Annotated in this window: 103 protein-coding genes, 4 tRNA genes and 1 riboswitch (2 of these 108 running past the window's edge); of the genes, 44 read left to right on the top strand and 63 right to left on the bottom strand. The window is 30.0% G+C overall.

The window, feature by feature from the left end:
• From H6553_13495 to rsmA, 8 genes are all read right to left on the bottom strand, one after another.
• Positions 1 to 381, bottom strand: the beginning of a protein-coding gene (locus tag H6553_13495) for an XrtN system VIT domain-containing protein (GenBank protein MCB9034847.1). 2,133 nt of this gene lie to the left of the window's left edge; only the first 381 of its 2,514 coding nucleotides appear in the window; the start codon lies at positions 379 to 381; its stop codon lies beyond the left edge, outside the window.
• Positions 382 to 433: 52 nt separating this feature from the next.
• The gene (locus tag H6553_13490) at positions 434 to 733 is read right to left on the bottom strand and encodes a transcriptional regulator (protein ID MCB9034846.1); all 300 of its coding nucleotides are present in this window, start codon (positions 731 to 733) and stop codon (positions 434 to 436) included.
• A gap of 7 nt (positions 734 to 740) precedes the next feature.
• Positions 741 to 1,379 carry a hypothetical protein gene (locus H6553_13485; protein ID MCB9034845.1) on the bottom strand — a complete coding sequence of 213 codons (639 nt, stop codon included), beginning with the start codon at positions 1,377 to 1,379 and terminating at the stop codon, positions 741 to 743.
• A gap of 80 nt (positions 1,380 to 1,459) precedes the next feature.
• Entirely contained in the window at positions 1,460 to 2,044 is a 585-nt protein-coding gene (locus tag H6553_13480) for a DUF3267 domain-containing protein (protein MCB9034844.1), read from the bottom strand.
• 85 nt (positions 2,045 to 2,129) lie between these two features.
• Entirely contained in the window at positions 2,130 to 2,351 is a 222-nt protein-coding gene (locus tag H6553_13475; protein MCB9034843.1) for a DUF2795 domain-containing protein, read from the bottom strand.
• A 129-nt stretch (positions 2,352 to 2,480) separates the two neighbouring features.
• The gene (locus tag H6553_13470; GenBank protein MCB9034842.1) at positions 2,481 to 3,026 is read right to left on the bottom strand and encodes a cob(I)yrinic acid a,c-diamide adenosyltransferase; all 546 of its coding nucleotides are present in this window, start codon (positions 3,024 to 3,026) and stop codon (positions 2,481 to 2,483) included.
• 11 nt (positions 3,027 to 3,037) lie between these two features.
• A complete protein-coding gene (locus tag H6553_13465; GenBank protein ID MCB9034841.1) occupies positions 3,038 to 3,973 on the bottom strand; it encodes a hydroxyacid dehydrogenase in 936 nt (311 codons plus the stop codon).
• Positions 3,966 to 4,730 (bottom strand): ribosomal RNA small subunit methyltransferase A, encoded by a 765-nt coding sequence (gene rsmA, locus H6553_13460; protein ID MCB9034840.1) that lies wholly within the window; start codon positions 4,728 to 4,730, stop codon positions 3,966 to 3,968. Before rsmA ends, H6553_13465 begins: the two co-directional genes overlap by 8 nt.
• A 223-nt stretch (positions 4,731 to 4,953) precedes the next feature.
• Here rsmA and H6553_13455 point away from each other — a divergent pair, with 223 nt between their 5' ends.
• Genes H6553_13455 through pdxH form a run of 3 tightly spaced genes read left to right on the top strand, consistent with a single transcriptional unit; the run spans position 4,954 to position 7,932 of the window.
• Entirely contained in the window at positions 4,954 to 6,270 is a 1,317-nt protein-coding gene (locus tag H6553_13455; protein MCB9034839.1) for a leucyl aminopeptidase, read from the top strand.
• Entirely contained in the window at positions 6,218 to 7,288 is a 1,071-nt protein-coding gene (gene pdxA / locus H6553_13450) for a 4-hydroxythreonine-4-phosphate dehydrogenase PdxA (GenBank protein ID MCB9034838.1), read from the top strand. Before H6553_13455 ends, pdxA begins: the two co-directional genes overlap by 53 nt.
• On the top strand, positions 7,288 to 7,932 hold the full coding sequence (pdxH, locus tag H6553_13445) for a pyridoxamine 5'-phosphate oxidase (GenBank protein ID MCB9034837.1): 645 nt from the start codon (positions 7,288 to 7,290) through the stop codon (positions 7,930 to 7,932). The genes pdxA and pdxH overlap by 1 nt, the downstream gene beginning before the upstream one ends.
• Positions 7,933 to 8,560: 628 nt before the next feature.
• On the opposite strand, the gene msrA is transcribed toward pdxH, so the two are convergent.
• The 4 genes from msrA to uvrA all read right to left on the bottom strand — a co-directional run bounded on the left by msrA (position 8,561) and on the right by uvrA (position 14,675).
• A complete protein-coding gene (gene msrA, locus H6553_13440; protein ID MCB9034836.1) occupies positions 8,561 to 9,196 on the bottom strand; it encodes a peptide-methionine (S)-S-oxide reductase MsrA in 636 nt (211 codons plus the stop codon).
• 112 nt (positions 9,197 to 9,308) lie between these two features.
• The gene (gene feoB / locus H6553_13435; GenBank protein MCB9034835.1) at positions 9,309 to 11,414 is read right to left on the bottom strand and encodes a ferrous iron transport protein B; all 2,106 of its coding nucleotides are present in this window, start codon (positions 11,412 to 11,414) and stop codon (positions 9,309 to 9,311) included.
• Positions 11,415 to 11,630: a ferrous iron transport protein A gene (locus tag H6553_13430; protein MCB9034834.1), complete on the bottom strand. Its 216-nt coding sequence runs from the start codon at positions 11,628 to 11,630 to the stop codon at positions 11,415 to 11,417.
• A 279-nt stretch (positions 11,631 to 11,909) separates the two neighbouring features.
• On the bottom strand, positions 11,910 to 14,675 hold the full coding sequence (gene uvrA / locus H6553_13425; protein MCB9034833.1) for an excinuclease ABC subunit UvrA: 2,766 nt from the start codon (positions 14,673 to 14,675) through the stop codon (positions 11,910 to 11,912).
• Between the two features lie 169 nt (positions 14,676 to 14,844).
• Between uvrA and H6553_13420 the strand changes: the two genes are divergently transcribed.
• The 7 genes from H6553_13420 (at position 14,845) to H6553_13390 (ending at position 20,702) form a co-directional block, all read left to right on the top strand.
• Positions 14,845 to 15,426 (top strand): sigma-70 family RNA polymerase sigma factor, encoded by a 582-nt coding sequence (locus tag H6553_13420; protein MCB9034832.1) that lies wholly within the window; start codon positions 14,845 to 14,847, stop codon positions 15,424 to 15,426.
• A gap of 252 nt (positions 15,427 to 15,678) precedes the next feature.
• On the top strand, positions 15,679 to 16,593 hold the full coding sequence (locus tag H6553_13415; protein ID MCB9034831.1) for a hypothetical protein: 915 nt from the start codon (positions 15,679 to 15,681) through the stop codon (positions 16,591 to 16,593).
• A 21-nt stretch (positions 16,594 to 16,614) separates the two neighbouring features.
• Positions 16,615 to 16,980, top strand: a complete 366-nt coding sequence (locus H6553_13410) for a hypothetical protein (GenBank protein MCB9034830.1) — start codon at positions 16,615 to 16,617, stop codon at positions 16,978 to 16,980.
• Positions 16,981 to 17,003: 23 nt separating this feature from the next.
• Positions 17,004 to 17,103: riboswitch (TPP riboswitch) on the top strand.
• Complete coding sequence (gene thiS, locus H6553_13405) at positions 17,086 to 17,340, top strand: sulfur carrier protein ThiS (GenBank protein MCB9034829.1); 255 nt, start codon at positions 17,086 to 17,088, stop codon at positions 17,338 to 17,340. (Overlaps the previous riboswitch by 18 nt.)
• Positions 17,341 to 17,476: 136 nt before the next feature.
• Entirely contained in the window at positions 17,477 to 19,402 is a 1,926-nt protein-coding gene (gene thiC / locus H6553_13400) for a phosphomethylpyrimidine synthase ThiC (GenBank protein ID MCB9034828.1), read from the top strand.
• Positions 19,403 to 19,532: 130 nt separating this feature from the next.
• Positions 19,533 to 19,757 carry a hypothetical protein gene (locus tag H6553_13395; GenBank protein MCB9034827.1) on the top strand — a complete coding sequence of 75 codons (225 nt, stop codon included), beginning with the start codon at positions 19,533 to 19,535 and terminating at the stop codon, positions 19,755 to 19,757.
• Positions 19,758 to 19,967: 210 nt separating this feature from the next.
• Positions 19,968 to 20,702, top strand: coding sequence for a PorT family protein (locus H6553_13390; protein ID MCB9034826.1), 735 nt, complete (start codon positions 19,968 to 19,970; stop codon positions 20,700 to 20,702).
• Between the two features lie 69 nt (positions 20,703 to 20,771).
• Here H6553_13390 and hemB read toward each other — a convergent pair whose 3' ends face one another.
• From hemB to recJ, 11 genes are all read right to left on the bottom strand, one after another.
• Complete coding sequence (gene hemB, locus H6553_13385; GenBank protein MCB9034825.1) at positions 20,772 to 21,740, bottom strand: porphobilinogen synthase; 969 nt, start codon at positions 21,738 to 21,740, stop codon at positions 20,772 to 20,774.
• Positions 21,737 to 22,681 carry a phosphoribosylaminoimidazolesuccinocarboxamide synthase gene (locus H6553_13380; GenBank protein MCB9034824.1) on the bottom strand — a complete coding sequence of 315 codons (945 nt, stop codon included), beginning with the start codon at positions 22,679 to 22,681 and terminating at the stop codon, positions 21,737 to 21,739. The genes hemB and H6553_13380 overlap by 4 nt, the downstream gene beginning before the upstream one ends.
• A 338-nt stretch (positions 22,682 to 23,019) precedes the next feature.
• The gene (locus H6553_13375) at positions 23,020 to 23,901 is read right to left on the bottom strand and encodes a retropepsin-like domain-containing protein (GenBank protein ID MCB9034823.1); all 882 of its coding nucleotides are present in this window, start codon (positions 23,899 to 23,901) and stop codon (positions 23,020 to 23,022) included.
• A 78-nt stretch (positions 23,902 to 23,979) separates the two neighbouring features.
• The gene (gene rpmA, locus H6553_13370) at positions 23,980 to 24,231 is read right to left on the bottom strand and encodes a 50S ribosomal protein L27 (GenBank protein MCB9034822.1); all 252 of its coding nucleotides are present in this window, start codon (positions 24,229 to 24,231) and stop codon (positions 23,980 to 23,982) included.
• Between the two features lie 34 nt (positions 24,232 to 24,265).
• A complete protein-coding gene (gene rplU / locus H6553_13365; protein ID MCB9034821.1) occupies positions 24,266 to 24,955 on the bottom strand; it encodes a 50S ribosomal protein L21 in 690 nt (229 codons plus the stop codon).
• 120 nt (positions 24,956 to 25,075) lie between these two features.
• A tRNA-Arg gene (locus tag H6553_13360) sits at positions 25,076 to 25,149 on the bottom strand.
• Positions 25,150 to 25,684: 535 nt separating this feature from the next.
• Positions 25,685 to 26,860: a glucose-1-phosphate thymidylyltransferase gene (locus H6553_13355; protein ID MCB9034820.1), complete on the bottom strand. Its 1,176-nt coding sequence runs from the start codon at positions 26,858 to 26,860 to the stop codon at positions 25,685 to 25,687.
• A 59-nt stretch (positions 26,861 to 26,919) separates the two neighbouring features.
• A complete protein-coding gene (locus tag H6553_13350) occupies positions 26,920 to 27,171 on the bottom strand; it encodes a type B 50S ribosomal protein L31 (GenBank protein MCB9034819.1) in 252 nt (83 codons plus the stop codon).
• A gap of 79 nt (positions 27,172 to 27,250) precedes the next feature.
• Positions 27,251 to 28,186, bottom strand: a complete 936-nt coding sequence (locus tag H6553_13345) for a hypothetical protein (protein MCB9034818.1) — start codon at positions 28,184 to 28,186, stop codon at positions 27,251 to 27,253.
• 184 nt (positions 28,187 to 28,370) lie between these two features.
• On the bottom strand, positions 28,371 to 29,120 hold the full coding sequence (gene lptB / locus H6553_13340) for an LPS export ABC transporter ATP-binding protein (protein ID MCB9034817.1): 750 nt from the start codon (positions 29,118 to 29,120) through the stop codon (positions 28,371 to 28,373).
• Positions 29,120 to 30,820: a single-stranded-DNA-specific exonuclease RecJ gene (recJ, locus tag H6553_13335; GenBank protein MCB9034816.1), complete on the bottom strand. Its 1,701-nt coding sequence runs from the start codon at positions 30,818 to 30,820 to the stop codon at positions 29,120 to 29,122. Before recJ ends, lptB begins: the two co-directional genes overlap by 1 nt.
• Positions 30,821 to 30,916: 96 nt before the next feature.
• Between recJ and H6553_13330 the strand changes: the two genes are divergently transcribed.
• Together H6553_13330 and icd are read left to right on the top strand one after the other, a co-directional pair.
• Positions 30,917 to 31,219, top strand: coding sequence for a hypothetical protein (locus H6553_13330; protein ID MCB9034815.1), 303 nt, complete (start codon positions 30,917 to 30,919; stop codon positions 31,217 to 31,219).
• 107 nt (positions 31,220 to 31,326) lie between these two features.
• Complete coding sequence (gene icd, locus H6553_13325) at positions 31,327 to 32,595, top strand: NADP-dependent isocitrate dehydrogenase (GenBank protein MCB9034814.1); 1,269 nt, start codon at positions 31,327 to 31,329, stop codon at positions 32,593 to 32,595.
• Between the two features lie 176 nt (positions 32,596 to 32,771).
• Here the strand turns inward: icd and H6553_13320 are convergent, their stop codons facing one another.
• From H6553_13320 to H6553_13285, 8 genes are all read right to left on the bottom strand, one after another.
• A complete protein-coding gene (locus tag H6553_13320) occupies positions 32,772 to 33,737 on the bottom strand; it encodes a potassium transporter (GenBank protein MCB9034813.1) in 966 nt (321 codons plus the stop codon).
• A 312-nt stretch (positions 33,738 to 34,049) separates the two neighbouring features.
• Positions 34,050 to 35,339 (bottom strand): anthranilate synthase component I family protein, encoded by a 1,290-nt coding sequence (locus H6553_13315; protein MCB9034812.1) that lies wholly within the window; start codon positions 35,337 to 35,339, stop codon positions 34,050 to 34,052.
• A 161-nt stretch (positions 35,340 to 35,500) separates the two neighbouring features.
• On the bottom strand, positions 35,501 to 35,803 hold the full coding sequence (locus H6553_13310) for a helix-turn-helix transcriptional regulator (protein MCB9034811.1): 303 nt from the start codon (positions 35,801 to 35,803) through the stop codon (positions 35,501 to 35,503).
• Positions 35,787 to 36,149 (bottom strand): type II toxin-antitoxin system RelE/ParE family toxin, encoded by a 363-nt coding sequence (locus H6553_13305; protein MCB9034810.1) that lies wholly within the window; start codon positions 36,147 to 36,149, stop codon positions 35,787 to 35,789. Before H6553_13305 ends, H6553_13310 begins: the two co-directional genes overlap by 17 nt.
• A gap of 222 nt (positions 36,150 to 36,371) precedes the next feature.
• Positions 36,372 to 37,952 (bottom strand): isocitrate lyase, encoded by a 1,581-nt coding sequence (locus H6553_13300; protein MCB9034809.1) that lies wholly within the window; start codon positions 37,950 to 37,952, stop codon positions 36,372 to 36,374.
• 57 nt (positions 37,953 to 38,009) lie between these two features.
• Positions 38,010 to 39,605, bottom strand: a complete 1,596-nt coding sequence (gene aceB / locus H6553_13295; GenBank protein ID MCB9034808.1) for a malate synthase A — start codon at positions 39,603 to 39,605, stop codon at positions 38,010 to 38,012.
• A 119-nt stretch (positions 39,606 to 39,724) separates the two neighbouring features.
• Positions 39,725 to 40,378, bottom strand: coding sequence for a leucyl/phenylalanyl-tRNA--protein transferase (locus H6553_13290; protein MCB9034807.1), 654 nt, complete (start codon positions 40,376 to 40,378; stop codon positions 39,725 to 39,727).
• Position 40,379: 1 nt separating this feature from the next.
• Positions 40,380 to 40,694 (bottom strand): ATP-dependent Clp protease adaptor ClpS, encoded by a 315-nt coding sequence (locus H6553_13285; protein MCB9034806.1) that lies wholly within the window; start codon positions 40,692 to 40,694, stop codon positions 40,380 to 40,382.
• Between the two features lie 82 nt (positions 40,695 to 40,776).
• On the opposite strand from H6553_13285, the gene H6553_13280 reads away from it, so the two are divergent.
• Positions 40,777 to 40,850, top strand: a tRNA-Met gene (locus H6553_13280).
• 33 nt (positions 40,851 to 40,883) lie between these two features.
• Here the strand turns inward: H6553_13280 and H6553_13275 are convergent.
• Positions 40,884 to 41,819, bottom strand: coding sequence for a serine hydrolase (locus H6553_13275; GenBank protein MCB9034805.1), 936 nt, complete (start codon positions 41,817 to 41,819; stop codon positions 40,884 to 40,886).
• Between the two features lie 166 nt (positions 41,820 to 41,985).
• Here H6553_13275 and nspC point away from each other — a divergent pair, with 166 nt between their 5' ends.
• Positions 41,986 to 43,110 (top strand): carboxynorspermidine decarboxylase, encoded by a 1,125-nt coding sequence (gene nspC / locus H6553_13270; protein ID MCB9034804.1) that lies wholly within the window; start codon positions 41,986 to 41,988, stop codon positions 43,108 to 43,110.
• Between the two features lie 11 nt (positions 43,111 to 43,121).
• Complete coding sequence (locus H6553_13265; GenBank protein MCB9034803.1) at positions 43,122 to 43,523, top strand: DUF1232 domain-containing protein; 402 nt, start codon at positions 43,122 to 43,124, stop codon at positions 43,521 to 43,523.
• Between the two features lie 186 nt (positions 43,524 to 43,709).
• On the opposite strand, the gene H6553_13260 is transcribed toward H6553_13265, so the two are convergent.
• The 4 genes from H6553_13260 to H6553_13245 all read right to left on the bottom strand — a co-directional run bounded on the left by H6553_13260 (position 43,710) and on the right by H6553_13245 (position 46,656).
• On the bottom strand, positions 43,710 to 44,951 hold the full coding sequence (locus tag H6553_13260; protein MCB9034802.1) for a transglutaminase domain-containing protein: 1,242 nt from the start codon (positions 44,949 to 44,951) through the stop codon (positions 43,710 to 43,712).
• Between the two features lie 67 nt (positions 44,952 to 45,018).
• Positions 45,019 to 46,017 (bottom strand): glutamate formimidoyltransferase, encoded by a 999-nt coding sequence (gene ftcD, locus H6553_13255; GenBank protein ID MCB9034801.1) that lies wholly within the window; start codon positions 46,015 to 46,017, stop codon positions 45,019 to 45,021.
• Positions 46,018 to 46,022: 5 nt separating this feature from the next.
• Positions 46,023 to 46,448, bottom strand: a complete 426-nt coding sequence (locus H6553_13250; GenBank protein MCB9034800.1) for a putative toxin-antitoxin system toxin component, PIN family — start codon at positions 46,446 to 46,448, stop codon at positions 46,023 to 46,025.
• On the bottom strand, positions 46,429 to 46,656 hold the full coding sequence (locus tag H6553_13245; GenBank protein ID MCB9034799.1) for a hypothetical protein: 228 nt from the start codon (positions 46,654 to 46,656) through the stop codon (positions 46,429 to 46,431). Before H6553_13245 ends, H6553_13250 begins: the two co-directional genes overlap by 20 nt.
• Before the next feature lie 184 nt (positions 46,657 to 46,840).
• On the opposite strand from H6553_13245, the gene H6553_13240 reads away from it, so the two are divergent.
• Positions 46,841 to 47,419 carry a Crp/Fnr family transcriptional regulator gene (locus H6553_13240; GenBank protein ID MCB9034798.1) on the top strand — a complete coding sequence of 193 codons (579 nt, stop codon included), beginning with the start codon at positions 46,841 to 46,843 and terminating at the stop codon, positions 47,417 to 47,419.
• Here the strand turns inward: H6553_13240 and H6553_13235 are convergent.
• The gene (locus H6553_13235; GenBank protein ID MCB9034797.1) at positions 47,403 to 48,029 is read right to left on the bottom strand and encodes a LysE family transporter; all 627 of its coding nucleotides are present in this window, start codon (positions 48,027 to 48,029) and stop codon (positions 47,403 to 47,405) included. The genes H6553_13240 and H6553_13235 overlap by 17 nt on opposite strands.
• Before the next feature lie 98 nt (positions 48,030 to 48,127).
• Between H6553_13235 and H6553_13230 the strand changes: the two genes are divergently transcribed.
• Entirely contained in the window at positions 48,128 to 50,221 is a 2,094-nt protein-coding gene (locus H6553_13230) for a ComEC family competence protein (protein MCB9034796.1), read from the top strand.
• 1 nt (position 50,222) lies between these two features.
• Here H6553_13230 and aroQ read toward each other — a convergent pair whose 3' ends face one another.
• Together aroQ and serS are read right to left on the bottom strand one after the other, a co-directional pair.
• Positions 50,223 to 50,639 (bottom strand): type II 3-dehydroquinate dehydratase, encoded by a 417-nt coding sequence (aroQ, locus tag H6553_13225; protein MCB9034795.1) that lies wholly within the window; start codon positions 50,637 to 50,639, stop codon positions 50,223 to 50,225.
• Positions 50,640 to 50,717: 78 nt separating this feature from the next.
• Positions 50,718 to 51,989, bottom strand: a complete 1,272-nt coding sequence (gene serS / locus H6553_13220) for a serine--tRNA ligase (protein MCB9034794.1) — start codon at positions 51,987 to 51,989, stop codon at positions 50,718 to 50,720.
• A 226-nt stretch (positions 51,990 to 52,215) separates the two neighbouring features.
• Here serS and rho point away from each other — a divergent pair, with 226 nt between their 5' ends.
• The 4 genes from rho to H6553_13200 all read left to right on the top strand — a co-directional run bounded on the left by rho (position 52,216) and on the right by H6553_13200 (position 55,328).
• Positions 52,216 to 53,826 carry a transcription termination factor Rho gene (rho, locus tag H6553_13215; GenBank protein ID MCB9034793.1) on the top strand — a complete coding sequence of 537 codons (1,611 nt, stop codon included), beginning with the start codon at positions 52,216 to 52,218 and terminating at the stop codon, positions 53,824 to 53,826.
• A gap of 88 nt (positions 53,827 to 53,914) precedes the next feature.
• Positions 53,915 to 54,070, top strand: coding sequence for a 50S ribosomal protein L34 (rpmH, locus tag H6553_13210; GenBank protein MCB9034792.1), 156 nt, complete (start codon positions 53,915 to 53,917; stop codon positions 54,068 to 54,070).
• Positions 54,071 to 54,076: 6 nt separating this feature from the next.
• Positions 54,077 to 54,451 (top strand): ribonuclease P protein component, encoded by a 375-nt coding sequence (gene rnpA / locus H6553_13205; protein ID MCB9034791.1) that lies wholly within the window; start codon positions 54,077 to 54,079, stop codon positions 54,449 to 54,451.
• A gap of 394 nt (positions 54,452 to 54,845) precedes the next feature.
• Positions 54,846 to 55,328: a hypothetical protein gene (locus H6553_13200; GenBank protein MCB9034790.1), complete on the top strand. Its 483-nt coding sequence runs from the start codon at positions 54,846 to 54,848 to the stop codon at positions 55,326 to 55,328.
• Positions 55,329 to 55,530: 202 nt separating this feature from the next.
• Here H6553_13200 and H6553_13195 read toward each other — a convergent pair whose 3' ends face one another.
• The 3 genes from H6553_13195 to H6553_13185 form a co-directional block, all read right to left on the bottom strand.
• The gene (locus H6553_13195) at positions 55,531 to 55,959 is read right to left on the bottom strand and encodes a hypothetical protein (GenBank protein ID MCB9034789.1); all 429 of its coding nucleotides are present in this window, start codon (positions 55,957 to 55,959) and stop codon (positions 55,531 to 55,533) included.
• Between the two features lie 6 nt (positions 55,960 to 55,965).
• Positions 55,966 to 61,863: a gliding motility-associated C-terminal domain-containing protein gene (locus H6553_13190; GenBank protein MCB9034788.1), complete on the bottom strand. Its 5,898-nt coding sequence runs from the start codon at positions 61,861 to 61,863 to the stop codon at positions 55,966 to 55,968.
• 85 nt (positions 61,864 to 61,948) lie between these two features.
• The gene (locus tag H6553_13185) at positions 61,949 to 65,266 is read right to left on the bottom strand and encodes a gliding motility-associated C-terminal domain-containing protein (GenBank protein MCB9034787.1); all 3,318 of its coding nucleotides are present in this window, start codon (positions 65,264 to 65,266) and stop codon (positions 61,949 to 61,951) included.
• Positions 65,267 to 65,423: 157 nt separating this feature from the next.
• Between H6553_13185 and H6553_13180 the strand changes: the two genes are divergently transcribed.
• The 7 genes from H6553_13180 to H6553_13150 all read left to right on the top strand — a co-directional run bounded on the left by H6553_13180 (position 65,424) and on the right by H6553_13150 (position 71,195).
• A complete protein-coding gene (locus H6553_13180; protein MCB9034786.1) occupies positions 65,424 to 65,816 on the top strand; it encodes an RNA-binding S4 domain-containing protein in 393 nt (130 codons plus the stop codon).
• Between the two features lie 71 nt (positions 65,817 to 65,887).
• Positions 65,888 to 66,112 (top strand): twin-arginine translocase TatA/TatE family subunit, encoded by a 225-nt coding sequence (locus tag H6553_13175; protein MCB9034785.1) that lies wholly within the window; start codon positions 65,888 to 65,890, stop codon positions 66,110 to 66,112.
• A gap of 24 nt (positions 66,113 to 66,136) precedes the next feature.
• Complete coding sequence (gene gatA, locus H6553_13170) at positions 66,137 to 67,555, top strand: Asp-tRNA(Asn)/Glu-tRNA(Gln) amidotransferase subunit GatA (protein MCB9034784.1); 1,419 nt, start codon at positions 66,137 to 66,139, stop codon at positions 67,553 to 67,555.
• Positions 67,556 to 67,729: 174 nt separating this feature from the next.
• Positions 67,730 to 68,617: a pyridoxal-phosphate dependent enzyme gene (locus H6553_13165; GenBank protein ID MCB9034783.1), complete on the top strand. Its 888-nt coding sequence runs from the start codon at positions 67,730 to 67,732 to the stop codon at positions 68,615 to 68,617.
• Positions 68,618 to 68,677: 60 nt separating this feature from the next.
• Positions 68,678 to 69,196 carry a ferritin gene (locus H6553_13160; protein ID MCB9034782.1) on the top strand — a complete coding sequence of 173 codons (519 nt, stop codon included), beginning with the start codon at positions 68,678 to 68,680 and terminating at the stop codon, positions 69,194 to 69,196.
• Between the two features lie 314 nt (positions 69,197 to 69,510).
• Positions 69,511 to 70,710 carry a saccharopine dehydrogenase family protein gene (locus H6553_13155; protein MCB9034781.1) on the top strand — a complete coding sequence of 400 codons (1,200 nt, stop codon included), beginning with the start codon at positions 69,511 to 69,513 and terminating at the stop codon, positions 70,708 to 70,710.
• Positions 70,711 to 71,048: 338 nt separating this feature from the next.
• Positions 71,049 to 71,195 carry a hypothetical protein gene (locus tag H6553_13150; GenBank protein MCB9034780.1) on the top strand — a complete coding sequence of 49 codons (147 nt, stop codon included), beginning with the start codon at positions 71,049 to 71,051 and terminating at the stop codon, positions 71,193 to 71,195.
• Positions 71,196 to 71,207: 12 nt separating this feature from the next.
• Here H6553_13150 and H6553_13145 read toward each other — a convergent pair whose 3' ends face one another.
• The 4 genes from H6553_13145 to H6553_13130 all read right to left on the bottom strand — a co-directional run bounded on the left by H6553_13145 (position 71,208) and on the right by H6553_13130 (position 76,781).
• Positions 71,208 to 72,032, bottom strand: coding sequence for a tetratricopeptide repeat protein (locus tag H6553_13145; GenBank protein MCB9034779.1), 825 nt, complete (start codon positions 72,030 to 72,032; stop codon positions 71,208 to 71,210).
• Positions 72,033 to 72,212: 180 nt separating this feature from the next.
• Complete coding sequence (locus tag H6553_13140; GenBank protein ID MCB9034778.1) at positions 72,213 to 74,117, bottom strand: hypothetical protein; 1,905 nt, start codon at positions 74,115 to 74,117, stop codon at positions 72,213 to 72,215.
• A 334-nt stretch (positions 74,118 to 74,451) separates the two neighbouring features.
• Positions 74,452 to 75,495 carry an MCE family protein gene (locus H6553_13135; GenBank protein MCB9034777.1) on the bottom strand — a complete coding sequence of 348 codons (1,044 nt, stop codon included), beginning with the start codon at positions 75,493 to 75,495 and terminating at the stop codon, positions 74,452 to 74,454.
• Positions 75,496 to 75,536: 41 nt separating this feature from the next.
• Positions 75,537 to 76,781, bottom strand: coding sequence for an N-acetylmuramoyl-L-alanine amidase (locus H6553_13130; GenBank protein ID MCB9034776.1), 1,245 nt, complete (start codon positions 76,779 to 76,781; stop codon positions 75,537 to 75,539).
• A 121-nt stretch (positions 76,782 to 76,902) separates the two neighbouring features.
• On the opposite strand from H6553_13130, the gene H6553_13125 reads away from it, so the two are divergent.
• A complete protein-coding gene (locus tag H6553_13125) occupies positions 76,903 to 79,599 on the top strand; it encodes an LPS-assembly protein LptD (protein ID MCB9034775.1) in 2,697 nt (898 codons plus the stop codon).
• Between the two features lie 12 nt (positions 79,600 to 79,611).
• Here the strand turns inward: H6553_13125 and mqnB are convergent, their stop codons facing one another.
• Positions 79,612 to 80,283, bottom strand: coding sequence for a futalosine hydrolase (gene mqnB, locus H6553_13120; protein ID MCB9034774.1), 672 nt, complete (start codon positions 80,281 to 80,283; stop codon positions 79,612 to 79,614).
• Between the two features lie 57 nt (positions 80,284 to 80,340).
• Here mqnB and H6553_13115 point away from each other — a divergent pair, with 57 nt between their 5' ends.
• Together H6553_13115 and H6553_13110 are read left to right on the top strand one after the other, a co-directional pair.
• Entirely contained in the window at positions 80,341 to 80,751 is a 411-nt protein-coding gene (locus tag H6553_13115) for a 6-carboxytetrahydropterin synthase (protein MCB9034773.1), read from the top strand.
• The gene (locus tag H6553_13110) at positions 80,729 to 81,199 is read left to right on the top strand and encodes a GNAT family N-acetyltransferase (protein ID MCB9034772.1); all 471 of its coding nucleotides are present in this window, start codon (positions 80,729 to 80,731) and stop codon (positions 81,197 to 81,199) included. The genes H6553_13115 and H6553_13110 overlap by 23 nt, the downstream gene beginning before the upstream one ends.
• A gap of 50 nt (positions 81,200 to 81,249) precedes the next feature.
• Here H6553_13110 and H6553_13105 read toward each other — a convergent pair whose 3' ends face one another.
• On the bottom strand, positions 81,250 to 81,708 hold the full coding sequence (locus H6553_13105; GenBank protein ID MCB9034771.1) for an SRPBCC domain-containing protein: 459 nt from the start codon (positions 81,706 to 81,708) through the stop codon (positions 81,250 to 81,252).
• A 182-nt stretch (positions 81,709 to 81,890) separates the two neighbouring features.
• Here H6553_13105 and H6553_13100 point away from each other — a divergent pair, with 182 nt between their 5' ends.
• The 4 genes from H6553_13100 to H6553_13085 all read left to right on the top strand — a co-directional run bounded on the left by H6553_13100 (position 81,891) and on the right by H6553_13085 (position 92,276).
• On the top strand, positions 81,891 to 83,729 hold the full coding sequence (locus H6553_13100; protein ID MCB9034770.1) for a transglycosylase SLT domain-containing protein: 1,839 nt from the start codon (positions 81,891 to 81,893) through the stop codon (positions 83,727 to 83,729).
• Positions 83,730 to 83,736: 7 nt separating this feature from the next.
• Positions 83,737 to 84,327, top strand: a complete 591-nt coding sequence (gene ruvA, locus H6553_13095) for a Holliday junction branch migration protein RuvA (GenBank protein MCB9034769.1) — start codon at positions 83,737 to 83,739, stop codon at positions 84,325 to 84,327.
• Positions 84,328 to 84,401: 74 nt separating this feature from the next.
• On the top strand, positions 84,402 to 91,724 hold the full coding sequence (sprA, locus tag H6553_13090; protein MCB9034768.1) for a cell surface protein SprA: 7,323 nt from the start codon (positions 84,402 to 84,404) through the stop codon (positions 91,722 to 91,724).
• Between the two features lie 15 nt (positions 91,725 to 91,739).
• On the top strand, positions 91,740 to 92,276 hold the full coding sequence (locus H6553_13085; protein ID MCB9034767.1) for a hypothetical protein: 537 nt from the start codon (positions 91,740 to 91,742) through the stop codon (positions 92,274 to 92,276).
• 124 nt (positions 92,277 to 92,400) lie between these two features.
• On the opposite strand, the gene H6553_13080 is transcribed toward H6553_13085, so the two are convergent.
• Together H6553_13080 and H6553_13075 are read right to left on the bottom strand one after the other, a co-directional pair.
• A complete protein-coding gene (locus tag H6553_13080) occupies positions 92,401 to 92,997 on the bottom strand; it encodes a hypothetical protein (protein ID MCB9034766.1) in 597 nt (198 codons plus the stop codon).
• Between the two features lie 24 nt (positions 92,998 to 93,021).
• Positions 93,022 to 93,909: a cation transporter gene (locus tag H6553_13075; GenBank protein ID MCB9034765.1), complete on the bottom strand. Its 888-nt coding sequence runs from the start codon at positions 93,907 to 93,909 to the stop codon at positions 93,022 to 93,024.
• A gap of 83 nt (positions 93,910 to 93,992) precedes the next feature.
• On the opposite strand from H6553_13075, the gene H6553_13070 reads away from it, so the two are divergent.
• A tRNA-His gene (locus H6553_13070) sits at positions 93,993 to 94,066 on the top strand.
• 174 nt (positions 94,067 to 94,240) lie between these two features.
• Here H6553_13070 and H6553_13065 read toward each other — a convergent pair.
• Positions 94,241 to 94,951, bottom strand: coding sequence for a methyltransferase (locus H6553_13065; protein MCB9034764.1), 711 nt, complete (start codon positions 94,949 to 94,951; stop codon positions 94,241 to 94,243).
• A gap of 231 nt (positions 94,952 to 95,182) precedes the next feature.
• Positions 95,183 to 96,613: a redoxin domain-containing protein gene (locus H6553_13060; protein MCB9034763.1), complete on the bottom strand. Its 1,431-nt coding sequence runs from the start codon at positions 96,611 to 96,613 to the stop codon at positions 95,183 to 95,185.
• A 107-nt stretch (positions 96,614 to 96,720) separates the two neighbouring features.
• Between H6553_13060 and crcB the strand changes: the two genes are divergently transcribed.
• Entirely contained in the window at positions 96,721 to 97,107 is a 387-nt protein-coding gene (gene crcB, locus H6553_13055) for a fluoride efflux transporter CrcB (GenBank protein ID MCB9034762.1), read from the top strand.
• Here the strand turns inward: crcB and H6553_13050 are convergent.
• From H6553_13050 to H6553_13040, 3 genes are all read right to left on the bottom strand, one after another.
• Positions 97,090 to 97,920: a hypothetical protein gene (locus tag H6553_13050; protein MCB9034761.1), complete on the bottom strand. Its 831-nt coding sequence runs from the start codon at positions 97,918 to 97,920 to the stop codon at positions 97,090 to 97,092. The two genes, crcB and H6553_13050, sit on opposite strands and share 18 nt — an antisense overlap.
• Before the next feature lie 148 nt (positions 97,921 to 98,068).
• Positions 98,069 to 99,574 (bottom strand): acyl-CoA dehydrogenase family protein, encoded by a 1,506-nt coding sequence (locus H6553_13045; protein MCB9034760.1) that lies wholly within the window; start codon positions 99,572 to 99,574, stop codon positions 98,069 to 98,071.
• A gap of 362 nt (positions 99,575 to 99,936) precedes the next feature.
• Entirely contained in the window at positions 99,937 to 100,653 is a 717-nt protein-coding gene (locus tag H6553_13040) for a hypothetical protein (protein MCB9034759.1), read from the bottom strand.
• 339 nt (positions 100,654 to 100,992) lie between these two features.
• Here H6553_13040 and H6553_13035 point away from each other — a divergent pair, with 339 nt between their 5' ends.
• The 3 genes from H6553_13035 (at position 100,993) to H6553_13025 (ending at position 104,603) form a co-directional block, all read left to right on the top strand.
• On the top strand, positions 100,993 to 102,495 hold the full coding sequence (locus H6553_13035; protein ID MCB9034758.1) for a hypothetical protein: 1,503 nt from the start codon (positions 100,993 to 100,995) through the stop codon (positions 102,493 to 102,495).
• A 145-nt stretch (positions 102,496 to 102,640) separates the two neighbouring features.
• Complete coding sequence (mltG, locus tag H6553_13030) at positions 102,641 to 103,663, top strand: endolytic transglycosylase MltG (GenBank protein ID MCB9034757.1); 1,023 nt, start codon at positions 102,641 to 102,643, stop codon at positions 103,661 to 103,663.
• Position 103,664: 1 nt separating this feature from the next.
• On the top strand, positions 103,665 to 104,603 hold the full coding sequence (locus H6553_13025; protein MCB9034756.1) for a YihY/virulence factor BrkB family protein: 939 nt from the start codon (positions 103,665 to 103,667) through the stop codon (positions 104,601 to 104,603).
• On the opposite strand, the gene H6553_13020 is transcribed toward H6553_13025, so the two are convergent.
• From H6553_13020 to H6553_13005, 4 genes are all read right to left on the bottom strand, one after another.
• Positions 104,600 to 105,136 carry a hypothetical protein gene (locus H6553_13020; GenBank protein MCB9034755.1) on the bottom strand — a complete coding sequence of 179 codons (537 nt, stop codon included), beginning with the start codon at positions 105,134 to 105,136 and terminating at the stop codon, positions 104,600 to 104,602. The genes H6553_13025 and H6553_13020 overlap by 4 nt on opposite strands.
• An 84-nt stretch (positions 105,137 to 105,220) precedes the next feature.
• A complete protein-coding gene (locus H6553_13015) occupies positions 105,221 to 105,787 on the bottom strand; it encodes a hypothetical protein (GenBank protein ID MCB9034754.1) in 567 nt (188 codons plus the stop codon).
• Positions 105,788 to 105,827: 40 nt separating this feature from the next.
• Entirely contained in the window at positions 105,828 to 106,982 is a 1,155-nt protein-coding gene (locus tag H6553_13010; protein ID MCB9034753.1) for a hypothetical protein, read from the bottom strand.
• 202 nt (positions 106,983 to 107,184) lie between these two features.
• The gene (locus tag H6553_13005) at positions 107,185 to 108,303 is read right to left on the bottom strand and encodes a hypothetical protein (protein ID MCB9034752.1); all 1,119 of its coding nucleotides are present in this window, start codon (positions 108,301 to 108,303) and stop codon (positions 107,185 to 107,187) included.
• A gap of 194 nt (positions 108,304 to 108,497) precedes the next feature.
• Here H6553_13005 and H6553_13000 point away from each other — a divergent pair, with 194 nt between their 5' ends.
• Positions 108,498 to 108,908, top strand: coding sequence for a 6-carboxytetrahydropterin synthase (locus H6553_13000; GenBank protein MCB9034751.1), 411 nt, complete (start codon positions 108,498 to 108,500; stop codon positions 108,906 to 108,908).
• 178 nt (positions 108,909 to 109,086) lie between these two features.
• Here H6553_13000 and H6553_12995 read toward each other — a convergent pair whose 3' ends face one another.
• Positions 109,087 to 110,298 (bottom strand): phosphoglycerate kinase, encoded by a 1,212-nt coding sequence (locus H6553_12995; GenBank protein ID MCB9034750.1) that lies wholly within the window; start codon positions 110,296 to 110,298, stop codon positions 109,087 to 109,089.
• Between the two features lie 70 nt (positions 110,299 to 110,368).
• Here H6553_12995 and H6553_12990 point away from each other — a divergent pair, with 70 nt between their 5' ends.
• Positions 110,369 to 111,127 carry a DUF1295 domain-containing protein gene (locus H6553_12990; GenBank protein ID MCB9034749.1) on the top strand — a complete coding sequence of 253 codons (759 nt, stop codon included), beginning with the start codon at positions 110,369 to 110,371 and terminating at the stop codon, positions 111,125 to 111,127.
• A gap of 49 nt (positions 111,128 to 111,176) precedes the next feature.
• On the opposite strand, the gene gap is transcribed toward H6553_12990, so the two are convergent.
• The gene (gene gap / locus H6553_12985) at positions 111,177 to 112,172 is read right to left on the bottom strand and encodes a type I glyceraldehyde-3-phosphate dehydrogenase (protein MCB9034748.1); all 996 of its coding nucleotides are present in this window, start codon (positions 112,170 to 112,172) and stop codon (positions 111,177 to 111,179) included.
• 123 nt (positions 112,173 to 112,295) lie between these two features.
• Here gap and H6553_12980 point away from each other — a divergent pair.
• Positions 112,296 to 112,367, top strand: a tRNA-Glu gene (locus tag H6553_12980).
• Positions 112,368 to 112,731: 364 nt separating this feature from the next.
• Here the strand turns inward: H6553_12980 and H6553_12975 are convergent.
• Both H6553_12975 and H6553_12970 read right to left on the bottom strand, forming a co-directional pair.
• Positions 112,732 to 113,184: a hypothetical protein gene (locus tag H6553_12975; protein MCB9034747.1), complete on the bottom strand. Its 453-nt coding sequence runs from the start codon at positions 113,182 to 113,184 to the stop codon at positions 112,732 to 112,734.
• 65 nt (positions 113,185 to 113,249) lie between these two features.
• A complete protein-coding gene (locus tag H6553_12970) occupies positions 113,250 to 113,855 on the bottom strand; it encodes an RNA methyltransferase (GenBank protein ID MCB9034746.1) in 606 nt (201 codons plus the stop codon).
• Positions 113,856 to 113,951: 96 nt separating this feature from the next.
• Between H6553_12970 and H6553_12965 the strand changes: the two genes are divergently transcribed.
• Positions 113,952 to 115,343, top strand: partial view of a BamA/TamA family outer membrane protein gene (locus tag H6553_12965; GenBank protein MCB9034745.1) — the 5' portion only. 1,173 nt of this gene lie beyond the right edge of the window; the window shows 1,392 of its 2,565 coding nt (coding positions 1–1,392); the start codon lies at positions 113,952 to 113,954; its stop codon lies beyond the right edge, outside the window.

Here is a 115,343-nt window from a genome sequence, read left to right as displayed (position 1 = left end):
AAATGTTCCACCAAATTCGAGCAATGGTTTAAAGAGTAGTATTGCCATGTTGACTACAATAAAAACCGACCACCAAGTTGTAGAAATATAAAACAGTTGCATTTCTCTGTTGAGTGCAAAGCAACTAATAATACCACTTACAATAATTGGATAAGTTGCTAAAGAACTTGTCCATGTTTTTATTCTAAATATTTTAATAAAAGAATTACTAAATACTAAAAAAAGAAAGATACCGAAATGAATGAAAATCATTACTTCGTTGTTTGGTTGCGGCTTGTTTTGCCATAGTGCAAAAATAAATGCAGAGATGACTGTGAGTACAACACCAATTGTGTACATTTTCCAGTCTTTGCTAATGTTTTGTTGATTGTTTGATTCCATAATGTTTAATTTAAAAAGTACTTTGAAATACAAAGTATAAGTGCAAAAAATTTTATTTTAGTTGTTTAATCATTAATTCTAATGCTTTGATATGCTCTTGAAAAGCTTTTCTTCCTTCGGTAGAAACGGCATAAGTAGTAAGTGGTTTGTTTTTTACAAATCGTTTTTTAGTTTTGATATAATTGCTTTCGTCTAATTTTTTTAAGTGTGTCGCTAAGTTTCCGTCAGACACATCGAGTTGTTCTTTGAGTTCTACAAAACTCAATTCGTCGTTCACCATTAAAAAAGACATAATGCCTAATCTAATTTGATTATCGAAAATTTTATTGAGTTGTGCAATTGGGTTTTTCATTGCTATTTTATTTTCTATCGTATTTTAAGTACATGGCAATTCCATACACAATGTGCAAGATACCAAATCCAATGAACCAAAATAGTATGCCGTGATAAATATAATAGGCATTAAATAAACCTAAAACCATCATACATATAGATAATGTTTTAATATCTCTTACAGTATATCTCGAAACGGTAAACAAACCAATTCCGTAAAAAATTAAACAAGTTGGTGCAAATAGAAATGCCACTCCATTTTTAATTTGTAACAAACAAAAAATACCACCTACTATTCCAATGAGTAATAAATCGAGCAACATTTTTTTGCTAGTATTATTCCATATTTTTTGGTGATGTTTTTTTGCTTTTCTATAGGTGAAATAAAATCCGCCAGCCAATGCTACCAGAAAAATTAAAAATCCTAAACCAATTAAAGTAAGTGCTAGTTTTGAAATTAGAGTTCTTCCGTTTTCAAACTGCTCCCAACTTCTAATCAACATAATATTGTCTTGAAGAATTTTTGCGGCTACTAATGCTCCGATGATTGCAGTGCTACCAGCCCAAACTCCAGCTAAACCACTTAAGCTTAAGAATTTGGTGTTGTTGTCCATCATGTTTTTGATGTCGTTGATTTGTTGAAGGTATTTTGCTTTTTCTTCCATAAAAAGTACTTTGAAATACAAAGTTAAATTAAAAATTCAATTTACCAAATTTATTTTTGATTTTTTTAGTGAATAAGTATTTAATGAGCTTTCCTATAAATATAACAACCTGCTTCACTTGGATGATCTTGTACATAGTCATCAACATTTTCTTTACGAATTAAATTGATAATCATAAAATCACCAACAGCTACCATGGTAAAAAACATTCCAAATAATAGTAAAGGAAAGTTACCTGTTATAATAGCTATAATGTATGGAATAAATCCTAATATAATTGCTGGCATTATTGCACCTAAAATATAGTGTTTTACTTTTAAAGGTTCTGTACAATGACAATATGGCGTTAGCATTTTCCAGAGTATACCAAATTTAATAGACTTAAAACCTTTGCTTGCAAAAAACGACCAAGTAATTCCATGTATTAATTCATGTAGTATAATACCAATTACTATTGATAGTACTATCAATAACATTCTTAAAATTGGATTTAGTGTATCTAAATAACTTTTTATACCATCAGTTGATATATTGTTTTTCCACAGTAGATAAAATGGTAATCCAAAGACTAAAACTATTGGTATTATTAAAACGATAGCATAAACATTTGCCTTTGCTAAATCTATTGTTAATTGTTCTTTTTTATAACCTGAAAAGTCTTGCATTGTTTAATTTCTGTTATTTGCGTAAAAATGTTTAGTTCGTTACAATAATCATAAAAAAAGCTACTCAAAGGAGTAGCTACATGTTTTAATATTCGTCTTCGTTAAAAAGAAAATCTTCTTTCGTTGGATAGTCTGGCCAAATATCTTCGATATTCTCATAAATGTCCTCATCGTCTTCCAACTCTTGTAAGTTTTCTACTACTTCTAAAGGAGCTCCAATACGCATAGCATAGTCTATCAACTCGTCTTTAGTAGCTGGCCATGGTGCTTCTTCTAAGTAAGATGCTAATTCTAATGTCCAATACATAATTTATAATTTAATACTTTAATTAATTATCTGTGATTTTAGCAAAGCTAATTTCGTTCAGACTGCAAATATATCCTAAAAAACGAAATTTCAAAATAAAAATATTGTTAGATATCGTTCATTCTCAATTTAATGTGCTTTCCAAATGTTTTCTTTTATACCTTGTTGCCAGTTCAAAAATCTTGCCAAAACAAACAGGTAATCTGATAAACGATTTAAATAACGAATTAGTATTTCGTTTACTTTTTCTGTTTCGTTTAATCTAACTACCATGCGTTCAGCTCTACGGCAAATGGTTCGTGCTATATGTGCTTGTACAGCAGCTTTACAACCACTTGGAAGTATAAAGTGTTTTAATTCTGGTAATTGTTCATTCCACTCATCTATTTGTTGTTCTAGTACTTCGATGTGTTGTTCGTTAATTTCTGGTAAAATTAAATTGGGTTTTCCTGCAACTGCTGCTAAATGTGTACCTACATCAAATAACCTAGACTGTATTTGTTGTAGTTGTTCTAATATATCAGTAGTATCAATTTCTACCATAATACTACCAATAAAGCTATTGAGTTCATCTACAGTACCATAACTTTCTATTTTAATGTGCGATTTTAGCAACCGTTCGCCACCATATAGCATCGTCGTTCCGTCATCGCCAGTTTTAGTGTATATTTTCATGAATTTGTATTTTATAAATGATTCTTCATTTTTTCCCAAAGTACTTTTACCAATTTGTAGTAAGAAGCGGTTGTCCAACCTGCAATGTGCGAAGTAGCTACAACATTAGGAAATGCTAATAAAGTTTGATAAGTTTCAAATGTATGTATCTTGTTTGCAGTAATTGGTTCGTCTTCAAAAACATCAACACCAAAACCACGAATTAAGTTTTTATTTAAAGCATCAATTACAGTTAAAGTATCTGCAATTTTTCCTCTTGCTGTATTAATAATTATTGGTTGTTGCTTACACTTTGCTATAAATGATTGACTAATATAATGATGTGTCGTGGAATTATATGGTACATGAAAACTAATAACATTGCAGTTTGCTTGTATAAAACCTAAGTCAACTTTTTTATAGTTATAATTTTCTGTAATACTATTATCAATATCATAAAAATAAATATTTGTATCAAACACTTGAAGCAACTTAGCAAAAGCTTGTCCTGTGTTGCCAAATCCAATGATGCCAATTTTCTGCTCACTCAATTCAAAACCTCTGTTGGCTTCACGCAAAAAAATACCATTTTTTAATTCATTATTAGATTTGCTTACATTATTATTCAAATTGAGTAATAGAGCTAAACTATGTTCTGCTACTGCTTGTGCATTTCCTTCTGGCGAGTTAACCACTACTATATTTTTTTCTTTACAAACAACAACATCAACATTTTCTAAACCACTACCAACTCTTGCTATGATTTCTAAATTAGTCGCTGCATCTAATATTGTTTTATCAACGGTTAAATAAGTAGTTATTACTAGTACTTTGTATTGATGAATAATTTCTGCTAATTCTGTTTGACTAATGTCAAAAACTTCATCTACTTCATAACCAGACAATAAAAATTGTTCTTTTAAATAAGGATGAATCTGTGCTGTAATTAATACTTTTGGATTAGACATAATCTACTGCTTTATTGGCAAGTGCTACAAAGTCTTCAACACTTAGCTGCTCTGCTCTTTGATTGAAAAATACATCTTCTAAAAATGATTTAGGTAAAATAGCTTTTAGACTGCTGCGTAACATTTTTCGCCTTTGGTTAAATCCAAATTTAACAATATTAGTAAATAACTTTTCATCTTTTAATGGAAGTAAATTTTCCTTTCTTTTCAATAATAAAATACTACTCATTACTTTTGGTGGTGGTGCAAAGTTTTTAGGTTCAATATCAAAAAGTAATGTAGCATCGTAATAGTATTGTGTTAAGACTGAAATAATACCATAAGTTTTTGAACCATGTTTAGCCGCAACTCTATCTGCCATTTCTTTCTGAAACATACCAACTACAACTGGAACTTGTATTCTGTTTTCAATAGCTTTAAATATTATTTGTGATGAAATATTATACGGAAAATTGCCAACTATTGCTTGCTCTCCAGAAAATGTCGTAGCAAAATCAAGTTTTAAGAAATCAGCTTCAATTAAATTGATTTTATTAAATTGATTATAACTTTTCAAGTAATCAATGCATCTACTATCAAGCTCTACACAAGTAATTTGTTGTGGTAATTTTATAAGATATTTGGTTAAAGCACCCATTCCTGGCCCAATTTCTACTATTGGCAGTGTAGCAATATTATCTTGTATAGCTAAAAATATTTTTTGTATAACTTGTTCATTTACAAGGAAATGTTGTCCAAGTTGCTTTTTTGCTGAAATGTTTTTTTTCACTTTTTTATAATATAATTCAAAAATAAATTAATTTTACCATCCATAAAACTATCATTAAGATATGCTTATAACAGATAATAAAAAAGAAACAGAAGCTCAAGTTATACTATTTAATAGTAAAGAAAAAAATTTACTGAATTTTCTTGACGAAGAAGAACAAGAAATTGTACTCAAAAATTTAAAGCTCAATTTACCATTCATTACACTTAAAATGCATCAACAAACTATTATTGCTGTTGATGTAAGTAGCAATAAACAAGGTAATGATTTAAAAGAAGCACTTAGAATTAAAGGATATCAAGTCTATCAGTTTTTAAAAGACCATAAAATTAATACTGTCCGATTAATCAGTCAAACGCCATTAGAAAAGAAACTAAGCAAGGCATTTGTAGAAGGTTGTTTATTGTCAAATTATTCGTTTGATAAATATATAAAAGAAAAAAATAAATATTTATTAACTATATATGCTAGTGGAAGTATCTTAAACAATAAAGACAAACAAGAGCTCAATACCATTTGCGAAGCAGTTAGGATAACGAAAGACTTAGTCAACGAACCATATAGTTATTTAAATGCTGTTCAGTTATCTAACGATATTAAACAATACACGAAGTCGCTGCCAATAAAAGTTACAGTATGGAATGAAGCTAAAATTAAGAGCGAAAAAATGGGAGGCATTTTAGCAGTTAACAAAGGATCATCATTGCCACCAACTTTTAATATTTTAACTTACCAACCACAAAATGCAATTAACAAACAGCCATTAGTTTTAGTAGGCAAAGGTGTAGTGTTTGATACTGGTGGTTTGTCTTTAAAGCCAACTACCAATAGTATGGATATGATGAAATGCGATATGGCTGGTGCTGCAACTGTAGTAGGAAGTCTATTTGCTATTGCTAAATTAAATCTTCCTTACTATGTTGTAGGACTAATTCCTGCGGTAGAAAATCGTCCTGGTTATGAAGCAGTTTGTCCTGGAGATATTATTACTATGTACGATAAAACTACGGTTGAAGTTTTAAATACAGATGCAGAAGGTCGTTTAATCTTGGCAGATGCATTACATTATGCCAAACGCTTAAAACCAAATTTAGTAATAGATTTTGCTACGCTAACTGGTGCTGCCGTTCGTGCTGTAGGTAAAGAAGCTGCTGTTATTATGAGTACTGCACCTAAAGAGATAGTAAAGAAAGTAAAAAATGCAGGCAATAAAACGGCAGAACGAACTGTAGAATTTCCACTTTGGGACGAATATGCACAGTATATGAAGTCTGATATTGCTGATTTAAAGAATGTTTCTTCAGAAGCAGGTGCTATTACAGCAGGAAAATTTTTACAACATTTTACAAATTATCCTTGGATTCACTTTGATATTGCTCCAGCTTTTGTAAATTCACCTTATAATTACAGAGGAAAGTATGCAACTGCGTATGGTGTAAGATTAATGTGTAAATTTGTAAAAAACCTTACTAAAGATGTCCAACAAAATAAAAAAAGAAAAAATACAAATAGGAATAAGTCTCGGTGATGTAGCAGGAATAGGGCCTGAAATCATTATGAAAACTTTTTCAGATGAAAGGATTTATAAAATGGCAACACCAGTTGTCTTTGCCAATCCAAGAGTATTTTCTTATTATAAGAAAGCTTTAAAACTAGATAGGTTTCAGTACACTACTATTAAAAATTTTGAAACTACTTCACATAACTCACTAAATATTTTTCCTGCGTGGGAAGAAGAGTTTGATATTAATATTGGTAAACCAACAAAAGAAACTGGTGCTTTTGCATTAAAATCACTAGCAATAGCTTGTAAAGCATTACAAGACAATCAAATTGATGCTTTGGTTACAGCTCCAATTAACAAGCACATGGTGCAACAAAATGAAAAAGATTTTAGTGGACAAACTGAATTTTTACAACAGTACTTTAAGTCTGAAAACAATTTAATGTTTATGACTTCTGATTTATTGAAAGTAGGTTTGGTTACCAATCATAAATCAATAAAAGATGTTGCTGCGTCTATTACAGAAGATTTAATTCTTAAAAAAATTAAATTAATGCATCAGTCATTAATGTATGATTTTGGAATCAGTAAACCTAAAATTGCAGTGTTGGCTTTAAATCCACATGCAGGAGATAAAGGCACTATTGGTAGTGAAGAAATTGATATTATTTATCCAGCAGTTTTACAAGCAAGAGCTGAAAATATGTTAGTTTTTGGACCTTATGCCGCAGATGGATTTTTTGGTTCTGGCAATTACGCTGGTTTTGATGGAATTTTAGCGATGTATCATGATCAAGGTTTAATTCCATTTAAACTAATGGCACAAGAAAATGGTATTAATTTTACAGCAGGAATGGACATTATAAGAACATCGCCAGATCATGGAACTGCAGAAGATATTGCAGGAAAAGGTGTAGCAGATGAAACTTCTTTTAGAAATGCCATTTATGCTGCAATAGATATTTATAACAATAGAGCAGAATACGAACAGAACCATAGTAATCCATTAACAGAGTTTACAGAACATCAAGAAGATAGATAATGCCAAACAGAGATTTACAAGATTTTAGACAAGATTACAGTATTGCTTCCTTAGAAATAGAACAATGTGCTGATAGTCCGTTTGAACAATTTGCCACTTGGTTAAATAATGCAATTAAAGCCAATGTTATAGAACCAAATGCTATGAGTTTAGCAACTGTTGATGAAAACTTACAACCAAAAGTAAGAACCGTTTTATTAAAAGAATTTACTATAGAAGGTTTTGTGTTTTATACCAACTATGAGAGTGATAAAGCAAAAGAAATGACATTTTCAAATAAAGTGTCGCTATTATTTTGGTGGATAAATACACAACAACAAATAAGAATAGAAGGTACTGTAAAGAAAATAAGCGAAACTCAATCTAAAGCATATTTTTATAGCCGACCAAAAGGCAGTCAAGTTGGAGCTACAGTATCTCCACAAAGCAAAATAATTGTAGACCGAAGAATATTAGACGATTTATTCGACCAAAAAATGCAACAATATCAAGACAGTGAAGTTCCATTTCCAAATAATTGGGGTGGTTATATTGTTGAACCAACTTATTTTGAATTCTGGCAAGGCAGAAGCAGTCGACTACACGATAGAGTTGCTTACCAACTAGAAAACAATTCGTGGAAAAAAGTTAGACTAGCACCGTAGTAACCTGAGTTCGGTTTTTAAATACTAAAAAATATTATAAATATTATATTTATAATATTATTAATTTAATATTTTAGTAACTTAATAATTGCGTAGCACTTCGACTTTATTAGCACTAGCTTTTAATACCATTACTTGTTAAAAAATAGTCCAATATAAAACAAAAACTGCGTAGCAGTTTAACCTCATTAGAAAAAAGTAAAGCAATATAAAAATGCCGCGTAGCGGCATAACCTTTTATAGATAGTTTTTGGACTAAGTTGTATTAGCTAATGGTATAAGTAGTAATGCGTGGCGTAGCCACGCCACCTTACCTTTATACTAGAGTATTTTAATTAGTCGTTTCGTGCGGACACGAACCAAGGCGTAGCTATTTATTGTCGGAAGGAAACTTCCGACAGCACAAGAAAAACTTCAGTAATTTTATCTCTCATTATGGTGGACCCTTTATTGATTAAGTAATTGGTTGTCAATAATTACAATATCAATAATTGTTCAATTTTATATATTTTATAAATTAAATTACTGTTATCTCTTAAACCGAACTCAGGTTATTAAGTAAAATAATACAATAGAATAAAGCATTTTTGAATGCTGTTTAGTATAAATAAATAATAAATTACTTATATTACTCTTTTATATACTCCTTAAATATTTTTTCGAATTTTTCTACTTTGGGTTGGATGACTAATTTGCAGTAGCTTTGCTCAGGGTTCAAATTGTAGTAGTCTTGATGATAATCTTCTGCTTTGTAGAATTTTTCAAACGGACTAACTGCTGTTACAATTGGATTTTGATATACCTTTGCTTCATTAAGTTGATTAATAATTTGCTCGGTCAATGATTTCTGTGTCTCGTTATGGTAAAAAACTACCGAACGATATTGGGTTCCTATGTCATTGCCTTGTCTGTTGGGAGTTGTTGGATCATGTACTGTAAAAAAAACTTTCAACAGCTGAGCAAAGCTAATGCTATTTTCATCATAATATATTTGAACTACTTCAGCATGTCCTGTTGTACCAGTACACACTTCTTTGTAAGTAGGATTTTCCTTATGTCCACCACTATAACCACTTTCAACACGAGTAACACCTTTTAGTTGCTGAAATATAGTTTCAATACACCAAAAACAACCACCACCAAATGTAGCAATTTGTAAATTTTCTGTTTGCATAAGTTTCTTCTCGCTTTTAGTAGTTTTAGTTTGATTGGTACAGCTAATAACTAGAAATAATAGTATGCTAACTGCCGCCACAAATCTCATATAAAGATAAACAATAATGTTTAAAAAAAGTTTTTAATTTTTTCTTTTTTTGATTATCGTCAAACATAATAATAATTTTAACAAATGTCTGATTGACATCAACCGATAAAAACTATTTAAATACTTGATAAGCTAAAAATGCTGCTCCATATGCTAGTACTGTCATGTAAGTAAATTGTATAATTGGCCATTTCCAAGATTGCGTTTCTTTTCTAACAATAGCAAGTGTACTCATACATTGCATCGCAAACAAATAAAACAATAATAACGACAATGCACTGGCAACTGTAAATACTGGTTGTTGTGTATCTTGATGTTTAGCTTTAGATAGTTTTTCTCTAATCGTAGCATCGCTTGCATCTTGTTCTATACTATATAGTGTTGCTATAGAGCCAACAAAAACTTCTCTAGCGGCAAACGATGTAATGAGTGCTATACCAATTTTCCAATCGTAGCCCAATGGTTTGATAACTGGTTCTATGGCTTTGCCAATTTTTCCTGCAAAAGAAACTTCTAATTGCTTAGCACTTATCATTAAGTCTTTTTCTTTTTTAGATTTTGTTTGGTTTTGCATTACTTGTTCGCTATAAGTTGCTAGTGTTGCATTGCCTTTTTTTGTACTAAAGCTTGCTAAAAACCATAAAATAATAGATACTAAAAAGATAATTTTTCCTGCACCAAATACAAAACTGCTTAGTTTTTGTAGCAATACTTGAATTACATTTTTCCAGTAAGGTACTTTGTAACTTGGCAATTCCATCATTAAATAAGATGTTTGTGATGACTTTAAAATTTTGCTAAATACAAATGCTGCAATTAGTGCTGATAAAATTCCTAGTACATACAACAACATAAAAAACAGTGCTTGTGTATTAAAACCCAACCAACTTCCTTTTGGTATTACAAAAGCAATTAATATAGCAAAAACAGGAATTCTAGCAGAGCAACTAATTAAAGGTGTTACCATAATAGTAATTAGTCGTTCTTTCCAGTTGTTAATTGTTCTAGTGCTCATAATTGCAGGAATGGCACAAGCACCACCAGAAATAAGTGCTACAATACTTCTTCCGTTTAAGCCAAATCGTTGCATTAGTCTATCGAACAAGAAAACAGCTCTTGCCATGTAACCTACTTCTTCTAAAATAGTTATTAATAAAAATAAAATAAATATTTGAGGAACGAATATAATTACACCTGTTATTCCTGGAATAACTCCATCGCTGAGTAATTGACTCAATAAATTATTTGGTAAATGCGTTTTTATATAGTTAGATAGTTGTAGCATTTTTTCGTCTATAAAATCCATTGGATACGCCGACCAACTAAATATTGCTTGAAAAGTAAACAACATCAACAAGAAAAATAATATAGGACCAATTATAGGATGTGTTAGTATGCTATCTATTTTATAAGTAAGCTTGTTTGATTTTGGTAAACTAATATCTATACTTTGTTGTGCTATTGGTGTAAGTTGATTGTATCTGCTTAAAATTTCTTCTAATTGTATATCCAAGCTATCAAAACTATTATTAGATAAATGTTGTTCTATTCTATTTTTAATATTTGCATCTAAAAATTTTATTTTTTTATAGTGATGTAATAGCATTAATTTATAATATGAGTTATCATCATCTATGGCTAATGTTGATGCAATTTGTTCTTCTTGAGTTGATAATTGATAAATGCTTTTGGCTTTACTTTCGGTAGACAAAGTTGCTACTAGTGTATCTTTTAGTAGATTAATTCCAACTGCATTTCTAGCATTAATGGCAATAAATGGTACATTAAATATAGTGCTCAGTTTTTCAATATTTACATTAATTCCTTTTTTAAGTGCTAAATCAGTCATATTAACAGCAACAACAATAGGAATTTGTAAATCAATTAACTGCGAGAGCAATAACAAATGTCTTTCTAAGTTAGTAGCATCTACAATATAAATTATAGTTTCTGGATGATTGATGTGTGCTTTGTTTAACAAAACATCAATCACTACTTGTTCATCTAAAGCACTTGGATACATGCTATAAGTTCCAGGCAAATCGGTAATTTCAAAATCTATGTTTTGATAAGCAAAATAACCTGTTTTTTTATCTACTGTTACGCCAGGGAAATTGCCAATTCTTTGATTTAAGCCAGTTAGTTGATTAAATAAAGAAGATTTTCCAGAATTAGGATTTCCAATTAAAGCGACTTTATGTACAGATGTTTTTTTCAATTAGTTGATAGATATAGCTTGTGCCTCATTGGCTCTTATAGCAATAAATTGTTGATTGTATTCTATATAGAAAGTACTACCTAAAACTGATTTTCTAAGTACTTTTACAATAGTTCCTGGTAAAATTCCCATAGACATTAGTTTACAAGCAATAAAACAGTCTTGAAACTCTGTTACTTGATAATTGACACCTATTTTAGCTTTATTTAATCGCATTGCTTATTAAGACTTTGTCTAAATAACAAAATTAATAGCTTTTAAGTTGCTAAAGTTTTAAATTTTGAATTTTCTGTGAATTAATTTCCTTTTTACTAAAGATTAGGTATGCTTATTGGTAGTAGCAACTCATATAATATTGTTAGAAACAAAATAAAGCAAAATTGTCTTTCTTAACTTACTTACATTTTTTTACAATAGAGTCTTAATCTGCCTGTGGTAGTTAGGTAAACTTCTTTGTTATACTACGAAACTTTCTAGAATGAGAATCAAATATAATCACTTAAACTTACTTTTTAAGTATTGTGCTGTTATAGATGTTTTACTTGCTATGCTATCTTCTGGTTTACCTTGATAACACAAGTTGCCACCTTCGTCACCACCTTTTGGTCCTAAGTCTATCATCCAGTCGGCACATTTTATGACTTCTAAATTGTGTTCTACGACTACAATTGTATGTCCGTTTTGAATTAAAGCATAAAAAGCATCTAACAATTTATTGATGTCGTGAAAATGCAAACCAGTAGTAGGTTCATCAAAAATGAATAATATTTTTTCTTTGGTATTGGCTTTAGTTAAAAATGAAGCGAGTTTAACGCGTTGTGCTTCACCACCACTAATCGTGCTACTGCTTTGTCCGAGTTTAATATAACCTAATCCAACATCTTGCAAAGGTTGCAACTTTTTTTGGATATCATTTTTTTCTTGAAAAAATAGAATAGCTTCATCTACAGTTAGTGCTAAAACATCTGCAATGTTTTTGTCTTTGTATTTTACTTCTAAAATTTCTTCTTTAAATCTTTTGCCTTTACATACTTCGCACTCTAAATGCACATCTGCTAGAAACTGCATTTCTACAATCTGTTCGCCTTCACCTTTACAAGCATCGCATCGTCCACCATCAACATTAAAAGAAAAATGTTTGGATTGATATGCTCTTATTTTAGACAATGCTTGTTTGCTATACAAATCTCTAATAGCATCGTAAGCTTTGATATAGGTAACTGGATTTGACCTTGAGCTTCTTCCAATTGGATTTTGGTCTATAAATTCTATTTTTTGAATGTGATTTTTAAATCCACTGATAGATTTGAACTGTCCGTTTAATGTTGTTTTTTCTTCTAATTCACTTTTTATCGCAGGATATAAAATCTGTTTCACTAAAGTTGTTTTTCCACTTCCAGAAACACCACTAATAACTGTAAGTGCTTGTAGCGGAATTTTTACATTGATGCTTTTTAAATTGTGTAGATAAGCATCTTCTATAGTAATAAAATTGCTTGGCTTAGCTTTTATTGTTGGAATAGGAATTTGTAGCTGTTCTGTAATATATTTTGTAGTAAGTGTATCTGCTTGTTTAATTTTTTTTGCATCGCCAGCATAGACAATTTCGCCACCTAAATAACCAGCAAAAGGACCAACATCAATTAAATAATCTGCTTGCAATATCACTTCTTCTTCGTGCTCTACTACAATTACCGTATTACCTAAATCTCTTAAATATTGTAATACTTTAATAAGTCTTGTAGTATCTTGTGGATGTAAGCCAACGCTTGGTTCATCTAAAATATACAATGCATTGGTTAAGTTGCTTCCTAAGCTTCTTGTTAGATTAATTCGTTGTGTTTCGCCACCACTTAGTGTATTGCTAAATCTGTTGAGTGTAAGATAATCTAATCCAACATCCATCATAAATTGTAGTCGATTGTTGATTTCTACTAACAAACGATTCGCAATTTTTTCATCGTGTTCGTTTAAAAACAAATCATTAAAAAAATGATATAATTCTTTGATACTCATTTGTAGTAAATCGCCAATAGCTTGATGATTGATTTTGACAAAGAAAGAATCTGGTCGTAATCTGCTACCTTTACAATCGTAGCATTCAGTTCTTCCTCTATATCTAGACAACAGCACTCGATACTGAATTTTATATGTCTGTGATTCTACATCTTTAAAAAATGCATTGATGCCATAAAAACCTTTTGCACCATTCCATAAAATATCATTTTGTTCTTTGCTTAATTTGGCAATGGATTTATGAATTGGAAAATCAATAGCACTTGCTCCTTTTATGAATTGATTTTTCCACCAACTCATGCTTTCGCCTTTCCAAGCAACTACGGCATCTTCATACACCGACAAATTCTTGTTAGGAATAACCAAGTCTTTATCGATACCAAGAATAGTTCCAAAACCTTCGCAAGTTGGACAAGCACCATAAGGCGAATTGAAGTTAAAAAACTGTGGCGATGGTTCTTCAAACGACATGCCATCTAATTCAAATTTGTTGTTGAATTCGTATTTTTTGTCATTAGGAATATCAATTACACAATTACCATTTCCTAAAACAAAAGCCAAATTTATAGAATCTGCCAAACGATGTCTGTTTTCTTCAGCAGCATTTGCAGTGGCTCTATCAATTAAAATAAATACATTTTTGTTTGATATATTTTCTTGTACTTCTGATAACTGAACAACAGTATCATCAATCAATAATCTGCTAATACCATCTTTTTGTAGTGTTGCTAATTTTGTAGCACTTACATCTAACAAAGGTGCTAATATTTGTATTTTCTGATTTTCGTCTAAAGTAAAAATAAAATCTAACACATCTTGAACCGTATGTTTTATTACTTGTTGATTAGAAATTGGTGAATAAGTTTTACCTACTCTTGCGTAGAGTAATCGTAAAAAATCATATATTTCTGTAAGTGTACCAACTGTACTTCTTGTAGTACCAGTTGTAGTTTTTTGTTCTATTGCAATTGCTGGTGATAAACCTTTGATGTAATCTACTTGAGGTTTATCCATTCTATCTAAAAACTGTCTTGCATAGGCAGACAAAGACTCTACATATCGTCGTTGACCTTCTGCGTATAAAGTATCAATAGTTAATGATGATTTACCAGAACCAGAAACACCAGTTACTACCACTAATTTATTTCTTGGAATGCTTACATCTACATTTTTTAGATTGTGTTGTTTCGCTCCTTTAATAAAAATATTATTCGATTCTAAATTTTTAGTTAAATTTTTACTCATTACATACAATTCTACGCAATTTATCGTTAAGCATTGTTAAAGGAAATACTTTTTTAGGAAATTATTTATAACATTGATATTAAGTTTTTAAAACAATTAAAAAAGGGTAGATATTGAGCAACTTTTACATTAAAAAGAATATTTTTAATTATAATAAAACAATGTGTTTATGTATAAAGTTGCACTTACAGACTCAGAGCTTATTGACAGATTTATCGTAGGCGATGAAAGAGCCATTGCTACGCTACTAAGCAAATATCAAAAGAAAGTATATAATTTTATTTTATCTAGAGTAAAAGATAATGAGTTAGCCAATGACTTATTTCAAGACACTTTTATTAAAGCAATAGATGGATTAAAAAAAGGCAACTATAGCGAAGAAGGCAAGTTTTTACAGTGGATAATGATGATTGCTAATAACTTGTGTATGGACTATTTTAGAAAACAAAAAAGGAGTCCGAATTTTGCACAAAATACAGAAGAATTTAATGCTTATGATATACTTGTTGTTGAAGAAACTAGCTACGAAGATATTTTATTTGAACAACAACAAAGTGATGCTGTAAGAAGTTATATCGAACTTTTGCCTAATGAACAAAAACAGGTGTTATTACTACGACATTATGCAGATTTAAGTTTTAAAGAGATTGCAGAAATTACTAATACTAATATCAATACAGCTTTAGGAAGAATGCGTTATGCTATAATCAACTTAAAACGATTAATGGAAGAAAAAAATTTTAAGTACTAAAAATATTTAACGCAGCGTCCTTTTCAAGAGACACTGCTTGGAAGTGACGATATTTTCCTACATTAGTACATCGCAGATTTATCACATAAAAAAATTTTAGTCGCTCCATTAGATTGGGGATTAGGTCATGCTACTCGTTGTATTCCTATTATAACATTTTTATTAGAACAAAAGGCAACAGTAATCTTAGCAGGCAATGGTAATTCTCTTGCTTTTTTAACAGATTATTTTCCTTATTTAAAACATTATGTTTTGGCAGATTATGGCATTCAATATGCTCCAAATAGAAATGCTGCTCTACAAAGTTTGCTACAATTGCCTAAAATAAAAAGTGCCATTAATAAAGAACATCAACAAATAAAAAATATTATAAAAAATGAAAAAATAGATATTATTTTAAGTGATAACAGATATGGTGTTTATCATAATAAATGTATCAATATATTAATCTGTCATCAAATTGCATTACAAGCACCACAACCATTTGGTATAATGAATGTTCTGTTTTTAAAAATGCATTTGCAGTTAATTAAAAAATTTAATTATCTTTTTATTCCAGATGTTGATGATGCAAAAAATCTAAGTGGTATTTTATCACATGGCATTCATTTTCCTATACCACATTTTTATATAGGATTGATGAGTCGGTTTATGTTGGCTAATAAAACTAAGAACGACATAAAAAAACACTATGATATTGTAGTGCTATTATCTGGTGTTGAACCACTACGAACGCATTTTGAAACTACTATAATCCATCAATTAAAAGATATTGATAAAAGTTGTTTAATTATTCGTGGTATAAAAAAAGATATTATAGTTAAATCTTTAAATAGAAATATAGATATAGTAGATTTTGTACATCACGAAGCATTGTATTATTATTTGAGTACGACTGAAATTGTAATTTGTCGTTCTGGTTATTCTACCGTAATGGATTTAGCTACACTTGGTAAAAAAGCTGTCTTTGTTCCAACAGCTGGACAAACAGAACAAGAATATTTAGCAAAGCGATTAGAAAAATTAAAAATGGGAATAGTGCAAGAACAAAATAATTTACAAATAGCTAGTGCCATCAATCAATTAGAACAACTCAACGATTATACACCATATTCAACCAATTTTAATTTATTACAAGAAGCATTCGATACGATTGTTTCAAAATAAAAAAGTAACTTTACTAGAATAATGTCAATCATTCAAAATATACTACTCTATACAATGGTGATTTTTTATGCCTTTGCAGGAATCAATCATTTTAAAAATCCAAAGTTTTACATTAATATCTCACCAAGTTTTATTCCAAAACCAGATGTAGTAAATTATATTGTAGGCGTCATACAAATTGTATTGGCTATTGGTGTTGCTATTCCAACAACTAGATATATTGCTAGTAATTTAATTATAGCAATGTTGGTTGTATTTTTAAGTGTACATATCACGCACTTAATCTATCCACCAAAAATGGCAGAAGGCAAATATTGGTTATTGATTTTAAGAATTCCTATTCAGTTTTTATTGATATTCTGGGCTTATAAAGTAAGTCAATTCTAAAAAATAATTGTTACCTTTACTATACAATACTCTGGGAGTGTTCTAATTTATTTTAGAGCTGAGAATTATCCTTAGAACCTGATACAGTTCATGCTGGCGTAGGGAATGAGTTATACGATAATTGTATTTCAGTGTATTTTAATTAAATTAAAAATGATGCAAACTGTTTTTGTAAATAAAGAAGCACTTGAAATAGCAGACCATACTTCGTTACAACAAGTAATAGAAAAAGTTTTAACCGAAATAGATGGCATTGCCATTGCACTCAACGAAAATATAATTCCAAAAGACGATTGGCAGACTACTATTTTAAACGATAAAGATGATATTATTATAATAGGAGCAGTCGCTGGTGGTTAATAGCATTTGTCATTCTGAGCGTAGCGAAGAATCTTAAACCTAAAAAATAAATATGGAAAATTGGAAAGAAATCAAATAATGAGCTAATTAATCAATTTATAAATTAGCTAATTAAAAAAATCTCAATACTAAAAAAATGAAAAAACAAGATACTACACCACAACAAAATGTAATTACAACAAAACCATTTCCAAAATCTAGAAAGATTTTTGTGCAAGGTGAACTACACAATATACAAGTAGCTATGCGAGCAGTTTCGTTGTCGCCAACCATGCAAAATGGCAAAGTGCTACACGAAAATCCACCAGTTACCATTTACGATACTAGTGGACCATACACCGATGAAAACGCTACAATTGATGTGCATCAAGGTCTAACAAAACTACGAGCATCTTGGATACAAGACCGAAATGATACCGAACAACTTACTCAGTTTTCCTCTAACTATTGTAACGAACGATTACAATATAATAGCTTAGATAATATACGATTTAAACACATACAAAAACCATTAAAAGCAAAACAAGGCAAAAATGTTTCGCAATTGCACTATGCAAAGCAAGGTATCATTACACCAGAAATGGAATACATTGCCATTCGTGAAAACCAAAAACAACAAGCATATATCGAAAGTTTAAACGGACAAGCAGATATATTGTGTCAGCAACATCAGGGCAATAGCTTTGGTGCCAATACACCTACTACCTTTATTACACCAGAATTTGTTAGAGATGAAGTAGCCAAAGGTAGAGCAGTTATTCCGTCTAACATCAATCATCCAGAAAGCGAACCAATGATTATTGGCAGAAACTTCTTAGTAAAAATTAATGCTAATATTGGCAATAGTGCCGTTACTTCCTCTATAGAAGAAGAAGTAGAAAAAGCAGTTTGGGCGTGTCGTTGGGGAGCAGATACCATTATGGATTTATCTACTGGAAAAAATATTCACGAAACACGCGAGTGGATTATTAGAAATTCGCCAGTGCCAATTGGTACTGTGCCAATCTATCAAGCATTAGAAAAAGTAAATGGCAAAGCTGAAGATTTGACTTGGGAAATTTTTAGAGATACTTTAATTGAACAAGCAGAACAAGGCGTTGATTATTTTACGGTTCATGCTGGTGTCTTGTTACGCTATATTCCATTGACTGCAAAAAGAGTTACAGGTATTGTTTCTCGTGGTGGTAGTATTATGGCAAAATGGTGCTTAGCACATCATCAAGAAAATTTTATTTATACGCATTTCGAAGAAATATGCGAGATTATGAAAGCCTATGATGTAGCTTTTTCTCTTGGTGATGGTTTGCGACCAGGTTCTATTGCAGATGCCAATGATGCTGCACAATTTGCTGAGTTAGAAACCTTAGGCGAACTCACTAAAATTGCTTGGAAACACGATGTACAAACCATAATAGAAGGTCCAGGTCATGTACCAATGCATCTCATTAAAGAAAATATGGACAAGCAATTGAAAGAATGTCATGAAGCACCTTTTTATACATTGGGTCCATTAACTACAGATATTGCACCAGGTTATGACCATATTACTTCGGCAATTGGTGCAGCTATGATTGGTTGGTATGGTACTGCTATGTTGTGCTATGTTACACCAAAAGAACATTTGGGTTTACCTAATAAAGAAGATGTACGAGAAGGTGTGATTACTTATAAGTTAGCTGCTCATGCTGCCGATTTAGCTAAAGGTCATCCAGGTGCTCAGTACAGAGATAATGCATTGAGCAAAGCACGATTTGAATTTAGATGGGAAGATCAATTTAACTTGAGTTTAGATCCAGAAAAAGCATTACAATTTCACGATGAAACGCTACCAGCTGATGGTGCTAAAATTGCACATTTTTGTTCTATGTGTGGACCACATTTTTGTAGTATGAAAATTACGCAAGAAGTAAGAGATTATGCTAATAATAATCCAAGCGTCATTCTGAGCGACAGCGAAGAATCTCAAAAAGGAATTACAGAAATTTTAGAATCTACTATTCAAAAAGGCATGGAAGAAAAAGCCAAAGAGTTTAACCAACAAGGTGGCGAGATATATTCTTAAGCAAACCGTTACTCAGAGCGAAATGGAATGAAGCGAAGATGCTCGTTTATTATTATAAAATAGATTATTCTACTTGCAATTTTAAGTATTTTCATTTGGAATTGTTTGAAAATTCATTTAACTTAGAAGTATGAAATCTGCCATAAAAAATAAGAACCAAGAACTAAAAAAACTTACACCACATGATTTAGCATTTGGGATTGGCAGAGTTGCAACAGAAGAAGAATTAGAATTGTTAATGGAAGAAACTAAAGAGGAAGTGTTTTATTCTATAGAAGATGTAAAAACTTATATCGAAGCAAATCTGAAAAAACAACAGCAAGCGAATAAAAAAGATGCTACAACTAAAATTTAGTCTATCTGCAATAAAAGCAATAATCTGTTAAATTATATTTGATTAGATTTAATTGAATAACATTGTTTTATTTCTTTACAAAATGCTACTTATTTATAACTAGTAAATATTCATGATTTTGTTAATATTAACACAATTTAAAAAATATTCAAAAAAGTTAACTTTTTACCAATTAATGCTTATTTTTACATTACTTAATGAATAATAATTATGAAAAAGGTACTATTTCTTCCAACATTACTAATACTACTTGCAACCTCAACTTTCGCAAAAATAACTGTAGAAGTTGGTATAAAAGGTGGTCTGTCAATGGGCAGATTTAAAAATTACAGCCAAAAAGAAAGTAAACTATCTGATGTAGGCGGACAGTTTAGTTTTAAAATGGGCGGTGGTGCTGGATTAGTAGGGAAGATGTGGTTCAATAAATTTGTAGGTATCGGTGCCGCTGCAGAGTTCAATCAAGGTGGTAATATTGCCGAAAGAAAAACTTATGCTAGTGGTGGGTTACATATCTATAATAGAGATACTAGATTAAACTACATCACAATTCCAGTGGTGGCTCATGTTGGTTGGGGAAATGACCGACTAAGAGTTTATGGTACTGTCGGTGGTTATTATGCTTTTGCTATTAATGGAAAAGATAAAGTAACAGAAGAAGTAGATAATATTTTACTAGACGATTATGAAGTAGATGCAGATTTTGATAATGTGTACAAAAGACACGATTATGGAATTAGATTTGGTGTAGGAACAGAAGTTATTGTAAGTGAAAATATGAAACATGCAATTACTTTTGACATGACTTATGATTGGGGTTTTGGTGAAGTTTATCATGATGGATACACGACAGATAAATATCATATTACCAACTCTAGAACTTTAATACATGTTGGATATGTATATCGTTTTGGAAACTTAAAAACTGATGAAGGAAAGAAAAAATAAAAAAACTACCAGAATAAAGAAATTACAGAAGAATGAATGTTGAAGGAGTACTATTATAGTGCTCCTTTTTTATTTATGGAGCATTGCAAAGTCTTTCGCTGCATAAGTAATGATAACAGAAGCACCTGCTCTTTTTATAGCATATAAACTTTCTTCCACACACTTATTATAATCTAACCAACCATTTTGATGTGCTGCTTTTAACATAGCATACTCACCACTTACATGATAAGCCACTATTGGTAAATAACTATTTTGTTTTAACGACTGAATAATATCTAAATAAGCCATAGCTGGTTTTACCATTAACATATCTGCACCTTCCAAAGTATCTAACTCAGCTTCTAGTAATGCTTCTTGCTGGTTTTTATAATCCATTTGATACGATTTTTTATCGCCAGATTTTGGTGCAGAATCTAAAGCATCTCTAAATGGACCATAAAAAGCACTAGCATATTTTGCAGTATAAGATAGAATGCCTGTATTGGTAAATCCATTATCATCAAGTGTTTGTCTGATAGAAGCAACTCTTCCGTCCATCATATCAGAAGGACCAATATAGTCGAAACCAGCTTGTGCTTGTGCCAAAGCCATTTTGTTCAATACTTCAAGTGTAGCATCATTTACTATAATGCCATTTTCTACAATACCATCATGTCCATCACTACTATATGGATCTAAAGCTACATCAGAGATAAAACAACATTGTGGAAATGCTTGTTTGAATTGCTGAATTGCTTTTAAATAAAAATTATCTTTATTATAACTATATGTTCCTGTTTTATCTTTTAAACTATTATCTACAACAGGAAATAAAATAAACGACTCAATACCTAAGTTAACACATGCTTCAATTTCTTTCAACGCTAAATCAACACTCCATTGAAAAATATTAGGCATCGATTTAATTTCATTTTTGATATTTTGTCCATCAATTAAAAATAATGGATAGACTAAATGTTGCGTAGTTAAATGTACTTCTTGTACTAAGTTTCTTATTGCCTGTGTCGTTCTATTTCGTCTTGGTCTGTGTATCATATGTATTTTTTTAATGCATTTTCTACGCTTTGTTCTATCGTAGCATCAATATGATTATAATTTCTTGGAATAAATTTTTTGCCAGTCAATATTTCATATAATTCGATATATCTGTTTGAAATATTATTAATAACTTCTGTTGTCATTTCAGGAATTTGTTGTCCAGTTTTTCCCATAAAATTATTTTCAATTAGCCATTCTCTTACAAACTCTTTGGATAATTGCTTTGGATTTTCTCCTTTATCAAATAATGTTTGATAAGAATGGGCATAAAAATATCTAGAAGAATCTGGTGTATGAATTTCATCAATCAAATAAATCGTATCGTCAATTTTTCCAAATTCGTATTTTGTATCAACTAAAATTAAACCGTGTTCTAATGCTTTTTCACTTCCTCTATTAAAAATTTGTAGTGCATAATTTTCTAGTTGCTCATAATCATCTTTAGAAACTATATTTTGTTTAATAATATCTTCTTTACTAATTTCTTCATCATGACCTTCACTTGCTTTTGTAGTAGGTGTAATAATAGGTTGAGCTAGTTTTTCGTTCTGACGCAAACCTTCTGGAAGCGTAACACCACAAATAGTCCGAATACCATTTTCGTAAGCTCTCCAAGCAGAACCAGCCAAATAACCACGAACAACCATTTCTATTTTAAATGGTATACATTTTTTTCCAATAGTTACATTTTCGTCTGGCGATTCTAAAATCCAGTTGGGTAAAATATCTTGTGTTTGTGCAATACAATATTGTGCAATTTGGTTTAAAATTTGACCTTTATACGGAATTGGTTTTGGCAAAATCACATCAAATGCAGAAATTCTATCACTAACAATCATCACCAATAAATCGTTATTGATAGTATAAACATCTCTAACTTTTCCTTTATAAAAATTGGTCTGATTGGGAAAATGATATGGTTTGTCGTTCCAACTCATTGATTAAAATTATAGTGTAAAGATACAGAATCTGAAATTTAATTCGTTCATCAAATAATGTTTTATAACAAAAAGATACAGGAATGAATTTAGGATGGAGAAGCGTTTTGACTAATTCTTTCCTAACTTGCCTGTCTACGAAAAGGCATATTTCGGAATCTGTTTTTGTAGAAAAAGAGGCGTAACTATGCCAAGCTTTTTATCTTTAGAAATAAATGGTTAATAAGATTAAGGTTTTACGCACTTTTCTTTTGGTAAAGCTCAAAAACAATAGTCTTTCATCAAAAGAGAAATCCAAATAAAAAATACGACTAATTAATGATATAAGACCTTAAAAATTATTGCTTTACACACAATCTTTTATTTTGAATATCGATGGTCATTTTTTTGCCAATCCAATTAATACTAGTAATGCCTTCGTAAATTAGACCATCTATAAAAGTAACTTTAAAATCATTAACACTAGTATTCTGGTTAATATCTGTCATTTTTGATAGGGTAGTAGTGTAGTAAGTATTACCTTCTTCAGGTTTAAAATCACTTGGTTTATAAATACTTTTTACTGTGTTTTTGTCTATGTTAAGTGTTTTCATATATCTTGAACTAAAACGATATACATCAAAACCAGCACCACTATCTAAATTAACATTTAAAAGAAGCGTATCATTTAGCTTTACAGTTGTAGCAATATCAATAACAATATCTTTGTCATTAGCAATGAGTAAAGGCATTTCAAATTCTTCATTGCTAACAATACGCTTAAACGATTTTTTACTTTCAATCACTAATTTTTTGTTTTCAAAATCTATAGTAATTGGTTGATCTATAAAAGGTGTTAGTGAAATCAAACCATCTAAAGGAAAATCAACATCAAATACAGAAAAAATAGATGATGCTACCATAAAGTCATTAATAGCTAAAGTATTTGCAATCCATAAATCTGTTTCTAAAGCTTCGCCAGTAGCTCTGTGTCCAGTATGAAAATGATTGGTTGGTTCTAAATTACCTACTTTGTCTGCAAACTTTTTAGTTACCATATTTAATCCAGCACCAGTATCAAAAACAAAATTGCCTTCAACACCATTAACGGTTGCTTTAATCATAATATGACCATTTGGCGTTAGTGTAAAAGGAATTTCAATAGGTTTTGATATATTTTGATGTGTAAAACCTATAGCATAAGTAAACAGTAGTATAATGAGTAGACTATATTTTTTCATGAGATTTTTATTTTGCTTAAATTAAAAAAGCCACTTCTTTTAATGAAGTGGCTGTATGTTTTTTTAGTACAATAGATATTAAGCTTCTACATGTACAAAAGTTCTGTCTTTATTTCCTTTTTTAAAGATTACACTTCCATCTACCAAAGCAAAAATAGTGTGGTCTTTTCCAATACCAACGCCATTTCCTGGATGATATTTAGTGCCTCTTTGTCTGATGATGATGTTACCAGCAATAACTGCTTCGCCACCAAATTTTTTAACACCTAATCGTTTACTATGTGATTCTCTACCGTTTTTCGAACTACCGACACCTTTCTTATGAGCCATGATTTATATTTTTTATAGTTTATAATCTGTTTTATTATTCAGGTCTTCCACCATTTAATTCATCTTGAAGCACTTTTAACTCGTCCCATTTACCATTAGCTGCTAAATCAGCTTGTTGAGGCCAAGTAGTTGGATCGTGCATTTTGTATCTGCTACCAGCTTCTTCTAAAATTGCTTTTAATTGTTCTACATCTGCAGTAGCTAATTTAGCAAACGAATCAATACCAGCATCAACAAATAAACCTGCAATTTTAGGACCAATACCTTCAATCTTAGTTAAATCGTCGCCACTATCTGCTTTTTTAGTAGATTTTTTAGGAGCTTCCGCTTTAGCAACTACTGCTTCTTCTGTTTTCTTTTCTACTTTTGGAGTAGCTTTTTTAGCTGGTTTAGCTTCGCTTTTAATACTTCCATCTGTAGCAATGCTATCTACCACTATTTTAGTTAAAGACTGACGGAAACCATTTTTTACTTTATATCCTTTTCTTCTTTTTTTCTTGAAAACGATTACTTTATCATCTTTAAGATGTTCTTGTATAGTAGCACTAATTGCTGCACCACTTACAGTTGGTGTTCCTACTTGAACTCCAGCATCAGATGACAGCATCAATACTTTATCAAAAACAACTTTATCTCCAGCGTTGCCACCTAAGTTATACACATACAACTCTTTTTTTGTTGCTACTTTGTATTGATGACCACCTATTTCTACAACTGCGTACATAATTTACCTATTTTTCGGAGTGCGAAGATACGAAAAAAAAATAATTTCGTATGATTTTCAACTCATTTAATAATATTTTAATTGCTGAATTTATCTAGTGGTATGAAAAAATAAAAAAAATGAACTCGGAGGGAGTCGAACCCCCAACCTCTAGAGCCGTAATCTAGTGCACTATCCAGTTATGCTACGAGTCCATTTATATTTTAAAGAACACCAATAAATTTGGTTGGCAAAGATAACCATTTTTAGATATAAATGAATGCATTTGTTAGAAAATGATAATTACGATTACTTTAACTCTGATTCTATTCATTATTTAGTACTAATACATTTTGTTCTAGCGAGGAAGTAGGACGACGCTATCTCTTACTTTCAACCGTCATATTGAGTTTACGAAGCTATATTATACCAATATAGATTGTCACATTTTTGTTCATGCTTCACAAAATTTGTAATGACGATAACTAATAATCTGAGTTCGGTTTAAAAGTTATTGTAAAATACTGTTTATCAATAATTTAGATTTAAACAGATATTAAAGCTGATACAACTACGCTGTATTTTATGAATTTTCTATTAAGGTTGAAGTGCTAGGCACTTATTAAGTTACTAAGATATGCAACGAGTACAATATAAATCAAGCACTTATAATATTTTTGGGTGTTTTTAAAACCGAACTTAGGTTAATAATTATATTGACCTAATAACAAGTGGTTTAATAACGAATAACTAAATATTATATAAATATTCTATTATTTTATGTTCTATGTTGGATAAATCAATATTTCTTCGTTGCATTACTTTGGTCGCTACTTCTATGGCTTTGTTTAATTCAAACTTAGCACTATTTCCCCAAGCAAAATTAGGAATGTGTTTTGGTGTTAGTCCAGCGTCAAAAATGTTTGCAAATACACCTACAACGGTTCCTGTATTAAATGCAGTGTTAATAGCTGCTTTGCTATGGTCTGCCATAATCAATCCGCAAAATTGTAAATTGGTATTGATGTAATTATTACTTGTATAGCTATATGCTTTTACTTTGCTATAGTTGTTTTTTAAGTTAGAGTTGTTGGTATCTGCACCTAAGTTGCACCATTCTGCAAGCACACTATTGCCTAAGTAACCATCGTGTGCTTTGTTGCTATAACCAAAAATTACACTGTTGCTAATTTCTCCGCCAACTTTGCAATGTGGTCCAATGGTAGTGGCTTCGTAAATTTTAGCACCCATTTTTAGTGTTGCATCATGACATAAAGCAAAACTGCCACGAATTAAACTGCCTTCCATAATGGTTGCATGATTGCCTATAAAAACTTTTCCTTTGGTAGCATTAATGGTACTAAAATCTGCTTGTACATTTTCTCCAACATAAATATTATTGTGTCCTGCAATATTATTAGTAGTTGATAAAGCATCTGCATTTGGTTGTAGTTGCATTAATTCAATATCATTATGAATGGCTTGGTGATTGTACGAAAAAATATCCCATGGAAAATTAAGAATAGTAATATTTTTATTGTAATTGTTTTTTTGTAATGAGTTAATTGAGTGATTGAGTGCTTCTAGCGAAGTATAATCATCATCTGAAATAAAAAATAATATTTCTTGATTTTGATTAACATACACTATGTTTTTTTGTATGGTTTCTAGCTGTTGTAAGTAATCTAAATTTGGAACTATTGCACTGTTAATATATATTGTAGTACTTGATTTTTCTTCTAATTTATATTTTGCTTGAAGATAGTTTTGCGTAAGTATACCAATGTCTTGTTTGAAGTAATGTTCATATTTTTCTTTAATGGTTAAGATGCCAATTCTGCAATCGGCTACAGAACGCATGAACGAAAGTGGAAGCATTTGTTGCCATTGATGAGCATCAAATAAAACGATGTTTTGGAATTGCATGGTGTAAAAATAAAAAAAGTCCCAACAAAAATTGGGACTTATACTTTGCTAGACGAAAATTATTTTTTCTTAGCGTATTTTTTATTGAATTTGTCAATTCTACCAGCAGTATCAACAAATTTCATTTTTCCTGTATAATATGGATGTGACATATTAGAGATTTCTAATTTTACTAGTGGATATTCGTTACCGTCTTCCCAAGTAATCGTATCTTTAGTTGCAGCACATGATTTGCCTAAAAAAGTATAATCGCAAGAAAAATCTTTAAATACTACTGTTCTATATTCTTTAGGATGTATGTCTTTTTTCATCTTTTAAAAATTTGAGCCACAAAGATACAATATTTTATTGAAAATGCCAATGTTCTAGTTTAAGTTTATTTTAGCAAAGCTACTTTTTGAGTGTTATTTTTAATGCACCACTTTTTTGCATATCAGAATAAAGCATTACATTTTGTATTTTTTTTCCATCTTTAATAGTAATTGATGCTGTATTGGGTGGTTCTGTTCCTAAGTTTAATGCATGTAAAATCAAGAAGTTTTCGCCATCTTGTAAATCAACAGTAATACTATTTTTTGTTTTTCTTAATTCTACTTCTTCTAAAATTGGCACATCATTTAAGTATAGCGAAATTGAATCGCCATCGACATTAAATCTATCCCAATATTCAATTGTAATAGTTTTACTAGTAACTTCTATAGAATTTTTGGCTTCTACAGTTCTATTGGCTACATCTTTATATGTAGCAATAACTGGTTTTTTAGCTTCTGTTTTTTCTACAATATAAGTTTCTTTTACTTTTTCTGGTTTTTCTTTGGCTAGTTTTTCATATTTATTCCAAAGATTGTCGAATGCATTAATTTGTTGCTCGTAGTTTACTTTATATAAGTAGGCAGAACGCAAACACTGAAACATATCGCTTTGTACAAAACGAATTTTACATTTGCTATAGTTTCCGTTGTTGGCAGTTTTCCAGTTATCTACAAAGGACAATACATTTTGGTCGTCGCTTAAATCCCAAGTACCATTTAAACAATCAATCCAATTTGAACCACCACTTTCTTTTAATAGAATAATGGCAGTAATTTCTAGGTTCTTTCCGTTGCAAATATTTCCACTTATTTGATAAGTGCCTTTATATGTACCATCGGTAATTTTTAGTTGAGCAGAAAAAATATCGCCAGGTAGTTTCTTTAAATCCATTTCTACTTCAAATACATTATGAACATACATTATGAATGTGCCTCTCCATTTTCCATCTATGTTTTGTGCTTTAGCAAATAGTGATGTAAAAAGCACAAGTCCAATCAAAAATATATTTTTCATGCTGCAAATATCTGTTTTTAGAATTGATATTGTCAAAAATCAAACCAAAAACTTAAAAACAAGTGTTATTAACTATTTTGTAGTGTATGCTATTCTTGTATTTATACTAAAATAGTATTCTAAACAGCTTTATTCTTTTGCATTGTTTAGCTCTAAATTTATTGAAAGTCGTTTCTAAAAAAGTTTATCTGTTGTCTAGATTAATTTGTTTTCGTTTGAGTTCAAACTGTTCTCCTAAATATACTTTTTTAACTTGTTCATCGCTAGCAAGCTCTTCTGCTGTGCCTTGTTTTAGTAATTTTCCTTCAAACATTAAATATGCTCTATCTGTAATAGACAGTGTTTCTTGTACATTATGGTCGGTAATTAGTATACCAATATTTTTAAACTTTAGTTTGGCTACAATGTATTGTATGTCTTCTACTGCAATTGGATCAATTCCTGCGAAAGGTTCATCTAACAAAATAAATTTTGGATCGGAAGCTAATGCTCTTGCAATTTCTGTTCTTCGTCTTTCACCACCAGAAAGTAATTTGCCTTTGGTTTTTCTAATGTGTGTTAAGCCAAATTCATTTAATAAATCTTCTAGTTTATCTTTTTGTGCTTGCTTGCTTATTGGTCTAAATTCTAAAATAGCTTTTATATTGTCTTCGACAGAAAGTGAACGAAATACTGAGTTTTCTTGTGGTAAATAACCAATACCTAATTTAGCTCTTTTATACATTGCCATAGTAGAAATATCTTGTTCGTTTAGATATACTTTGCCACTATCTGGTTTTACTAAACCTGTTGTCATATAAAAAGAAGTGGTTTTTCCTGCACCATTTGGCCCTAGTAATCCTACAATTTCTCCTTGATTGACTTCTAGAGAAACATCATTAACTACTTTTCTGCTATTGTATATTTTTACTAAATGTGATGCAATTAATTTCACTACTGAATATCTTTTATGCGTAATTCTATTTTTTCTTGTCCGTTCCAACTATTCTTACACAAGTGATAGCAAATATCAAAAGTATCTTTTTGTTGAATTATATTTTTATATAAGTATGCCATACCAAAACCTATGCCATTAATAGGATTATCGGCATCTTTCATAATACTTATTTTTAAATGTTCTTTTTTTACGATTTTGCTAAAACCTGTATCGTATACATTTTTAGTAACAAAGGTAGGTTGCATATTTTGTGGTCCAAAAGGAGCCATTTGTTGTATAATATTAAAAAACTTTTCGTTGATGTCTGACAGTTCTATTTCGGCATCAATTTCTATTGGCGTGATGAGCATTTCATCTTTGATATTACTAGCAACAATATTTTCAAACTTTTCTATAAAAGCAGGAATATTTTCAATTTCGATAGTTAAACCAGCAGCGTATTTATGTCCACCAAATTTTTCTAGCAAGTCGGCACATTGTTCAATAGCATCATGTAAATCAAAACCAGGAACTGACCTAGCACTACCAACTGCTTTTCCGTTTGATGCTGCTAAAATTACAGTTGGCTTATGGTATTTTTCTATCAACCTTGATGCTACAATACCAATAACGCCTTTGTGCCAATGCTCTTGATATAATACCGTAGATTTTCTGTTTTTATAAGTGTCGTTGTTTTTTAGAATGGCAAATGCTTCATCTGTAATAGATTTGTCCATTTCTTTTCTATTGTCATTGTTTTGTTGTACTTTTTTTATTTTGGTAAACGCTTCTGTCAAATTTTTGGCTATTAACAGTTCAACTGCTTCCGAACCATGAGCAATTCTTCCAGCAGCATTTATTCTAGGACCAATAATAAATACCAAATCAGAAATTTCTAGTTTTCTGTTGAGTTTTAACTCTTTTAGTAAAGCTTTAATTCCTGCTCTTGGTGCTTTATTGACTTGTTCTACACCAAATTTTGCTAAAATTCTATTTTCGCCAGTAATAGGTACTAAATCAGAAGCAATACTTGTTGCGACTAAATCTAATTGATTATTCAAATTGGTTTTATCTAACTGATGTTTTTCTGCGTATGCTTGTGCTAGTTTAAAACCAATACCACAACCACTTAAATCTTTATAAGGATAAGTACAGTCTTTTTGCTTAGGATTTAAAATAGCTACTGCATTAGGTAAAGTTTCGTCTGGTAAGTGATGGTCACAAATAATAAAATCTATGTTTTTGCTTTTAGCATAATCTACTTGTTCCCTTGCTTTAATGCCACAATCCAATGCAATAATCAATGAGAAATTATTCTCAGCTGCGTAATCAATTCCTTGCAAGGAAATTCCATAACCTTCTGTATATCTATCAGGAATATAATATTCTAAATTAGTATATGTATTAATAAAATAAGAATATACTAAAGCAACAGAAGTTGTGCCATCTACATCATAATCGCCATAAATAAGAACTTTCTCATTATTAGTCATTGCTTTTTCAATTCTATCTATCGCTTTATCCATATCTTTCATTAAGAATGGATTGTGTAATTGTTCTAGTTTTGGTCTGAAAAAGTTTTCTGCTTCTTCAAAAGTAGTTATTCCTCTTAAAACCAATAATTTACATAAAATTGGATTAATTTTTAGTACTTCCTGTAAGTGTGCCACTTTATTTTCATCAGCTTCTAAGTAAATCCATCGTTTGTTTACAGACATAAATTCAAAGATACAAAATTGTACCTATTATATCTTTTTTTTGTTTTTTATCATTCACTTAATGCCAATTTAATGAATAGCATTTATCTTTGAAGTATGAGTAAATTTGAAAATCAATTGTATAATGTAGTCGGTGCTTTGTCGTTACTACAAGATAAGTTAAAAGAATTGACTGAAGATTTAATTCAGAATAACGATTATACTCAAGAAGAAGGAAGGCGAATTGTTACCGATATTTCTTATAAAATACAAACAGAAGTAGAACAGCTACAACAAAATGTAAGGTTTAAATACGACGAAGTAAGCAGACAATACAATTTACCTGATGTTGAAAAAATAAAACAAGACATTGTTATAGTGCTAGAAAACATAAAGCAATTAGCTGCATTGGGTAAATAATAATTTTTAACGGAACATTTTTTGTAAACTTTGTGTTAATACATTAGAGAATGTGTATCTTTGTACAGATTTTCGATTTTTAGTATTAACAAATAAAATATATTTATATGGCAGAGAAAATTAGCATGCAGAATGGACAACTTCAAGTTCCGAACAATCCTATTATTCCATTTATAGAAGGTGATGGTATTGGTCCAGATATTTGGAGTGCATCGGTAAAAGTATTTGATGCAGCAGTAGAAAAAGCGTATGGTGGCGAAAGAAAAATTGAATGGAAAGAAGTTTTAACTGGAGAAAAAGCGTATAAGCAAACTGGAGAATGGTTGCCTGAAGAAACTTTGGTAGCAATAAAAGAACATTTAGTAGCAATAAAAGGACCTTTAACTACGCCAGTTGGTGGAGGAATTCGTTCTTTGAATGTGGCTTTGCGTCAGTTATTAGATTTGTATGCTTGTGTTCGTCCTGTGAGATATTTTAATGGTGTTCCATCTAACTTTAAAGTGCCAGAACAAGTAGATATGGTTATTTTTAGAGAAAATACCGAAGATATTTATGCTGGTATTGAATGGCTACAAGGAACTGCTGATGCAAAAAAAATTGTAGAATTCATCATTAACGATATGGGTGTTTCTGATAAAATTAGATTTCCAGAAACATCATCTATTGGTATAAAACCTGTTTCTTTAGAAGGTTCTGAAAGATTAATTAGAGCTGCTATTGAATATGCTATTGCTCAAGGCAGAAAAAGTGTTACACTAGTTCACAAAGGTAATATCATGAAGTTTACAGAAGGTAAATTTAAAGAATGGGGTTATCAATTAGCTGCAAGAGAGTTTGGCGATAAAGTATTTACTTGGGCTCAATACGATGAAATTTTAGCAGAAGATGGTATTGATGCAGCTAATGATGCTCAGAAAAAAGCAATGAGCGAAGGCAAAATTCTAGTAAAAGATGCTATTGCAGATAATTTCTTACAACAAATTATATTAAGACCAAGCGAATATGATGTAATTGCTACACTTAACTTAAATGGCGATTATATTTCTGATGCTTTAGCTGCTTTAGTTGGAGGTATTGGTATTGCTCCTGGTGCTAATATTAATTATATTACTGGAATGGCAATTTTCGAAGCTACGCATGGTACTGCACCAAAATATGCTAACTTAGATAAAGTAAATCCAAGTTCTGTAATATTGTCTGGTGTAATGATGCTAGATTATATGGGCTGGCAAGAAGCAGGAAAACTCATTACAAAAGGTATAGAAAAATCGATAGAAGCAAAAACAGTTACTTACGATTTTGAACGACTAATGGACAATGCTACACTATTAAAATGTTCTGAGTTTGGCGATGCCATTATTAAGAATATGGAATAGCAACAGCGTTTTAAGTCGTAAGATTACTTGTAATTTTTAGTATTGAGCAAAGTATTGCTAGTTTTTACTGGACTTTTTTAAGTTAGATGCTAGTCATTTGACTGCCATACTGAACTCGTTTCAGCATCTATTTATTATTATACTGTAATGAAACATCACCTCGTGAAAGTATTACATCAATAACTATTTAATGGTGCATCTATCATGTCGTCTATTTTGTTGATGTCTACAATGTAAGTATTGTCTTCGTCTGATAAAATAGGAACAAACTTTTTGCTCCATAAAAACTCTTTATACAAATACGACATTCTTACATGTACAGGATCTGCATAAGTATCGTTGATGCCTTCAATAGCAATAAGAATCTCTGTATCTGATTCGGCAATGCTTTTTGGTGTTGCTTGATACAATGGACTGTCTTCTGTTATTGGATGTACTACTGTCCAACTCGTAGCAAAAAATTTAATGAGTTCTCGTTCTAATGATAAATTGTAGTATTTTCTACTCGTTTTTCCATTGCTATCTACTTCATTTCTAGAAAGTGAAACATCTGCTTTTACATTAATTAGTTGATTGTTGCGTTCGTTGATTAATCGAAACATCAAACCATTAATATCTAAATAAGGTGCAATTATAATGTTGTTACTGAATTTTATTTTTGGTGTAGGTCTGCTAAATCTTCCGTATAATAAACCTGTAATAATTGCAAACATCATCAACCCAAGTAAAGATTCTACAGCTGCAACACCATTGGTTATCATTCCAATTGGACTGATATGTCCGTAGCCAACTGTTGTTAAAGTTTGGCTACTAAAGAAAAAAGCACTCCAAAATGGATGAATATAATTTGTTTGCGATTGAATGCCATTCAGAAATTCTGTACCAATAATATAGTATATCATAGCAAATAATAGATTTACTATAAAGTAGGTAAAAGCAACAATAGCTATAAAAGGAAGTGCTTTCATAGTTGTTAGTCGATGAAAAATATTAAACCATGCACCAAACGACTGCCCTTTACGACGCACATTAAAACTGCCATCAGCACGAATCATTCTAACTCTGTTGTTGGTTGCATTAGTACCAAAACCATCATCTTTTCGGTTTCTTTCTTCTTCTAAGCGAGATGTTTTAAAGCCAATTCTTTTTGCCATTGGTTTCAAAATTACTATTTTTTTTATAGTGGTGAGATATTTTGAAAATTGTTAGGATTTTTGATTTTTTAATATAGTCTAGATTTGGATATCGATATTTGTAAATAGTATCATCAATTCTTAAATAGATATTATTGACCAATATAATATCTGTAGATTTTGGTATAGTATTGTTTAGTACATCAATATTTAAATCAATTACAATTCCCCAACTCGATTTTAATATTGTATAAATATTTATTAATTAGTAATAACTGCTAAAAAATCTAACATCTAAATATCTTGACTCTAATAATCTTGTTACTCAGTTAGCGCACTCATCATTGCTTTGGCTTTAAGTAGACATTCTTCATATTCGTTTTCTGCTATGCTGTCTATGGTTATAGCACTGCCTGTTTGAATTGACAAATATTTATTTTTACTGTTATAAATAATACCACGAATTACTACATTAAAATCGAAATTGCCTTTTGGTGTAATGTAACCAATCGTTCCAGAATAAATGCCTCGCTTGGTTTTTTCCAATTGTTCTATAATTTGCATTGCTGCAATTTTTGGAGCACCAGTCATACTTCCCATCGGAAACATAGCTTTTATTATTTCAGTAAATGAAACACTATTGTCTACTTCAGCTGTTACGGTAGATATCATTTGATGCACTTGCTCAAACGAATATATTTTACACAATTCTTCTACTGTAACGGTACTTTTATTGGCAATTTTAGATAAGTCATTTCGTACTAAATCGACGATCATAATATTTTCTGCTCTTTCTTTACTGTGTTGTTCTAATTCTTGTTTCAGTTGTTCATCTTCATTTAAATCTTTACTTCGTTTTCTTGTACCTTTTATTGGTTGTGTAATGAGTATGTCGTTGTGCTTTTTTAAAAATCGTTCTGGACTTGCACACAACATATAAATTTCTTTCGATTTATAATAAGCGGTAAATGGTGCTTGTGAAATTTGGTTAAGTTGTTTAAATATATTTTCTGGATTGATGTTGATATAGTCTGCAAACCATTCCATGCAATAATTCATTTCGTATATATTGCCAATTTGTATTTCTTTTTTAATAGTATTTATTGTATTAATATATAATTGTTTATCTACTTTTGATTGAAGTACAATTTTATTAGTCGCAATAGTATCATCATTGTAAATATTTTGATTGATAAGTGCTATAAATTCTTCGTAGTGATACTCTGAAATTACACCACAAAGCACTTTGTCTTTTTCTATACTAATTAAATATTTTGGTTGAAAAAAGTTGATGTTGTCTGCAGAAATGCCATCGAAATTAGTAGACGATAAAATAGGTTCAATTTCGTTTTTTACATCGTAGGCAATATAACCAAAAAGCCAATCATTAGTTTGATTGATGAATTGTTGTAAGTCGTCTAAACCTTTGTTTTTGCAAGAAAAAACTTGTAAGCTATCGAGTGCTATAAAATTTCCAAAATGCGTATATGGATAGTGTGGATAGTTATTGCTTTCTAATATACATACATCACTAAACTGCTTACTAATTTGTAGTAATTTTTCTTTGAATAAATCGATGTTTGCTATGTCTAATGAATAAAATGTACGCATAAACAATTTTTCTAACTTTTTTCGTCATTCCTACGAAAGTAGGAAGCTATTTTCATATTAATAGATTCCGTATATTTCTCTTCCGAATGTTCGGAACTCAAAATTACGGAATGACGACGCGATAAAATATTTTCATCAAAAATAGAATAGCATTGAAATAATTATGATATTGTCAATGATATTTTTTTTCCAAGACCTATTTCTAATAGTCTATACAAAGTTGAAAGCTGTATATCACTATGACCATTTTCTATACGAGAGATAAAACTTTTTTTTGTACCTGTTTTTTGAGCTAATTGTTCTTGTGTTAATTTAGCTAAACGCCTTTCTTCTTTTATTACTTCGCCAATAGCAAATGCTTTTGCTTTAATTTCAAACTCTGTTCTTTTATCAGTACCAATTTTCCCATATTGTTTGTCAAGATGTTCAGCAAAAGTAGTAATATTATTATTTTTTGTATTCATTTAATTCTATTTTTTTATTAAAATATTCGTTCATTATATTAATTGCTTTTTCAATTTCTTTAGTAGGCGTTTTTTCAGATTTTTTTTGAAATCCATTAAATAAAATTACGAGCTTACCTTTATCAAAACAGCAAAAGATTCTATAAATATTGCTTTCATATTTTATTCTTATTTCATATAAACCTTTTACGCTTTCTATTTTCTTAAAGAATTTAGTTGGAATTCGCTCAACTACTGTAACTATAAATAGTACTTCATCAATTTTATATTTTACTTTCTCTGATTGTTCATTAAAGAATTCATAGAAGTAGTTTTTATAAAAAATGATTTTTCTTATTTCTTCCACAAAACAAAGTTAACGAATAATGGAACAAGATACAAGTTTTTATAAAAATAGCATTGTCAAAGTTCCAAACTTTGGTGCTGTTAGAAATTTATTTCAGACATTGTCGAGCGGAAACTCTAAACAATACAATAAAGAATAAACAAAAAAGACCTTGCATAATACAAGGTCTTTTTAAAAATGTATTTTGTAGTAGCGTCCTCTACGAGAGACGCTCTACGAATATTAGAATTGGTTTGATGTATTTTTTGCACCACCAGCTTTTAACGCTTGGTCGCCAGCAAAAAATTCTTTGTGATCATCACCTAAGTCAGAACCAGCCATTCTTTGATGTTTAACACAAGAAACGCCTTTTCTAATTTCTTGTCTTTGAACATTGCTTACATAAGCTAACATACCTTCATCGCCAAAATATCCTTTAGATAAATCGTTCATATGTAAAGCAGTTGTATGGTAAGTAGGTAATGTAATTAAGTGATGGAATACACCAGCTTCACGAGCAGCATCTGCTTGGAAAGTACGAATCATATCATCTGCTTTTTTAGCTAATTCTGTTTCGTCGTATTTAACATCCATTAATTCTGCACGAACATAAGCCGACATATCTTTGCCTTCTTGTTCCATTGCATCAAATGCTTGTTTTCTGAAATTAAGTGTCCAGTTAAAAGATGGAGAATTGTTATAAACTAATTTTGCATTAGGAATTACTTCTTTCACTCTATTCATCATCGCAGCAATTTGTCCAACATGTGGTGTTGGTGTTTCAATCCACAATAAATCAGCACCAGCTTGTAAACTTGTAATACAATCTAAAACAACTCTATCAATGTTAGTACCTGGAGCAAATTCATATAATCCACTTGCTAAACGAGCAGGACGATGTAATTTTCCGTCTTTTTTAATCAAAACATCATCTTCATTAGCATCAGCAATATCAATTTCTTCTGTTTTTAAGAAACTAATATATTGAGAAGCTAAATCGCCTTTTTGTTGAGAATAAGGAATGGTTTGTGTTAAACCAGCACCTTCTGAGTCTGTACGAGCAACAATGATACCATCATCAATACCTAATTCTAAGAAAGCATAACGAACTGCATTTAATTTTGCATGAAATTCTTCATGAGGTACAGTTACTTTACCATCTTGGTGTCCACATTGTTTTACATCAGATACTTGGTTTTCAATTTGAATAGCACAAGCACCAGCTTCAATCATTTTTTTAGCTAATAAGTAAGTAGCTTCTGGATTTCCGAAACCAGCATCGATATCAGCAATAATAGGAACAACATGAGTTTCAAAGTTGTCTATTTGAGCTTGAACATCTTCACCAGCTTCTAAACGACGAAATAAATCGTTTAATTCAACAGCATCTGCTTGTTTTAAGAATTGATAAATTTCTTCGATAAGTGCAGGAACTGAAGTTTTTTCGTGCATAGATTGATCTGGTAATGGACCAAATTCAGATCTTAATGCAGCAACCATCCAACCAGAAAGATAAAGGTATTTTTTTGAAGTTGTTTTGTGATGTTTTTTAACTGCAATCATTTTTTGTTGAGCAACAAAACCATGCCAACAACCTAATGATTGTGTGTATTTTGATGAATCTGCATCATATTCTGCCATATCTTTACGCATAATAGCAGCTGTATATTTTGCAATATCAAGACCAGTTTTGAAACGATTTTGAACGATCATTCTACCTGCATATTCAGGTTCAATAGCGTCCCAAGTATTACCGAATTTTGCTTTTAGTGCTTTAACTGTGTCTAAAGCAGAAGCATAAGTTGTTTGCGATAAATTTCCCATGATTTGTTTATTTAATTTATAATATTTTGTTTATTTAATTTTTTATACTGTTTCCAATTAATCTATATATTGATATGCTTCTGAAGTTAAAAATTCTTTTAGTTCATTGTCTAATGACATTTCTTCGAACATTTTAGACGCTAAATCGAATTTGCTGTTGTTGTAAGCATCGCCCATAGCATCTTTATATGCTTGTTTTTGTGCAGCAATTAAGTCTTTTACCATTTCAGCCGTAACTTTAGTACCATCATCTAACTTTGCCTCTTCATGATGTACCCATTGCCAAACTTGCGTTCTTGAAATCTCAGCTGTTGCAGCATCTTCCATTAAGTTGTGAATTGGCACGCAACCATTTCCTCTTAACCAAGCTTCTAAATACTGAATACCTACATCAATATTGTTTTTTAAACCAGTCATCGTAATGGTACCAACTGGAACTTGTAATAAATCTTCTGCTGTTACATGTACATCTTCTCTTAAATTAAAGATTTGATTTGGTGTAGGCATATACTTATTAAATTCATCCATTGCAATAGGAACTAATGCAGGATGTGCTACCCAAGTACCATCGTGTCCAGCTTTAGCTTCTCTTTCTTTATCTGCTCTTACTTTTTCTAAAGCAATTCTGTTTGCTTCTTCATCATTCTTAATTGGAATTTGTGCAGCCATTCCACCCATTGCAAATGCACCTCTTTTATGACAAGTCTGAATGACTAACTCAGAATACGATTTCATAAAATGAACACCCATTGTAACTTGAGCTCTGTCTGGAACTAGGAAATTATTATTTTTTACTAGTCTTTTGATATAAGAAAAGATATAATCCCATCTACCACAATTTAAACCAGCAGAGTGATCTTTTAGTTCAAATAAAATTTCATTTAACTGGAAAGAAGCCATAATTGTTTCTACTAAAACCGTCGCTTTAATTGTTCCGTTAGGTATACCCAACATAGATTGAGCTTCTACAAAAATATCGTTCCATAATCTTGCTTCTAAGTGATGTTCCATTTTAGGTAAGTAAAAGTAAATACCACTACCTTGCGACATTCTTTCTTTTACATTATGGAAGAAATACAAAGCAAAGTCCATAATTCCACCACTAACTTGTTCTCCATCAATAGTAACATGCTTTTCAAATAAATGCCAACCTCTTGGTCTAACAAAAAGTGTAGCAGGATTATCGTTTAATTGATATGATTTTCCAGCTTCGTTAGTAAAGCTAATCGTTTTTCTAACTGCATCTTTTAAGTTAATTTGTCCGTCTATATTATTTTCCCAAGTAGGAGAGTTAGAGTCTTCAAAATCAGCCATAAACACTTTAGCACCAGAATTTAAAGCATTGATTATCATTTTACGGTCAACAGGACCAGTAATTTCTACTCTTCTGTCGTTCATATCGCTTGGCCAAGAAGCTACAGTCCACTCGCTATCTCTAATATCTTTTGTTTCTGGTAAAAAATCTGGTAAAACACCAGCATCTAAAGATTTTTGCCTTTCTACTCTGTTTTGTAATAATTCTAATCGTCTTGAATTGAATTTTCTATGTAAATGTGCTAAAAAATCTAGAGCTTCAGTCGTTAAAATTGAAGCATATGCATCTTTATATGCTCCTGTAATTTTTACGCCTTCTGGTGTTTGAAAATTTGACATAATATATTTTTTATTTTGTGATGCACGAAAATAAAGAATAATCTAATAGCTTGAAAGTTATAGATGTTAAGTGATTTTTAACATAGGTGTAGTAAAAGATTAAATGCATGCATTGTTTTTTATTTGTGGATATTTTTTTGTAGTATGTGTATAAATTCACTCCTATTTATAAAAGAAGCACCTAAACTTTCTAAATGTTGTGTGTGAATTTGACAGTCTATAATAACAACACCTAACTGTTCTAAATGTTGCACAAATTGTATAAATCCGAACTTACTTGCATTGCTTACTGTTTGAAACATGGACTCGCCGAAAAAACAGTTACCAATTAAAATACCATAGAGTCCACCAACCAAATGGTTATCTTGCCAAACTTCTACACTTTGAGCATAACCTATTTGATGTAATTTTGTATATGCTTTTTTCATTTCTTGTGTAATCCAAGTGCCTTCTTGGTCTTTTCTGTTAATGGTAGCACATTGATTGATAACTGCTTCAAAATTTTGATTAATGGTATAAGAAAAAACATTTTGCTTAATGATTTTTCTCATGCTTTTACTGATGTACAATTGATTAGGAAATAATACAAATCGAGGATTTGGTGACCACCATAAAATAATTTCATCTTCATTAAACCAAGGAAAAATTCCAGATTGATAAGCGAGCAAAAGTCGTTCAGGAGATAAATCACCACCAACAGCTAATAGTCCTTCTTTATCAGCATCTTCAACTGGAGGAAAATAAAGTTGGTCATTTAAAAAATAAACAGGCATATTATACTGTTTTTTCTATAGCCGCACTAATGCCTCTATCTAGTAAAGCATCTTTCATTGGAGTTAGCGTTTTTTCATCGCCATGTTTTACTGCATATTTACCTTTAAAATGAATAAACATAGCACATTGCTCTGCTTGTTCGTAGCTATGTTTACAAATAGCAACTAATGATTCAATTACCCAATCGAAAGTATTGACTTCATCATTGTAAACAATTAGTTGAGCACCAAGATCTAGTAGTGTATCTAATGCTACTTCTTCTTCTGTAATAGTTTCAGTTTCGGTGTTGTAATATGCATTAAAAGCATGCGACATAGTGTGCAAAATTAATAAAATATGATTTTAAAAGGAATGTTTGTGCAATTAAATAAATATTGTATTTTTGTGCCTCCATAATGGCGAGGTAGCTCAGATGGTTAGAGCGTCGGATTCATAACCCGGAGGTCAGGGGTTCAATTCCCCTCCTCGCTACAAAATTTCCCAACTTAATATAATAATAATTGTCTACAACTTGCTAATTTGATTAGCAGTATATATCATATTAGAAATTTCGGAAATAATTTTAGTTTGATTCTCAAAATTATAACCTCGAGTCATTACACATAAAATATAAGGTTGCTCATCATCATATACAATGGCACAATCATGCAATTCTAACTCTTTTGAATTTATAAAACTGCGTTCTCCATACTTGTGAGCTACTACTACATCTTTAGGTAGTCCAGCAATAATTCCATCTTGATACTTTGCTTGAGTTAATATTTCTAGAGCCAAATTAGACATATATGGGTTTAAATATGTAGCATTATATAAAATTCTAAAATAAGCGGCATATTGCTTAGGAGAAATAAATCTATCTTCTGGTCCGTAGGCATTGTAATCTATATTTAGATCATAAAAAACAGACTCAAAAACATCATTCCAAATATTATTGACTGCTATTTCCATGGCATTATTATCAGAATTAATAATCATTTCTTGCAATAGTTGATATATTGAGTACTTATTGCCAAATTGCATGTATTGATTATTATCTATATTCTTTATATATGCACCATCAACTGGATAATATTCTACCATTTTATTTAAGAAACTACTATCATATTCTTGTTGCTTAAAAGCTGCAATTAAAAAAGGAACTTTTAATAAACTAGCTGGGCAGTATTTTTTGTCTGCATTTATTCCAACCCAAGGACCATTATTTAGTGTTCTATAGTAGATAGACACCTCTTTTACTTCTTTTTTTGATTTTTTTTGAAGTATGTATGATTTTAAACTGTCTTCAAGATTTTGAATTTCTCTAATCGTAGATGAACTAAAATCGGCACAATCTAATAAAGGATGAATTAAGTCTTGCTTAGGTTTTCTAATTTCTGTAAAAGACTTATTGGTTTGAGTTTGTGAAAATGCTACAGGATTACTTAAACTTATTACAAGCAAACCAAGCAAAAAATTAAAGACTTTATTTAGTTGCATAAAAATTAAACATAGCATTAAAATTATGCCAAATTTTGATTTGAAACTTACTTTATTTAAAAAAAATTAGTTAAAAAAAGATAAAGCACTTTTACTAAGATTTACTTTTCTTTGTAAGGAATAATTTATTATGAGTATTGACTGGAATAAAATACCATTGCCGAGTTTTGTATTAGATGAAAATTTATTGATAAACAATTTAAAGTTGTTACAATATTTTCAAGCAGCAGCTGGTGTTGAAATAATATGTGCTTTAAAAGGATTTTCATTTTATCATGTATTTCCTTTGCTAAAACAATATTTAAAAGGAGCAACAGCAAGTTCATTACACGAAGCCATGTTGGTATATCATGAAATGCATTGCAAAGCACATACTTATTGTCCTGTTTATGTGCCACACGAATTTGAAAAAATTCAAGATATATCTTCACATATAGTATTTAATAGTGTAAGTGAGTACAAGCGATTTTATACACAGCTTAGAGATGATATTGACTATGGTTTAAGAGTAAATCCTTTGTATAGTGAAGTTGGTACAGACTTATACAATCCTGCTTCTGTAAATTCGAGATTAGGTATTCAACGAAAAGATTTACCTGATACTTTGCCAGACAAAATTAGTGGGTTGCATTTTCATGTGATGTGTGAAAACAATGCTTTTACTTTAGAAAATGTTCTAGAACACTTTAAAAAAGAATTCCACGATTTGATTCTACAAGCGAAGTGGATAAATATGGGTGGTGGACATTTAATTACACATAAAGATTATCATGTAGAGTATGGAATAAAAGTATTGCAAGCATTTAAGCAAGAATATCCGCATTTAGAAAAAATAATTTTAGAGCCAGGAAGTGCTATTGGTTGGCAAACTGGTTATTTAGTGTCTACAATTTTAGATATAGTACACAATGGAGAAATTCCTACAGCTATGCTCGATGTTTCTTTTACTTGTCATATGCCAGATTGTTTAGAAATGCCTTATCAACCAAAAATATTAAATACCAATAGTGATGGAAAATATATTTATAAAATGGGTGGAATGAGTTGTTTGGCTGGCGATGTGATGGGAAATTGGCATTTTGATCAATCATTAGAAATTGGTGATAAGATTATATTTGATGATATGATACATTATACTATGGTAAAAACAACTACCTTTAATGGAATTAATTTACCTAATATTGGAAAATGGAGCAACAATAAATTTGAATTATTAAAATCATTTAATTATGATGATTACAAAAGAAAATTATAATTTTTAAAACTATGGAAAATAAATTTATAGATAAAGTCTTTACGATTTTTATTAAACAAGCAGAAAAATTGATTGCAGATAATGGTGCTTTGGCAAAACTAATTGATAAAGGATTTGAGAAATTAGAAGCACAAGTGAATAAGTTTTACACTATACAAGATAGTATTTTAGCTGTTTTGAAATTATTGAGAGCTTGGCTGTATGGTGATTATAAAGAAATCTCTTACTTTAATGTAGTATCATTAGTAGCAGCTACTATTTATTTTGTAAGTCCTTTAGATTTAATACCAGACTTTATACCCTTTATTGGCAAGCTAGATGATGTTTTTGTATTAAATTATATTATAAAAACATTGAATAAAGAAATAGAACGCTTTATGGCTTGGGAAAATGCAAGACAAGCAAGTGTGTAAAACTTATTTATAATTTTATTGTGTAATTAGAATCAAAATAAATATTGTCATTTTCAACTTGCCAGTGATAGACAGATAAATTTCTTCATTTTACTACGAATATTTTTCAAGATTGACTCTCAAATGAAGAATAGTATTTATATCTGCCAAGATAATAAAAAGTATAAGAGATTTGAAATTACTTTACTATGGTGCTTGCCAAAAAAGTTTAGCATTATTGGTGTTGTATTTTATAAAAGTAGTATTTGTATTTTTTTCATGATTTTCTGTTTTATTTACTTGTTCAAAATAATCTAACGGAACTAATTTTATATAATCATATGTTTTATTATTAATTCTGGTTTCCATATTGTATTCGCTACTTGCTGGACATTCTATCATGTATAAGTTTTTTGCCATGTACTCATATAGATAATGTTCTTTTGTTTGAGCTGTACTTCTATTCCAATTAGCATCTGGATTTAAAATAAGTGGTTGGTTGTTAATTATTCTTTCTCTTACTTCTTCTATACTCAATAAGTTGCCATTTTCATCCATTACGAAAGCATCAAAAGTTGGATCTATCCAAACCCATTTGTTTAATGATTTTATAAATACGGCATTGATTACATGACAATCCATATCTATCTTTAAACTATCTTTTGGTAAACCAGTAACTAATCTTGAAGCAAAACCCATTGCTAAATAACATTCATTGAGTACTGTAGCCAAACCTCTGCAATTTAGTGTTCTATTTTCTTTTTTGCATTCTGTAATCATACTTACTGCATTTTTTATAATTGGACTTCCTTTAGAACCATCATGTGGAATTAAATCGTGTATCCAATGTAAAAGATTGAGTACTTGTAAAACATCAGTACCATTTCCTGCAATGCTATCTAAATTAAATGCTTTGCGAAGTGCTACTAAGTTGCTATCATCTTTAGATTGATAAGTGAATTTTGGTAAAGAACGATTGTCTTCATTATTATACTCTGAAGCATTTTTTAAGATATACAAATAATCACCAACAGATTTTAATTGAGTAATAATTTTTGTAAACTCAGCTTCATTTCTAATATTATCTAAATCTGTGTCTTCTTGAATGTTTGTATAATCAATATAGCCATTATCAATACTCATTTGAAGGTACTTTAAAGCCATTGGTTTGTCATTAATTAATGAATATAAACAAGCAAAATTGTAGTATGAACCACCTATGTCTTCTAAATAAAATTTTTGATCATTTTTTGATAATTTATCATATTCGTTTAGTAAATCTTTTAATGCTTTATTATATAATTTAGTGTCTTTTTTATAGTATGCATCTAACATTAAACTATCTTGTTTTTCTAAAAGTTTCTCAAATTGATTTGTTGAATTTTGAGTAAAAACATTACTAGTAAATAAGCAAAAACAAATTAAACTTAAAAAATTAATGGTTTTCATAAAGTAATAATTATAAATGTAAAGATAGGTAATTAGTTATGAATAAATATAAAAAATAGATAGAAAATTACTTTTTCATAGCAAATTCTAATACTCTTTCATTAATATTAAATGACTGTATTCTGTTTAGTCCTAATTCGTCTACTGTAAATTGTAATAGTGCTAATTCTTCTATAGGACTTTTTATAAACATACAGTATTTCATATCTAAGGCAGCTTTGGGAATTAAGCCAATAAGTTCACTACCATTCGTAGTAATGGAAAACTCTTTTTCTGCAATTGATTTCACAATATTATAAACTAAACAAACTGGTGTTTTCTTAAAATTAGTAATATTGGTTGATACTTGACAGCAATCGTATTCGTCGATATACCAGCCAATAGCTTTTACATGTTGTAGCATTGGTGTCCATTCTGCGTTGATTTTTCCAGCTCTAGTATCTCGTATTTGTTTAGCAATTGATTGAGCTATACTAATATCTTTAGTATTCAAATTAATATTATATGCAATTAAAAAATCTCTTGCACCAAGTGCCATCATGCCGAATTTTTTATTGAATGTAGTAGGACCAAAGTCTGGTAGCCAATGACTGTTTTGTAGTTTGTTCTTGATGGCTTCATATTCGCCTTTTCTCAAAAAAGCTAAGTTTTGTCTTTCAATATTTGTAGCAGATTTTTCGTACAAATAAACAGGAATTTCAATATCTCCTAATCGTTTTCCTAATTGTCGACTTAGTACCACGACTTCTTGCATGGTAATATTTTGTAGTGGAATTAAAGGACAGACATCGCAAGCACCCATTCTTGGATGTGTACCATGATGTGTTGACATATCAATTAATTCGTAGGCAACTTGTATGGCTTTTAAACAAGCTTCTAGTACTGCATTTGGTGTTCCTACAAACGAATAAACAGTTCTGTTGGCATCAAAACCAATATCAATATGTAATAATTTTATATTTTTTGTCGTTATGATTGCATTAGCAATTGCATCAATAGTTGATTGGTTTCTTCCTTCAGAAAAATTAGGTACGCATTCTATGAGTTGTTGATTGTCATCAAACATATAGTTTAATTAATTATAGGTTTAAAATTATCCCAATATGTTCTTGGTGTTACTATTTTTGTGTATTCAAATTCGGTTAAATTAAAGTCGAGCGTATTTCCTGTTATCAAAAAATCAGCATTACTAACAGCAGCTAATTCTAAAAATTTATTATCACTTGTATCTGTTAATATATCAATTTTTATATTTGTTTCGTAGAATGTAGCTGTATCTAAAAGTTGACTAACAACAATATTGGCTTTGGATTTAAAATTGCTGAATTTTGAAAATTTGTCTCTATTCAATACTGCTAAATATTCAAGATATATTTCGTTTGAAAGACATATATTTACTTCTTGAGTGAGTACTAAGTCGTACAAAATCATAGTAGGAACAGAGTTTGATATTAATGCTGCAACGATAACATTAGTATCAAGAATTATTTTTTGCATTTCTTACAGCATTAATTTCAGCATTAATTTCTTCTAAAGTTAGTGTTGAAAGACCATTTTCTTTAGCTATTTTATTACTTTCTAAAAGTGCTTTTCTTGCAAATTCTTTATTAATCGATTCTACTAAATCTGTAAATTTAATTTCGTTATTATTTAATTTATAGCGTTTAATATCTGATTCGCTAACTTTTATTTGTAATGTTTTCATTTTTATTGATTTTAGCTTGTTACATTCAAATTTACGAAATTTATTTCTTCTTATAACAAAATCAAATTAGCAATTGTTCTTGATACTTTTGTTTATTGGTGAAGTAACGATAGATAGTTTGTTTGTAAAATATCTCAAACAAATTATATAGTTATTGTATCTTAAAGCCAAATTTTCTTGTTTTATGCATGAACATTTGAAGTCGTTTTTGAATAGTTATGTAACATTGCCTGATGATGTACAGGAAAAATTAGTGCTGTCGTTTAAGCAAAAAGTAATTGCAAAGAATGATTTTTTGTTACAGAAAGAACAGATTTGCAAAGACTTGGTTTTTGTAAATAGTGGTTGCTTACGCATGTATTATATACAACACGATGTAGAAATTTCAGTTTGGTTTGCACTAGCACAATCATCTGCAATAGAAATTTATAGCTTTATTAGTGAACAACCAACACAATATTATATTCAAGCGATTGAAGATACCGAAGTATTGTATTTACCTAAAACAGTTTTAGAGAATTTATATATTGAATTTCCTATATTACAACAATTGATGCGAAAATATTGGGAAGATGTAATTTTGCATTTGCTAGAAAGATTTACAGCACTACAAAGAGATGATGCAGAAACGCGTTATTTAGATTTATTAGACAAACCAACTCTATTGCAAAGTATTCCGCAGAAATATTTAGCATCTTTTATTGGTGTAACGCCAACTTCTTTAAGTAGAATTAAAAGAAAAATTGCTAAACAAAATTTTTAATTACAGTATATAATATTTCTAAACTAATAAATATTAATATAATTCCTAGTAATTTATTGATGTAATGACTGTACCTTATTATTCTAGATTGAAATTTATGATGTGTAATGAGTGTTGCTACAATATAAAACCAAGTAATAGTTGCTATTACAAAAAATATGCTTAGTAAAATACTGTTGAGTAATGGTACTTGTTTTGTTTGAATGACCGTAAAAATACTTAGAAAAAATAGCGTTGCTTTTGGATTTAAAATATTAGTTAAAAAACCAGATTTTATTGCTTGAATAGCAGATAGTCCTTGCTTGTTTTGATGTTGTTCGTTGATTTGGAAAGTAGTATTGGCATTTTTTATGGCACCAATTCCCATGTATAATAAATACAAAGCACCTAATAATTGTATTATTATAAATATGTTTTTATTGGTTGATATGAGATAAGCAATGCCCAAAAAGCTATAAGCAATATGCACTAAAATTCCTAAGCCAAAACCTAAAGCAGTGTATCGTCCAGTTGTTCTGTTGTATTGTAAACTATTTTTTACACACATTACAAAATCTGGTCCAGGACTAATTAATCCTAGTAAATATACCAAAGCAATAGATAGTGTCATTTGTTGCTAAAGATAATCATTTACTATCTGATAAAAATAGCATATTGATAAATCTATAGAAATGACTATAATATAAATAGTATTTGTATATTTGATTAGTGCAAAGCAGAATAAACTTATATTATTATCCACTTATTAAAATAGTAATTCCATTTATTGTAGGAATAATTATTGCTTTTCAATGCACTATTAGTTTTAAATCAACACTTATTGCACTACTAATTACTACGCTTGTTTTTATCTTTTTTCAACTACAGAAACGATGGCAATTGAAACAGTATTGGTTGCTTATAATTCCGTTATTGTGTTTGCTTTTTGGAATGACTTATACTACATTGTTTTTGAAGAAAAATCAAACAGAACATTTTTCGCTACAAGAGAATAAATATGTAGTTGGATATATTAAAAGTCCTTTGTTAGAAAAAGAAAAATCATATAGAACAATATTAAGTGTAGAAGCAGTTATAGATAGTCAGCAAAATATACATTATTGTAGTGGAAATTTATTACTCTATCTAGCAAAAGATTCTAGTATAACACATTATAATATTGGTGATAAAGTATTAATAAAATCTTGGATTAATGAAGTTGACGCACCTAAAAATCCACATCAATTTAATTATAAAAAATATTTGTTTTATAGTGAAATATATCAACAAGCATATGTGAAGCCATGGCAAATAAAATTACTTCAAGCAGATGAAAAATATGCTTTGCAAAGAAAAAGCAATGATATATCAATAAAAGTTCAAGCAATACTAAAAAAATATATTCCTAATAAAAAGTATTTTCAGCTAGCAGATGGTATCTTGTTAGGTCACAAATCAGATTTAGATGCAGATACTTATCAAGCATTTGCGTTAAGTGGTTTAATGCATATTTTGTCGGTTTCTGGTTTACATGTTGGTATCGTATATATGTTATTGAGTTTTTTGTTTTCATTTCTTCCTAAGAAAAAGAAGTATGCAAAATGGATAAAATTTGGTTGTGTAGCTATTGGAATTTGGCTTTTTGCATTTATTGTAGGACTAACACCAGCCGTGGTTAGAGCTGCAATTTTATTTTCTTTGCTAAACTTTGGAAAGTTAAACAACGAAAGAAGCACTGCTTTAAATTTATTAGCTGGAGCATGTTTTATTCAATTACTTTTTAATCCGTTACTAATCTATAATATAGGATTTCAACTGTCATACTTGGCTATGCTAGGCATTTTTTTAATGTATCAACCAATTAATATATTATTTTATTCAAAATATAAAATAATTAACTGGATATGGCAATTGTGGTCATTAAGTTTGGCAGCACAAGTATTTACTTTGCCATTAAGTATTTACTATTTTGGTAATTTTCCAACCTACTTTTTGCTTGCTAATATCTTTGCCATTCCATTGGCAACACTAATATTATGGCTGTCAGTAGTATTAATTCCTGCTAGTTTAGTACCTACTATTGCTGTATTTATAGGAAAAGTAAATAGTTTTTTAATTGCATTATTGATTAAATCGACACAATTACTAGTAACATTGCCTTTAGGTAAAATACAAAATATCTATATAAGTAATTTTAGTTTATTGTTGATTTTTATTGCAGTGATTTTATTTGTCTATGCTTTTAAATTCAAACAGTTGAAGTTAACCATACTAGCAATGTGCATTTTTGTTTTTTGCATTGCCAACGCTTATTGGCTTACTTATCAATGTTGGAAAAAAGATGAGTTTTTTATTTATTCTATTCCAAATAATTTATGTTTTGCCGTACATCATCAAAATAAATCTACTATTATAAGTACTGATACTATAAGTGATAAACAGTATAATTTTAATATTGATAACAATGAAAAATACAATCGCATTACAACAAATGAATTCATTGTTCTAAATGATAGTACTAATCTTCAACTAAATGAATTTGTATATAGTGATTATTTAATCAATTTTAAAAATAAATATTTATATATACTTAATAAAAATAATATTAGATGGAAATTTGCAAAACCATTAGCAATAGACTATTTAATTGTAAGCGATAATCTCTTTCTAAATATAGAACAAATAAAAGAAAATTATCAATTTCAGAAAGTCATTATTTCATCTGATAATGATTATTATCACACTAAAACATATAGAAAAATTTTAGAAGACAATAAAGTCTCTTTTATAGATATTAATGAAAAATATTTTGAATTAGAATAGTTTACTCGAAACTTGCTAAAGCTAAATCGTAGCTTTTAAAACCAAATCCAACAATAATACCTTTTACTACTGGCGATAAATAGGAGTGATGTCTATAGTTTTCTCTAGCAAAAGTATTGCTAATGTGTACTTCAATAACTGGTGTAGTAACCGATTTTATAGCATCGTGCAGAGCAACAGAAGTATGTGTGTACGCACCAGCATTTAAAACAATACCATCATAACTAAAACCAACTTCTTGAATTTTGTCAATTAAAATACCTTCTACATTCGATTGGAAATAGCTGATTTCTAAATTTGCATATTTGCTTTGGAGTTGTTTCAAAAAATCATCAAAACTCTGATTGCCATAAATTTCAGGTTCTCTTTTTCCTAGCAAATTTAAATTTGGTCCGTTTATAATGATAATTTTTTTCATACACCATAAAATTAGTAAAAATCTACTAGTTTTATAATAATGAAAATTATAGATTAGTTTTTGTATATAAAGTAAGCGTTAACCTATCATCTCAAATTTAGTATAAGGAATTAAAGCTGCTGGAATTTTAATACCATTTTCTGTTTGATGATTTTCTAGTAAACAGGCAACAATTCTTGCTAAAGCCAAAGCACTTCCATTTAATGTATGAGCCAATTGTTTTTTATTGTCGCTATCTTTAATTCTTAGCTTAAGTCGATTGCTCTGAAATGTTTCAAAGTTAGATACTGAACTTACTTCTAACCATCTTTTTTGTGCTGCAGAATAAACTTCAAAATCGAAAGTTTGAGCAGAAGCAAAAGTCATGTCGCCACCACATAAAAACAAAATTCTATAAGGCAATTCTAAAGCTGTTAAAATAGCTTCAATATGTTTAATCATTTCATCAAATGCTTTATAAGAATTTTCTGGTTTTTCAATGCGTACAATTTCTACTTTATCAAATTGGTGCAAACGATTTAAACCTCTTACATCTTTACCATAACTACCAGCTTCTCTTCTAAAGCAAGGTGTGTAACCAGCATTTTTTATAGGCAGTGCTTGCTCATCAATAATATCATCTCTATATAAATTGGTAATAGGTACTTCGGCAGTTGGTATTAAATACAAATTGTCTTCAGTAACATGATACATTTGTCCTTCTTTGTCTGGTAACTGTCCTGTTGCAAAAGCAGAATCGTAGTTTACCATATGTGGAGGCAATACTTCTTCGTAGCCAGCTTCAATCGCTTTATCTAAAAAGAAACTAATTAAAGCTCTTTGTAAAACAGCACCTTTACCTTTATATACAGGAAAACCAGCACCAGTTAATTTTACACCCAATTCAAAATCAATTAAGTTGTATTTTTTAGCCAAATCCCAATGTGGTAAAGCACCTTCAAATAACTGAGGCAATTCATCTACAGTAAACAGTATTTTATTATCGTCTGGTGTTTTTCCGTGTGGTACATTATCGTTTGGTAAATTAGGTAGCTGTACCAATTTATCAAAGATGCTTTGCTCTGTTTGTTTCAAATCGCTATCTAAAGTTTCGGTTTGCTCTTTAATAGTAGCAATATTTTGTTTTAGTTGTTCTGCTGCTGCTTTATTTCCTGCTTGCATTAACGAGCCAATAGTTTTAGAAGTCGTATTTCTTTCTGCTAGTAAATCGTCTAATTGTTTTTGAATACTTTTTCTGTTGTCATCTAATTGTAAAATTTCATCTACTATAGTAGTATCGTTAAAGAATTTTATTTTCAGTTTTTCTTTTACTGCACTAGTATTATTTCTAAGTTGGTCAATGGTAAGCATAATGTATTTTATATCTAGCAAAGATAAAAAAAACTGTATTTGTACTTAGTTTTGGTTAAAGTATTCACAAAAACATAAAAAAAATACTAGAAATACGATTTATTTAAAAAAAATATTTTACTTTGCACCGTCTAATTGCTTTATATAGCAATTTTCAAGCAATCCAATATAAATATCAATATACACAAAAAATGTTATTCAACATATAGAAAATTCTAATTTATTTATGCATACAGAAGCACAACTTAAAAGTTTACTGTTAAACGACTTAAAACAACTAGCTGCCGATTTAATGATTCCTAAATCTAAAATTGGTAACTCTAAAAAATCTGAGATAATAGATTTAATTATGAAACAGCAGGAGAATGGAACAATGAATGGTAGTAGTGATGATGATAATCTATTGTCTGATACTAATAATAATGATACAGAAGAAGTTATAGCTACAACAACTGTTGAAAGAAAGAAACGACCTAGAAAAAAGGTAATAAAAACGGTGTTAGATGATGGTTCTGAAGAAAGTGAGGAAGAAGATGATGATGATACACAAGAAGAAGAAGCCAAAGAGGAAGTAAAAGAAGTAGCTACTCATACAGAGAAAAGACCTTTTGAAAGAAAAGAGTTTAAACCAAAACATGAGCGAAAAGTAGTAGATGATTCGGTAGATACTAATAAAGAAGAAAAAGTTCAACAAGAACAAAAACCAAAATTTAATGTAGATTTAGATGGTATTATAGAAGCAGAAGGCGTTTTAGAAGTCATTTCTGATGGTTATGGTTTCTTGCGTTCTTCAGATTATAACTATTTATCATCACCAGACGATGTATATGTTTCTCCATCACAAATAAAGTCTATAGGTTTAAAAACTGGTGATACTATTGTAGGTACAGTGCGTCCGCCAAAAGAAGGAGAGAAGTACTTTGCTTTAGTTAAAGTAGATACAATTAACGGAAAAACACCTCAAGAAATTAGAGATAGAATTCCGTTCGACTATTTAACACCTTTGTTTCCTACAGAAAAACTAGATTTGTTCTACACACCATCAACCTATACTACTAGAATGGTAGATTTGTTTGCACCAATTGGTAAAGGACAAAGAGGTATGATTGTAGCACAACCTAAAGTTGGTAAAACAATGTTGTTAAAAGATATTGCCAATGCCATTTCTAAAAATCATCCAGAAGTTTATTTAATTGTATTGTTGATAGATGAAAGACCAGAAGAAGTAACAGATATGCAACGAAGCGTAAACGCAGAAGTTGTTGCCTCTACTTTTGATGAGCAACCAGACAAGCATGTAAAAGTATCGCATATTGTACTACAAAAAGCAAAAAGATTAGTAGAGTGTGGTCATGATGTAGTGATTTTATTAGATTCTATCACGCGACTAGCAAGAGCACATAATACCGTAGCACCATCATCAGGAAAAGTTTTATCTGGTGGTGTAGAAGCCAATGCATTACACTATCCTAAAAAATTCTTTGGTGCAGCCAGAAATATAGAAAATGGTGGTTCTTTAACTATTGTTGCTACAGCTTTAATAGAAACTGGTTCTAAAATGGACGAAGTTATCTTTGAAGAATTTAAAGGTACTGGTAATATGGAATTACAATTAGATAGAAAACTATCTAACAGAAGAATTTATCCAGCAATAGATGTAACATCATCTTCTACAAGAAAAGACGATTTGTTGTTAGCACCAGATGTAGTAGCCAAAATGAATATTTTAAGAAAGCATTTGGCAGATATGAATACAGAAGAAGCAATGACATTTTTATTACAACAAATGCGTGGTACTAAGAGCAACGAAGAGTTTTTATTGATGATGAATCGATAATTTCCAATAACTTAATGTTGCAAAGTATTATTTTTTAAAAAAATGATTATCTTTGCATTCCGATTTGAAAATTTAGTGAAATAAGATTATGAAAAGGACATTTCAACCTTCAGTAAGAAAGAGAAAAAATAAGCACGGTTTTAGAGCTAGAATGAAAACTAAAGCAGGTAGAGCAGTAATTAATGCAAGAAGAGGAAGAGGTAGAAAAAAACTGTCTGTTTCTAGCGAAAGAAGAGGAAAATAATTATCCATTCAAGGAACTATTAAATATTCGTTTAAACAAACGGAACGACTAAAGAGCAAAAAAGCAATCGATTTGCTTTTTGAGAACAGAACCTTTGTTCAAGATAGAATTATTAGAATTTATTATCAAACAACAGAAGCAACGCCAACTTGTCATCAGTTTGCCTTTGTAGTAGCTAAAAAAAAGTTTGGCAAAGCAACAGATCGAAATAGAATAAAACGATTGATGCGAGAAGCTGTTCGGTTACAAAAACACCAAATTAATTCACAAAAACCACTACGAATTATTGTTCAATACAAAGCCAAAGCGATAGTCAGTATTGAAGAAATACAACAAAGCATTTATTATTTATTTTCAGTATTAAACGAATCTACAAACTAGAGTTTGCTATAAAGCGTAGTATAAAAAACTGTAATAATATTTTTATAAATTCTCTTTCCATCAGTATCACTCGTAGAGGACGCTGATGCCTTGACCTTGGTTCGTGTCTCACGAAACAATAAGTTTAGTAGCAACATCTACTTGCTGAACTTGCCTGTCTCTCAAGCAGGTAGATTTCAGCATCTATAACTCTCTTCTCATCAATGTCACTCGTAGAGGACGCTGATGCTTACAAATAAAAAACTATAAATTACTAATTAAATATTTATCCATTAAAAATAATTGCGTATCTTGTTATAGCAACAACTTGCCGATATATAAAAATATTACAGCAAGTTGATGCAGTAATAATAAAGTAGTTGTAAGCAATTTGAGAAACTGTTTCAGAACCAAAATGATTGAATTTTTAAAAGGAGGAAAAACTTTAAATGGAATTACAATGGGAATGAAAATTTCTGATTTATATTCTATTTTAGGGGAACCCTCTAATGTGAGCGGAGGAAAAAATTATGGTTATGTTCATTATGGAGCATATCGTTACGGATTTACGGACGATACAATCAATGAAATGGCTATTGAGTTTAAGTTTTTAAAAAAACCATTTGAGTTCAAAAAATTAGAATATAAAAAGTATGATATTTCACTTTTTGAAGATTTTAAAATCAAACCTAAAAGTAAAATTCACCAAATAATAAATTTAATAAATCATCTTCAACTGAATTGGAAATCGCAAAACGGAATTGATAAAGATAGTTTTATATTAAAAATTGAAAACGGACCGTTTGTTGTATTTGACCTTTACGATGGAATAATTGACAAAATAACGATTGTAGATGGATATCAGAATAAAGACGGTCTGATTAAAAATCGAATTTAAGTTAGTATAAACCATCTCTACATCTTGACCTTGGTTCGTATCTCACAAAATAATAAGTTAGGTAGCGAATCTACTTGCTGAACTTGTTTCAGTATCTATAACTCTCTTCCCATCAGTGTCACTCATAGAGGACGCTGATGCTTACAAATAAAAAACTACTACAATACAAGTATTATAGTAGTTTAAAATATAGCTGAGTTAATTACTGCTTATTTTTTCTCCATGTTTCTATAGGAAGTGTTTCGCCTTCAATTGGATCAATAATCATTACTTTCCAATTTGTAGTATCAATACTTAAGTTATAATAAGTTTCAAATCTTTCATCACCATTATAACCTAACTTTACATCGTATGTGCCTTTCTTGTTTGGAGTAATAGTTGCAGCTACCGATTTAGTATGCTTGCTAATAGAATCTATATGAGCATTGCTTTGTTGGTACTCTGGTAAATCTTGAATGACTTGTAAAATTTTGTCATCAATATTGTAGTAATCTGTTTTTGGTTCAACCGTTTCGTCAGCAACAGTCATAGAGTCTAAATCAGCTTCTGCTTCATCATATTGTTTAACTTCGTTTTTACAAGCAGTAAAAAATAAACTTGTCATAATAAATAAAATAAATAATTTTCTCATAATATGTTATTTAAATAATGTAATATTTCCTTTGTATTTTTTAGTACTTCCATCTTCAAATCTAAGCAATACATAGTAAGCATAAACTTCGGCTTGTACACCTTTGTTTTTGTAATCGCCATTCCAACCACCATTCATATCGTTTACACTAACTTCATTTGCTTCGTATACTAATTCGCCCCATCTATTGTAAATCAACATTTTTTCTACAATAATATTGTCATTATTGCTTCGCACCATAAAGATATCGTTCACACCATCACCATTTGGAGTAAATGAATTTGGAATGAAAATATCGTCGACACAAGTACTTGTAAATTCAATTTCATCGGTAGCTTCACAGTCATTTTGATTAGCAACGGTTACACTATATAAACCAGTTTTATTAATAATAATACTAGTGTCTGTTGAACCATTGCTCCATAAAATATTAGTAAATCCACTAGGAATGCTTAATAGTAAGTCGCCACAAAGAGCAGTGTCATTGCCTAAACTAACAATAGGTAAATCATATTGTGTTATTTCGATAGTGTCTTTCGCAATACCACAACCATTATCAATCGTAGCAATGTATTCACCACCTTGAGTTATAGTAATACTAGCACCAGTAGTACCAGTACTCCACGAAGTAGTAGCATCACCAGTAGATAATACTCTAGAGAAACTACCACAGTAAGCAGTATCATTTCCTAAGTTTGGTTTTGTAGGAGGATTGACTACGCCAATTACAATACTATCTCTAGCAGAACAACCGTTTACAGTAACATCAACCCAATAAGTTCCTGCTTGAGTAACTGAAATCGTAGCAGAAGTAGCACTTGTACTCCAAACATATGATGCGTTTGTAGTAGTAGCATTTAAAGTAGTAGATGTTCCACTACAAATATTATAATCTGCACCTAAATTAACTATTGGAATTGCATTTTGAGTGATAATAATCGTATCGCTTACTACACCACAGTTTGTTGTAATAGTAGCAATATAAGTTCCACCTTGAGTTATAGTAATACTAGCACCAGTAGTACCAGTACTCCACGAAGTAGTAGCATCACCAGTAGATAATACTCTAGAGAAACTACCACAGTAAGCAGTATCATTTCCTAAGTTTGGTTTTGTAGGAGGATTGACTACGCCAATTACAATACTATCTCTAGCAGAACAACCGTTTACAGTAACATCAACCCAATAAGTACCAGCTTGATTAACCGTAATACTAGCACTAGACGCACCAGTACTCCAAGTATATGTTGCATTAGTTGTAGTAGCATCTAGCGTAGTAGAAGTTCCACTACAAATATTTCTATCAATTCCTAAGTTAATAGTTGGTATAGTATTTTGAGTGATAATAATCGTATCGCTTACTACACCACAGTTTGTTGTAATAGTAGCAATATAAGTTCCACCTTGAGTTATAGTAATACTAGCACCAGTAGTACCAGTACTCCAAGAAGTAGTAGCATCACCAGTAGATAAAGTTCTAGAGAAACTACCACAGTAAGCAGTATCATTTCCTAAGTTTGGTTTTGTAGGACTTTGCTGTGCTGTTATGTTAATTGTATCCATAAACACACATTCATCTAGATAAGCTATTACAGAATAAGTTCCTGGTTGATTGATATTAATGCTCGGCGATATTAAATTATTAGACCAACGAATTGAATCGTAAACATCATTTATACTTAATGCTATAAAATTATTATCACAAATAATAGTATCTCCTACAATACTATCAATTAAGAAACAAGAACTACAATCATTGCTGTCTAAATAATTAATATCTGATAAAGTACTTGTTAAATTGGTAATGCTAACTGTTAAATTTGTAGTATTAATATTTGTAGCATTATAAGTACTAGTTGTATAGTTTTCTATAATTGGAGTAAAGCTTGTAGCATTACAATAGCAATTTAAACTTGTATCAGCTACTACCAAATAAGAAGATCTGTCATTTAATAAATTATCATATTTTTTTGTAGTGTATCCAAAAGATATTACCATACTCTTATCTACATCCATATATAATGGATTAATACTTGTTTCATCAAAAACTTTTCCTTTTATAAAGTTGCCTTGCTTGTCTAGTTTTATAATATAGACAAGACTATCATATCCTGCAATTGCATTTTTGGTAGATAAATAATAGTAGTTAGCATCTTCAGCTACATTATAAAATACATTTGGGCAAGTAGAACAAGAAATATCAGTTCCAGATGGAGCATTTATCTTTTTCCCCCACATAAAGTTTCCATTTACATCTAACTTTATGAGAATATTGTCTTTATTGTTATTTAAGAATACATTAGAGTTTTTATTTAAGCCATACGCTAGAAAACCATCAGAAACTGGTCTAATAACCCTAGAAGATTCTTTGTCGCTTCCATTTATTGCCTTATTGAAATTTACATTTCCTAATGATGATATACTTAAAACACATTCATTAAGGTTAGAACTACCTGCTAGTGTATTTGATAAAACTATTCCTCCATTTGCATCAGAATAAACTCTTGAATGCTGTCCTTGATCATCAAATCCAGAATCAAATAATTTACTCCAAAGTACACTGCCATTTTCATCTATCTTAGTCACCATAATATCATCTTCAATTCCTCCTGTAGCATCATACCAACTAGTAAAATAATAATTTTGGTTTTCAATTTTGGCAATTTGTATATTTCTAGCATTAGCAGAACTATTAAAGCTATATTTTTTTGAATAGATAATTGTACCTGTTTTGTTCATTCTAATAGAATAAAAATCTTCGCCAAAAGATCCTAATAACATTAAATCACCTCCTGCAGTTACTTCGCTAATTTCTAAAGTACCTACATTAATATCATCTATTGATTTATTCCATATTAGATTTCCTGAAATATCTAATTTAGATACTACAGGAATGGTAACACTAGGAGATATTCTTGATGTACTAGCGACATAGTAGGCATTATCGTTTTCAGAATAGTGAACACTTCTAATTGTATTTTCGGACTGATTTCCAAAAGCTTTTGCAAAAGTTGGCATAACTGAATTACATTCATTATCTATTATACAGTAAGTTATTTGAACATTATTTGTTTTACTACCACAATAACCAGTTGCTGTTACGGTATATTGTCCAGCATTAGTGTTGGTAGCATTTAATATTTTAATAGTAGTATCTGTAGCGGTAAAGCTATTTGGTCCTGTCCATGTATAAGTAACATTATCTTGTACATTACTTATTGATAAGACAATTGAATCGCCAGTGCAAACACTTGTATTGCCTACTATTAATGGTTGTTTAACTGTATCTACCACTACAATTTGTTGGCAAGTTTGAGTTTCGGAAGCTAAACCTTTGTCTACTGTTAGTTTTATTGTATAAATACCTAATGAGTCAAAGGTTATAGGTGTTGGTTCAAATTCAGTAGAGCTGATACAGTTAGTATAATCGTACTCATTGAGTCTTAGTCTTGTAATAGTGTAATCATTTCTATTTGTAACAAAAGAATAAATATCTCCTGACTCACTAATTACATTTGAAAAATATTGTGGATTACTAATGTTTCCTATATTTCCTATTTCTAAAGCAACTGGAGATTGGTCATCAAAAGAAGAAAATAATAGTTTTATCATTTTATTGGTGTTTCTATTAAAGGTATATCCTCTAAACTCACCACAGTCAAAGTAAGGTAAGAAACTGGTTAGGTCAAATTGATTAGGAAATGTTTGAGTAGGCATATTTATAGCAGTTTCTATTGGTATATTGCTAAAATTATTACCATAATCTAAACGAATTATTTCATTATCAATACCCATGATAAAGTAATGGTATTTTTTTCCATTATGTTCTAGTTTATAGATATAATTACCATAACTACAATAGGTTGTAACAGAACAATCTGGTCTTAGTGTTGTTCTATTTACTACACTATTAGTAGGTGAGTTTCCTAAATCAAATCTATCAATTCTACCTGAGGTAGAACTTACAAATAAGTAATAGTTGTCATTTTCTTTTTCTGCTTTCAATCCCGCACAATATGAATTAAAGTTATTGCCAGAATTTGTAATATCGTAATATAAACTTATAGTTGGAGTATTTAATAATGAACTACCAAAATCATATCTGAAAATTTTATTATTATTTGTATGACTTGTTCCACTAGCTGTCATAAACATATACCAGTTGTTGTTATCATTAATGATATCAAAACCATTTAAGCTAAGACCGTTATTGAGAAATGGATTTGATATTACAGTTGCTGATGGATTGTTTAAAATACTATTACCGAAATTGAGTCGAATAGTTGGTAACAGTCCTGCATCTAAAGAAACAAATCCAATATAATTTCCATTATCATTATAAATTACTATTTCTTTTGGTAATTCTAATTCACCATCTGGGTTTCCAATATTTAATCCACTTATAGCAAACGAATCTGTATACTCACAAATATTCCAATCATAAGTAGTACCACAGTTGGTGAGGTTTTGTATGCTTACTAAATCGCCCAAACAAACCGTATCTGGTGCTATGAAGTTAGGAATGCATGCTGTACATTTTTCTACATAAATTTTTATTGTGGTATTTTTGGTACAGCCATTATCTGTAGCTGTAATGGTATAAATTATACTATCAGTAACAGTACCATTATTAGTAAGTGTTTGGTTTATTGTAGTTCCTGTTCCTGCACTAGCACCACTAATATTTGTTCCTCCGCTAACTGTCCATGAAAGTGTTGCATTGGGATTAGTACTTGATATATTGATAGCAGCATTCTCTCCACTACAAATCGTAGTATTATCTGTAGAAGCACTAACATCATTACAAATTAAATTAAAAGATACATTATTAGATAAAGGTGGAACTGCATATCCGCTACTTGGTTTAGCAATAGCTTTAATGTATTGTTTTCCTACATTACAAAAACTTGTAGGAATGTGGTAAGTAAATGACAAGTTATTAGCTAATGAATCAAAGTTAACACCATTGCATCTATCGGCAGCATTGTTAGACATTCCACCATTTGCAAATGAAGAAGTATCAGTATCAACATCTATACGAATTACATAGTTACCGTCTCCTTCATTTGGATTATTACTATCATAAACTGGTAAACCACATCTAGTATAAGTTAATTCGTTTTCACAACCATTGTAATAAACACCTGTAGTTCTATACTTAGAACTTGCACTTGGATCGCAAGTGGTCCCATTGGCATCATTATTTACAAAAGCACCACTACTTCTTTCACAACCACTTTGAAGAATATAGATAGGCACACCCAATTCGCATAAACTACTAAAATTATAAGGATATTTTTCTCCAGCACCAGAAAAAATAATAACTAAAGCATTAGCTGGTACAGTAGTTCCTGGATTAGCAGCAATTAAATTAGTAGCATTACAAAACCCAACACGCAAACTATCCATTAGCGTAGTAGAAACTGTAGTAAATTGACAAGCACTACCATTATAATTAATATCTGCATTAGTTCCAGTACTTCCACCATTAGGTAAATCTACGCCTAAACCATTAACTGAAAAACCACTGCCAGAGTTCATTAATATATACTCGTTAGCAGGTTCTGATAGACCATTATTATTACATGCATCAATAAAAATACCTAGAATGGTTGGACAAGTAGTATTTAATATTAAACCACCACTATTTTCACCACTTATATGTATAAAACCAATACTATCGCCTTGGTTGTTGTAAGGATTAAATGTTGAATCGGAAGAAGCATATAACACAATATCGGAATTAGGAAAAATACCAGTTGCATTAATGCTAATAACAATAGAATCGTTGCCAGTACTACATATTGTGTTTTGATTAGTACTTAAGCTTATTGTTGGATTTTGTGCAAATATAGTTGTACAAAAAATAATAGATAAAAATATAAGTAAATTCTTCTTCATCATTGTTTATAATTATTGCGTTAAGATAGTTAAATTATGCTAATTGTAATTTAAATGAAAATGAAAATTAGATGTCTTGTGCAAAAAATTATCGTAAAAGGTTAACAATTCCCTTTTTTAAGACTTTATGTTCATAAATTGTATATGATAATATCCATAAATAAGAATCGACATGCATGATTTCGTTTTTGTAAGTGCCGTTCCATTTTTCATTAGCATCATTGGTTTCAAATATTAATTCTCCCCATCTATCAAAAATTTGTAAAAGAAAATTATTGGCTTCTACACATTGATTGACTACACCAAAATTATCATTATGTCCATCTTTATTAGGTGTAAAGGCATTAGGTAAAAAATATTCGCATTCTAAACAATTGCTAGTAAACAAAACAGTATCAGTAGCAACACAGTTATTATTGTCAGTTGCTATGACAAAGTAAGCACCAATTTCATTAATATTAATACTATTACTTGTTTCACCAGTACTCCAAATTATTTGTTGAAAGGTGCTAGGAACACTTAGTGTAATTGTCGTGTCACAAAATGCAGTGTCTTCGCCTAAATTTACAGTAGGCATTTGATTTTGAGTGATGACAATAGTGTCTTTTACAGTGATACAATTTGTCGCAATCGTAGCAATGTAAGTTCCTGCTTGCGTAGCTGTAATACTAGCTCCAGTTTGCGTTCCACTTGGTGTTGTCCAAGTTGTAGTAGCATTTCCTGTATATAATACTCTGGAAAAATTACCACAGTAAGCAGTATCGTTGCCTAAGTTTGGTTTGGTAGGAATGCTAGTTACACCAATAGTAATACTATCTCTAGCAGTACAAGCATTTACAGTAACATCAACCCAATAAATTCCTGCTTGATTGATACTTATCGTTGGTGTAGATGCACCTGTACTCCAAATATAAGTTGTATTTGTTGTAGTAGCATTGAGTGTAGTAGAAGTTCCACTACAAATATTATAATCATTTCCTAGATTTATAGTTGGTGCTTGATTTTGCGTAATGACAATAGTGTCTTTTACAGTGATACAATTTGTCGCAATCGTAGCAATGTATTCACCACCTTGAGTTACGGTAATACTAGCACCAGTAGCACCAGTACTCCAAGTTGTAGTAGCATTTCCTGTATATAATACTCTGGAAAAATTACCACAGTAAGCAGTATCGTTGCCTAAGTTTGGTTTGGTAGGAATGCTAGTTACACCAATAGTAATACTATCTCTAGCAGTACAAGCATTTACAGTAACATCAACCCAATAAATTCCTGCTTGATTGATACTTATCGTTGGTGTAGATGCACCTGTACTCCAAACATAAGTTGCATTGCTTGTTGTAGCATTGAGTGTAGTAGAAGTTCCACTACAAATATTATAATCATTTCCTAGATTTATAGTTGGTGCTTGATTTTGCGTAATGACAATAGTATCTTCTACAGTAATACAGTTGGTAGCAATTGTAGCAATGTAAGTTCCTGCTTGCGTAGCTGTAATACTAGCTCCAGTTTGCGTTCCACTTGGTGTTGTCCAAGTTGTATTAGCATTTCCTGTAGATAATACTCTGGAAAAATTACCACAGTAAGCAGTATCGTTGCCTAAGTTTGGTTTGGTAGGAATGCTAGTTACACCAATAGTAATACTATCTCTAGCAGTACAAGCATTTACAGTAACATCAACCCAATAAATTCCTGCTTGATTGATACTTATAGTTGGTGTTGATGCACCTGTACTCCAAATATAAGTCGCACTACTTGTAGTAGCATTGAGTGTAGTAGAAGTTCCACTACAAATATTATAATCATTTCCTAGATTTATAGTTGGTGCTTGATTTTGCGTAATGACAATAGTATCTTTTACAGTAATACAACTTGTCGCAATCGTAGCAATGTAAGTTCCTGCTTGCGTAGCGGTAATGCTAGCTCCAGTTTGCGTTCCATTTGGTGTTGTCCAAGTTGTATTAGCATTTCCTGTAGATAATACTCTGGAAAAATTACCACAGTAAGCAGTATCGTTGCCTAAGTTTGGTTTGGTTAGTGTATTTGGTCGTACAAATACTTTAATTGTAGTATCTTTTGAACAAGTATTATCACTTGCTGTAATGGTATAAAGAATGCTGTCTAATGAATTTCCAGTATTGGTAAGTGTTTGATTAATAGTTGAACCTGTTCCATTACTAGCACCACTTATATTAGTTCCTCCATTAATTGTAAAAGTAAAAGAAACATTAGCATCAAATGAAGTTGAAGAAATATTGGTCGTTTCTCCACTACAAATAGTATCTTTATTATTAGTAGCAGTAATATCTAAACAGATTAAATTAAATCCAATAAAATTAGAAATAGGTTTTGGTATGTAGTTATTTGCTGGATTTACAATTGCTTTGATATATTGTTTACCTTGATTACAATACAACGATGATAAAGGTGATGGTGTACTAAAAGGAATTTGATAAGACACTGTTTGATTTATTTTAAAAGAATCAGCACTTATACCATTACAAGCATCAGCAGCATTATTGGTAATTCCACCATTAGCTACAGAAACAGTATCTTGTCCAATATAAGTAATCAAAGCATAATCACCGTCTGTTCCGCTACCACTTACTAAGCCACACCTATTATAGGTTAATTCATCATTGCAATTTTGTGTATGAATACCTGTAGTTCTATACAAACTACTTGAACAGCTACCTGCATTTGCAAATGCACCTCTAGATCTTAAGCACGCATTTTGTAATACATAAATTGGTTTACCCAAATCACATAATCCACTAAAATTATAAGGAAATTTTTCTCCAGCACCAGTAAAAACAATAACTAAAGCATCAGCAGGAATAAAATCGCCAGGATTAGCAGCAATTAAATTAGAAGGATTACAAGAGCCAATGCGTAAACTGTCCATTAAAGAAGAAGCAACAACACCAAATTGACAAGCACTACCATTATAGTTGATATCTGCATCAGCACCATTCATTCCCTCACTATTAAAATCAATACCTAAATCATTTACTGCAAACCCATTACCAGAACTTAAAAGCATATATTCATTAGCTTGTTCTGTCAAGCCATTGCTATTACAGGCATTAATAAAAATACCTAAAATACTCACGCAAGTTGGATTTATGATGCTATCAATTGTTTTTTTATTTTCTGGAATATGTATAAAGCCAATACTGTCACCTTGACTATTGTATGGATTGAATGTAGCATCGTTATCTATATAAAATACTATGTTAGAACCTGGAGCAATACCATTTGCAGTAACAGAAAATGATATAGAATCATTACCTGTAGAACAAATAACTTCTGGTGTGATTTGTTGTAGTGTGATTACTGCTGTTTGAGCAACGGTAGAAAAATAGAAAAAAAAAGTTAAAATATATGTAAAATAATTCTTAATCACATTAGCTAGTTATCCGAAGTAAGGTAAGTATAAAATTATAATATACTAAAACAAGTACATGAAAGTTATGTGCATTTTTTATCTAGTGTAGATAAAAATAATTTATCAATAGCTATTCTTCAATTAATGTTTACATTTACAAAAAAAACTTTGCCAATTGTCAGAATTACAAAAAATACGCATAGATAAATGGTTGTGGGCAGTACGATTAGTCAAAACTAGAACCATGGCTACCAACTTATGTAACTCTGGAAAAGTTAAGATAAATGGTAAAAGTGTAAAACCTTCTTATAGCTTAATGGTAGATGAAACGATACATTTTTCTTATTATGGAAACAAGAAAATTATAGAAGTAAAAATGCTCTTGGCTAAGCGAACTAGTGCTGCTATTGCTTCAGAATGTTATGTAGATTTATCACCACCACCAATTGAAAGAAACAATTTAGACAGTGCCTTTTATAACTTTGAAATAAGAGATAAGGGTGTTGGTAGACCTACCAAAAAAGAACGAAGAGCTATAGACGAATTCAAGCAAAATAGTAATGATTAAACAATGTTATATTCTCATAAAATCTTACATCTATTAAAATTTTAGTGTAATTTTGTATAAAATGATTAATTATGAGTAGTTTTTTGTTGTTCAGTTTACCAGGTGGAGGAGAATGGATACTAATTCTATTAGCGATAGTATTATTATTTGGTGGTAAAAAAATTCCTGAATTAATGCGTGGATTAGGAAAAGGTATTAGAGAATTTAATGCTGCCAAAAATAACCTTAAAGATGAATTTGAAAAAGGTTTAGAAGAAGATGATAGAAGAAAAAAACAAGAACAAATTTCAGAATAAAATCTAAACATTCAATTTCCATTTATGTCGTATCGTTCACTTAAAACGCTACACCAAGATATTGCCAATAATAATATAACTTGTGTTGCGTTAACTCAAAACTATATTCAAAAAATTAAATCAGAAGATAAATACAATGCTTTTTTAGAAGTGTTTGAAACTTCTGCATTAGAACAAGCTCAACAATTAGACGAGAAAATCAAACAAAATCAAACTAAAGGCAAATTATTTGGTTTGATTATTGGCATAAAAGACAATATTGTTTATAAAAATCATACAGTAACAGCTGCTTCAAAAATATTAACTGGTTTTAATTCAGTGTATTCTGCTACAGTAGTAGAAAAATTACTAGCAGAAGATGCCATTATTATTGGTCGATTAAACTGCGATGAATTTGCAATGGGCGGAAGCAACGAAAATTCTGCTTTTGGTGCTGTTAAAAATCCGCACGATTTAAACAAAGTTTCTGGTGGTTCTTCTGGTGGTTCGGCAGTTGCAGTTGCTGCTAATTTATGTATGGCTGCACTTGGCTCAGATACTGGTGGTTCTATTCGTCAGCCAGCTGCTTTCTGTGGCAATATTGGTTTAAAACCTACTTACGGTAGAGTTTCTCGTTGGGGATTAATTGCTTATGGTTCTTCTTTCGATCAAATTGGACCAATTACCAATACGGTAGAAGATGCGCAACTTATTTTAGAAGTGATACAAGGTGTAGATGAATTTGATGCTACTGTTGCACAAAGAGAATATGCACCAATACAATTAGAGAATAATAAAAAATATAAAATTTGTTACTACGATAATGCAGTAAATCATCCAAGCATACAGTCGTCGGTACAAAAAAGCATTTTAGAAAAAATAGAGCAATTAAAAGCAGACGGACATGAAGTTTCTGCTATACAATTTGATGAATTAGACTATATCGTTCCTGCATATTATGTATTAACTACTGCCGAAGCTTCTTCAAATTTATCAAGATTTGATGGTGTGAAATATGGTTATCATGCATCTGAAGCTAAAGATTTAGAACAAACTTATAAATTAACGCGTTCGCAAGGATTTGGAGCAGAAGTAAAACGCAGAATTATGTGTGGCTCGTTTGTGTTGAGTTCTGGATATTATGATGCTTATTACTCAAAAGCACAAAAAGTAAGAAGAATTGTGGCTAATAAAACGATAGCTACTTTAAAAGAATACGATTTTATTATTTCGCCAACAGCACCAACAGTAGCTTATAATATTGGCGAAGTACAAGATCCAATAGCATCCTATTTAGGTGATATATTTACAGTACAAGCTAACTTAGTAGGTATTCCTGGAATATCTGTTCCTATTGCAAACGATGAAAATGGCTTGCCAATTGGCTTACAAATAATGAGTGGGAAATTTGAAGAAGAAAAATTATTGTCTTTCGCACAACAAATTGTAGAAAATAATAATTAATTTGTATTACTCTGAACGAAGTAAAGCATTTTAAAATTAGTAGTAAAACTAAATTAGAGATTAATTAAAAGTATTACTACATATTTTTTCTTTAATGATAAATCCAAAGTATTTTAATGTAATGACATTACAAGAGTTAATGCGTAATTTGTGATAGCAAAGTTTAATTGTTTCATGTTACAACTACCAACACCATTACAGCAAATACGGGAAGATTTTATAGATGATAAAAATATTAAATTATTTATTAAGCGAGATGATTTAATTCATACATTAATTTCTGGTAATAAGTGGCGAAAGCTCAAATACAATATTGAAGCATTTAAACAATCCAATAAAAAATATATTTTGACATTTGGTGGAGCTTTTTCTAATCATATTACAGCAACAGCAGCAACCGGAAAATGGCTCAATATTCCTACAATTGGCATTATAAGAGGAGAGGAGTTACATAAAAACAGCAATGTTGTACTGCAAGAAGCAAGTCAAAATGGTATGCAATTGTATTTTGTAGACAGAACAATATATCGACAAAAAGAAATTAATATTAATATATTTAAAAATAGTATTAATAAAAACTGGAACGATGTTTTTGTAATAGAAGAAGGTGGTGCTAATGCATTAGCAATGAAAGGTTGTGAAGAAATTGTTCATGAAATAAATATTGATTTCAATTTTATTTATACAGCATCAGGAACTGCTACTACAGCTTTTGGTTTAGCAAATGCATGTAAAAACAATCAACAAGTTGTAGCTATTAGTGCTTTAAAAGGTATTGATTACATCAAGAGTAATTTATACCATCAAGTAAAAAACAAAAATGTACTACAGTTTAAACAAGATATTTTTGGTGGTTATGCTAAGTATAACAATACACTAATTGAATTTATAAAAAACTTTCATCAACAACATCATATATTATTAGATTATATTTATACAGGAAAAATGATGTATCAATTATATCATGACATAAAAGAAAATAGCATTCCAAATAATAGTACTGTTGTGGCATTACACACTGGCGGAATTGCAAATGCTAACTATCTTAAGCTAGCGTATTAGCATAACACTACTCAGTAACATTTTTCCTTTATTTTATTTATTTTTGTAGAAAATCGTTTTATGTTAACTAAAAGAATTGAAGAAGCACTAAATAATCAAATTAAAATAGAAGGAGAGTCATCGCAAATATATTTGTCTATGGCTAGTTGGGCAGAAATACAAGGACTAGAAGGTATTGCTCAGTTTATGTATAATCAATCAGATGAAGAAAGAACACATAAATTAAAACTAATTAAGTATGTAAACGAAAGAGGTGGACATGCAATTATTACAGAACTTTCTGCTCCTAAAACCAAATTCGGCACTTTTAAAGCAATGTTTGAAGAATTGTATCAACACGAATGTGCTGTTTCTGCTTCTATTAACGAGTTGGTACATATTACACTAGAAGAAAAAGATTATGCTACACATAATTTTTTGCAATGGTATGTAGCAGAACAAATAGAAGAAGAAGCACAAGCAAAAACCATTCTAGATAAAATTAATTTAATTGGCGAAGATAGAGGTGGTTTGTATTTGTTTGATAGAGATATAGACAAACTAACCATTACTAGTTCTATTGCAATTAACCCACAGTAATTTAATCAATATCATTTTTATTTTAATGATATTTTATGTCTAAGGATAAGAAAAAAAAAGATAAGAAGAAAAAGAAAAAGCTTAAGGAACTTCGACTTCAAATACTAGATTTAAAATTATCTAAAAATCCAAAATCTAAGTGTTGCGAAAAATATTTGAAAGCAGCACACAAAAGATGTAAAAGATGTCCGATGTTTGATTTACTGAAAAAAATAAAATCCTAGTAAGTAATTTCAATTTAAAATCTAACAAAAATCATAGTAATAAAAATCAAATTATATAGTAAATTTGAACTCAAATTAAGAAATAAAATCATGGGAAAAGTTTTAATTATCGGAGCAGGTGGTGTAGGAAATGTGGTAGTAAGAAAATGTGCTCAAGTGCCTGAAGTCTTTTCAGAAATAATGCTAGCAAGCAGAACTAAATCTAAATGTGATGCCATTGCAAATGACATTCCAAATGCAAATATACAAACAGCAAGTGTAGATGCAGATGACGCTCAGCAAGTAGTCGCATTAATCAATCAGTTTAAACCAGATTTGGTAATAAATGTGGCTTTGCCATATCAAGATTTACCTATAATGGATGCTTGTTTAGAAACAGGCACTCACTATTTAGATACTGCTAATTACGAACCAAAAGATGAAGCTAAATTTGAGTATTCATGGCAATGGGCGTATCAAGAAAAATTTAAAGCCAAAGGCATTATGGCTTTGTTAGGTTGTGGTTTTGATCCAGGTCAAACACAAATTTATACGGCTTATGCTGCTAAACATTATTTTGATGAAATGCATTATTTAGATATTGTTGATTGTAATGCAGGAGATCATGGACAAGCATTTGCTACGAATTTTAATCCAGAAATAAATATTAGAGAAATTACTCAAAATGGGAAATATTGGCAAGACGGACAATGGATAGAAATTCCACCAATGTCTATTCACAAACCAATTAATTATCCAAACATAGGCGATAAAGAATCTTATTTATTGTATCACGAAGAATTAGAGTCTTTAGTTAAAAACTTTCCTACTATAAAAAGAGCAAGATTTTGGATGACATTCGGTCAACAATACATTACACACCTAACTGTTTTACAAAATATAGGTATGACATCTATAAAACCAGTTAAGTTTCAAGGAATGGATATTGTGCCACTAGAATTTTTGAAAGCAGTACTACCAGAACCAGGAAGTCTTGGCGAAAATTATACAGGAGAAACTTCAATTGGTTGTCAGATTAAAGGAATTAAAGACGGAAAAGAGCAAACTTATTTTATTTGGAACAACTGTAAACATCAAGATGCATATAGCGATACCAAAGCACAAGGCGTAAGTTATACTACAGGTGTACCAGCAATGCTTGGAGCTAAATTAATGTTAGAAGGTATTTGGATGAAGGCAGGAGTATATAACTGCGAAGAAATGAATCCAGATCCGTTCATGCAACAAATAGGTAAATATGGTTTGCCTTGGCAAGAAGCTGTTGGACTAGAGTTACCACATGAATATTAATTGACTTAGTAGCCGTTTTTTTGTAGTAAGATTTATTTTTACTGAACGAAATAAAGCATCGCTATACTATGCCGAACTTGTTTCCTTAGCCATGGTTAGTGTCTCACGAACAATAAGTTAAGTAGTAAATCTACTTGCTGAACTTGTTTCAGCATCTATAAATTAAGTATTAGATCTCTTTCATAATTCATGCACTTCAAAGCAGAGTCTTCTAAAAGAGACTCTGCGAAAGTATTTTTTACCTTTAAATTATTGCAGCGTCCTCTTACAAGAGACATCTGCTAAAAAGTAAGAGAACTTATCAATAACATCTATTATTATGAAAGAAGTCTATTGAAATGAGTTTTAATGATATACCAGAACATATAGGAGATTTGTTTTTTTATTTATTGACACAAGAGAAACGCATTTCTGTTTGGGAAGGTTTGTTATTTATTTTTATTTATATCCTATTCATCTATCAAGTAACAACGCTACATTTTTAGTAGATTTATAATTTATTTCTCCAAAATATTAAGGTTGCAGTAATCATATAATTCTTTCTCAATATTATTAAAGTTCAATGATATTGCTTTTTCTAAATCATTACAACTTTCATTTTTCATATCTAAAAACATATGTACTATTGCTCTATTATAATAAGAAGTACCATTTGTGCTATCTATTTTAATTGATTTATTTAAATCTTTAAGAGCCATGGCATTATTTTTCATATACATTAATGATATTGCTCTATTATAATAAAGTGAACTTTCTGTTGGTTTTATTTCTATTGCAGAACTAAAATCCTTGATAGCGTTTTTATAACTTCCCAGTTTACAATAAGCAAGACCACGCTCATTTAAAGCATTGGTATATGTACTATCCTTTCTAATTACAAAGGACATATCATCTATTGTATTTTCATATGCTCCCAATTTTCCGTATAGTTCACCTCTCCTATAAAAATAATCAATATTGGTAGAATCAAAGTTTATCAGTTTTGAAGTATTCATTATTGCTTCTTCATATTTTCCTAATTGCTCTTCTGTTAAAATTAGTACTTCTATAATTTCTGGTGTAACTTCTTCATTTATTATGGCATAAACTAAGTCTTTATATGCCTTATTATATTCTCCTATATTATAATAAGCTACACCACGGTAAGCATAAATAAGTCTATCATCACTTTTTGATAGACACTTTGTTGCCTTATCAATTGTTTTTTCATATTTTTTCTCTGAAATAAAATGTTGTAACTGTTTAACACAGTCCTTTTTACAAGAAGTAATACCTATTATAACTAATAATAAAAAGATGCAAACTTTATTTTGATTTCTCATTAAATTTATATTTTTTTATTAAATTATTTTGAAATACTTTAATACTATAATTCATTAAAAATAATACAAAATGTAGAGTTATGCTAAATTAATTATCAGTATTTTCTTAGTAAGTCTGAAAAGAATAAAATCTTCATCATTAAAAATTATTTTTAGAACAAACAAGCAATAACTAAAATGCTACTTTTCTTTTTTTATAAATTTGCCTTTCTTTTCTGGTTTGGTTACTTGATGTTCTTGTTGTAGTGCATCAAAATTATTTTTAGAGTAATTAATGCTTTCTTGGTGTGGTATTTCTGTTGTAGTAGCCGCTTCTTTTTTATTGTCTTTCTTTAATAAGTAGTTTTCATATTGATTTCTATCTCTTATTATATCAAATAGTGTTTTAGGTTTCTTTTCCCATTGCCAATTAAAACCTTCTAGTCTGTTGGCAGTAACTGTTGTTTTTTCCATTGGTGTAAACACAGCTTCTGGTGCAATAGTGAGTTTTATTCTGCTGACTTCATCGTCTTCGTCAAACCAAATTTCTATATTTCCAGAAGTCGATTTGTTGTTACCAATATATGCTTCATCATCATCTTGTATGTAGTAAATACTTTCTGCATTAGCATCAACAAAAACGCTTTTTAGTTTGTCGTCAACAATATCTGCTTCTATGTTTTTTCCTTTTATTTGATTGAAAATTTCTCCTTCTATCCAATTAATAATAAATGCATTATTAAAAACAGTTACATGATTTAATTCTTCATCTTTTGTATAAATATATATAGAATCTCCAGTTATTTGTGTAGAGTCTATCCAAATGATTGGATGATAATAAAGTTTAAATATAGAATCTACTTCAGAATAAAACATTGAGTCGCAAACAGCAGAAAATTCTTTTTGTAGCATTTTTACATTTTTGTAAGCAAACATTACTTTTAATGAGTCTGGTGTTGTTCTAGTAAAATTGTCGAGTACTATACTTGTATCATTCAAAATCATCATAGAATCTGATGTAATTGCTAGCGTATCTTTTTTTATGAGGATGGAATCTTGTTGTACTACAGTAGAATCTCCTACAATTAAATTAGTATCTATAATATTTTTAGTTGGATTGATTATTGAATAGCTTATCAAAGTATCTGCACTTAAGTATAGTGTGTCGTTGTCGTCATTTACATTAATGATTAATGGATCTTCTGTTGCTAAAAGATATTCGTCTTTTTCGTAGTAGATAATTTTATTTCCAAGCACAGTACTGTTTTCTGTAGTGTCTATTAGCATACCATTGCCTTTAATTAGTGCTGATTCTTTTTCTTTGTCGTACTGTACTACATTGCCTTTTATAATTTTATCGTCTTTATAAATTTCTGCATTTTTACCTAAGTACAATCTTTCTTTTTTGGTGTCGTAATAGCCATCATCTGTATAAATGACACTGCTATCTTCATCTACAATTTTAGTTTTTGTAATAAAATATATAATTTCTTTTTCTGTGTTATATCTTAATGAATCGGTGTAAATAGTTCTTTTATCATCTAGTACTACAACATTGCCATAGAAAAAAGTTTCATGCTTTCTATGATAGTAGTAAGCAATATCACTGACTAATGTCGTTTTATCTTTCACCATTTTCCCACCAGTTCTATAAAATCCAATATCTGTATCTAAATTATAAGTAAATTCATCAGATGTTATGGTTGTTTCTTCATCTTTTAATTTGGCATTTCCTGTAATTCTACTAATTTTTGTATCGCCAAAATATTCTAAAAAATTACCATAAATATTTACGGTGTCTGCATCGTTTATGCGAACTGGTTTTCCGTAAGCAGTTAGGTAGTTGGCATTTAAATCAATTAAAGCACTATCGCACCACATCGTTGCTTGCTCATGTTTTAGAATTACATGACCTATTAATTTTCTGAATTTGTAAAATCCATCAGAAATATAAGCTAATGAATCGGTTTGTTTAATTTGAATTTGTTTTCGCTGAAGTGTATCTTTTGGTATTGGTGGAAAATAGCTATTGTTGGTTTGGCTATATCCTATAGTTATTGTAAATATACAACTGATGATAAGAATAATATGTTTTATTGATTTCAATACGCAAATTTACGGAAGCAAATATAATGGTTGTTAATTAGATTAAATATATTTTATAGTTTTATTAAAAACAAATTCTACTTATAACTTAGTTAACATCTACTTTTGCCTTGATACAAAAGTAGCAAAAAATCAAGACTGCAATAAATTCTTAACGCTCGAACTACTTAAAAAAACTAAAAATCTTGAAACTCGCTTTGCTCAAACAGCAAGATTTTCTTTACGCTTTTTTACTAGTACTCACTAAACCAGCCTGCGGTTGGCAGGTTTAGTGAAGGTCGTTTGGTCTACTATTTCAGATTATCAAAATGTTGTAATGAAAGCAATAGTTTAGTTAATCTTTATTGTCTATTATTTTAACTTTCTTTTTGTTCATAATTTCAATAGAATCTTCTGGACTGTCTACTGTAATATGTTTACTCTTATCAAATATAGAAAGATTAATATATTTTTTAGGATTTGCTTTTAAGTCTTTCAGCAAGTCGTCTAAAGTACCAATTGTTTTCATGATGTCGTTATAAGCACCATCTTCGTTAAGTAGTTTAGCAATGCTTCCATCGCCTTCGTTTACTTTTTTCAAAGTAGCTTGTAAGTCTTCTAATGTTTTCTTAGCAGCACCAACAGTTCCTTCTAAATCTACATTATTGAGTTTTCCTGAAAGTGTATTAAAGTTAGCTAAAATAGAATCTATTTTTCCTGTTTCCTTAGCAAAATCAGCAGTTAATTTATTGGCGTTGGTTAAAATACCGTGTAAATTTGTTTTTTCGCTAGTCAAAATTCCATTAATATTATCTGATAATTTATTGACAGAATTTAGCGTAGCTGTTAAATCGTTCATTGCTCTTGCTAGCAAATTATTTTCGCCACTACCTAAAGAAGTATTTAAATTATTTACTAAACCAGTAACCGAATTCATCAAACTGTCTAGTTTTGGTTTTACATCTTTTACCAAATTCACTGCTTCATCAATAGAGTTACCACTAGCAATACAATAGAGTGTATCGTTTTCGCCAGCGTAAGTTGTACTAGTACCACGCAATAAAGCCATTCCCATTTGTCCTAGCATATCTAAACCATAAATTTTAAACTTACTATCTACAGGAATTTTAATGTCTTTGTCTAGTTTTAGAATAAACACTGCTTTATTTAAGTACTTTGGACTATCGCCTAATTTTATTTCAGAAACTCTACCAATTTTAACTCCGTTTTCTAGAACAGCATTTGATGGTAGTAAGTTATTGGTTTGGTCTGCAACACAAACTATGTATTGACTTCTAGTAAATACATCATCGCCTTTAAGAAATTTATAACCTAAAATAAAAGCAATAATTCCAAGTAATGTAAGTGCACCAACGGCTATTTCAGTTTTATTCTTCACTAATATGAGGATTTATCGCCAAATATAGTGATATTTTGCTATTAATTAAAATATTGTTTAGCTTCAGAAAAACTTAATCGCACACCATTCTTATAAACAGCAATAAAGGCATCTTTATAACCTAATTTTTTGGCTTTGTCTTGTATCGTTTTTGCTTTAGAATAAGTGTCGTATGGACCACTTAAATATTTGTACAATCCGTTTACAAACTCAAAATGCACATAAGGCAATTGCTGATAAATTTTATCGGTAGATGAACATATATTATCTGTTGCTTTAAACTGTACTTTGTATAATACACCATTAAATGCATCTATAGTTGGTGTATTGTTATTGGAATTATTAGTAGTAGTTTGATTTTGAGTATTGGTATTCGTTTGACTATTAGTTGATGTACTAGCATTATTATTTGTGGTTGTGGTTGTGGTCGTGGTAGTTGTAGTAGTTGGTGTATTATTGGTTGATGTAGTAGTTGGATTATTCGTTTTAGGAACATCATTCGTTTTTTCATCTGTTTGATGAATGATATAACTGCCTTTTTCAAATGCATTTTTATAATCTACAAAAGCTTTAAAAATAGAAGTAGAAATTTCATTTTGTCCGCTGTTAGATACTAGATATTTTTCTTCGGTATAGTTAGTTAAAAAACCAGTTTCAATTAATACTGCAGGACAAGTAGTTCTATACAACACCCAAAATCCTGCTTGTTTAACACCTCTGTTTTTTCGCTCTAGTTCATTTGTAAAGTAGTGTTGAATTCTTCCTGCTAAAAAAGAGCTTTGTTCTAGGTTGGCATTTTGTGCTAAAGACATCACTATCATTGCTTCTGGAGAATCTGGATCAAAACCATTATAAGTCGCTTTATAGTTGTCTTCTAATTTAATTACTGAGTTTTCTCTTAAGGCAACATCTAAGTTGGCATCTGTTTTATGTAAACCCATAATATAAGTTTCTGTTCCAGAAGGCGTAGAACTAGCATTGGCATTACAGTGTATAGAAATAAATACATCTGCATTGTTTTCATTAGCAATCTTCGCTCTAGTTTCTAATGGAATGAAAACATCGGTTTTTCTAGTATAAATTACTTTTACATCAGGAAAATTATCTTCAATCATTTTGCCTAATTTCAATGCTATAGATAGCGTAACATTTTTCTCGTTAGAACCAGCGTGTCCACTACAACCAGCATCATGTCCACCATGTCCAGCATCAATAACAACGGTCTTAAATTTAAATTTATTAACAATATCACTATCTGCAAATTGAGTAATATAGCTTATTAACAAAAATAATAAGCAAGCAATCCTTATTTTTGAACTATTAAACATATTTTTGGACTGAATTTTAATCATCGTTTTTTTGTTTTATAATAAGCATAAACATATAATTGTCATTTTACTTTTGCTGGTGAATTATTTATTTTCCAACAATACTATAGTTTTTTCACAAGATACAAACATAAATAGTGCCAATCTTTTAGATAGTATTAAAAATTCATCACTTTTTGACAGCTTAAAATTATTGAATAATGTAGAAGACAGTGTACAAGAGAATTCCACAATTGTGCAAGAACAAATTAAAATTGCCGATGACCAATTGGAAGATGTCGTTAATTACAAAGCAACCGACTCTATTATATATGATATTAAAGCAAAAACCATGTACTTGTATGGCAATGCTTATATACAATATCAAGGTATGGAAATGTGGTCGCAAATTCTAGAATACAATTGGGACAATAACGAAGTATTTGCAAAAGGTAGTTTTGTAGATAGCATTGGTGCTTATCAAAAAGTATTTTTTACTGATGATGGTAAAAACTATCAGGCAGATTCTGCTAAGTATAATTTTAAAACTGAAAAAGGTAAAAGCTATGGTTTGGTAACACAAGAGTTAGAAGGTTATTTACACGCTGATTTAATTAAAGCAATAAACGATAGTACTTTGTATGCAAAAAATGCAAGGTATACTACTTGCGATTTAGATCATCCGCATTTTTTTGTAGAAGTAAATAAAGCCAAAGTAATTAATGATAAATTACTAGTAGGTAAATCGGCTAATTTGGTTATTGAAGATGTAAGAACACCTTTGTACTTGCCATTTGCTTTTTTGCCATCTATAAAATCAAAAGGATCTGGATTGATTATGCCACAGTATGGACAAAGCAACGAGCTTGGTTTTTATTTAAGTGGTTTAGGTTATTATTGGCACATCAACGATAAAATAGATTTAACTTCTACCGTAGATGTATATACGCTTGGAAGTTGGCGACTTAATTTTGCATCTACCTATAAAAAATTATATAAGTACTACGGAAATTTATCTTTTAATATTTCTCAAATTAGAAGTGGTTATGCTAACGAAAAAAGAAATCCAAATAGAGTAAAACCACCTTTAAATTTTGGAATTAATTGGCAAATGAATTTAGACCAAAAAAGATTATATAATTCTAATTTTAATATTAATTTAAATATTGTAAGTAGTAAAAAATATCAACAAATTACTTCTACCAATGCCAACGATTTCTTATCTAGTTCATTTAGTTCTAATATTTCTTATAGCAAGTGGTGGACAGGCAAACCTTATAGATTGTCTATTAGTGCAAGATATAATCAAAACACACAATCTAGAGCAGTAAGTTTAGATTTACCGCAATTTAATTTTAATGTTTCTAGAATTAATCCATTCCAAAAAAAGATAAGTAGTACTACAAAAAAATGGTACGAGAACATTGGCTTTTCCTACGATTTTCAAACTGCTAATAGAATTAATACATACGACTCTATTTTCTTTACTAAGAGAACAATTGAAACGATGCAGAATGGAATTAGGCATTCGCTACCAATTTCAGGAAATTTTAAATTATTTAATTATATTAATTTTAATGTTAATTTTAATTATAATGAAAGGTGGCATTTTAGTTATATTGACAAAATTTTTAGAGATACTTTAACTTACTATGATACTAGAGACAGCGTTTATAAAATTCGTAGAAATGTAGTAGAAACTGATACACTTAGAAAATTTAAAACCAATAGAGATTTTGGGCTTAGCTTTAACTTCGGTACTAACTTATACGGAACTTTTCAGTTTAAAAATAGAAAACATGTAGCAGCTATTAGACATACCTTTAGACCAAGTTTAAATTTTAATTTTAGACCAGATTTCGCTAAGTCGTTCTGGAAATCATACAAAACAGTACAAATAGATACCACAGGAAGAACGCAAGAATATTCTATTTTTGAACAAAGTTTATACGGTGGTCCACCAAGTGGAAAAGTAGGAAGTATTGGAATGTCGTTTGCCAATACTTTTGAAATGAAAATAAAAAGCAAGAAAGATACTATTACTGGTTTTAAGAAAATTTCGTTGTTAGATAATTTATCAACTGGACTGTCTTATAATCTAGCAGCAGAAAAAAATAAATTAAATATAAATCCAATTAATGCTAGTACACATATTACAGAAAGATTAAACTTAAGTATGTCAGTTAATTTAGATCCATATGCTTTAGACTCGAATGGAACAAGAACCAATTCGTTTCATTTTAAAGAAAACAGACGACTGTTAAGGTTTGAATCGATGAATGTTTCTTTAAACGGAAGTTTTTCTTCTAAAAAAAGAGTAGGTAGTGGTGTCGAAAAAAGTGAGTTAGAACAACAGCTAGATTTAAGCAATAGCAACTTAGGTGTTTACGACAGACAGTACTACAATTTTGATATTCCTTGGTCGGTGAATTACAGTTATTCTTTAAATTGGCGAAAAGCAAAGTATAATAAAAAAGACACAAATATTATTAATCAAACTTTGTCGCTTGGTTTAGATTTTAACCTTACAGCAAAATGGAAAGTCAACATAAGTTCTGGTTTTGATATACAGAACAAACAAATTACTAGAACCGATATTTCTGTAATACGAGACTTACATTGTTGGCAATTAGAAATGAAATGGATACCAAATAGCTATCAACAAGGATTTTTTATTTCTATTTATGTTACCAGTCAGCAATTTAGATTCTTACGCTTACAAAAACAAAAAGCATTTTTTGATTCTGGCTTCTTTGGCAGTGGTGGCGGATTTAATACAGGCGGAACTGTGTTTTAGAGTATATTTTTATTATTTTATATTAGTATAAATTTCTAAAAAAGCCAGCAATAAAGTATCAATAGCTTCCTTAATCTTCCAGTTATTTTTATTGCGTTTTTCTACATAATTAGAAATCGACCGAATTTCTATACTTGGTTTTTGCATAACATTTAAAACATAGTAGAAAGCCAAACCTTCCATATTTTCAATATCTGCTTTGTATTTTTCTTGAATAATAGCAATATTTTTTTCGTTGCCATGTACTTTATTTACAGTAATAGAACTTACTTTTCTTAAAGCAATTTTTTCATGTATTTTATCAATAATTGGTCTACACAAACCATAACTAAACACATCAGTCGATTGTTCTAAGAAACCCATTTCAAAAAAATCTTCAAATTCTTCGTCGTTTTCTACGCCAAAATCGCCATAGGTTTCTGAGTTAACTTGTACCACTTCTGTTAACGCTATAGTTCTATTAAAAGCACCAGCAATTCCTAAGTTAAAATAAAAATTGCTATTAAAATGTAAGGCATAATGCATTAAATGAGTAGCCGTTTGTAGCATACCAATTCCAGTAATTAATAAATGCAAATCACCATTCACATATAAATTATTATACGATTGGTGTGGTTTTAAATCAAAATGATTAATAAAAGCAACTGCTTCTAATTTTGTAGCAAACACTAAAGTAATCTTCATCAAAAAATTTATCTAAATATAATAATAGTATTGGCAATTATCACTTAATTTTGTGTTGTGGTTTATATTACTAGGAGAGAAACATTTAATGCTGCACATAAATTATATAATCCAAATTGGAGTGCAGAGCAAAACAAACTTGTTTTTGGTAAATGTGCTAACAAAAATTGGCATGGACACAATTATGCCTTGTTTGTTACTGTAAAAGGAACACCTAGTAAAGACACAGGTTTTATAATGAACATTAAGGAATTAAGTCAAATTATTCAAAAAGAAGTGATTGAGAAATTAGATCACAAAAATCTTAACTTAGATGTCGAGTTTATTCCTGAAGATGTGTTTCCATCAACTGAAAATTTAGCTATTTTAATTTGGCAACAATTAGAACCACATATTACAGAGTGTAAGCTACACGCTATTAAACTATACGAAACAGAAAATATTTATGCCGAATATTTCGGAGAATAATACAGAGAAATTTATTATTAAGCATTTTAATGAATTATCTGCTAAAGAAATCTATGCTATGCTTCAATTGCGTGAAGCCGTTTTTCAGATAGAACAAAACTGTTTGTATATAGATATTGACGACAAAGATCAACACTGTTATCATTTGATGTATTTTCAAGAAGATATTTTATTAGGATATGCTAGGATTGTTCCAAAAGGAATTAGTTACAAAAATGCAGTCTCTTTTGGTCGATTGTGTACTGCTAATCAATTTAGAAACAAAGGTTTAGGGTATGTGTTGATGAATGAAATCATGCAACAAATACAAGCATTATATCCAAATGAAACAATAACCATAAGTGCTCAAACTTATTTAGTACCATTTTATAGTCAATACGGTTTTAAAACAGTAGGACAAGCATACTTAGAAGACCAATTACCACATATTAAAATGGAGAAAGAATAATTTTATAAAATCATTATGTGTTTTTATATATAGTCAATTAATATTATTGTTTACCGTTCCGCAATTTCTTTTAGTTTATCCAATGCTTTTGGATAAGTGTTATTGAAGTAATCTAAATATTCATCAATAACATCCATTTCTACGGTTACAGTTGTAATATTATGCTCTTCCTCAAAACTATAATTTTCATGTCCGCTTGCCCATTTTTCTACTTGTTCTCCTGTAGTAATTTCAGTATCGCCATCTAAAAAACCATAATGGCGAATAGAAACAAAATTGGCAGGTTCATGTGCTACAATTTCAGAAACCATTCCACCTTTTTTACCATTCTCATCCATTCCTACAAAAAGAATTTTGCTTCCTTTGTTCCAACTACCTTCATAAGTAGAAGTAGGATTGAAAGTTGCTGTCCAATATTCGTAAGTAGTTTTGTCTTTTAATCCTAGCATCGTTTCATATACTTTTTGAGCTGACGCATTAATTGCTTTTTTATATTGTATTTTTTGCATTGTTGATTGTATTATTATATAACTCTATTCAATGGTGTTAGTGCTTAAACTGATACCTAATACTCAAATATACGCAATATATTAACTGGAGTTAAACTAGCATATAAATAAATAATCTAAATTTTTCTTAACAAGGCAAAAAGTCGGAATTAATTTATTTAATTTGCGAGGTGTTGAATAATATGCTCAAGAAATTAATTTTATCTATATATATAGTTTTTTTGTGTAATGCCATGTATGCACAAATTGGTCCAGGTCAGTGGAAAGACAATCCAAACGATTTAAAAATTCCTACAGAAGAACAATTATTTAAAGATGATCCAGATCCAGCTGTCTTAAGTGCTCAAGTAAGTGTGCGTTTAAAAAAAATCCAAAGAACTGTTCCTTTAGATTATAATAAACATGTACAAAAATACATCGATTATTATGTTACAAGAAAAACACATGTATCTAAAGTACTAGGGCGTTCTACCAAATTTTTTCCAATCTTCGAGTCTATTTTGGCTCAAAACGGAATGCCAGAAGAAATTAAATATCTTGCAGTGGTTGAGTCTGCATTAAATCCTTATGCACGATCGTATGTTGGAGCTACTGGATTGTGGCAGTTTATGTATGGTACGGCTTTGCAATATAAATTATCTATTAACAAAAGAGTAGATGAAAGAAAAGATCCATATAAAAGTTGTGAAGCTGCTTGTGCTTATCTAAAGAAAATGTACAATATTTATGGCAATTGGCACTTGGCTATTGCATCTTATAATTGTGGTCCAGGTAATGTAAATAAAGCCATTGCAAAAGCAGGTGGTTCTAAAGATTTTTGGAAAATAAAACCTTATTTGCCTAAAGAAACACAAGGATATGTACCATCGTTTATTGCTATTATTTATGCTATGAAATATGCTAATAAATATGGTATTTCTCCAGAGTATTATGATTTTGAACAAACTGAACGCATTACACTCAAAGATAAAATGTCGGTGTACGATTTAAATAAAATACTAAATATTCCTGTTGATGTAATTCGTGATGAAAATCCATCTTTGCTCACTACAATTATTCCAAAAGGATTTACTTTAAATTTACCAGTAGATAAATGGGTGGCATTTAATGCTTATCAAGATTCTTTATATACAGCTGCTGATGTGGCTATTGTAGATGAAAAACTATCAACACCAGTAGTAGTTATTCCAAAATCTGCTGTTAGTACCAGTAGTAGTAATGTAGAACCAGTGTCAAAGCCAAAATCTAAAACCAAGAAAAAAGAAGAAGCATTGGTTAAAGCAGAAGATATTCCAGTAGTAACTAAAACAAAAAATAAAAAAGATAAATCTAGCAAGAAAGACAAGAAAGAAAAAGAAACCATAGCAGACAATACTCAAAAAGAAAAAACTAAAACTACTACGCCAGTTGTTGCACCACCAATTGTTTCTAAAACCAAACCAAATACTAGCAAACAAAAAACAACAACCATTCAGAGTACACCAGAAAAGGTAAAAATAAAAGTGCCTGAAATTGAAAAAGAAAATGACGACAATTATCAGGTAATTGTTTATACTGTTAAAAGTGGCGATAATTTAGGTTTTATTGCAGAGTGGTTTCATTGCAAAGTAAAAGATATTAAACGCTGGAACAACATCAACGGAACTTTTATTGATGTTAACCAAGAGTTAATTATTTATATACACAAAAACGATTACAATAGTTTTGCTAAGTTTAACTACCTTTCCAACCGTTTAAAAAGTATTATTTCAGCTAAAATGATAACTACAGAAGAAAAAGAGGCATTGCAAACATCAAAAGAACAAAATGATAGCATTAGTGTATTAAATCCTAAAAAATACATTAAAGCTAAAACTTGCTACGAGTACTATGCTATTAAAGCTGGAGAAAACTTATGGCTCATTGCTCAAAAATATGATGATGTTACTGTACAAGATCTAAAAAAATGGAATAATTTTACTACAACACCAACATTAAAACCAGGACAAAAAATTAAAGTTCGCCAAATACCATGTAACTAGATAAATTATGTATGCATATATTAATGGAAAATTAACCTACAAAACACCAACTTTAGTCTACTTAGAATGCAACGGAATTGCTTATTCTATCAACATATCTTTAAACACTTATGCCTATATAGAAAATCTACATGAAGTTAAATTATTTATTCAGCAAATTGTAAGAGAAGATAATTTATCTTTATTTGGATTTTTTAATGAAGATGAAAAAATTATGTTTAATCATTTAATTACGGTCTCTGGCATAGGACCAAATACTGCACGACTCATGCTCTCGTCTTTAACTACACAAGAGCTACATCAGGCAATAATTAATAACGATGTGCGTTTAATTCAATCAGTAAAAGGAGTAGGACCAAAATCTGCTCAAAAAGTAATTATTGAATTAAAAGATAAAATGCAAAAAAGTAATCTCACTTCAGATGGAACTTCTAGTACACAAAATAATAACTTACCAATTGTAGATGAAGCACTAGCGGCACTAAATATGCTTGGTTTTCAAAAAAACAAGGCAGAAAAAGCAATACAATTAGCTTTAAAGCAAGAAAATATTACTTCTGTAGAAAGTTTAATCAAACAATCACTAAAAAATTTATAATTTTACTATTTGTTTTGAAAAACTACATTCAACATATTAAAGTACTAATACTTATAAGTAGCTATTTACTTTGCTTGAACACATTTGCTCAAAGCAACGACTCTATTCAGCTCAAATATCCAATTTACGACAGAAACGAGAGTTTTATCAATCAAAATTCTAATAAAAACAATTTAGATTTAAAAGATCCAAAAGCAATTACACAAGAAGTTAAATACGATCTTAATACAGGCAAATATGTTTTGTACGAAAAAATTGGCGACAACTACTACAAAACACCAACTTACATGACTTTTGATGAATACATGGCTTACATGAAGCAAAAGTCAGAGGAAGATTATTTTTCTCAAAGGTCAAGAGCTATTGATATGGCAGAAAGAAAATCTAAACAACCATTCTTGTATCAAGGACCAGAATTGTTTGATAGAGGTTTTGGTGGAACAAAGATTGAAATAAAACCACAAGGAACAGTAGAAGTTACCGTAGGCGTTAACTCACAACGAATAGACAATCCAGTGTTGCTAGAAAATCAAAGAAGAAATATCAATTTCGATTTTGATATGAATATTCAGCTAGGTTTACAAGCATCAATTGGCGATAAATTAAAACTAGGCATCAACTACAATACACAAGCAGGTTTTTCTTTCGATAATCAATTAAAACTAGCTTACGAAGGAAAAGAAGACGACATCATTAAGTCACTAGAATTTGGTAATGTGTCTATGCCTTTGCGTTCTGCATTAATTCGTGGACCACAATCTTTATTTGGTGTTAAAACTAAATTGCAATTCGGTCGATTAACCATCACCAATATTTTGTCGCAACAAAAATCTAAAACCGAAAATATTCGTGTTGAAAATGGTGCTCAAACTAAAAACTTCGAAATTAAAGCTGATGAGTACGAAGAAAACAGGCACTTCTTTTTATCACACTATTTTAGAGATACTTACGAGCAAAACTTAGCCAAAACACCTTTTGTAGCTTCACAAGTAGTCATCAATAGACTAGAAGTTTGGGTTACCAATAAAACAAGACAAACAACCAATGTAAGAGAAGTAGTTGCTTTCGCAGATTTAGGAGAAAATAATGTCAATAATGTATATAATCCAGCAGTAATTAATGGTAATGCCAATCCATATCCAGATAATAAATCAAATAATATATATAGTATTCTAACTCAAAACTCAGAACAATTTAGAGATCCAGCAAGAACTATAAATTTCCTTACAGCAAACGGCTTTCAATCTATCGATGATTATGAAAAAGTTGGTGCTAGAAAGTTAAGCGAGTCAGAGTATACATTCAATCCACAGTTAGGTTATATATCATTGAATTTACAATTGCGACCAGATGAAGTCTTGGGTATTGCAATGCAGTATACTGTCAATGGTCAAGTATATCAAGTAGGAGAGTTTGGTAACGATTTACCACCTTTGGCAGATTCAACTGCTTCAGAAGATAGAGTACTTGCACTTAAAATGTTAAAAGCTACTTCTATTCGAGTACAAAATCCTATTTGGGATTTAATGATGAAAAATATCTATTCATTGGGTGCTTATAATGTAAGCGACGAAATGTTTTTGTTCGATATTTACTACAAAGATCCAGGTGGTGGTTTTAAAAGATATTTACCAGATGCAGGTGCTATTTCTGGAAAACAGTTAATAAAAGTAGTTGGTTTAGACAGATTAAATACACAAGGTGATCCATATCCAGATGGAAGATTCGACTTCTTACCAGGAATTACCATTACACCACAAAATGGAAAAATTATATTTCCAGTACTAGAACCATTTGGTAAAACATTAAGCAACGCTATTAACGATCCAAGTATTGCTGCTAAATATGCTTATCAATATTTATATGATACTACAAAAGTAGGAGCTCAACAATTTCCAGAGTTCAATCGTTATGTAATGAAAGGTTCTTATAGAGGTGTCGATAATAGTACCTTTAGATTGCCAGGTGCTTTTAATTTACCACAAGGTTCTGTTATTGTAAGAGCTGGTGGTAATGTACTTACAGAAAATGTACAATATACAGTAAATTATGGTATAGGTGAAATTAATATTATTGATCAAGGAATATTAAATTCTGGCTTACCAATAGACATTAGTTTTGAAAACAACTTGCTCTTTGGTGTAGTTAATAAATCTTTACTAGGAACACGATTAGATTATGCCGTTAGTAAAAACTTTAATATAGGTTTTACACACTTGCGTTTAGCAGAAAAACCATTTACCAATAAAGTAAATATTGGCAACGATCCAGTACGAAATAATGTATTAGGACTAGATTTAAATTATCAAGGAGAGTCTAAAGGTTTAACTAAGTTCTTTAATAAAATTACAGCACAAGACCTTACATCACCATCAAAAATACAGGTAATGGCAGAAGTTGCTAAGTTTATTCCTGGTAGTTCTAAAGCCATTAATATAGATGACCAAGGTACCGTTTACTTAGACGATTTTGAAGGTGCTAGTACTGTTTACGATGTAAGAGGCAGTTTCTTGTCATGGCAACTGTCGTCTGCACCTAAAGGAATGCCAGATATTTATGGCATGGAAAAATTTCCTGAAGCAAAACTAAGCGATAGCTTATCTTATGGTTTTAATAGAGCTAAAACTTCTTGGTATACCATCGATCCAATTTTTTACAATAGTAATAATACCAATCCATTAGATGGAGCAGCTATACAGGCAGCAAGAGATAATAGATATACTAGACAATATTTAGAAAATGATATATTTCAAAATAAACAAAACGATTTAGTTACTAATCCACCAATAGCTACACTAGATGTAGCTTACTTTCCAGAAGAAAGAGGTTCTTACAACTATGATGCAGCACCAAGTCCATATTCTAGTGGTGTTGATGCAAATGGAAAATTAAAAGATCCTAGTACAAGATGGGGTGGTATTATGCGTACTATCGAAACCAGCGATTTTGAAGCAGTGAATGTAGAGTATATTCAAATGTGGGTACTAGATCCATTTCAATATCCAGGTGCAGATAGAAAAGGTAATTTATATATTCAATTAGGTAATATATCAGAAGATATTTTAAAAGACTCTAGAAAACAATACGAAAATGGTTTACCTAAACCAAATGGTGGCACTACAGTAGATACTTCTGCTTGGGGTGTTACACCTTCAATTCCTAATGCTATTACTAATTACTTCGATGCAGATCCAGATGTGGTTAGAGCTCAAGATGTTGGTTTAGATGGTTTAGATGATGATAAAGAAAGAGATTTCTATGCTACTTATTTAAGTAGTTTATCTAGTTTATTAACACCTACAGCTTTAGATGAAGCAATTGCCGATCCATCTTCAGACAACTATGTTTTTCCTAGAGATGATATCTTTGGTTCATCTACAGACTTGGTAACTCGATATTCTAAATTTAGTTTGTCGCAAGGCAACTCATCAAATAATTTAAATAATAGTAGTGTTAATGGAAACTCTAAAACATTTCCAGATAATGAAGACTTAAACAACGACAATACTTTAAATGAAAATGATGAATACTATCAGTATAGAATTGCTTTCGATCAAGACTTTTTAACATCTTCTAATTTTGTTACCGATAGAGTTCCTGTAACTTACGAAGCAAATGGTGGTATAGATACTGCCTATTGGTATCAATTTAAAATTCCAATTAAAGAGTTTGAATCAAGAGTGGGTAATATTTCTGACTTTCGTTCTATTCGTTTTATGCGTATGGTAATGACCGATTTTGAGCAACCAGTTGTATTTAGATTTGCACAAATTGGACTAATCAGAAATCAATGGAGAAGATATGATTTTTCTTTATTGTCTTCAGGTGAACAAGTAACCAACGATAATTTTGACGATACAGAATTTAATGTAGTAAGTGTTAATGTTGAAGAAAATTCAAGTAGATCACCAATTCCATATGCTGTGCCACCAGGAATTAACAGAGAGCAAAATGTAAATGGTGTAAACAATGCACTACAAAATGAACAGTCTTTAGCACTACAAATTTGTAAATTAAATGATGGCGATGCTAGAGCTATTTACAAAGTGTCTGACTTAGACTTAAGAAACTACAAACGCATAAAATTATTTACGCATGTAGAAAATTTTGTAGGCGGAGAGGGAAGTGCTTATCCTGTTAACGACAACGACTTAAGTGTATTTATAAGAATTGGTGCCGATTTTACCGAAAACTATTACGAGTACGAATTGCCTTTACAAGTTACACCACCAGGAAATTATAATCCAAATAGCGATGCAGATAGAGCTATTATTTGGCCAGATTCTAACGAGTTGAATATTGTTATCGATTCTTTGACAAAAATTAAAGAACAAAGAAATAAAGACAATGTAAATATTCTAGTACCATATAGAGTTACCAATGCTAATAAAAGTACGATCACGGTTATAGGAAATCCAGATATAGGCAATGCCAGTTTAATTATGATTGGTGTTAGAAATCCAAGAAGACAAGAAGGCGTTAATGCAGAATATGATGATGGTTTGCCTAAGTGTGCCGAAGTTTGGATAAACGAATTGCGTTTAAGTGGACTAGACGAAACGAGTGGTTGGGCTGCTCTTGGTCGTGTAGATTTCCAATTAGGTAATTTAGGAAATATAACCATGTCTGGTAATATGCATACCATTGGTTATGGCGATTTAGAACAAAGAGTCGACGAAAGATATAGAGACAATTATTATCAGGTTGATGTTGCTGCAAATTTAAACTTAGGTAATCTGTTACCAGAAAAAGCAGGTTTGCAAATTCCAGTATATGCTCAATACTCACAAGCAGTGAGTACACCACAATACGATCCTTACGAATTTGATACCAAACTAAAACACAAGTTTGACGAAATTAATGCAGATAGTGATTTATCAAAATCTGAGAAAAAAGACAAAATTGACTCTATTAAAAATGTAGTACAAGAAGTAACCACTATAAAAAGTGTCAATGTAACCAATCTACAAAAAGTAAGAACAAATGCAGAAAAAACAGCTAGAGTTTACGATGTAGAAAACTTTTCTTTCTCTTACGCTTATACACAAACCGAAAAACAAAGTCCAATTTTAGAATACGAAACCATTACAAGACACAGAGGTTCTGTTGGTTATAATTTCTCTCCAAAATCGGTTATTTGGCAACCATTTAAATCCATCAAAAATAATAGTCAGTATTTAAAATTTATTAAAGAGTTCAATTTAAACCTTAAACCAAATGCACTAGCGTTTAGAACAGATTTAAATCGTCAGTTTGGCGAAACAAAAATTAGAGATATTGGCGACGATGGTTTAGTAATCGATCCAACTTTTGATAAATACTTTACTTGGGATAGATTTTGGTCAATTAAATATAATATAACTAAATCTATAAATGTAGACTTTACTGCTAACAATGCTTCTAGAATTGATGAACCTTATGGCAAGTTAGATACTAAAGAGAAGCGAGACAGTATGTGGGGAAATTTCTTAAAATTTGGACGACCAATTAATTACAATCATATATTTAATGCAAGCTATAATTTGCCATTAAAAAGTATTCCATTCTTAGATTGGATTACTGTTAGAACAAGATATGGTGCTACTTACGATTGGACTGCTGCATCTTTGGTTGTTCCAGAATTAGGAAGCATGGCACAAAATAGTATGGATTACCAAATCAATGCAGAAGTTAATTTTCAGGAATTGTATAAAAAAGCCAATTTCTTAAAACCATATGCCAATAATCAACCTAAAAAATCTAAAGAAGATTATCAGCAACAGTTAGAAAATCATCTTAAAAAAGAAGAAGATTTTAAAACTAAAATGTACAACAAAGAACAAGACATCGAAAAGAAAATACAAGAAATAGAAGCAGCTAAAATCGATACTAATTTTACAAAAGATGACATTGACAAACTGGTAGATGAGAAGAAGAAACTGAAAAACGACTATCGTTCTTTAAAAATGAGTAAGCGAAACATGACTGCACCAGCAAATCCAAAACTAGATGCAGTACTACGACCACTCATGATGATACAAAGAGCGTCTTTAAGTTTCGATAGAAATTATACTACTGTTTTACCAGGATTAATGCCAGCTCCTTTGTTATTTGGACAAAATTTCTCTCAAAGAGCACCAGGTGGAGCATTCTTATTTGGAGCTCAAAAAGATACCAATTGGTTAAATACCATTGCTAGTAAAGGTTGGATTTCTGGTGATACGACACTCAATTATCAGTTCATACAAACCAAGCAAAAAGCATTTAATTTACGCGTTTCTCTAGAACCATTTAGAGATTTTAGAGTAGAAGTAAGTATGCAAAAAACACAAGGCGAAACTTATACCGAATTCTTTAAAAAACTAAGTGCAGATGGAGATTATCAGCATCTTACACCACAAGTAAACGGAAATTATTCCATTTCTTTCCTAATGTTTAGAACACTTTTTGGAAAAATTGATGACAATAACTTTAGTAAAGCATTTAGAAGTTTTGAAACATTACGAACAGAGTATTCTCAAAAATTTGGAGATAGAAATCCAAATTCAACAGGAATTTATATCAACGATAGTATTTCATTGCCAAACTACGCAGAAGGTTATGGACCATATTCGCAAGATGTATTATTACCAGCTTTACTAGCAGCGTACACAGGAAAAAATCCAGACAAAGTAAAACTCAATCCACTAAAAGCATTTCCATTACCAAACTGGCGATTGACTTACAACGGAATTGCTAAAACTTCTTGGGGAAAGAAATTGTTTACTTCATTTAATATTAAACATGGATATAACTCTACATTTAGTATTGGTTCATATATTACTAATTTAAATTATATTGGAACACCAGGTTATTTTAATGAAGAATTATATTATGTTCCAGAAAATTTAGATTCGCTTTCTGGAAATTATTATGCTTTATATGCCATTCCACAAATAACTATTACAGAACAATTGTCGCCATTAATTGGTGTTGATATTACTTGGAAAAATACTTTAATTACCAATTTTGAATTTAAAAAAGCAAGAACTGTTGGCTTGTCTATGTTAGATTATAGATTGAGTGAAAACTTAACTACAGAAATTACAGCATCATTAGGATATAAAATTGCCAACTTTAAAGTACCATTTAAAATAAAAGGCAAGAAAATTACACTAGACAACGACATTAATTTAAGAGCAGATTTCTCTATACGAAATGATAAAACCATAGCTTATAAATTAGATCAAAATATAGCAGAACCAGTAAACGGACAAAAAACCATTACACTAAGTACTACAATGGATTATGTAGTGAATCAAAAATTAAATGTAAGAGTATTCTACGATTTTAGAAGAATAACACCAGCAGTAATGTCGTCTTATCCATCGAGAACACATCGTGGAGGCATTACCTTTAGATTCTCTTTAACACCGTAGATTAAGTAATTAATTATGAACAAAATTAGTTTGATTTTACTCTTAGTGTTTTGTTTAACTGCCTGTGATTCTAAAAATAAATCTGAAATAAATAATTCTAAGAGTGTGTTTGAATTAGGTGAAAATGGAATAGATACAGTTTTAATTCTACTTAATTCAAAAGAGGTATTAGTCTTAAGAACTGATTTTTCTTCTGATAGTGAATGGGAATATATTTGTGATATGATTTCTGAGTCTGGAAAAGATTTAGGATTTAAACCATATGTTGAATTTCTAAACAGAAGAGAATTTAAAGGACTAAAACAGAAAGATATTCTAAATATGCTGTGCTATTATAAACATCCACTTATTTTTATAGTTGATAATATTACAATAGAAAATAAAGAATATCCAATTTTATGTGTTGATTTATATGATGAATTAGGTGCTTCATTTAGAGTAATTCCTTCTGAAATATGGTCTGTTGAAAATAATCTATCAATAGCAAACATGGATTTTTTAGATTTTATGAATGCAACAGATAAAGATGAAATTTTTAGAGGATATAAATAATATTATTTTTAAACTTATAATATTTTCTTGTTATGGGAAGAAAATAAATATTAAACTAGTTTTTTTATATTTTCCCAAGCAAAACTTACTATAACTGATTAGTATCTTGAGTTGTATAAAAGAACTATCCTCTTCTTCTTTCTAGTAAAATCATCATCATTAAACCAAGCATTACTCGGTCGTCATCGTCGCTGTCCATTGTTCCAATTTTAGTTAATAAAAATCGTCTTCCAAAAAACGAAGGTTGTTTTTTAAGTCGCACTATTTTATTTTGATTGGCATCTATCACTAAGTAAGATGGATTAAACAAATATCCTGTAAGCAAACTTAATATTGGAATTTCACCTAAAAAAGAGTCTAATACTTTTATCCACGGATTTTCTTCATGTATAGTATATTGTGGTCTTTCGTCTTCGTCTATAATTTCGTAGTGCGATTTCCAAATCGACTTCCAACCTTTTCGAGCAATTTTTCCAAACTCAACTCCAGTTTCATCAAAAAAAGAATATACCGCAGAAAAATCTAACCATCTATCTGCTTTTATTCTATAGTTAATTTTAGTTTTAGAAGTATCAGCATAAATAGCAATATCTTCTTTTAGTTTAAACATTTTTTGTCGCACATAAGCCATAATCTGACCGTTGGCATCTGTAGCAGTAAAGTCATTAGCAAAAGTGCTAATTCTAAAGGTAAACTGAACAGGAAATTGAATGTTTTGCATAGTTTTAATTTATTTACGAATATACTAATTTTCTATATCTAAAGAGCAAAAATCATCTTTATTTTCTATTTCTATAGTAATGTGTTCAATAGCAAATGGCTGCAGTTTTTCATGCACCATGGCTTTTATTGTTGCATTGTTTTGTTGATTGATAGGCAAGTTGGTAACAATATGAGCAGTCATAATATTACTATTGCCATCTAAACTCCAAATATGTATATCATGTATTGAAGTAATATATTCAATTTCTAAAAGTGTAGATTGTATATCTTTAATATTTATATTTTCTGGCACTGCTTGTAATATAATTTTAATAGACGATTTGATATTGCGATATACATTAAACATAATGATACAAGCAATTATAAACGATAAAATTGGGTCGATGATATACCAATTGGTAAAATAAATAACCACGCTACCAATCAATACTGCAATCCAACCTAAAATATCTTCTAGAAAGTGTAGTGCTACTACTTTTTCGTTGTGTGAATGCCCTTGCTTGAGTCGCCACATTGCCAAACTGTTTACTGCAATACCTAAAATAGCTAGCAAAAACATACCTTGAGTGTTCATTGGTTCTGGATTTACTAATCGTGGAATAGCAGATTTTAAAATAAAAAATGAACCAATAATTAAAATAATACTATTAATAATTGCACCTAATAAAGAGTAACGAATATAACCATAAGTATAGTTGTCGTCTTTTTCTTTTTGAGCTATTTTTTGAAAGTACCAAGCCAGACCAAGTCCAAGCGAATCACCAAAATCATGCAAAGCATCAGATAAAATGGCTAAGCTATTGGTAAATATTCCACCAATAATTTCAATAATGGCAAAGCACAAATTAATAAAAAAGGCAGCTTTAATGTTTTTGGTTTCTATATTGTGATGATGATGGTGATTGCCCATGTGATAAAAATAAAAAATAATTTACATTGCAATTCTAAAAACTTATTATATTTGCACTTCAAAATTAGTTCTTTTACTATATGGACACTGTAGCTCAGTTGGTTAGAGCATCGGTTTGTGGTTCCGAGGGCCGTGGGTTCGAATCCCATCAGTGTCCCATATAAAAAGAAGTTTTCCTGTTTTTTTAATGCTGGCTTTTCAAAATAACTTTGTTTTTAAATTTTTTAAAAGAATACTACTACACTTCCTAGTATTTTTTTTGTAGATTGTATTTGACTAGATCCTGAAATAAATTCAGGATAAGAATTGTTTAAGCTAATTTTCATTTTTTCTAGAACGCCAAATAATAATCTTGTAGTAAATTACTGAATATTGAAGTATACGAATCGTCTTCGTTTTTTATAATTATTTCGCTTGTATTTATAGTACTACTTGCTGTTAATGATGCTTTTAAAAATACTCTTATTGCTTGATGTGTTGTTTTGTGTTTAATGAAAATAATTTCGTTAACATGTAAATTATTGTTACGCATTAGTTGTATGAGTGCTGTATATTGTTCTGCTGATAGCAATAGATAAATACTAGTATTACTATTAGATAGTTCATATATTTTTATAAATAATGAATTAAATGCTGCATCATCAAAATGTTTTGCAGTGTTGTGTTGTACTTGTTTTGATTTTAAATGATTTTTATAAAACGGTGGATTGCAAACGATAGCATCATATTGTTTAGAAGTCGTATAGTTGAAAAAATCATCATAAATAATATTAATATTAGTAAAACTATTTTTTACTATATTTTCTTTTGCTTGTTCATAGCTACTCGTATCTCGTTCTATAGCATCAATCATTAGAGTACAATGTTGCTGTGCAATAATGCAAGACAATAAACCAGTGCCTGTGCCTACATCTAGTAAGTTGCCTTGTAATTTTTGTTGAGCTATCCAAGCACCAAACAAACAAGCATCGGTGCTGACTTTCATAGCACATTTATCTTGATGAATGGTAAATTGTTTAAACTTGAAATAAGTGTTTGACATTGAGCTAAAATTAGACATTAGAAATTTATTGCGAAAACCACAGTGTAAAAAATATTTTGTTTAAAGTGAAATCAAGTGAAAACTCTTGACATGGTATAATGCTTTCAGACAGAAATTAGAATAAGGCATAGTATTTCCCGCAGACAACGCAGATAATCGCAGAAAATAATGCACTAATTTTTTTGATGAAACTGAATAGTCTTTAATGATATTATAGAATTAACTATTTTATTAATTTTTATTTGCTTCCATTTTTATTAAATAGCTAATGTAACCGTATAAGTCGGCTACTTTTAAATTTTTAGCTTTTATTTGTTTTGTACTGTTGTTAATTAAATAAAGTTTTGGTGTAGAACTGGTATTGTACTCTTTTCTAAAAGCACTTTGTACATATGGATCCCAACCTGTAATCCATTCAGTATGACAGTTTTTAGCTGCAAAAGCTTTGAAGTTTTTTTCATCGGTATCTATTGCAATAGACACTACTTGTACGCCAAGTGTTTTTATAGAATCGTAAGCTGCTTTTATTTCTGGAATTTCTTGTTTACAATGTCCACAGTCAGAATCCCAAAATATTAAAAGTGTATATGCATGTTGATTCATCAAGCTATAAAAGTTATAAGTATTATAGCTACTGTCTCTAAAAATAAAATTTGGTGCTGTGTTTCCAATAATTGTAGGTCTTATTTCATCTATATATTTTTTTAGTTTATCTAAACTTTCTTTTTCTGACCACCAAGCTTTTCCATTTAAATAATAATTATCAGATAAATAAATATAAATTTTATCATAACCCATGATGTCGCTCTTAGCATATTTATCAAAAATAGTATTTAATGAATATTGATATAATAAATCATTAGATTTAGTTTTTTCAATTAGTTTATCAATTTCTACAATTAAAGAATCTGGATTTGGATTAGCATACATATCAAAATACTTAGTTAAGTACGATTTAAAAATTGGTGTTCGTACATAAGCAGAATCTTTAAAGTTGATAATATCAAAATAATGTTGCTTAATATAGGTAAGTGTAGCAGTAGTGTCTATCCAGTTTCTATCTTTATCTAGTTGTTCTTTTGGAACATTAGGCGAGTTCATAATGCTTAGTAAACTTCCGTACAATGTATTTGGATATTGCTTAGCTAAATTACTTCTAGAATTAGATATATGTATATTATTACTATCTAACTTTTCTTTTTGTACTTTATACTCCTGTGTTTTTGGATTTAAATCTTTTAATGATTGATTGAGTGATGCATTTTCTTTTCCAACGGGCAACATAAAATATAAATCTTTATACATGACTTCATTTTCTTTGCTGCCTTTTACTTTCATATGATTTACCAAATCGGCTGTATCGGTAGCTAGTGTAAATTGATGTTCTTTAATGATAAAATCAAAATAAGTATATTTTAAATCAGGAAAAGCCAATAAATAAACACCATCTGCATATTTTTCTGGCGACTCAATTGTAAGTGTAGCATTTTTATCAAACACCAATGTATCTGCTATAAACTTGCTGTTTTCGTAGTAGTAAGCCAAAATAGCTTGCTTGTTTTCTAAACCTTTTACAGTTATTTTAATGCCTTTACTTTGTGCTGCAAATGCTACATTACTTAAAAATGCAATTACTAATAAAATGGTAAATATTTTCTTCATAGGTAACTAGATATAGTATATCAATTTTCGTTCCGAAATTAAAGATTTAAAGCAATTTGAAGTAATTTTAATTGTGAAATTGTTTTAATAGCCACTATATTAGTGCTATGAATTGGCTGTATGTTTTTATTGGTGGTGGATTAGGCAGCGTTTGTAGATATTTAACTGCTAATTGGTTGAATGAGTTAGAGTTTAAAGATTTTCCTATTGGTACTTTAGGTGTAAATTTAATAGGCAGTTTTATTATTGGATTTGTAATTTGTTATTTGCAGTTTAATAATATGTTAGAAGATAAATTAAAGTATCTTTTAGTAGTAGGATTTTTAGGTGGTTTTACTACATTTTCTTCTTTTGCATTAGAAAATTTTTTACTGATAGAACGCAAAGCGATTAAAACTTCGCTACTATATATAAGTAGTTCTTTGTTTTTAGGAATTTTGTTGGCTTATATTGGCTATTGGTTGATGAATAGAATTTTAGTTTCTAACCTCTAACCTAACTACCCATAAATCTTTTTGTTCTGCTTGATTATAGACTTTTTCCATAATAGCCATAACTTTTGCATTGTAGTATTTTGGATTAAAAGTTTCTTTTGTAGTAATTAAAATTTCGTTCTTACTATCTGAGTTATTATAAACTTTATTGATTTTAGTTTGTGGAATTGAAAAAGTACTTAGTTTGTAAGCAAGTGTTTTGTACATACCTTCTGCTAAGTTTTTATCTTCTGTTTGTAAGAAATTACATTGCCAATAATATTTATCATTAGCATCTTTAATGTATAATGCTTCGTAAGCTTCTTTTACTAAAAATTTAGAGAAATAAATATTTTCTGAACCATAATATTTTGCTGTATCTAGTACATTAGCACATTGTTTAGGAATTTGGTCTAAGGCAACTTCTATACCTTGCTCAAAACTAATGTATTTGTAATCTGGTATTTGCCACCAAGTTGGATTCATACTTTGTGTTACTCTTATTCTATTAATTTCGTAGTAGTGTTCTATACCATTATATCTTAATACTTTTAAACTCATAGGTGTTCCTACTTTACCAAGTACTAGTTTTAAAACTTCACTATAACTTTTTTGATGAACAGGAATTTTATCAATTTCTAAAATTAAATCACCAGGTCTTAATTTATCTGCATTAATGTAATTGTTATACTCTAAAGCTCTAATAATTGGTCGGTCTTTAATAGTATCAAAGATAGCCAAGCCACCAATTCCACCTTCAGAAAGATTTGGAGAGGCACTAAAAGCTGTTGAACCAAAAAGCAAAATCAATAAAGGAAAAATATAAGACTTCATAATTACAAAGAGTTTAGATATAAAAAAACCCATGGCTTACTTTTTATAGTAAACAATGGGTTTATGTTCCTTACAAAATTAATAAAAAATATCTTAAGTCAGTATTAAGATTTAAATTTTAACATATATCAAAATATTAAGAAAAATTTTAATGTTTTCTAAATAAACTTCCAAAACTCATCATTTGCATAATATCTGATACTTTTACTTTGCCTGTCATAAATGCTTCTTGCGGATTTAATGCACCTTGTTCTATTGCTAAATAAGTGTCGTCATCTGTTTCTACAATACAATTTGGCTCACCATTTAAACCTTTATCTATATTGAGTTGTCCATCATTAATAGCAACTGTATAATTGTCATTACTAAATTTAAAATGAAAATTCATTTGTTTACCAGCAGCTTTTTCTTGTTTAAATCGATTTGGTAAACTAGCAAAAACATCAGCCACAGAATTTAGTGCTGTTTTAGTATTTTCTTCTGTTGAATTAGAAACTGCTTTTTCATAAGATTTATCATCAATAATCATTTTGGCTAGTATTTCTCGCATAATTTCAGAAGTACCACCACCAATAGTACCAATTCTGCTATCTCTAAAAGCTCTTGCCACTTTATATTCTTCCATATAACCATAGCCACCAAAAAATTGTAAACATTGGTACATACATTTATCAGCCAATTCGGTAGATAGTAATTTGGCGATAGAACTTTCTTTTACTGCATATTCATTATCTGCATTAAGTTTACAAGTATGCAAAACATAATTTTTTACGCATTCTACTTCGGCTACTAACTGAGCAATTCTATGTCTAAGTACTTGAAATTTATTGATACTTCTACCAAAAGCTTGTCTTTCACTCATATATTGTAGTGAATAATTAATTACTGCCTCGCAAGAAGCATAACCCATTATAGCACCAGACAACCTTTCGAGCTGAAGTCCACCCATTAAATAATAAAAACCTTTACCTTCTTCACCTAGTAAATTTTTAGTAGGCACTTTTACATCGTCAAAATGTAATTCTGCAGTGTCGGAAGCATGCCAACCTAGCTTTTTAAGTTTATTTTTTGTAATGCCTTCGCTGTTTAAATCTACAACGAGTAAACTAACACCAGCAGCACCAGCTTCTGGATTTGTTTTGCAAACTAAAATTACAAAATCGCCATATACACCATTGGTAATAAATGTTTTAGCACCACTGACAATATAGTGGTCACCATTTTTTATAGCTTTTGTTTGAATATTTGCTGCATCGCTTCCAGCACCAGGTTCAGTAATTCCAATACAAGCAATTTTTTCTCCAGCAATTGCAGGTTTTAAATAGTTTTCTTTTAAAAAAGTAGAACCATGATGAAACACATAAGGTGTACTCATAAATACTTGAACGGCAGCAGTAATAGTAAAACCACCAGAAAATACTTTAGAAATTTCTTCGAGCATGACTACATTATAAAAGAAATCGAGATTGCTACCGCCAAATTCTTCTGGATAGCATAGACCGAAATAACCCATTTCTCCAAATTTTTTCCAAAAAGCACGATCTATTTTTCCACTAGCTTCCCATTCATCAATATAAGGAATGGCTTCTTTTTCTAAAAAATCTCTAATAGTTTTTCTGAAAGACTCATGTTCTTGATTAAAGTAATAACTCATAGGTGTTTAATTTTTTATTGTTTGCCTAATTTACAAAAGATTTATCAACAGTTATTGATAAAAAAGACATAAAAAAAGCAACCCATTGCAGGTTGCTTAAAAAAACTACTAACTAATAAAGGGTATTTTATGTCACATTTTTTGACGATATTTTAAATTAAATTACTGATTTTCAATAATTTAAAATTTTTAAAGTTTGATTTTACATGTCACAAAAACATGTAAACTGTTTATGCTATTCTTGTTTGTTAGTGTACCTTTACATTACACTCTTCCAGTATAGGAACTTAAAAGCTCAAATTAAACTGGAAACATAAGAACTCCTTTTAAATAGACATCTTTTTTAGATGTCTATTTTTTATTTACGCTTTAGTACCATAGTCATCTACTATAATTCCATAATCATCTACTATGATATTGTTTTTAGCTGTCATGCCATAGTCATCTACTATAATTCCATAATCATCTACTATGATATTGTTTTTAGCTGTCATGCCATAGTCGTCTACTATAATTCCATAATCATCTACTATGATATTGTTTTTAGCTGTCATGCCATAGTCGTCTACTATAATTCCATAATCATCTACTATGATATTGTTTTTAGCTGTCATGCCATAGTCGTCTACTATAATTCCATAATCATCTACTATGATATTGTTTTTAGCTGTCATGCCATAGTCGTCTACTATAATTCCATAATCATCTACTATGATATTGTTTTTAGCTGTCATACCATAGTCATCTACTATAATTCCATAATCATCTACTATGATATTGTTTTTAGCTGTCATACCATAGTCATCTACTATAATTCCATAATCATCTACTATGATATTGTTTTTAGCTGTCATACCATAGTCATCTACTATAATTCCATAATCATCTACTATGATATTGTTTTTAGCTGTCATACCATAGTCGTCTACTATAATTCCATAATCATCTACTATGATATTGTTTTTAGCTGTCATGCCATAGTCGTCTACTATGATGTTATTTTCAGCGAATGCACTATTTAAAGCAAAAGATGCAGTTAATAATACTGTAAGAATTGAGGTTTTGATTAATGTTTTCATGATGTGTCTGTTTTAATTTTTTGTAAAACTATTGCAATGAAATCGGTACACCAAAACAGTTTTCACCGTTTTGTGACATTATAGATTGAGACACATTTGGATAAATATATATATAATCAACTGATTATCTGTGAATTACATAATCAATTTACTATTTTGATTTACTATTTTGTGACAAATTAGCCACTTAAAAAAATATTCTAAGGCAAAGATGATAAATATTTTGATAATATAAAAAAAAGTAAATGCCATTTTGTGACATCAAAAAAATAAGTGTTTATTTTTTAACTATCTGATTATTAGGTGTATATTTGTTTTTTTATACTAAATTTGTGACATATGGAAGTGCTAAAAGAATTAGTACAAGTGGCAAATAGAAGGAAATTAACACGCATTGATGTGTTTGATAAGACTTTTTTGCAAAGCACAGATAGTTTATACTATAAACTTTATGAAGGTATAGAACAAAATCTTTTTGAAGATGATAAAGCAGCATTAACCTATATATATGGTGATGAAAATTTAGAAAATCAGAAAAACAATTACAGGCAGCTTAAATCTAGATTTAAGAAGAAAATGATTAAAACGCTACTTTTAATTGATTCTGATGAAGTATTTGTTAATAACATAAAAACCAAAGCATATTTTGATTGCTTAACTATTTTACACTCTGTTGATGTATTGGTAAGGTTAAAAGGATTAAGTAAAACAGTGGCAGAAATTATAGAAGACAATTTAGCACTAGCAAGAAAATTTAATTTTTATGATATTTTAAAACAATATTATTTTTATTTATCTAATTATTATAGTATAAGTGGCAATAAAAAACAATTTGAAAAAAATAAAAAGCTGTATTATAAAAATGCTTCTTTCTCTAATTTAGATATGGAAGCAAAATTATTATACTACGAAATTGTAAATGTATTTTCATCTGATGCTGAAATAAGTGAAAGTAAATTAAGTAGTGTATATGAAAATTTAATTAAATTAAAAAAGAAATCAGATGAATTAAAAGATGCAGAAGTACAATATTTTTACATATACTCAAATTTAATATATTTTGACGCTATTGGAGATATGCACCATTTAGATGATTATTGTAATCAACTAGAGGTATTGCTTAATAACGATAAATATATAAATAGTATACCTAGAAGAATTTTATTACTTTTAAATCGACTTAAAGTATTTTTGCATAATAGAGATTACAAAAATGGAATTAAGTTTTTCGTTGCCTCTAAAGAAGCAAAATTTAATAATAAAGGTCATTACAATTGGTTTTTAATTAAAGAGTTTGAATTTAAGTTGTATTTAAATGCAAAAGCGTTAGACAAAACAGAAAAAGTTATAGCAGAAGTACTCAATAATAAATCAATAGATACAGTGTATTCTCATTTAAAAGAAAAGTGGTACATCTTTAATGCCTATTATAATTTTATCAAGCAACATGAACAACAAGGTGATTTTAAATTTTCTTTAGTCCGATTTTTAAACCAAATACCTTTTTATAGTAAAGATAAAGCTGGTTTTAATTTTACTTCTAAAGTAATAGAAATTTTATTTTTAATTGGACAACAAAAGTTACATAAAATAGTAGACAAAATAGAATCGTTAAAAGTATATGGTAAAAGATATATTAATCAAAATTATTATAATAGATCTATTTTATTTTTAGAAGTACTCATTAATGCAGTAGAATATTCTTTTAATCCAACTAAGCTATCAAAAGACAAATCATATCTTAAATTAAAGAAAGACAAAAATTATATTCTTGCAGATTGGGAAGTTGTACCTTATGATGCACTGATTGATATTATTATTAAAATCTCTAAAAAGAAATAAAAAAAAAGGGTATGCATTGCACATACCCAATCAGACACAAAGTCTAGAAACATAAAAACCCTGTTCCAAATATATAACATCAATTTAGAATTTACAAATATTTCCTATTTTTTTTTTGAAAAAAAACTTTAACTTAACCCAGACTATGTATAAGAAATTTTTGATAATATTAATAATACCAATAGTGGTAGCACTTTTAGCTTTAAAATTTTTATTTGGAGATAATATTAAAAATAATAACAATATGAGTTTCTATGAGTTGTATGTGCCAAATGGTGCAACATTTGATATGGTATTAGACTCATTAAATAAAAATAACATATTAAAAAACAAATCATCTTTTGTGTTTTTAGCTAAAAGAATGAATTATCCAAATGTGATAAAAGCTGGTAGATATATTATTAATAATAATGCGTCTAACTTTTCGTTAGTTAGAAAATTAAGAGGTGGTTTGCAAACGCCTGTTAAAATTACATTCAATAATATAAAAGATAAAAATGATTTTATTACTAAGATGAGTAATAAACTAGAATTTTCTTATGATGAACTAGCTGCGGTTATAGATGATACTGCTTTTCAAAAATCGCTTGGATTAAATGCAGACAACATTACGACTATTTTTATTGCTAACACTTATGAATTTTATTGGACTGTAAGTGCTGAAAAATTTGTTCAAAAATTATATCAAGAGTATGAACGATTTTGGACTGATGCTAGAAAACAACAGGCAAAAAAAATCAACTTAAATCCAACTACAGTAACTATATTGGCATCTATCGTACAAAAAGAATCTGCAAAACACGATGAGCAAAGTCGCATAGCTGGCGTTTATATCAATCGCTTAAATAAAAATATGAAACTACAAGCCGACCCAACTGTTTTATTTGCACTACAAAAATTAGGATTTAGCAGAAGAGTAACTTATAACGACCTAAAAGTAGATAGTCCGTACAACACTTATAAATATGCAGGATTGCCACCAGGACCAATTTGTTTTCCTGAAGCAAGTACTATAAAAGCAGTTTTAAATGCAGAAAATCATAGTTATTTGTTTTTTTGTGCCAAAGAAGACTTTTCTGGATATCATAATTTTGCTGTAACTTGGCAAGAGCATCAAGTAAATGCAAAGAAATACCAGCAAGCTTTAAACGAAAGAGCCATTAAATAAGTTGAAACAACAAATTAAACATACAATAAAAGATAAAGTTTCTCCAAGGTTGATTGAAAAGCTAAAGTCGTTTTCGCCAATTGGATTTGAAGGAATACCACTGTACCATGTATTACAACAGTTTATAGAAGAAATAAAAAAAGACAATCTATCTGTAAGAGCATCTAGTATTTCGTTTTATTTTATCTTAGCGATGTTTCCTAGTATTATCTTTCTTTTTTCGTTGATACCATACATTCCAATCAATAATTTTGATACTTCTTTATTTAATTTTTTAGCAGCTATAATTCCACAAAATGTATTTGTAGTACTACAATCTACCATTTTAGATATAGTAAGTGTGCAAAGAACAGGTTTGGTGTCGATTAATTTTTTTATGGCAATTTTTATAGCAACGAATGCAGTCAACTCAATTATGCAAGCGTTTGATAAAATTAATCCGACATTTAAAAAAAGAAATTTTATTCAAAAATGGCTAACTTCTATAAAACTATTGTTCTTAGTTAATCTACAACTAATTATTGCTATTGTTTTAATTATTGAAGGAAAAACACTAGTTACTATGTTGTTGAAGTTATTGCATACCGATGCTTATATTGTATCGATAAGTTTGAGTATAGTAAAGTTTTTAATTATAGCATTCTGTTTTTTAAATATATTTTCTTTGATATATTATTATGGTCCAGCACTAAAACGCAAGTATAAATATTTTTCTATAGGTGCAACATTTGCTACAATAATATCTATGATTACTTCTTATGTGTTTAGAATATATACTGCTTATTTAAATGATTTTAACAGATTGTATGGTTCACTAGGAATTATTATAGTGATTATGATATGGATTTATTTAAATGCATTAGTACTTTTATTTGGCTTTGAACTCAACAACAGCATAGCACTTAAAAAACTAGAAATGAGTAGTGATAAGGAAAATTAGTTGTAGAAGAATGATTTTATAATAGTAAAAAGACTTTGTAATCCTAACAATAAAATGATAATAAAAAATATTACAATAAAAGCTCCTAAATATTTTCCGAAACAACCACTTGTATCTTTTGTTTGATGTTGAACTCGTTTTTTATTAGATTTTCGTTTGAATTTTGGAAGCGTAATTTTTTTCTTCTCGCAATCTTTTTCTAATTTAATTATTGTGTTTCTAGCATAATCAGTCAATAGTCTTCTATCGCCACAAAAACGAATGTCATTTAAAATTTTATAACTGGAATAGTTTACAGATTGAAGATAAGTATCTTGAGCTAATTTAATATTTTCTGTTTTTGGTTCAGTTAGCATCCAATATAAACCTGCATAATCTAAAAAGTTACTTTCAAAATATATTTCAGCTAATCTTTCTCTTAGAAAAAAATCATCAGGATAATCATTAATTAAATTTCTTAATTTATTACATGCTAGAAATTTTTTTCCTTCGATTAAATCTTTCTCAATTATATTTAATGTATTTTCTAGCATTTGCAATTTGAGATTGTTTCAATTTTGTTCGTTCCTCTCAAAATTTCATAATGACGAGTTGATAATTTAGAAGTCATTATAAACTTACTTAATCAATAGCGTATTGAGCCATTTTATCCATTGCTTTTGAATATTGACCAATTCTTTGTGTTCCATATTTGGTTTTACTATACCAAACTCATTTTTCGTAAGTCGTTTTAATATCCAACTTGCTCTTCCTGCAATAGTAAAAATATCGTCATCTATTTGGTAGTTCAACGGATTCTGTTTCAGTACTTCTTTATTGTCTTTCATTCTACTCCAAATGGTAATGCCACCTGCATTTTCTAATCCAATATAAGTAGTGTCAGTAAGCATTAAAATAAGCTCTGGAATAAATTTAGTGTAATGTGTACTATCTAGTGCAATCCAAAATGGTGTTCTAAAAATTAAATCAAAGTCTTTGGTTTTAGTAATTGCATCATGAATATAGTCTGCGTTGTAATTTCTAATATCACGCATTGCAGAATCTAATCGCATACCAAAAGCAACTACAAATTCTTTATTGACTACTTTAATTTGTTTGGTAAAAGCGTAAGGTAATTCTTTAATAGGTTTAAAAGGTTTGGTCGTTAAATTTTGGTCGTTGGCTTTTACAGTCGTCGCTATCATCAACAATAAAAAAAGTAAAAGTATAGTACTTTTAAAAATACTATTTCTTGTCTTTTCTATTATTTGGATTAGACCTTTTGTTTCTGTAATTCTTTCTTTTTTTCTTCTTCTTATCATTTTTATCTAAGCTATTTATAGATATTTGTCCAACTAAATCAACAAAATTTTCTTCTTCAATTTTAGCTTCGGCAACTATAGCCAAATCTTTTAAATTATGTGGTTGTTGCTTGTTGCTGTTCATAGTAACAATAGTAGTGACACTTTCTAAGCTTAAGTTATAATACTGATTATCGTAGTAGTACAACATTTCGCCTTTTAGTACATCTGTTTTAACCAAATTAGCAATACCATCTTTTAAATACAATTTATCTGCCTTTTTGGGAACAGCTTTTAGTGCATCTAAATAAGTGTCTAATTCATAGTTTAAACAACATTTCAATCTACCACATTGTCCAGACAATTTAGTTTGATTGATAGATAAGTTCTGGTATCTTGCTGCTGTTGTATTTACCGATTTAAAACTAGTTAACCAAGTAGAACAACACAACTCTCTACCACAAGAACCTATACCACCAACTATTCCAGCTTCTTGTCTAGCACCAATTTGTCGCATTTCAATTTTAATACTGAACTCTTTTGCTAGTACTTTAATCAATTCTCTAAAATCTACTCTACCATCAGCAAAATAATAAAAAGTTGCTTTTTTACCATCTGCTTGATATTCAACAGCACCTAGCTTCATATCTAGTCCCAAATTGCGTGCCAAAATTCTAGCTTTTAGCATGGTTTCTTTTTCTTTTTTTCTTACATCATCGAGTAAGTCTAACTCGTGTTGCTTCGCAATTCTAAGTATTTTTCTAAACTCGTAAGTTTTGGTGTTGATTCTTTTTTTTCTCATTTGAAGATTGACCAACTCGCCACTTAAAGATACTTTACCTAAATCGTAACCAACTGATGATTCTACAATCACAAAATCGCCAGTTACAATATCTAAAGGTTTGTCGAGTTTATAGAAACCTTTTCTCGAACCATTTTTAAAGCTTATTTCAAAAGTATCATATTTGGTAAAGCTGTCATATGTAATATCAGACAGCCAATCGTAAACTTCTAACTTAGAACAACCACCACTAGCACAGTAACCATTATTACCACAACCACTTGGCGTACTTCCAGAACCACATCCACTACAACTCATATTTATTATTTAATACTTATAAAAACTATTGTGCATTTGGATACAAAATAAACTAAAAATCGTCATTCTCAACTTGATTGGGAATCTTTTTTACGATTTTTAAGGTAGATTCCTAATAAATTTCTTCGTATACTACGAAATTTTCAGGAATGACGACCAAATGTACAATGATACAAAAATAGCAGAATATTCTATTTAAGCATTATTTCTGCGAAATAATTCTTTTTACATTAATTGATAAGTCCATTAAAGCTACTTTGGCATTTACATTTCGTTCAATTTCGTAGTGCTTGTTGTCTATTAGTTTTTCAATCTCCGCAAACTTATCTAAATCTAGATATTTTAATAGTGCTTTGGCAATTTTAAACTCTTCTTCGTTTAATCTTACTTTATAAGATTGATTGAAATTGAGTTGTAGTGTTTCTCTTAGTACATGCAAAATATATTTGAAAAATGTTTTTATATTTTCTCTACTCATTTTTGAATAGTTGTCTATCCATTTATTTAAAGCATAAGTATTGAACTGTATAGTATGTTTAAACCATTCTTGCAACAACAAAGTATCTTGGTCAATTTCTTTTTCGGTTAGTTGTAGTGCTTCGCTATAATTTCCGTTTGATAAAAAGGCAATGCGTTCTGCTTTTTGTTCGTCAACACCTTTTTGTTTAAGTGCTTCAAAAACAATGGCATCATCAATAGCGTTGATTTTTACAATCTGACACCTAGAATAAATTGTAGATAGAATGGCTTCTTGATTTTCAGCAATTAATATCAATACTGTATTTGGTGTAGGTTCTTCTAGTAATTTTAGTAAGATGTTTCCTTCTTTTTTAAGTGCTTCAGCCATCCAAATAATTTGAATTTTATAAGGAGATTCAAAAGACTTTAAATTTAAGTTTTTGATGATTTGTCTACATTCATCAGCAGTAATATTGCCTTGTTTAGCTTCATCGTTAATGGTACTTAACCACGAAATTTCATCGATATATGGATTGCTAATAACTGCATTTCTAAAAGCTGGCAGATAATCGTTGCTCAACGAAGGTTTATTGCTACCACTTTTTTTAATTACAGGAAAAGTAAAATGTATGTCTGGATGAATTAATTTGCTGGCTTTAACACAAGCAGCACAAACACCACAACTATCATTCTCTGATTTATTGGTACATACAATATACTGAGCAAATGCCAAAGCAATAGGCAAAGCACCAGCACCTAAACTGCTTAAAAATAACTGTGCATGTGGTATTGCATCTTTGTTTACTTGTTGTAAAAGATGTGATTTTACTTTTTCTTGTCCTATTACTTCACTAAATTGCATGGCAAACAAATATAAACCCAAACTTACACATTAGAAATTTATTCCGAAAAAATTCTACTTTATATTTACTTCAGTACTCATTTTTTTATTCTCAATGTAGTTAAAACTACATCTGTGAGAAAAAAACTCCGTGCTTCGTAAATATTTTGCATAATTTCTTCTCATTACAAAGTCTAATATGTAATTTGGGTTTAATGAAAAAAGTAGGACTTATAAGAATAGCTAAATTTAATGCTGCACATAAATTATGGAATGCTGCTTGGACTGTTGAAAAAAACAAGGAAATATTTGGTTTGTGTGCTAATGAAAATTATCATGGACACAATTATGTGCTAGAAGTAAAAGTGATAGGTACTATTGATGCAACTACTGGTTATGTGATAGATTTGAAAACCATCAAACAAATTATTAATGAAACAGTGATGGAAAAATTTGACCATAGAAACCTAAATTTAGATACTGAGGAATTTAAAAACTTAAATCCAACAGTGGAAAATATTATTGTTGTCATCTACGATATGATAAAAGCAAAGCTACCAAAAGACTTAGAACTTCACTTAAAACTTTGGGAAACAGAAAATAATATTGCAGAGTATCCTGTGTAAATTCTTAACAAACATTAATTTTTTATAATCTATAAACTAAAACTTCAGTTTAAGCGTATTATATATAAAACAAAAAGGTAATCCCTTTTGTTTCATAAATATTCATTCTTCTTTATTTTAGGCTTGTTGGGTAGTGCAACGCTACCCAATTGAGCCACTATCTTTTCAGAGAAAATATTTAATCTAAAGCAGCAACACCTGGAAGTGTTTTGCCTTCAAAAAATTCTAGCATAGCACCACCACCTGTAGAAACATAACTTACTTTATCGTTGAGTTGTAATAAATTGATTGCTGCAACAGAATCACCACCACCAACTAAAGAAAATGCACCATTAGCAGTTGCATTTGCTACAGCTTTGGCAATAGCTTCTGTTCCTTTTCTAAAATTTTCCATTTCAAAAACGCCCATTGGTCCATTCCATAAAATAGTTTTAGAATTAGCAATAACTTCATCAAAAGTAGCAATGGCTTTTGTAGCTATATCTAATCCCATCCAATTTTCTGGTATTTCATTGCTCTCTACTGTTTTATAATTGGCATCATTACTAAAAGCATCTGCAATAACACTATCTTCTGGTAAGTAAATATTGACCTTATTTTGCTTGGCTTTTTCTAAAACAGAAAGCGCTAAATCTAATCTATCATCTTCTACTAAAGAATTGCCAATTTTTCCTCCTTGTGCTTTGATGAAAGTATAAGCCATTCCTCCACCAATAATAATATTTTGAGCAATGTTTAAAAGATTCTCAATAATCAATATTTTGTCAGATACTTTTGCTCCACCAATAATTGCTGTTAGTGGTTTTTCTGCTTGATGCAATACTTTGTTCGCATTATCAACTTCTGCTTTCATTAAAAATCCAGCGGTTTTATGATTTTTATCAAAATACTGTGCCATGATAGTTGTACTAGCGTGAGCTCTATGTGCAGTACCAAAAGCATCATTTATATATACATCACCTAAATCGGCAAGTTGTTTAGCGAAGTTAGCATCACCTTTTTCTTCTTCTTTGTAAAAACGCGTATTTTCTAACAATAAAATTTCACCTTGTTTTAAATTTCTACTAGCATCAATTGCTTTTTCGCCAATACAATCATCAATAAATTGTACCGATTGATGCAATAAATCAGCTAAGTGTTTGGCAATTGGAGCTAAGCTTAATGCATCTTTATCAATAGTACCATCAGTATTTAATTTTTTTTGAGGTCTTCCTAAATGCGACATCAAAATTACGCTTCCACCATGATTTAATATATATTCTATCGTAGGAATGGCTGCTTTTATTCTGGTATCATCTGTAATTTGTTTGTCTTGATTTAAAGGAACATTAAAGTCTACTCTTACTAGTACTTTTTTTCCTTCTAAGTTAATTTGATTGATAGAATTCATTTTTTAACGCTTCAGTTCAAGCAAAAATAACACAATATTGGTATTATATTTGTTAATTGAAAATGAAATTATGACTGTTAGCTTATATTATTATCTATTGTATATTTGGATTGGAATTGCCATTATTGCCTTTCCTTTTTTATTGAAAATTACGCAACCTTATGGCAGACATAGCTCTACGAGTTTTGGACCAATGATTGATAATCGTTTGGGTTGGATGATACAAGAAGGTGTTGCTCCTTTTTTTATGTTGTTTTGGTATTTGCAAGGCAGTTTAGAAAAAACATTGCTTAGTCAGATTTTTGTAAGTATTTATGTAGCTCATTATATTTATAGAGGATTTATTTTTCCGATGCGATTAAAAACTAAAGGTAAAAAAATGCCATTAGCCATTTGTTTAAGTGCGGTGTTTTTTAATTTCTGCAATACTTTTTTTCTGGGTTATTATTTAGGAAATATTGGTGGAAATTATTCTAATGATTATTTGTTTTCTTTTCCATTTTTATTTGGTGGATTGATATTTTTAGTAGGATTAATCATCAATCATACTTCAGATAATATTTTAATTAATTTAAGAACAAGTAGCGAAACTGGTTATAAAATTCCGACAGGATTTTTGTTTAAATATGTTTCGTGTCCTAATCACTTTGGAGAAATTGTACAATGGCTTGGTTTTGCAATTATGCTTAATCATTTAGTAGGTTGGAGTTTCTTTATTTGGACAGCAGTCAATTTAATTCCACGAACCTTAGATCATCATAAATGGTATAAGGGGAAATTTGAAAACTATCCGAAAGAAAGAAAAGCAGTAATTCCGTTTGTACTATAGATAACTTCGTCATACTTCCTCGTTAAGACGAGCTTTTATGAAAATTTTATTATAACTGAGCTACCTTTTCAACTAGCTCTGCTAAGCGATTGGTATAGCCAAATTCATTATCGTACCAACCTACAATTTTAATGAGTTGTCCAACTTTCAAGGTCAATCCAGCATCAAAAATACAAGAATGTGGATCGTGTATAATATCACTAGAAACAATAGGATCTTCTGTGTATGCTAAGATATTTTTTAATTCATTTTGAGCTGCTAATTTAAATGCATTATTGATTGCTTCTACACTTACCTCTTCTGTAAACTTGCAATACAGTTCGGTTAGAGAACCAACAATTACTGGAACTCTAACTGCACCACCAGAAATTTTATCTTTAGTTTCAGGCATTACTCTAGATAATGCTTGTGCCGCATTTGATGTTGTAGGAACAATATTTTCGGCAGCTGCTCTAGCTCTACGCCAGTCTTTGTGAATACTATCTTGGAGTTTTTGGTCGCCAGTATAAGCATGAATGGTATTCATTATTGCATTTTCTAGCGTAAAATTATCCATAATAACTTTTACCATAGGCGCCATACAATTGGTAGTACATGATGCATTAGATAAAATAATATCATTAGAAGTAATATCATTATCATTAATGCCCATTACAATGGTTTTGGTTTTATCATCTGCAGGAGCGGAAATGATTACTTTTTTTGCACCAGCTTGAATGTGTAACTGTGCTTTATCATAAGTTCTATAAAATCCAGAACAATCAATTACAATATCAATTTGATCTTCTTTCCAAGGTAATTCGGTAGCATCTTTAATAGCAGTGCACTTAATTTTTTTATTGTCAACAATAATATGTTCCTCATCGGCACTAATAGGAAGATGCCAAGTTCCTTGAGCTGTATCATATTTTAATAGATGAGCTAAGGCATCATTAGGTGCTAAATCGTTACAGGCAACAATTTCTATTTGTGGATGATTCCAAAGTGTTCTAAATAATAATCGACCTATTCTACCAAGACCATTAATTGCAATTTTTGTTTTCATGCGTAAACTTTGTATAAATGTATGATGAGATTTCAATTTTTCAAAAAAAAATGAATTAAGTATTTGTTAGAATAAAAATTACTACTATCTTTGCAACGCTTTTTAAGCAAGACACCTAAAGATGGCCCGTTCGTCTAGGGGTCAGGACGCCAGGTTTTCATCCTGGAAACAGGGGTTCGATTCCCCTACGGGCTACAGTTTTATTTTCAATCCGTTATAATTGATTTTTTTATAGCGGATTTTTATTTTAGCATAATGAGAAGGGGAAATGCTAAAATTCTTTTGCCAAATTTAAATTTCACTAAAGCGATATATCTTAAAAAGTAGCAATGTCTCAAATAGATTGGTTAAATCAATCATAAACATTTAATTTAAAAGATAAATATTTTATTATTTAAATAATAATATTATAATTGATTTTGTTTTCAATAATTTGCTTAACACCTTTAATTCCTCTATCGGTACAAGAAGTAATTAGCATCAATAAAATAATTGCTATGGTTAAACTAATGCTTTCATAGTTGTCTTTATATATTTGGAAATAGGCATTGATATTATTTTACTCTACAAAGATTTTATATAGTCCACTATTAGTATTTAATTCATATTCTGTAGAATCTATGTTTATTTCGTGATATTCTGTAAATGAACAACAGTTTTCTTCTTTTCTTTCTGCATCAACATAAAAATTAAAAATATGATTTCCATCAATAGAAACACTTAAACTTACTATTTCACTTTGCCAACCAATGCCATTAAAGATTAACCAATTAGTAGCGTACTCATTAAAATTATAGTATTCATATATTGTACTATCTAATAAGTTAGTGATTTCAACATCACTTTCATTATATGTGCCATTAGTAAATAAGTTTTCTCCAGTTGTTTTATCTACTATATCAAAATTAAAAAAATTTGGTGGTGTAAAACAAGAGTAATCATCACACTTATGCTTTTTACAACTTATCGTAAAAATTGTAAATAATATAAACAATAAATTTATTCTTTTCATCTAACAAAAATAATATTTCAAATATAAGTGTATTAATTAAATATTATAGCATACACAAACATTTCCTACAACCTAATCTTGGCACAAATTAAACTCGTAGCAATGGCTGCATTCAACGATTCTGCTTGTCCAATTTTTGGAATTGTAATAATGTGTTGTGCTAAATCAACTAAATTAACTTTTACACCATTGCCTTCATTGCCAATCAATAAAATACCTTTTTTAGGAAAATCAATCGTAGTATAGTTAACGCCTTGCATATCTGCTACAAATATTGGTAAAGTAGTAGTACTTAAGAAATCAATCAAATCTATATAACAAATTTTTACTCGAGCAATAGACGCCATAGTTGCTTGTACTACTTTCTGATTGTAAACATCAGCACAGTTTTCAGAACATACAATTTGCGAAATACCAAACCAATCTGCAATTCTAATAATCGTGCCTAAATTTCCAGGATCTTGAATTTCATCTAATACAATAATCCAATCAGTAGTTACAATTTCGGTAGCTTCTTGTGGCGTAAAACTAAATTCTGCCAAGCAATTATTAGGTGTTTTTAATCCACTCATTTTTTTCAATTCGCTACTATTCACCAAAGTATGTGGTACATCTGCAAATATTTCCAACAAGTGTTTGTCATTTTCTAGCAAAAACAAATTTTTTAGCACTATTTTTGAATGTATTAATTCTTTTATAATTTTCTCACCTTCAGCAATAAAGGATAGAAATTTATAACGGTATTTTTTACTTTTGAGTGCGTTTATATGTTTAATTACAGCTTTAGATACCATTTCTTGTTAAAGTACTTTGCAAAAGTAGCAATTCTACTATTAATCTTAACACTAAATGCATGTAGTGCTACCAAACATGTACTTAAAGATGATGAAAGTTTACTAGTAAGTAATTCAATAGATTTACAATACAAAGGCGAAAACATTGATGATAAAGCGTCTATTAAAGAAAATCTAGCCAAACAAGTAGTCTATAATCAGCAACCCAACAAAAAGTTTTTAAATTTCTTTCGATTAAAACTAGGTATTTACGCTTTATCTTATAAAAGAAAACAAAAAGACAATTACGAAGAAAAATTAGCACGAAAAAAAGAAAAAAAACAAAATAAACTAGATAAGAAAAGTGAAAAATATAAGGCAAAAGGCAAAACTTATAAAATTGTAGACAAACAGCTAAGTGTAGATAACATTAGTGATTTTAGTGGAGAACCACCAGTACTTTTTGATTCTACGACTATTTCAACTTCGGTAAACAGAATGAAAAATTACTTATTCTATCATGGCTTTTTTCACAATGATGTTTCATACAACTATCAAACAAAAAAGAAAAAAACGACAGTTACCTATCATGTAAAACCTAATGATGCTTTTAAAATTAGAAATGTATATAGACAAACTGAAGATTCTACATTGAAAGACTTAATACTAATTGGCGAAAAAGATGCTTTTATTAAACCAGGCGATGTTTTTGATATTGAAAATGTAAACTTAGAAAGAGAACGAATTACCAATATAATTTTGAATGAAGGATACTATACTTTTAGAGAAGATTTTATCATTCTAAAACTAGACAGTACCATTGGCAATAATATGATTGATTGCTACATTGTAGTTAAAAATGAAGTAGATGCATCGATACATACGAAATATAATTATTTAGAAGTAAATTATAATATTAATTATAATAATAAAATATTTTCTTATCAGGTAAAAAACACAGACTTTTTAAAAGATACTATTTGCGATGTTTACTACAAAGTTTTAAAAAACACAGTGCTTCCTAGAATTTTAGCTCAAAAATTAAGAATAAAACCTGGCGATTTGTATAGCGAAAAAAGTGAAGTTGCTACTAGAAACAATTTATATGGACTAGGTGTATTTAAATTTATCAATATAAAGCATGACCCATTTTCTTTCTCGCCAGAAGAAATGGGATTAATTACCACTATTGATTGCGAACCTGCAAAACGAAATACTTTTGGTTCTCAATTAGAAGTTAATACCAATGCTACAAGCACACTTGGATTTAATTTAGTAGGCACTTATACCAACAGAAATGTATTTAATACAGCAGCTAAATTATATGTAAATGCTAGTACAGGTATCGATTTTCAACTAAAACAAAGAACAGATAATGGCATAAAA

The sequence above is a fragment of the Chitinophagales bacterium genome, assembly GCA_020636535.1.
GTDB lineage: Bacteria > Bacteroidota > Bacteroidia > Chitinophagales > JADIYW01 > JADJSS01.
Note: the sequence above shows the minus strand (reverse complement) of the source record. Positions and strands in the feature narration are given on the sequence as shown.

Coding starts and splice junctions, on each gene's coding strand:
- H6553_13490 (MCB9034846.1), bottom strand. CDS start 733: ATGAAAAACCCAATTGCACAACTCAATAAAATTTTCGATAATCAAATT.
- H6553_13485 (MCB9034845.1), bottom strand. CDS start 1,379: ATGGAAGAAAAAGCAAAATACCTTCAACAAATCAACGACATCAAAAAC.
- H6553_13480 (MCB9034844.1), bottom strand. CDS start 2,044: ATGCAAGACTTTTCAGGTTATAAAAAAGAACAATTAACAATAGATTTA.
- H6553_13475 (MCB9034843.1), bottom strand. CDS start 2,351: ATGTATTGGACATTAGAATTAGCATCTTACTTAGAAGAAGCACCATGG.
- H6553_13470 (MCB9034842.1), bottom strand. CDS start 3,026: ATGAAAATATACACTAAAACTGGCGATGACGGAACGACGATGCTATAT.
- H6553_13465 (MCB9034841.1), bottom strand. CDS start 3,973: ATGTCTAATCCAAAAGTATTAATTACAGCACAGATTCATCCTTATTTA.
- H6553_13455 (MCB9034839.1), top strand. CDS start 4,954: ATGCATCAACAAACTATTATTGCTGTTGATGTAAGTAGCAATAAACAA.
- pdxA (MCB9034838.1), top strand. CDS start 6,218: ATGTCCAACAAAATAAAAAAAGAAAAAATACAAATAGGAATAAGTCTC.
- pdxH (MCB9034837.1), top strand. CDS start 7,288: ATGCCAAACAGAGATTTACAAGATTTTAGACAAGATTACAGTATTGCT.
- msrA (MCB9034836.1), bottom strand. CDS start 9,196: ATGAGATTTGTGGCGGCAGTTAGCATACTATTATTTCTAGTTATTAGC.
- H6553_13430 (MCB9034834.1), bottom strand. CDS start 11,630: ATGCGATTAAATAAAGCTAAAATAGGTGTCAATTATCAAGTAACAGAG.
- uvrA (MCB9034833.1), bottom strand. CDS start 14,675: ATGAGTAAAAATTTAACTAAAAATTTAGAATCGAATAATATTTTTATT.
- H6553_13420 (MCB9034832.1), top strand. CDS start 14,845: ATGTATAAAGTTGCACTTACAGACTCAGAGCTTATTGACAGATTTATC.
- H6553_13410 (MCB9034830.1), top strand. CDS start 16,615: ATGTCAATCATTCAAAATATACTACTCTATACAATGGTGATTTTTTAT.
- thiS (MCB9034829.1), top strand. CDS start 17,086: ATGAGTTATACGATAATTGTATTTCAGTGTATTTTAATTAAATTAAAA.
- thiC (MCB9034828.1), top strand. CDS start 17,477: ATGAAAAAACAAGATACTACACCACAACAAAATGTAATTACAACAAAA.
- H6553_13395 (MCB9034827.1), top strand. CDS start 19,533: ATGAAATCTGCCATAAAAAATAAGAACCAAGAACTAAAAAAACTTACA.
- H6553_13390 (MCB9034826.1), top strand. CDS start 19,968: ATGAAAAAGGTACTATTTCTTCCAACATTACTAATACTACTTGCAACC.
- hemB (MCB9034825.1), bottom strand. CDS start 21,740: ATGATACACAGACCAAGACGAAATAGAACGACACAGGCAATAAGAAAC.
- H6553_13380 (MCB9034824.1), bottom strand. CDS start 22,681: ATGAGTTGGAACGACAAACCATATCATTTTCCCAATCAGACCAATTTT.
- H6553_13375 (MCB9034823.1), bottom strand. CDS start 23,901: ATGAAAAAATATAGTCTACTCATTATACTACTGTTTACTTATGCTATA.
- rpmA (MCB9034822.1), bottom strand. CDS start 24,231: ATGGCTCATAAGAAAGGTGTCGGTAGTTCGAAAAACGGTAGAGAATCA.
- rplU (MCB9034821.1), bottom strand. CDS start 24,955: ATGTACGCAGTTGTAGAAATAGGTGGTCATCAATACAAAGTAGCAACA.
- H6553_13355 (MCB9034820.1), bottom strand. CDS start 26,860: ATGCAATTCCAAAACATCGTTTTATTTGATGCTCATCAATGGCAACAA.
- H6553_13350 (MCB9034819.1), bottom strand. CDS start 27,171: ATGAAAAAAGACATACATCCTAAAGAATATAGAACAGTAGTATTTAAA.
- H6553_13345 (MCB9034818.1), bottom strand. CDS start 28,186: ATGAAAAATATATTTTTGATTGGACTTGTGCTTTTTACATCACTATTT.
- recJ (MCB9034816.1), bottom strand. CDS start 30,820: ATGTCTGTAAACAAACGATGGATTTACTTAGAAGCTGATGAAAATAAA.
- H6553_13330 (MCB9034815.1), top strand. CDS start 30,917: ATGAGTAAATTTGAAAATCAATTGTATAATGTAGTCGGTGCTTTGTCG.
- icd (MCB9034814.1), top strand. CDS start 31,327: ATGGCAGAGAAAATTAGCATGCAGAATGGACAACTTCAAGTTCCGAAC.
- H6553_13315 (MCB9034812.1), bottom strand. CDS start 35,339: ATGCGTACATTTTATTCATTAGACATAGCAAACATCGATTTATTCAAA.
- H6553_13310 (MCB9034811.1), bottom strand. CDS start 35,803: ATGAATACAAAAAATAATAATATTACTACTTTTGCTGAACATCTTGAC.
- H6553_13300 (MCB9034809.1), bottom strand. CDS start 37,952: ATGGGAAATTTATCGCAAACAACTTATGCTTCTGCTTTAGACACAGTT.
- aceB (MCB9034808.1), bottom strand. CDS start 39,605: ATGTCAAATTTTCAAACACCAGAAGGCGTAAAAATTACAGGAGCATAT.
- H6553_13290 (MCB9034807.1), bottom strand. CDS start 40,378: ATGCCTGTTTATTTTTTAAATGACCAACTTTATTTTCCTCCAGTTGAA.
- H6553_13285 (MCB9034806.1), bottom strand. CDS start 40,694: ATGTCGCATGCTTTTAATGCATATTACAACACCGAAACTGAAACTATT.
- nspC (MCB9034804.1), top strand. CDS start 41,986: ATGAGTATTGACTGGAATAAAATACCATTGCCGAGTTTTGTATTAGAT.
- H6553_13265 (MCB9034803.1), top strand. CDS start 43,122: ATGGAAAATAAATTTATAGATAAAGTCTTTACGATTTTTATTAAACAA.
- H6553_13260 (MCB9034802.1), bottom strand. CDS start 44,951: ATGAAAACCATTAATTTTTTAAGTTTAATTTGTTTTTGCTTATTTACT.
- ftcD (MCB9034801.1), bottom strand. CDS start 46,017: ATGTTTGATGACAATCAACAACTCATAGAATGCGTACCTAATTTTTCT.
- H6553_13250 (MCB9034800.1), bottom strand. CDS start 46,448: ATGCAAAAAATAATTCTTGATACTAATGTTATCGTTGCAGCATTAATA.
- H6553_13245 (MCB9034799.1), bottom strand. CDS start 46,656: ATGAAAACATTACAAATAAAAGTTAGCGAATCAGATATTAAACGCTAT.
- H6553_13240 (MCB9034798.1), top strand. CDS start 46,841: ATGCATGAACATTTGAAGTCGTTTTTGAATAGTTATGTAACATTGCCT.
- H6553_13235 (MCB9034797.1), bottom strand. CDS start 48,029: ATGACACTATCTATTGCTTTGGTATATTTACTAGGATTAATTAGTCCT.
- aroQ (MCB9034795.1), bottom strand. CDS start 50,639: ATGAAAAAAATTATCATTATAAACGGACCAAATTTAAATTTGCTAGGA.
- serS (MCB9034794.1), bottom strand. CDS start 51,989: ATGCTTACCATTGACCAACTTAGAAATAATACTAGTGCAGTAAAAGAA.
- rho (MCB9034793.1), top strand. CDS start 52,216: ATGCATACAGAAGCACAACTTAAAAGTTTACTGTTAAACGACTTAAAA.
- rpmH (MCB9034792.1), top strand. CDS start 53,915: ATGAAAAGGACATTTCAACCTTCAGTAAGAAAGAGAAAAAATAAGCAC.
- H6553_13200 (MCB9034790.1), top strand. CDS start 54,846: ATGATTGAATTTTTAAAAGGAGGAAAAACTTTAAATGGAATTACAATG.
- H6553_13195 (MCB9034789.1), bottom strand. CDS start 55,959: ATGAGAAAATTATTTATTTTATTTATTATGACAAGTTTATTTTTTACT.
- H6553_13190 (MCB9034788.1), bottom strand. CDS start 61,863: ATGATGAAGAAGAATTTACTTATATTTTTATCTATTATTTTTTGTACA.
- H6553_13175 (MCB9034785.1), top strand. CDS start 65,888: ATGAGTAGTTTTTTGTTGTTCAGTTTACCAGGTGGAGGAGAATGGATA.
- gatA (MCB9034784.1), top strand. CDS start 66,137: ATGTCGTATCGTTCACTTAAAACGCTACACCAAGATATTGCCAATAAT.
- H6553_13165 (MCB9034783.1), top strand. CDS start 67,730: ATGTTACAACTACCAACACCATTACAGCAAATACGGGAAGATTTTATA.
- H6553_13160 (MCB9034782.1), top strand. CDS start 68,678: ATGTTAACTAAAAGAATTGAAGAAGCACTAAATAATCAAATTAAAATA.
- H6553_13155 (MCB9034781.1), top strand. CDS start 69,511: ATGGGAAAAGTTTTAATTATCGGAGCAGGTGGTGTAGGAAATGTGGTA.
- H6553_13150 (MCB9034780.1), top strand. CDS start 71,049: ATGAGTTTTAATGATATACCAGAACATATAGGAGATTTGTTTTTTTAT.
- H6553_13145 (MCB9034779.1), bottom strand. CDS start 72,032: ATGAGAAATCAAAATAAAGTTTGCATCTTTTTATTATTAGTTATAATA.
- mqnB (MCB9034774.1), bottom strand. CDS start 80,283: ATGAAGATTACTTTAGTGTTTGCTACAAAATTAGAAGCAGTTGCTTTT.
- H6553_13110 (MCB9034772.1), top strand. CDS start 80,729: ATGCCGAATATTTCGGAGAATAATACAGAGAAATTTATTATTAAGCAT.
- H6553_13105 (MCB9034771.1), bottom strand. CDS start 81,708: ATGCAAAAAATACAATATAAAAAAGCAATTAATGCGTCAGCTCAAAAA.
- H6553_13100 (MCB9034770.1), top strand. CDS start 81,891: ATGCTCAAGAAATTAATTTTATCTATATATATAGTTTTTTTGTGTAAT.
- ruvA (MCB9034769.1), top strand. CDS start 83,737: ATGTATGCATATATTAATGGAAAATTAACCTACAAAACACCAACTTTA.
- H6553_13085 (MCB9034767.1), top strand. CDS start 91,740: ATGAACAAAATTAGTTTGATTTTACTCTTAGTGTTTTGTTTAACTGCC.
- H6553_13080 (MCB9034766.1), bottom strand. CDS start 92,997: ATGCAAAACATTCAATTTCCTGTTCAGTTTACCTTTAGAATTAGCACT.
- H6553_13075 (MCB9034765.1), bottom strand. CDS start 93,909: ATGGGCAATCACCATCATCATCACAATATAGAAACCAAAAACATTAAA.
- H6553_13065 (MCB9034764.1), bottom strand. CDS start 94,951: ATGTCAAACACTTATTTCAAGTTTAAACAATTTACCATTCATCAAGAT.
- H6553_13060 (MCB9034763.1), bottom strand. CDS start 96,613: ATGAAGAAAATATTTACCATTTTATTAGTAATTGCATTTTTAAGTAAT.
- crcB (MCB9034762.1), top strand. CDS start 96,721: ATGAATTGGCTGTATGTTTTTATTGGTGGTGGATTAGGCAGCGTTTGT.
- H6553_13050 (MCB9034761.1), bottom strand. CDS start 97,920: ATGAAGTCTTATATTTTTCCTTTATTGATTTTGCTTTTTGGTTCAACA.
- H6553_13045 (MCB9034760.1), bottom strand. CDS start 99,574: ATGAGTTATTACTTTAATCAAGAACATGAGTCTTTCAGAAAAACTATT.
- H6553_13040 (MCB9034759.1), bottom strand. CDS start 100,653: ATGAAAACATTAATCAAAACCTCAATTCTTACAGTATTATTAACTGCA.
- H6553_13035 (MCB9034758.1), top strand. CDS start 100,993: ATGGAAGTGCTAAAAGAATTAGTACAAGTGGCAAATAGAAGGAAATTA.
- mltG (MCB9034757.1), top strand. CDS start 102,641: ATGTATAAGAAATTTTTGATAATATTAATAATACCAATAGTGGTAGCA.
- H6553_13020 (MCB9034755.1), bottom strand. CDS start 105,136: ATGCTAGAAAATACATTAAATATAATTGAGAAAGATTTAATCGAAGGA.
- H6553_13015 (MCB9034754.1), bottom strand. CDS start 105,787: ATGATAGCGACGACTGTAAAAGCCAACGACCAAAATTTAACGACCAAA.
- H6553_13010 (MCB9034753.1), bottom strand. CDS start 106,982: ATGAGTTGTAGTGGATGTGGTTCTGGAAGTACGCCAAGTGGTTGTGGT.
- H6553_13005 (MCB9034752.1), bottom strand. CDS start 108,303: ATGCAATTTAGTGAAGTAATAGGACAAGAAAAAGTAAAATCACATCTT.
- H6553_13000 (MCB9034751.1), top strand. CDS start 108,498: ATGAAAAAAGTAGGACTTATAAGAATAGCTAAATTTAATGCTGCACAT.
- H6553_12995 (MCB9034750.1), bottom strand. CDS start 110,298: ATGAATTCTATCAATCAAATTAACTTAGAAGGAAAAAAAGTACTAGTA.
- H6553_12990 (MCB9034749.1), top strand. CDS start 110,369: ATGACTGTTAGCTTATATTATTATCTATTGTATATTTGGATTGGAATT.
- gap (MCB9034748.1), bottom strand. CDS start 112,172: ATGAAAACAAAAATTGCAATTAATGGTCTTGGTAGAATAGGTCGATTA.
- H6553_12975 (MCB9034747.1), bottom strand. CDS start 113,184: ATGAAAAGAATAAATTTATTGTTTATATTATTTACAATTTTTACGATA.